Source organism: Paenibacillus sp. FSL R7-277 (genome assembly GCF_000517965.1).
GTDB classification, from domain to species: domain Bacteria; phylum Bacillota; class Bacilli; order Paenibacillales; family Paenibacillaceae; genus Paenibacillus_AQ; species Paenibacillus_AQ silagei.
On the sequence record NZ_ASPX01000115.1, the window covers coordinates 57,672 to 173,014 of the forward strand.

At 53.7% G+C, this 115,343-nt stretch carries 76 protein-coding genes and 1 riboswitch (2 of these 77 cut by a window edge); of the genes, 49 read left to right on the forward strand and 27 right to left on the reverse strand.

Annotation, left to right across the window (positions count from 1 at the left end):
* The 18 genes from treP to C173_RS28405 all read left to right on the forward strand — a co-directional run.
* Nucleotides 1-37: the final stretch of a PTS system trehalose-specific EIIBC component gene (gene treP / locus C173_RS28320; RefSeq protein WP_036731549.1), read on the forward strand. 1,949 nt of this gene lie to the left of the window's left edge; the window shows 37 of its 1,986 coding nt (coding positions 1,950-1,986); its start codon lies off the left edge, out of view; its stop codon occupies nt 35-37.
* 128 nt (nt 38-165) lie between these two features.
* Nucleotides 166-885 (forward strand): trehalose operon repressor, encoded by a 720-nt coding sequence (treR, locus tag C173_RS28325; RefSeq protein ID WP_036731551.1) that lies wholly within the window; start codon nt 166-168, stop codon nt 883-885.
* Nucleotides 886-1,104: 219 nt separating this feature from the next.
* Nucleotides 1,105-7,065: an S-layer homology domain-containing protein gene (locus C173_RS28330; RefSeq protein ID WP_036731553.1), complete on the forward strand. Its 5,961-nt coding sequence runs from the start codon at nt 1,105-1,107 to the stop codon at nt 7,063-7,065.
* Between the two features lie 311 nt (nt 7,066-7,376).
* Nucleotides 7,377-8,897, forward strand: a complete 1,521-nt coding sequence (locus C173_RS28335) for a glycoside hydrolase family 43 protein (RefSeq protein ID WP_327196503.1) — start codon at nt 7,377-7,379, stop codon at nt 8,895-8,897.
* Nucleotides 8,894-9,889 (forward strand): glycoside hydrolase family 43 protein, encoded by a 996-nt coding sequence (locus C173_RS28340; RefSeq protein WP_036731557.1) that lies wholly within the window; start codon nt 8,894-8,896, stop codon nt 9,887-9,889. The genes C173_RS28335 and C173_RS28340 overlap by 4 nt, the downstream gene beginning before the upstream one ends.
* Before the next feature lie 436 nt (nt 9,890-10,325).
* The gene (locus C173_RS28345; protein ID WP_036731559.1) at nt 10,326-13,133 is read left to right on the forward strand and encodes an endo-beta-N-acetylglucosaminidase; all 2,808 of its coding nucleotides are present in this window, start codon (nt 10,326-10,328) and stop codon (nt 13,131-13,133) included.
* A gap of 145 nt (nt 13,134-13,278) precedes the next feature.
* Nucleotides 13,279-15,102 carry a cache domain-containing sensor histidine kinase gene (locus C173_RS28350; RefSeq protein ID WP_036731561.1) on the forward strand — a complete coding sequence of 608 codons (1,824 nt, stop codon included), beginning with the start codon at nt 13,279-13,281 and terminating at the stop codon, nt 15,100-15,102.
* Nucleotides 15,095-16,612 carry a response regulator transcription factor gene (locus C173_RS28355; protein ID WP_036731563.1) on the forward strand — a complete coding sequence of 506 codons (1,518 nt, stop codon included), beginning with the start codon at nt 15,095-15,097 and terminating at the stop codon, nt 16,610-16,612. The genes C173_RS28350 and C173_RS28355 overlap by 8 nt, the downstream gene beginning before the upstream one ends.
* Nucleotides 16,613-16,818: 206 nt before the next feature.
* Complete coding sequence (locus C173_RS28360) at nt 16,819-18,324, forward strand: ABC transporter substrate-binding protein (protein WP_036731564.1); 1,506 nt, start codon at nt 16,819-16,821, stop codon at nt 18,322-18,324.
* A gap of 90 nt (nt 18,325-18,414) precedes the next feature.
* A complete protein-coding gene (locus tag C173_RS28365) occupies nt 18,415-19,341 on the forward strand; it encodes an ABC transporter permease (RefSeq protein WP_036731566.1) in 927 nt (308 codons plus the stop codon).
* 29 nt (nt 19,342-19,370) lie between these two features.
* The gene (locus C173_RS28370) at nt 19,371-20,288 is read left to right on the forward strand and encodes a carbohydrate ABC transporter permease (RefSeq protein ID WP_036731568.1); all 918 of its coding nucleotides are present in this window, start codon (nt 19,371-19,373) and stop codon (nt 20,286-20,288) included.
* 42 nt (nt 20,289-20,330) lie between these two features.
* Nucleotides 20,331-22,625 (forward strand): glycoside hydrolase family 3 N-terminal domain-containing protein, encoded by a 2,295-nt coding sequence (locus tag C173_RS28375; protein ID WP_036731570.1) that lies wholly within the window; start codon nt 20,331-20,333, stop codon nt 22,623-22,625.
* A 17-nt stretch (nt 22,626-22,642) separates the two neighbouring features.
* Nucleotides 22,643-25,786 carry an alpha-mannosidase gene (locus C173_RS28380; RefSeq protein ID WP_036732079.1) on the forward strand — a complete coding sequence of 1,048 codons (3,144 nt, stop codon included), beginning with the start codon at nt 22,643-22,645 and terminating at the stop codon, nt 25,784-25,786.
* A gap of 275 nt (nt 25,787-26,061) precedes the next feature.
* The gene (locus tag C173_RS28385; protein ID WP_036731572.1) at nt 26,062-27,381 is read left to right on the forward strand and encodes a glycoside hydrolase family 125 protein; all 1,320 of its coding nucleotides are present in this window, start codon (nt 26,062-26,064) and stop codon (nt 27,379-27,381) included.
* A 71-nt stretch (nt 27,382-27,452) separates the two neighbouring features.
* Nucleotides 27,453-28,451 carry a glycoside hydrolase family 130 protein gene (locus tag C173_RS28390; RefSeq protein WP_036731574.1) on the forward strand — a complete coding sequence of 333 codons (999 nt, stop codon included), beginning with the start codon at nt 27,453-27,455 and terminating at the stop codon, nt 28,449-28,451.
* 6 nt (nt 28,452-28,457) lie between these two features.
* The gene (locus tag C173_RS28395; protein WP_036731576.1) at nt 28,458-31,196 is read left to right on the forward strand and encodes an alpha-mannosidase; all 2,739 of its coding nucleotides are present in this window, start codon (nt 28,458-28,460) and stop codon (nt 31,194-31,196) included.
* Nucleotides 31,162-32,730, forward strand: coding sequence for a beta-N-acetylhexosaminidase (locus C173_RS28400; RefSeq protein ID WP_235192057.1), 1,569 nt, complete (start codon nt 31,162-31,164; stop codon nt 32,728-32,730). The genes C173_RS28395 and C173_RS28400 overlap by 35 nt, the downstream gene beginning before the upstream one ends.
* A 307-nt stretch (nt 32,731-33,037) precedes the next feature.
* A complete protein-coding gene (locus C173_RS28405; protein ID WP_036731578.1) occupies nt 33,038-33,919 on the forward strand; it encodes a PhzF family phenazine biosynthesis protein in 882 nt (293 codons plus the stop codon).
* A 22-nt stretch (nt 33,920-33,941) separates the two neighbouring features.
* Here the strand turns inward: C173_RS28405 and C173_RS28410 are convergent, their stop codons facing one another.
* Nucleotides 33,942-34,529 carry an NAD(P)H oxidoreductase gene (locus C173_RS28410; RefSeq protein ID WP_036731580.1) on the reverse strand — a complete coding sequence of 196 codons (588 nt, stop codon included), beginning with the start codon at nt 34,527-34,529 and terminating at the stop codon, nt 33,942-33,944.
* Nucleotides 34,530-34,698: 169 nt separating this feature from the next.
* Between C173_RS28410 and C173_RS28415 the strand changes: the two genes are divergently transcribed.
* Genes C173_RS28415 through C173_RS28425 form a run of 3 tightly spaced genes read left to right on the forward strand, consistent with a single transcriptional unit; the run spans nt 34,699 to nt 37,047 of the window.
* Nucleotides 34,699-35,070 (forward strand): winged helix-turn-helix transcriptional regulator, encoded by a 372-nt coding sequence (locus tag C173_RS28415; RefSeq protein ID WP_036731582.1) that lies wholly within the window; start codon nt 34,699-34,701, stop codon nt 35,068-35,070.
* Between the two features lie 36 nt (nt 35,071-35,106).
* Nucleotides 35,107-36,549, forward strand: a complete 1,443-nt coding sequence (gene cls, locus C173_RS28420; protein WP_036731583.1) for a cardiolipin synthase — start codon at nt 35,107-35,109, stop codon at nt 36,547-36,549.
* A gap of 48 nt (nt 36,550-36,597) precedes the next feature.
* On the forward strand, nt 36,598-37,047 hold the full coding sequence (locus C173_RS28425) for a DUF1877 family protein (protein WP_051478551.1): 450 nt from the start codon (nt 36,598-36,600) through the stop codon (nt 37,045-37,047).
* Nucleotides 37,048-37,076: 29 nt separating this feature from the next.
* Here C173_RS28425 and C173_RS28430 read toward each other — a convergent pair whose 3' ends face one another.
* The 3 genes from C173_RS28430 to C173_RS28440 form a co-directional block, all read right to left on the reverse strand.
* The gene (locus tag C173_RS28430) at nt 37,077-37,511 is read right to left on the reverse strand and encodes a GNAT family N-acetyltransferase (protein WP_036731584.1); all 435 of its coding nucleotides are present in this window, start codon (nt 37,509-37,511) and stop codon (nt 37,077-37,079) included.
* A gap of 200 nt (nt 37,512-37,711) precedes the next feature.
* The gene (locus C173_RS28435) at nt 37,712-40,087 is read right to left on the reverse strand and encodes an MMPL family transporter (RefSeq protein WP_036731585.1); all 2,376 of its coding nucleotides are present in this window, start codon (nt 40,085-40,087) and stop codon (nt 37,712-37,714) included.
* A 29-nt stretch (nt 40,088-40,116) separates the two neighbouring features.
* Nucleotides 40,117-40,737, reverse strand: a complete 621-nt coding sequence (locus C173_RS28440) for a TetR/AcrR family transcriptional regulator (RefSeq protein WP_036731586.1) — start codon at nt 40,735-40,737, stop codon at nt 40,117-40,119.
* A 570-nt stretch (nt 40,738-41,307) separates the two neighbouring features.
* Nucleotides 41,308-41,490, forward strand: a riboswitch (cyclic di-AMP (ydaO/yuaA leader).
* A gap of 334 nt (nt 41,491-41,824) precedes the next feature.
* Between C173_RS28440 and C173_RS28445 the strand changes: the two genes are divergently transcribed.
* On the forward strand, nt 41,825-42,379 hold the full coding sequence (locus C173_RS28445; RefSeq protein ID WP_235192058.1) for a hypothetical protein: 555 nt from the start codon (nt 41,825-41,827) through the stop codon (nt 42,377-42,379).
* Nucleotides 42,380-42,397: 18 nt separating this feature from the next.
* Complete coding sequence (locus C173_RS28450; protein ID WP_036731590.1) at nt 42,398-43,828, forward strand: flotillin family protein; 1,431 nt, start codon at nt 42,398-42,400, stop codon at nt 43,826-43,828.
* A 133-nt stretch (nt 43,829-43,961) separates the two neighbouring features.
* Here C173_RS28450 and C173_RS28455 read toward each other — a convergent pair whose 3' ends face one another.
* The 4 genes from C173_RS28455 to C173_RS28470 all read right to left on the reverse strand — a co-directional run bounded on the left by C173_RS28455 (nt 43,962) and on the right by C173_RS28470 (nt 51,444).
* Entirely contained in the window at nt 43,962-46,256 is a 2,295-nt protein-coding gene (locus C173_RS28455; RefSeq protein WP_036731592.1) for an alpha-galactosidase, read from the reverse strand.
* A 118-nt stretch (nt 46,257-46,374) separates the two neighbouring features.
* Nucleotides 46,375-47,370 carry a LacI family DNA-binding transcriptional regulator gene (locus tag C173_RS28460; RefSeq protein WP_036731594.1) on the reverse strand — a complete coding sequence of 332 codons (996 nt, stop codon included), beginning with the start codon at nt 47,368-47,370 and terminating at the stop codon, nt 46,375-46,377.
* A 565-nt stretch (nt 47,371-47,935) separates the two neighbouring features.
* Complete coding sequence (locus tag C173_RS28465) at nt 47,936-49,564, reverse strand: response regulator transcription factor (protein WP_036731597.1); 1,629 nt, start codon at nt 49,562-49,564, stop codon at nt 47,936-47,938.
* 101 nt (nt 49,565-49,665) lie between these two features.
* The gene (locus C173_RS28470; RefSeq protein ID WP_036731599.1) at nt 49,666-51,444 is read right to left on the reverse strand and encodes a sensor histidine kinase; all 1,779 of its coding nucleotides are present in this window, start codon (nt 51,442-51,444) and stop codon (nt 49,666-49,668) included.
* A 281-nt stretch (nt 51,445-51,725) separates the two neighbouring features.
* Here C173_RS28470 and C173_RS28475 point away from each other — a divergent pair, with 281 nt between their 5' ends.
* The 4 genes from C173_RS28475 (at nt 51,726) to C173_RS34380 (ending at nt 62,111) form a co-directional block, all read left to right on the forward strand.
* On the forward strand, nt 51,726-53,069 hold the full coding sequence (locus C173_RS28475; RefSeq protein ID WP_036731601.1) for an ABC transporter substrate-binding protein: 1,344 nt from the start codon (nt 51,726-51,728) through the stop codon (nt 53,067-53,069).
* Nucleotides 53,070-53,217: 148 nt separating this feature from the next.
* Nucleotides 53,218-54,156, forward strand: a complete 939-nt coding sequence (locus tag C173_RS28480; RefSeq protein WP_036731603.1) for a carbohydrate ABC transporter permease — start codon at nt 53,218-53,220, stop codon at nt 54,154-54,156.
* 15 nt (nt 54,157-54,171) lie between these two features.
* A complete protein-coding gene (locus C173_RS28485; RefSeq protein WP_051478552.1) occupies nt 54,172-55,011 on the forward strand; it encodes a carbohydrate ABC transporter permease in 840 nt (279 codons plus the stop codon).
* A gap of 446 nt (nt 55,012-55,457) precedes the next feature.
* Nucleotides 55,458-62,111, forward strand: coding sequence for an S-layer homology domain-containing protein (locus C173_RS34380; RefSeq protein WP_155991674.1), 6,654 nt, complete (start codon nt 55,458-55,460; stop codon nt 62,109-62,111).
* A gap of 199 nt (nt 62,112-62,310) precedes the next feature.
* On the opposite strand, the gene C173_RS28495 is transcribed toward C173_RS34380, so the two are convergent.
* The 7 genes from C173_RS28495 to C173_RS28525 all read right to left on the reverse strand — a co-directional run bounded on the left by C173_RS28495 (nt 62,311) and on the right by C173_RS28525 (nt 70,922).
* Complete coding sequence (locus C173_RS28495; RefSeq protein WP_036731605.1) at nt 62,311-63,465, reverse strand: YncE family protein; 1,155 nt, start codon at nt 63,463-63,465, stop codon at nt 62,311-62,313.
* 145 nt (nt 63,466-63,610) lie between these two features.
* A complete protein-coding gene (locus tag C173_RS28500; RefSeq protein ID WP_235192059.1) occupies nt 63,611-64,744 on the reverse strand; it encodes a YncE family protein in 1,134 nt (377 codons plus the stop codon).
* A gap of 314 nt (nt 64,745-65,058) precedes the next feature.
* A complete protein-coding gene (locus C173_RS28505) occupies nt 65,059-66,201 on the reverse strand; it encodes a YncE family protein (RefSeq protein WP_036731609.1) in 1,143 nt (380 codons plus the stop codon).
* Between the two features lie 238 nt (nt 66,202-66,439).
* Nucleotides 66,440-67,609 (reverse strand): YncE family protein, encoded by a 1,170-nt coding sequence (locus tag C173_RS28510; RefSeq protein WP_036731611.1) that lies wholly within the window; start codon nt 67,607-67,609, stop codon nt 66,440-66,442.
* 183 nt (nt 67,610-67,792) lie between these two features.
* The gene (locus C173_RS28515) at nt 67,793-68,623 is read right to left on the reverse strand and encodes a carbohydrate ABC transporter permease (protein WP_036731613.1); all 831 of its coding nucleotides are present in this window, start codon (nt 68,621-68,623) and stop codon (nt 67,793-67,795) included.
* Complete coding sequence (locus C173_RS28520) at nt 68,623-69,495, reverse strand: carbohydrate ABC transporter permease (RefSeq protein WP_036731615.1); 873 nt, start codon at nt 69,493-69,495, stop codon at nt 68,623-68,625. Before C173_RS28520 ends, C173_RS28515 begins: the two co-directional genes overlap by 1 nt.
* An 83-nt stretch (nt 69,496-69,578) precedes the next feature.
* A complete protein-coding gene (locus C173_RS28525) occupies nt 69,579-70,922 on the reverse strand; it encodes an ABC transporter substrate-binding protein (RefSeq protein ID WP_036731617.1) in 1,344 nt (447 codons plus the stop codon).
* Between the two features lie 191 nt (nt 70,923-71,113).
* Here C173_RS28525 and C173_RS28530 point away from each other — a divergent pair, with 191 nt between their 5' ends.
* Together C173_RS28530 and C173_RS28535 are read left to right on the forward strand one after the other, a co-directional pair.
* On the forward strand, nt 71,114-72,910 hold the full coding sequence (locus C173_RS28530; protein ID WP_235192060.1) for a sensor histidine kinase: 1,797 nt from the start codon (nt 71,114-71,116) through the stop codon (nt 72,908-72,910).
* A gap of 18 nt (nt 72,911-72,928) precedes the next feature.
* Nucleotides 72,929-73,696, forward strand: coding sequence for a response regulator transcription factor (locus tag C173_RS28535; RefSeq protein ID WP_036731619.1), 768 nt, complete (start codon nt 72,929-72,931; stop codon nt 73,694-73,696).
* Nucleotides 73,697-73,910: 214 nt separating this feature from the next.
* Here C173_RS28535 and C173_RS28540 read toward each other — a convergent pair whose 3' ends face one another.
* Nucleotides 73,911-74,768 (reverse strand): helix-turn-helix domain-containing protein, encoded by an 858-nt coding sequence (locus tag C173_RS28540; RefSeq protein WP_235192061.1) that lies wholly within the window; start codon nt 74,766-74,768, stop codon nt 73,911-73,913.
* Nucleotides 74,769-74,862: 94 nt separating this feature from the next.
* Between C173_RS28540 and C173_RS28545 the strand changes: the two genes are divergently transcribed.
* From C173_RS28545 to C173_RS28560, 4 genes are read left to right on the forward strand one after another with little or no spacing between them, the layout of a single operon-like run.
* Entirely contained in the window at nt 74,863-76,005 is a 1,143-nt protein-coding gene (locus tag C173_RS28545; RefSeq protein ID WP_036731621.1) for a DUF2264 domain-containing protein, read from the forward strand.
* Between the two features lie 38 nt (nt 76,006-76,043).
* Entirely contained in the window at nt 76,044-77,855 is a 1,812-nt protein-coding gene (locus C173_RS28550; protein WP_036731624.1) for a heparinase II/III family protein, read from the forward strand.
* Nucleotides 77,856-77,899: 44 nt separating this feature from the next.
* Entirely contained in the window at nt 77,900-79,036 is a 1,137-nt protein-coding gene (locus C173_RS28555) for a glycoside hydrolase family 88 protein (RefSeq protein ID WP_036731627.1), read from the forward strand.
* A gap of 13 nt (nt 79,037-79,049) precedes the next feature.
* Nucleotides 79,050-80,975: a DUF2264 domain-containing protein gene (locus C173_RS28560; RefSeq protein ID WP_081751383.1), complete on the forward strand. Its 1,926-nt coding sequence runs from the start codon at nt 79,050-79,052 to the stop codon at nt 80,973-80,975.
* A 212-nt stretch (nt 80,976-81,187) separates the two neighbouring features.
* On the opposite strand, the gene C173_RS28565 is transcribed toward C173_RS28560, so the two are convergent.
* Together C173_RS28565 and C173_RS33190 are read right to left on the reverse strand one after the other, a co-directional pair.
* Nucleotides 81,188-82,777 carry a response regulator gene (locus C173_RS28565; RefSeq protein ID WP_235192071.1) on the reverse strand — a complete coding sequence of 530 codons (1,590 nt, stop codon included), beginning with the start codon at nt 82,775-82,777 and terminating at the stop codon, nt 81,188-81,190.
* A gap of 60 nt (nt 82,778-82,837) precedes the next feature.
* Nucleotides 82,838-84,625: a sensor histidine kinase gene (locus C173_RS33190; protein WP_235192062.1), complete on the reverse strand. Its 1,788-nt coding sequence runs from the start codon at nt 84,623-84,625 to the stop codon at nt 82,838-82,840.
* 212 nt (nt 84,626-84,837) lie between these two features.
* On the opposite strand from C173_RS33190, the gene C173_RS28575 reads away from it, so the two are divergent.
* The 6 genes from C173_RS28575 (at nt 84,838) to C173_RS28600 (ending at nt 92,638) form a co-directional block, all read left to right on the forward strand.
* The gene (locus C173_RS28575) at nt 84,838-86,190 is read left to right on the forward strand and encodes an ABC transporter substrate-binding protein (RefSeq protein WP_081751384.1); all 1,353 of its coding nucleotides are present in this window, start codon (nt 84,838-84,840) and stop codon (nt 86,188-86,190) included.
* A gap of 85 nt (nt 86,191-86,275) precedes the next feature.
* Nucleotides 86,276-87,166, forward strand: coding sequence for a carbohydrate ABC transporter permease (locus tag C173_RS28580; RefSeq protein ID WP_036731631.1), 891 nt, complete (start codon nt 86,276-86,278; stop codon nt 87,164-87,166).
* A 12-nt stretch (nt 87,167-87,178) separates the two neighbouring features.
* Nucleotides 87,179-88,003: a carbohydrate ABC transporter permease gene (locus C173_RS28585; RefSeq protein WP_036731633.1), complete on the forward strand. Its 825-nt coding sequence runs from the start codon at nt 87,179-87,181 to the stop codon at nt 88,001-88,003.
* Nucleotides 88,004-88,101: 98 nt separating this feature from the next.
* Complete coding sequence (locus tag C173_RS28590) at nt 88,102-90,105, forward strand: beta-galactosidase (protein ID WP_036731635.1); 2,004 nt, start codon at nt 88,102-88,104, stop codon at nt 90,103-90,105.
* A gap of 303 nt (nt 90,106-90,408) precedes the next feature.
* A complete protein-coding gene (locus C173_RS28595; RefSeq protein WP_235192072.1) occupies nt 90,409-91,680 on the forward strand; it encodes a glycoside hydrolase family 30 protein in 1,272 nt (423 codons plus the stop codon).
* A 310-nt stretch (nt 91,681-91,990) separates the two neighbouring features.
* Nucleotides 91,991-92,638 (forward strand): FusB/FusC family EF-G-binding protein, encoded by a 648-nt coding sequence (locus C173_RS28600; RefSeq protein ID WP_036731637.1) that lies wholly within the window; start codon nt 91,991-91,993, stop codon nt 92,636-92,638.
* An 81-nt stretch (nt 92,639-92,719) separates the two neighbouring features.
* Here the strand turns inward: C173_RS28600 and C173_RS28605 are convergent, their stop codons facing one another.
* Together C173_RS28605 and C173_RS28610 are read right to left on the reverse strand one after the other, a co-directional pair.
* Nucleotides 92,720-93,706, reverse strand: coding sequence for a hypothetical protein (locus C173_RS28605; protein ID WP_036731639.1), 987 nt, complete (start codon nt 93,704-93,706; stop codon nt 92,720-92,722).
* The gene (locus tag C173_RS28610) at nt 93,684-94,604 is read right to left on the reverse strand and encodes an AraC family transcriptional regulator (protein WP_036731641.1); all 921 of its coding nucleotides are present in this window, start codon (nt 94,602-94,604) and stop codon (nt 93,684-93,686) included. Before C173_RS28610 ends, C173_RS28605 begins: the two co-directional genes overlap by 23 nt.
* A 156-nt stretch (nt 94,605-94,760) precedes the next feature.
* Here C173_RS28610 and C173_RS28615 point away from each other — a divergent pair, with 156 nt between their 5' ends.
* The 5 genes from C173_RS28615 to C173_RS28635 are packed head-to-tail and all read left to right on the forward strand — an operon-like array spanning nt 94,761 to nt 99,693.
* The gene (locus C173_RS28615) at nt 94,761-95,000 is read left to right on the forward strand and encodes an acyl carrier protein (RefSeq protein ID WP_036731643.1); all 240 of its coding nucleotides are present in this window, start codon (nt 94,761-94,763) and stop codon (nt 94,998-95,000) included.
* Nucleotides 94,997-96,340, forward strand: a complete 1,344-nt coding sequence (locus C173_RS28620) for a hypothetical protein (protein ID WP_036731645.1) — start codon at nt 94,997-94,999, stop codon at nt 96,338-96,340. The genes C173_RS28615 and C173_RS28620 overlap by 4 nt, the downstream gene beginning before the upstream one ends.
* A gap of 16 nt (nt 96,341-96,356) precedes the next feature.
* A complete protein-coding gene (locus C173_RS28625; RefSeq protein WP_036731648.1) occupies nt 96,357-97,478 on the forward strand; it encodes a hypothetical protein in 1,122 nt (373 codons plus the stop codon).
* Nucleotides 97,478-98,671, forward strand: coding sequence for a radical SAM protein (locus C173_RS28630; RefSeq protein ID WP_036731650.1), 1,194 nt, complete (start codon nt 97,478-97,480; stop codon nt 98,669-98,671). Before C173_RS28625 ends, C173_RS28630 begins: the two co-directional genes overlap by 1 nt.
* The gene (locus tag C173_RS28635; protein ID WP_036731651.1) at nt 98,668-99,693 is read left to right on the forward strand and encodes a Gfo/Idh/MocA family protein; all 1,026 of its coding nucleotides are present in this window, start codon (nt 98,668-98,670) and stop codon (nt 99,691-99,693) included. Before C173_RS28630 ends, C173_RS28635 begins: the two co-directional genes overlap by 4 nt.
* Nucleotides 99,694-99,839: 146 nt before the next feature.
* On the opposite strand, the gene C173_RS28640 is transcribed toward C173_RS28635, so the two are convergent.
* On the reverse strand, nt 99,840-100,628 hold the full coding sequence (locus tag C173_RS28640) for a nucleotidyltransferase domain-containing protein (RefSeq protein ID WP_036731653.1): 789 nt from the start codon (nt 100,626-100,628) through the stop codon (nt 99,840-99,842).
* Between the two features lie 83 nt (nt 100,629-100,711).
* Complete coding sequence (locus tag C173_RS28645; RefSeq protein WP_051478568.1) at nt 100,712-102,058, reverse strand: MFS transporter; 1,347 nt, start codon at nt 102,056-102,058, stop codon at nt 100,712-100,714.
* Nucleotides 102,059-102,233: 175 nt separating this feature from the next.
* Between C173_RS28645 and C173_RS28650 the strand changes: the two genes are divergently transcribed.
* On the forward strand, nt 102,234-103,442 hold the full coding sequence (locus tag C173_RS28650; RefSeq protein ID WP_036731655.1) for a helix-turn-helix domain-containing protein: 1,209 nt from the start codon (nt 102,234-102,236) through the stop codon (nt 103,440-103,442).
* Nucleotides 103,443-104,119: 677 nt separating this feature from the next.
* Here the strand turns inward: C173_RS28650 and C173_RS28655 are convergent.
* From C173_RS28655 to C173_RS28675, 5 genes are all read right to left on the reverse strand, one after another.
* On the reverse strand, nt 104,120-105,874 hold the full coding sequence (locus C173_RS28655; protein WP_036731657.1) for an ABC transporter substrate-binding protein: 1,755 nt from the start codon (nt 105,872-105,874) through the stop codon (nt 104,120-104,122).
* Nucleotides 105,875-105,950: 76 nt separating this feature from the next.
* On the reverse strand, nt 105,951-106,850 hold the full coding sequence (locus C173_RS28660; protein WP_051478569.1) for a carbohydrate ABC transporter permease: 900 nt from the start codon (nt 106,848-106,850) through the stop codon (nt 105,951-105,953).
* Between the two features lie 12 nt (nt 106,851-106,862).
* On the reverse strand, nt 106,863-107,819 hold the full coding sequence (locus C173_RS28665; RefSeq protein ID WP_036731659.1) for an ABC transporter permease: 957 nt from the start codon (nt 107,817-107,819) through the stop codon (nt 106,863-106,865).
* Nucleotides 107,820-107,906: 87 nt separating this feature from the next.
* Nucleotides 107,907-109,499: a response regulator transcription factor gene (locus C173_RS28670; protein WP_036731662.1), complete on the reverse strand. Its 1,593-nt coding sequence runs from the start codon at nt 109,497-109,499 to the stop codon at nt 107,907-107,909.
* Complete coding sequence (locus C173_RS28675) at nt 109,492-111,282, reverse strand: sensor histidine kinase (RefSeq protein ID WP_081751385.1); 1,791 nt, start codon at nt 111,280-111,282, stop codon at nt 109,492-109,494. Before C173_RS28675 ends, C173_RS28670 begins: the two co-directional genes overlap by 8 nt.
* 643 nt (nt 111,283-111,925) lie before the next feature.
* Here C173_RS28675 and C173_RS35215 point away from each other — a divergent pair.
* The 4 genes from C173_RS35215 to C173_RS28690 form a co-directional block, all read left to right on the forward strand.
* Complete coding sequence (locus C173_RS35215; protein ID WP_051478571.1) at nt 111,926-113,998, forward strand: hypothetical protein; 2,073 nt, start codon at nt 111,926-111,928, stop codon at nt 113,996-113,998.
* A 6-nt stretch (nt 113,999-114,004) separates the two neighbouring features.
* On the forward strand, nt 114,005-114,478 hold the full coding sequence (locus C173_RS28685; protein WP_036731664.1) for a hypothetical protein: 474 nt from the start codon (nt 114,005-114,007) through the stop codon (nt 114,476-114,478).
* 131 nt (nt 114,479-114,609) lie between these two features.
* Nucleotides 114,610-114,777: a hypothetical protein gene (locus C173_RS34385; protein WP_155991676.1), complete on the forward strand. Its 168-nt coding sequence runs from the start codon at nt 114,610-114,612 to the stop codon at nt 114,775-114,777.
* A gap of 123 nt (nt 114,778-114,900) precedes the next feature.
* On the forward strand, nt 114,901-115,343 hold the start of the coding sequence (locus C173_RS28690; RefSeq protein ID WP_036731666.1) for a GntP family permease. Its footprint extends 859 nt past the window's final position; 443 of the gene's 1,302 nt are visible here — the first part of the coding sequence; it begins with the start codon at nt 114,901-114,903; its stop codon lies beyond the right edge, outside the window.

Genomic DNA, 115,343 nt, shown 5'->3' on the forward strand with positions numbered 1-115,343 from the left:
GCAGACAAGTATTCTGACGGTTCATCTGAAGGGTTGATCTGAGCGGATCAGGCATACAATATAAGGAATGGAGGACAGCCCTGCGGGGCTGTTTTTCTACAATTATAGAATTATATACTCTGTCCTGCAGCCAGGGCATGTTACAATATAGGGCGGTGATGATCGATGAGAGAGAATATATTTTTGCAGATCTATACGGAATATAGCAACCGTATTCATTCCGGCCAGCTTGCGCCCGGAAGCAAGCTGCCCTCCGAGAGTGAGCTGGCGGAGGCTTACCAGACTTCGCGGGAGACGGTGCGCAAGGCGCTGAATCTCCTGTTCCGTGAGGGCTATATCAACAAAATCAAAGGCAGGGGCTCCTTTGTGCTGGATATGACGCGGATGGATTTTCCCGTAACCGGACTGATCTCATTCCAGGAGCTGACAGGGACGCTCGGGGTTACCTCGCGGACACTGGTAGAGGAGACGGTCCTGGAGCCGGCAGGCTCTCTGCTGGCCCGGCAACTGCACATTACTGAAGAGACGCCGGTATGGAAGGTGATCCGCGCCAGAGAGATTGAAGCCGAACGGATTATTCTGGACAAGGACTATTTCCGCTCAGATATCGTCCCATTTCTGAGCAAGGAGATTGCAGAAGGCTCTATTTATGAATACCTGGAGTCTGAGCTGGGTCTTAAGATCAGTTATGCCAAAAAGCTGATTTCCGTTGAGCCCTCAACCGGGGAGGATCAGCGCCTGCTGGACCTGAAGCAATATACGCATATTGTCGTAGTGCGCAACTATGTGTATCTTGAGAATACCGTGCTGTTCCAATATACCGAGTCCCGGCACCGGCTGGACAAATTTCAGTTTGTGGATTTTGCCAGAAGGGTTAGGCGGTGAACGGTCAGGCACAGGCAGGCGAGGGAGCATTCCTGAAATAGCTGAATATGAAGCACCATAAGGCAGGGCGTTCACGTATAAACGTGCGTTCTGCTTCTTTTTTATGACTTTTTGTAGGAATTGTCGACAATTTTCGATTATTTGTGAGAATTTTGTGAGAATGATTTGCTTTTATTAGGGATAGGCTTGCATTTCAATGATGAAGAATGGAGTGAGACAATGAAGCGTAAGAAGCTGCTCGCACTGCTAATGGTGCCCACAATGATCCTGTCTATGTTTCCAGCGCCCCTGGCTGTACATGCAGATTCAGCAGATTGGGGAGCAAGGGCTGCCTATGGCGGGGAAGGCGGAACAGAGCTTTTCCTGGGAGGCAAATTCATTGAACTGGGGATAAGCAACTGGGGGAATTTCGGTACGATGGGCAGTAAGCCCGCTAATTTCCGTGGAACGAATTCCAGACCTTATCTGGGAATGAGTGCGGATCATGACGGATATGGAACAGGCAAAGATCTGCCAGTCGATTATTATTTGCCGGGTACCCCTGAAGAACGGTTCGCGGTAGGATACCAGATCGCCGGAAATACATATGCGAAGTCCAATTCAGCGCAGATGCACTCGATGGATATGCCGACCACCGTTGTAAATACCTCGCAGACGGATAAAGGAATTCTGAGTGCGACTACGGTATCTACATGGACTGACACTATGGAGATTAAGCAGGTGATCAGCTTTGGGGAGAACCAGAAATTCTACCGCAATGATGTGACTATTACCAATCTTACAGATAAGAATTGGGACGGGGCGCGGTATATGCGCTCAATGGACCCGGATAATACGGTGGATCAAGGAGGGGCATATGTCACCTCTAATATTGTGACCCACACCATTGAGGAAGATCGTGCTGCAGTCGTGAAGGCGAGTACTATTGCTGATAATGATCCGCTGTACAAGGCCTTTAATTCAAGAGCCCCAATCTTCTTCTATTCCAGTGATCAACGGGCGAAGGCTTCCGTCTTCGGGTTTACCAATACTAACCCTTATGCGCTGGAAGCTTACAACAGTCCGAAGGCGAAGAACGTGGAAGTCAAGGCTGATGCAGGGATTACCATGACCTGGGATTCTGGTACGCTGGCTCCGAACGCAAGCAAGAAATTCACCTATTACACGAGTCTCGATGAGAGGGATTTCAGTGAAGTCATCTCTGACATTGAGCTGGATGAAGGTGCCAGCACCGAGCTGGTGGAAGCCAAGGCGAATGATGGAACCGTTACCGGCAACCAGAAGGTGAAAATAGTCGGTGCGACCCTTGCTGAATCTATTGATCCAAGCCATATCCGTATCAACAATCTGCCGGAAGGACTTGATTTCGCAGTAACCCGGCTGAGTGATACGGAGCTTAACTTCACACTGACTGGTGCGGCGGTTGATCACGGCAAGGATGCGACAACGAAGAACCTGTCCGTTACGGTCGATAAGGAGAATCTGCTGGGGATCTCCTCCGGTCTGACGACCAAGACCTTCAGTGTAACGTTCAGAGATCCTGCGGCGCTTAGCCTGAATAAAGGGATTGTATCCGAAGCGGTCTATGGCTCGGGTGAAATCACTGAGACGCTTGGCGTGACGATTACTGGCGGCAAATTCAATGAAACGATTGATGCAGCCGATGTGCAGGTGCATGGTCTGCCAGCCGGTCTTGGCACTAGCGTGACAAGAGTATCCGACACAGAGCTCACGCTTCAGTTCACCGGTGCAGCTACGGTGACCAGCGATGTCTACGGAGCTTATGTAACCGTAGCTTCCGGCAAGCTTGCCGGAAGCCCGGCGGACTTAAGCACGAACACCTTCAAATTCGATTTCTTGGACAAAGAGCCTTATCTGGTGGTCAAGACACCGCAGCTCTATGAATCGGATCTGAATGATGGCACGATCGGGGATGTGCTTGTTCTTGAACTGAAGAACGGTTCTTTCGATGAGTCGGTTATGGATGCCATCGAAGCGGTGAATTGGCCGCCGGGCCTTACGCCGGGCAAGATTACCGTGGATTCTCCGAACCAGATTACGGTGGCCATTACCGGCCAGGCTGCCAGCCATAAGACTGCTGACAGTGTGAACCGGGCAGCGGTTACGCTAGCAGGCATTCCGTCGGGGACCTTCGCTATTCTGTTCCGCTCTCCTCCGGCAGTGATTGCCGCGTCTCCTGATGTAATCCACGATGCGGGTGACGGCTCAGCGGCAGAGACGTTGACGGTGACTCTGCGTAATGGATTATTTACTGAAGAGGTCGAAGGCGGCGTAAACGTCAATAATATGCCTGAAGGCTTAAGCTTCAGCGTGGTGCGGGTTAGCGGCACGGTACTTGAGATTCATTTCACCGGTCAGGCGGCTGGAAAGTACGAGGCTTCTGCCTTTGCTTCAGTCACAGTTGATCCTTCTATTATTGTAGACGGGGTTAAGCCTGTGACCTCCAATAACGTTGATCTGCAGTTACCGGGTGCTGGTGTGTTGGTGAAACGCGATATGGAAGCCTTAACCTGGGAGTTGATCCGCAAGGACAATACCCTGCAGAGCTCTGTGCTGAGCGGATTAGATTTACCCCTAAAAGGAGCGGGCGGCAGCACGATTACCTGGACCTCCACCAATGGAACGGTCGTTGCCACAGACGGGACGGTGACAAGACCGCCGTTCAATACAGGCGATCAGCCGGTTACATTGACAGCGGTGCTGAAGAATGGGGCATCCGAGCTAACGAAGACCTTCGAGCTGATTGTCAAAAAGCAGGCCGGCACCGACAAACAATCGGTAACCGAAGATACTTACCTGCTTACCTGGAATACGATCCGCGAGGAGAATGTGAAGCAGGAATCCGTAACCTCTGCGGTGTATTTGCCGAAGAATGGGACGAATGGCAGCACGATCACCTGGACCTCTTCCGATGAAGAGGTGATTGCCACTGACGGAACGGTAACACCACCTTCCTTTTCAAAGGGGGACAAGCCGGTAACCTTAACAGCGGTCATCCGTAAGGGAGACAGCGTGCTGACCAAAGAATTCGTGCTTACGGTCATCAAGCGTCCAATGACAGATGAAGAATCTGTAAATGAGACCTTGGCCAAGCTGGACTGGGACATGATTCGGGAAGATAACGAGGAGCAGGAGCAGGTCCTGACGGATCTTGACTTGATTACCGAAAGTACCAGCGGCAGCACGATCACCTGGACCTCCTCCCAGGAATCAGTTATTACTCCGGAGGGTGTTGTGAAGCGCCCCGCTTATGCAGATGGAGACCAGAAGGTTACCCTGACAGCAACGGTGACCAAGGGCAGTGTGACTTATCAGAAAGAGTTCGTAGTGACCGTTAAGGCCAAGCGTGAGAGCATCGATGAACAGCTTGATGAAGCTATGAGACTGCTGAGAATCGGTTATCAGGGGCAAGATTCGGCCAAGAGTGTAACGCAGAATGTCGAGTTGATCTCCAAGGGCTACTATGATTCCGATGTAGTATGGACGAGCCACCGCAGCGATATTGTCAGCATCACCGGTGAGGTTCAGCGTCCGCTGAAGGATACGGTGGTAAGATTGACAGCTCGTGTGACCAAGGAAGGCTTCTTCCGGGAGCAGGACTTCTATATTACGGTCAAAGGAACGGCTACGGTCGATCTTCCTCAGGATGAATTGAATATTCAAGTGACCTATGCTCCGGGAGATTCAGAGGAGTCGGTGACCCGGAATCTGTTCCTGCCGAAGACAGGAGAGACCGGATCTGTACTGACCTGGACCTCCAGTAACCCGGATGTTCTCACGAATACCGGACGGATCAAGCGGCCGGGACCAGATGAACAGGATGTGACGGTAGAACTTACTGTGAAGCTGGCAGACCCTGACCGTCCGGGCGAGATGCTGGTCAAAACCTTTACAATTGTTGTCAAAAAGCTCAGCGACCAGGAAGCCGCAGAGGATGCGGCAAGAAGCACCGGAATCAACACGGCGGCCACTTTCGCGCCTGGTGATACCTGGGAGAGTGTCACTGAAGCCTTCCTGTTGCTTCAGACCGGTAAATACGATACGAAGATCACCTGGACCTCCAGTGAAACTCCGGTAATCGCCGTCCAGCAGGATGCGGACCAGGCCAAGGGAAATGTAACTCCTCCGGTCCAGGATACGAATGTTATTCTGACCGCTACCTTCACCCGGAACGGTAAGAGTGCAGTGAAGCAATACCTGCTGATTGTGAAGGCGAAAGGCGTAGTCAAGGAAGGTGCCGTTCGTGAAGCAACGTCCAGAACAGCCGGACTGTCTACCTCTAATGACGGCAAGCCGCTGGAGCAGGGCGTGACCATTCTAAGAACGAACCTGTCTAACGGAACGAAGATTGACACCATTGTGATTGATGAGAACGAAGTGTATAACCTTGTGGAAGGCGTGAACCCGAATGACCCGGATACAGCCAACCGGAGTGTAACCATCACCCATGTGGATGATCTGTCTGCGCGCGCGGATGAAATTGCAGTTGAAATTCCATCAACGGCCGTTTCGATTCTTGCCGGGCGCAAGGCTTCACTGGATATTGTAACTGCACTCGGCTCGATCCATCTGGATGCAGCCAGCCTGGCACAGCTTGATGCGAGTGCTACCGACCTGTATTTCCGGATTGTACCGGTGAAGGACCCGCAGGCGAAGGCGAACGTCCAGAGCAACGCGATCCTGAACGGTTCTTCCAAGCTGTCACTGGCCAGTGACAAGACACTTCAGAATCTTGGGTCACCACGGGAGATTGAGACTAACTATGACAAGATCAATACGCGGATTCAGCTTCCGTTGTCAGAGTTCGCGGATCAGATTCCGTTGCAAAGCTCCGGGGTGCGCGACGCCTTCCTGGACAGCTTGCGGGTGTACGTTGAACACAGCGATGGCGAGATTACAATCTACACGCCAGAAATTGTGTATAATCGGGGCGGCGAGCCTGTAGCGCTGGAGATTCAGATTAACAAATTCAGTACCTTCCAGATTGTACGGATTACAGATAAGGCTGCGGAGCCTGTTAAAGAAACTGAACCCGCACCTACAACTGCACCTGCAACTGTCCCTGGGGTAAAAGGCGAGACAGTTCCTTCGGCCAGTGTAGAGCTGACCGCAGATCAAGTGAAGGAATTGCAGAATAAGGGCAGTGAAATTGTGATCGAGTCGAAGCTGGGCACGATTAAGCTTGACGCAGCTGCTATCGATCTGGCAGCGCTCAGCAAGCAGTTTGGACTGAAGAATGACAATCTGGGTGGCATTGTCATCACAGCTGAGCTGGCAGCATCCTCTTCTGACAGCCTGGAAGCCTTCAAGCTTGCGGCCGCGAAGCAGAAGGTACAGCCTGGTAACACTCTGGTGAACTTCTCTATTAAGGCGAAGTATCAGGGACAGACGGTACAGGTAACCAGCCACGGCTGGGCGAAGTACACGCTTGAAGTACCGGCAGATATGAAGATTACCACTGGCGTATTATACCGGGATGGTGCAATCTATCATCAGCCGACATATGTAACCGTTAAAGACGGACGTTACTACGCTACGATCAACAGCCTGGAGAGCGGAGAATTCGGCTTAATCTGGAATCCGCTGGAATTCCCGGATGTAGCGAAGCACTGGGGTAAGCCGGATGTCAATGACATGGGCTCAAGACTGGTGGTAAGCGGCACGAAGGAAGCGGTCTTTGAACCGCAGCGGGCGATCACACGGGCTGAATTCACTGCCATGCTGGCAAGAGCGCTCGGCATTGTCACCCATGGGGAGCAGCCTGTTACGTTCAGCGATGTCTCCGCAGGCGGATGGTACGGGCTGGAGCTTCAGGTTGCCATCGAGAACGGCCTGATCACCGGTTATCCTGACGGAACCTTCAGACCGGACAACAATATCTCCAGACAGGAGGCCATGGCAATTGTCAGCAGAGCCTTGAGCATCACAGAACTGAAGTCTTCGCGCAGCGAAGAGCAGACTCAGCAACTGCTGAAGTCCTTCGCAGATTCCGCTTCGGTAGCCAAATGGGCGATTGCTAATGTGAAGCAGAATCTGGCAGCTGGTATTATTCTGGGCAGAGACGAACAGCGTCTTGCGCCGAACGAGAATATTACCCGCGCCGAGGCGTCGGCTGCCATCCGAAGATTACTGATTCAATCGAATCTGATTAATCCGTAAGTATAAGCATCACATAACCATTGTATAAGCAAGATCAGGGTCGTCCCTCAGCCAGATTATGGTTGGGGGACGGCTTTTTGTTAACTTTTGAGACCACTACAGGGTAGCCGTTAAACTCCGCAAAAAATGACCATTAACCCAAGCAAAATGGCGAGCAACCGGTGTGTTTTTCCAGTACAATCGGTTGTAGGCGGAAATTGCACATTTTTTCGGGGGAAGTTCTTTAGTCTGCGCATAGGAAAGTTCATTTCGGGCTTGTAAAATAACACTAGCGATTGTAAACGCTTGCTTTCATTCCAGAGGAGGGTATGATGCATTCCATGAATGTGCGGAATCCCGTAATTGCCGGGTATTATCCGGACCCCAGTGTGGTCCGTGTGAATGAAGATTTCTATCTGATTAACAGTACCTTTGAATATTTTCCGGGTGTGCCTATTTTCCATAGCAGGGACCTGATCGACTGGACCCCGATAGGGCATGTGCTGACCCGCCAGTCCCAGCTGGATCTGCGGACCACCAAGAGTTCGTCCGGTATCTACGCCGCCACCATCCGCTATCATGCCGAACGATTCTACATGATTACCACCGATGTACGGGGCATCGGCAATTTCTATGTGACTGCGGACAAGCCCGAGGGTCCCTGGTCTGATCCGATTCTGCTGCCGCACGGGGGCATTGATCCGTCCCTGTTCTTCGATGATGACGGGCGCGCCTATGTTACGGTGCAGAACGGTGCAGGCTATGAGTCGCATATTATCCAGTATGAGATTGATCCGTTGTCCGGCGAAGTGCTGTCGGAGCCGGTCAACATCTGGAGCGGAGATGACGGCCCGTGGGTCGAAGGCCCGCATCTGTACAAGATCAAGGGCGTCTACTACCTGATGACCGCCTCCGGCGGCACGGCGGGTGATCACCGGGAGATTATTGCCCGCAGCAGCAGTCCTTACGGCCCGTTCGAGGACAAGCCGGAGCCGATCCTGACCCACAGGGGACTGAAGGACCACCCTGTCCAATGCCTTGGACATGCCGATCTGGTCGAGGATACGTCCGGCCAGTGGTGGGCAGTCTTCCTGGGCATGCGTCCCGTGGAAGGCCGGTATTCCCCGCTGGGCCGGGAGACCTTCCTGGCTCCGGTCACCTGGACGGAGGACGGCTGGCCGATGATTGACAATAATGAAGGCACCGTTATAGCCGACGATGAGTCCAGCCTGGAGGAACAGGTGCAGCGCTTTACGCCGGAGAGCGGCTTCGGGCCAGAGTGGGCATTCCTCCGCGCTTATGAAGCGGAACGGTATTCCTGGACTGAACGCACGGGAAGCCTCACCGTGCGCGGGAACAGCTACACGCTGGACGATGAGGCGCCCGCCGTGTTCGCGTGCCTCCGCCAGCAGCATCACCGGATGGAGACAGGCGTCAGCCTTGACTTCACACCGGTGACCGAAGGCGAGCATGCCGGACTGGCTGCGCGGCTTAACAACCGTGGATATCTTTTCTGGGGACTTACTTGCCGCAGCGGCCGCCGGGTGATGGAGCTTGTAGTGAAGAACGGTGAGGAGCGGCAGGTTCACCAGTATGAGGTAAACGGTGAAGGTGCCGTTCAGCTTCGCCTCCGCTGCGACGGCCATTCCTACCACTGCTCCTATTCGGCAGATGGGGTGTCCTGGCATGAAGTCCCGGAGACGGTTCATGTATCGGTCCTGTCCCCGGAGGTCAACGGCGGCTTCACCGGTGTCTGCCTCGGCGTACATGCCTCGGGCAACGGTACAGAGAATGCCAGCCCTGCTTACTATGAAGGATTCTATTATTCCAATATCAAAGGAGATGCCTTATGAATCAGCAACAACCCCCTAAGCCTAACCAACCGATCGTAACTCACATCTATACAGCGGACCCGTCCGCCCATGTCTATGAAGGCAAAATCTATATCTATCCTTCCCACGATCTGGATCATGACGAGCCGAGCAATGATAACGGCGACCAGTATAAAATGGAAGACTACCATGTTCTCTCGATGGACAGCTTCGATTCTCCGGTGGTCGATCACGGCGAAGCGCTGCATGTGAGAGATATTCCATGGGCTTCCAAGCAGCTCTGGGCTCCAGATGCAGCTTATAAGAATAACACCTACTACCTGTTCTTCCCGGCCCGCGACCATGACGGCATCTTCCGTCTTGGTGTAGCAACGTCGGAGTCTCCCGCAGGCCCGTTCTCCCCGCAGCCGAATTATATGGAAGGCAGCTTCAGTATTGACCCGGCCGTACTAGTGGATGAAGACAACCAGGCGTATATCTATTTCGGCGGACTTTGGGGCGGCCAGCTGGAGAAATGGCAGACTGGCAGCTTCGTAGCGGATGCAGAAGGACCGGCACCGGATCAGCCTGCACTTGGACCGCAAGTTGCGCTGCTTAGCGACGACATGCTGTCCTTCCAGGGCAAGCCAGCCGAGATCTCGATTGTCGATGAAGACGGGAATCCGATTCTGGCCGGGGATGAAGAGCGCAGATATTTTGAAGGCCCATGGATGCACAAATATAACGGCGATTACTACCTGTCCTACTCAACAGGAACCACGCATAAGCTCGTGTATGCAATCGGCAAGAACCCGATGGGACCGTTCACGTTCAAGGGTGAGATCCTGTCTCCGGTCATCGGCTGGACAACCCACCACTCCATTGTGCAAGTGGAAGACAAATGGTATCTGTTCTATCACGACAGCTCCCTGTCGGAAGGCGTCAACCACAAGCGCTGCGTGAAATACACCGAGCTGAAATACAACGAAGACGGCACGATCCAGAGTATCAATCCTTATCCGGATGCGGAGTAAGCTGGCGGATAAATTAATGAAGGCAAGTAACATATGAGGTAACCATGAAGCAGCTCCTAGAGGGGCTGCTTTTTGGCGTGGCAAGGGTGCGAGTGAGGCAGATGTAGGCGAAATACCGAACACAATGTGCTGGTGCGGGGCGCTCGGGCTGAATGTATACGAAAAAGCGAACACATTGGACAGGTGCGGGTGCGAGTGGGTCGGATGTGTGCGAAAAACCGAATACAATGGCGGCGACGGAGACGCGCGGGCGGATTGTAGTCGAAAAACCAAATACAACTTTTCTTTAATTTGACCAGCGAATCTTTAATTTAGCTTCTATTAGTCCTCGCAGGTGCTGCTATATAGTAACTTTGATAACCATTACCCAGAAGGAAGATTCATCCAGTTATTATGAATGCGTTCTCATCAATCTGAAGAATGAGGAGAGTGAACAATGGTAGCTACATCCCGGACACACAGAATTCGTAAGCTGACTTCAGCGGTATTAGGTACAGCGCTGCTGGTGACCCTACTGCCGCAGACAGCCATGGCCGGAGACACCTGGCCGTTCAAAGGTGAAAGCGCACACGGTGCGAATCAGCCCAGCGTACACGGCTATACCAGCCAGCACATTGCGGACTGGAGTCCGCAGAGAGATCAGGACGCGGCGCTGCTGCGCTCCAGGGTGCCGTTGCAGCAGCGGATTGCACCTTTCCAGCAGACTCAGGCCAATCCGGCGCTGAATCCGGCGGTGCAGATGATGAATGTTGCGGGCGATTATGGCAATGCTTTTATCGAGAATGCCCCGTACACCAACAAGTTCGCCCAGTACCACTTCAACTTCTGGCAGTACATTGACTATTATTCCTACTGGCACGGAACAGCGACAGCGTATACACCGCCGGAATATTACGACGATCTGGCCCAGTCCGACTGGCAGCAGAAATGGTTCGAGTTCGGCATGCTGAACATTCCGAATCCGACATATACCGATGCCGCGCATAAGAATGGGGTTATGTCGCTGGCCGGAGTGTTCTTCTCGAACAATGACCGGGGGCAGCAGACCTATAAGCAGATGATCGTCAAGGATGCAGCCGGGAAGTTCCCGGTAGCTGAGAAAATGATTGAAATGGCCCAATACTTCGGATATGACGGGTACTTCCTGAATCAGGAGGAGCAGAATCCGAATGTGGCGACAGCGGATATTCCCGATTATATTGCTTTTATGAAAGCGCTACAGGATGGCGGGCTGTATGTGCAGTGGTACGATTCCCTGAATACAGCCACGGGAGCCAATGTCTTCGCCAGAACCTTCAATAACAATAATATCTCCATGCTCTACGATAAAGCGGCCAACAAGCCGGTGTCGAATTCGTTTTTCTTCGATTACGGTATGGGCAGCTCGCAGATTACCTCGGCGGCGAATTACTTGAATACCTTCAATGCGGCCCAGGGGACGAGCTACAATCTCTTTGAGACCGGCTTCGCGGGGCTGGAAGCCGGGCGCGACCGCTTCAAGAGTGTGCAAGGCTCAGCCTTGAGCAGCAAGCTGGCCGGGGGAATTCCACGGACCAGCCTGGCGACACTGGGCGCGGATTTTGTCCATGCTGGTCTGGATGAGGATATGAATCAGTCCTGGCCGGTCTCGAACCGCACGGATAACCAATACCAATGGATGACGAACCTGCGCGAGCAGCTATGGTGGTCAGGACCACGGGTAAATCCGAAGAATACAGCCGTGTCTTCCAATAATACGGTGGCCGATGTGTATGCCGATAACCGCTACTGGCCGGGGATCGCTTCGGTCATTGCCGAGCGCTCGGTAGTGAAGGATGCCAACTTCTATACCAGCTTCAATACCGGCCACGGCCTCTCCTATTACAAGGATGGAGCGGTGTCCAGCGCAGCTGAGTGGTCCAATATGAGCCTTCAGGATGTTCCGGTCACCTGGCAATGGTGGCAGGATACTACAGGCAACCGCCTGAACGTGGACTTCGATTATGGTCCGGGTTATGACCAGACTGCCAATTCGCGTATGAATTACCAGCAACTTGGCGGTTACAACGGCGGAAGCTCGCTGGCAGTGAGCGGGAATCTGAACAGCGAGAACTTCCTGCGTCTCTATAAGAGCGATCTTGCCGTACAAGCTGGTTCTAAGCTGTCCATCGTCTACAACAAGCCGTCTGCCGATGATGGCTCTGTCCTGAGTGCCGGACTGATCTTCCGTGACCAGCCTGCCCAGGTAGTGAAGGTTCCTGTTGCAAATAGCGGGAAGCATACCACGGGCTGGACCACAGCCGAGCTTAATCTTGGTGCTTATGCCGGCCGGGAGATCGCGGCCTTCGGCCTGGTGTTCACCCCTGGAGCCACACAAGCAGCCAATTACCAGATGAACATCGGCCAACTGCGGATTCATGACGGCTCGGCAGTCAAGCCATCCGCTCCTACTGGTCTTTCCATTGCCCAGGCGCTGTCCGGCACAGATGAGATGATCGTGAAGTGGAGCATGGACACCGATTACTCCAAGGTGAAGCAATACAATGTATACGTGAATGATATCTATGTGGGCGGGAAGTATGATGAGACCTTCTATATCAAGAAGCTTCCGGCCAAATCCGGCGTGTTGAAGGTGGCGGCTGTAGGCGCAGACGGGCTTGAGGGCGATCCGGCCACGCTGTCCTTCGACCTGAATGCTGCGGTATCCAAGGTGACTGCCGAATCCGCTGCGAATGGAGACTTCCTGGTAAAGTGGACGAATCCCGCCGCAGCCCAGGGAAGTATCAAGGTAACAGTGAAGTCGGTGAACTGGACTACCACGCCGCAGCCGGTATCGAAGGAATTGACCGTGCCGCAGGGGGCAACCTCAGCCTTGTTCCAGAATATGCCGGTGAACGGAGATGAGTATACGGTTACCGTTCAAGCCGGAAATACCGATAAAATAACCTATAACGGAACGTTCACCGACAAGGTGTCCGAGCCTTATGCAGAGAACTGGTCCTGGAACGGAAATACGCTGAACCTGCCGATGCCAAGCACCCGGGACTGGCGGTATATGTACATTAAGGAAGACGGCCAGAACCGGTCGTTCCCGGTCACCTATCTGTCCGGTGCTGCGGGCATGAAGCCGATGATTATCCGCGGCCGCACGACTAAGGCTGCGCTGAGCTTCACCTCTACCGCAGCAGTAGTTACAGTGGTCATGGAGGATTACAGCGGCAACAAGTCGCAGCCTGTATACCTTAAAGGCCAACCAACGCCGTAAGGCGCGGGTAGGGAATAAGTACCGCCCATTCTGCACAACATACACAAAGCGCTCACCCTCTGGCAAAATTAGCAGGGGGGAGCGCTTCTTGTGTATCCCGGCTAGCCGTGCCTGCAAGGCTATCACGTATGTTAGGAGGTGAATGATGCGAAGCCTTTCGCTGTACCGCAAGTATTTTAAAGACAATATGTTCCTGCGCTTCACGCTGATCGTGTCCTGTATCTTCATAGCCACCATTATCGCCTTCTCCATTCTGGTGCTGATGCTAATCTCGGATTCGGCAGTGCAGCGCCAGATGGATATCCAGCGCAAGAGCATGGAGAGCGTCAGCAATTATGTGGAGAACAAATATCAGTCCGTTCAGGATATGCTCCGTGATGTGTACAGGGACGCGAGTCTGGCCAGTAATACGACCTTCCTGCTGGAGAATCCCTTAAGCGATTATATCGAGCACCGGCTGGACCGCTTTCTGCTGGGGGAACAGTCTACCTCGAACGCCATCCAGTATTTCCAGAACAAGATTGACGATGATCCCGATATCCGCGGCCTGATCCTGTACAGCGCCAACCAGCAGGTCATGTATTATTACGACAACCGCCGGCAGTTCGAGCGGATCTCGACCAATGCGGCGCATTCTTTTGTCCCGGATTCGATGGTGCTGGGTGAGGAGAGTGTTGTCTCCGTTCCAAATATTTGGGTGCTGAAAAGTATAGGGATGCCGACAGCCCCAATGTTCTCTGTGAAAATACCCATCAACAATAAGTCCTCGCTGCTAAATATCGGGCAGCTGCTGGTCTACTTCGACTCCGAGGCGATCTGGCAGTCCATGAATAACTATAAGCAGGATTTCAAAGGCGACATCCTCGTGCTCTCAGCTCAGAATGAAGTCATCTTCGATTCCTCGGGTAAGGGGTACGGCCGGAAGCTGCCGAAGCTGCAAGGGATTAACGCCGGCGAGGAGGTTACAGTGGATGGAATGGTTGTCACCAGCCAGACGCAGAGCCAGGCCGGTTATACGGTGGTCAGCCTGATCTCGAAGCAGGAGCTGGCTGAGACCTACAGCAGTGCGCGGAGCACCATTGTGTCCATCGCACTCGTCTGTATTCTGTTTGCCGTGCTGCTGCCGGCGATGTTCATTTCTAATTTTGCCAAACGGACCCACCGCATTATCCGCTTCACCCGCAAAGTCAAGAACGGGGATCTGAACACCCGGATTGTGGACGGCAAGGAAGATGAATTAGGCCAGATTGCCAAAAGCTTCAACAGCATGCTGGATGAACTGAACCAGTATATCGACCAGGTCTATAAGGCGGAAATCAAACAGAAGCATACGGAGATCGCTACGCTGGAAGCTAGGGTGAATCCGCATTTTCTGTATAATACATTAGAGGTTATCCGGATGCGGGCGATTTCAAGCGGGGCGAAGGATGTTGGTGAAATGATCTACAGCCTGTCCATGCTGTTCAAGTCGTACGTCCGTCCGAAGCTGAAATATACGTTCAAGGATGAGCTGGAGGCTTGCCGTCTGTATCTGGAATTATTCCGTATCCGGTACAAGGACAGGTTCGCGTATACCATCGAATGCAGCCCAGAGCTGGAAGAGCTTCCTGTGCTCAAAATGTCGCTGCAGCCGGTCATTGAGAACTATGTTCTGCACGGCATGCGGACAGGTCAGACTGATAATGTGATCCGTATTGTGATCACAGCGGAGCCGGAGAATATCCGCGCGGTTGTTACGGATAACGGCAAAGGGATCGCGGAGGAGCGGCTGGCCCGGCTCCGCGAGGTGCTGGAGGATCACGGCGAATTGTCCGGGTCCGAGTCGTTCGGGCTGCGCAGCATTCATGAGCGGCTGAGACTGATGTACGGCAAGTCTTACGGTGTAGAGCTGGAGAGTGAGGAGGGCAGCGGAACAGTGGTTACGATTACTTTTCCATACCCGCTGAAGGAGGAGAACGCAGATGTATAAGGTGTTTATTGTGGATGATGAGCCGTTCATTCTTAGCGGCCTGCAGGATATATTGGACTGGGAGGAGCTGGGCCTCACGATTGCGGGGCAGGCGGAGAACGGGCAGGAAGCGCTGGAGCAGCTGCGGGAGATTCCCGCTGATATTCTGATTACCGATATCTCCATGCCGGTGATGACCGGCCTTGAGCTGATCCGCGCAGTCCGGGAATTCCGCCCGGATCTCAAGGTGGTGGTGCTGAGCGGCTTCGATGAATTCATGTATGTGAAGGAAGGCTTGGCGCTCGGGATCGAGAATTATCTGCTGAAGCCGATTAATCTGGAGGAATTCCAGCAGACGCTGGAGACGATTGTGGAGAAGCTGAACGTCTCCAGGCTGGATATGCAGTGGTGGGAATATACGAATTCCGTATTGAAGGATAATGTGCTGCTGCGCTGGCTGCGGGGGCAGATTGATCCGCAGGAGCGCTCCGAACGGCTGAATCTGATCGGCCTGCCGCTCACAAGCCGTTATGTGCAGGTTGCCCTGCTACAGGTCGAGCCGGCAATGGATACCTTCAGGAAGAGGGTATCCGATCTGGCAGAGGCAGAGGCTTCGTTCTTCATGTTCTGGGATTCGGACAATGATCTGGTGCTGATACATAACTATGAAGAAGCCTCCGCCGGAGCGGAGGAAATGGCGTTCATGCTGGAGGAGATTACCGGCTTATGCACCGGCGGTGAGAAGCTGCGCGCAGCAGTGGGCTCGCCTGTCTACGGGGTGGACGCCGCTCCCGCAAGCTACGAGCAGGCGAAGCAGGCGCAGGAGTTCCTGGAGATTCACCCGGAGCGCAGCATTATCTATTATGAGCAGCTGAGGGACCGGAAGGAGGATCTGGGGGCGGTTCTGCCGGAAGACTGGAGCGATTACGCCAAGCTCATTATGTCCAAGAATGTGGCAGGGCTGTCCGAGCAGTTGGAGCTCTATTTCTCGGCCCCCGCAATGGATGGATTAACGCCAGCGATGCTGGAGGAGATCTCGCTGGAATGGATGTTGTTCTTCCGGGTGCTGATCAAGGATATCCGCAGTGAAACGGAGCGTGAGTCTATTGCCGAGGGCTTGACGGCGATCCGCCGGGCGAATTCGCTGCCCGCACTGTCCGCTGCGCTCCGGCAGACCTCGGCTGGCATCATCGGGATGCTGGACCGGGAGCTGAAGAGCCCGGTGGTGAATCAGGTGCTGAATTATATCGCGAAATCGTACAGTGAGGATCTGTCGCTGAAGAAGCTGGGCTTCATGTTCAACATTCATCCGGTGTATCTGGGACAGCTGTTTCACAAGACGACCGGCGAATCCTTTGCGGAATATATGAACCGCTACCGGATCGATAAGGCCAAGGAACAGCTTCGCACGACGAACCTGAAGGTGCATGAAATCGCAAGAAGCGTGGGATACTGGGAAATGGGATACTTCTACAAGCAGTTCAAGAAATATGTCGGGATCTCCCCGACAGAGTTCAAGGGGCTCCTTTGAAGGCGGCTCTTTTTGAAAAGAAAAGAAATTATATGTTAGGTACGGAGTTATTTTTCTTTATTTCATACCTGAAAATATATAGTTTCTCTTCTATTTGAAACTGCTTTCATCTTATAAAGTTAAGGTATAGCCCAAGGAAACCAGCAGCCGGAAATGCCCGGCAGGCCTGAATTTTCCGGACAGCTAATTAAAAGGGGGTACGGCAAATGAGTAAGAAAAAGAAACACTTCTCCTTGTTGTTGACAACGCTTTTAACCGTTTCACTGGCGCTAACGGCGTGCGGGGGAAACAGTAAGAACAATGCAGGCGGGGAAGCAGCTTCGGGCGGCAACAAAGCCTCGGAGACTACCGAAAAGCCAGTGGAACTGATCTGGTATACGATCGGGCCGCCGCAGAAGGATATGGACAAGGTCCTCACAGAAGTCAATAAATACACACTTGAAAAAATCAACGCCACACTCGATATCAAAATGCTCGACTTCGGGGACTACACGCAAAAAATGCAGGTTATGGCGGCTTCCGGTGAGCCTATGGATATCCTGTTCACCTCGTCCTGGGCCTTCGATTATGTGCAGAATGCACGTAAGGGCGCCTTCCTGCAGCTCGATGATCTGCTGAAGAATCAGGGCAAGGGCATTGTGGATACCATTGATCCGGCCTTCCTGGAAGGTTCTAAGGTAGACGGCCACAACTATGCGATACCGGCCAACAAAGAGCTTCCGGCTCAAGAGGTGTTCCGCTTCAATAAAGAGCTGCTCGACAAATACAAGCTGGATTTGACCAGCGTGAAGACGATGGCCGATCTTGAGCCGCTGCTCAAAACGATTAAGGAAAACGAGCCTGGAGTCACTCCTTACGCGATGGTGAAGGACTTCATGCCGATTATGCCTTTTGACTATGTGATCGAGAAGATGCCGATGGCTGTCTATATGGACACCAAGGACTACAAAGTGGTCAACATCCTGGAAACACCTGAGATTAAGGAAGCGCTTAAGACCGTCCGCAAATTCTACCAGGCGGGTTACATCTCCCCTGAAGTAGCGACTACCTCATCGGTAGATGATTTGTACAAAGCCGGCAAATGGTTCACTGACCGTGCATCCACCCAGCCGATGGCCGACAACCTGTGGTCTGCAAGCTATGGGTATCCGGTAGTATCGACACCAGCCAGTCAGCCTTATATCTATAACTGGTCGGTAATGGGCTCCATGCAGGCGATCTCGGCTAACTCCGAGTACCCTGAGAAAGCGATGGAATTCCTGAACCTGCTGAACACTGACCCTAAGCTGCGCAACATGATCGACTCCGGGATCGAGGGCGTACATTACGAGAAGATCAGCGACAACATGATCAAGAACCTCCCGGATGCGAAGAACTACGACATGCCTACGTTCTCCCTAGGTAACATCATGATCAACTATCTGAACGAAGGCGACCCTGAGAACAAATGGGAAGAGTTCAAAAAGTTCAACGATGCCGGTATCAATGCTCCGCTGCTCGGCTTCAACTTCGATACGTCCAAGGTGACGAATGAAATCGCCGCTGTTCAGAACGTGAAGGAAGAATTCTGGGCACCTCTGATGACCGGATCTGTAGAATCGGAAGAGTACCTGACCAAGGCTAACGAGAAACTCAAAGCAGCCGGTCTGGATAAAATTATTGCCGAAGCTCAAACGCAGATCGACGCCTGGAAAGCAGCGAATAATAAGTAGCATTCTATTAGAGGATCGGGCGGGTGATTAGACTTGGCCCGATCTTTTTTGTAAATATAAGAATTTTCCGGCATAGGAGGAACTAGAAGTATGGGGAAAATAGGAAAGTCCGCCAAAGATGTATTAAGAAATAAAGTGCTGCTGTTTATGGTTCTGCCGGGCACACTGTGGTTTTTATTCTTCTCTTACCTGCCGATGGTGGGTACGGTCATTGCATTTAAGGAGTACCGCTTCAGCCGGGATGGCTTCTGGGCCAGCATCATCAACAGCAAGTGGGTCGGCTGGGATAATTTCAAGTTTCTGTTCAGCACCAATGATGCCTATCTGATCACACGCAATACCCTTTTATATAATATAGCCTTCATTGGCCTGGGCCTGATTCTGTCCGTGCTGATGGCGGTGGTGCTGTCCGAGATTGCCAATAAAAAACTAGCCAAGTTCTATCAGACAGGCATGTTCCTGCCGTATTTTCTGTCCTGGGTTGTTGTGGGATACTTCGCGTTCAGCTTCCTTAGCTCGGAGCGGGGGCTGCTTAATGCCATGTTCGGCAGCAATATCTCCTGGTACTCGGAATCGAAATACTGGCCGTTCATTATTATATTCGTATTCCTCTGGAAGGCCGTCGGCTATAACAGCGTGGTCTATCTCGCCGCAATTATGGGCATAGACAAGTCCCTCTACGAAGCGGCGATGATCGACGGAGCCAGCAAGCTCCAGCAGATCCGCAGTATCACGCTGCCGATGCTGAAGCCGATCATTATCATTATGACGCTGCTTGCGATCGGGAAGATTTTCTATGCCGACTTCGGGTTGTTCTATCAGGTGCCGAGAGATTCGGGGACGCTCTACAGTGTGACTAACGTCATCGATACTTATGTATACCGTGGACTTAAGACTACCGGCGAGATCGGAATGAGTACGGCTGCGGGCTTGTATCAATCAGTGGTCGGGTTCGTGCTGGTTCTTACCTCTAATTACATCGTGCGCAAATTCGATAAGGACAGTGCATTATTCTAGGGAAAATGAAGGAAAGTGAGGTCATCCAAATGTCTGCTAATGCTGCGAAATCGCGCGATTTCCATCGGCTGTCGCCGGTGCTCAATACCATCTTCAACTGTATCGCCGGAGGCTTTGCCATCCTGTGTATCTTCCCGTTCCTGTTCGTGGTCCTCATCTCGTTCACGGACGAAGGGGCGCTTGCGCGGGACGGCTACCGGTTAATTCCGGCCAAATGGAGTCTGGAAGCCTACAAATATGTATTTAGCTCAGGGGACACGCTGCTCCGTTCTTACGGAGTGACCATTGCGGTAACGGTCATTGGTACAATTGTCAGCCTGCTGATTATTTCACTTTATGCGTATGCCATTTCACGTAAAAGCTTCAAATACCGCAATTTCTTCGCGTTCTTTTCCTTCTTCACCATGCTGTTTAACGGCGGGCTGGTTCCGACCTATATTGTCGTGACACAGATGCTGGGCTTGAAGGACAGCATTTGGGCGCTGGTGCTGCCGCTGGCGGTGAATGCTTTTTACATTATGATTCTGCGTACCTTCTATATTACCAGTGTGCCGGATGCGCTGATCGAATCGGCCAAAATCGACGGCGCCGGAGAGTTCCGCACCTTCCTGAAAATCGTGCTGCCGCTGTCCTTGCCGGGCCTCGCTACGATCGGGCTGTTCAGCACGCTCGGGTACTGGAACGACTGGTTCAATGCCCTGCTCTATATTGATAATCCGAATCTGGTGCCGCTGCAGTCCATGCTGATGCGCATTGAGACCAGTATGCAGTTCATTCTTCAGAATTCGCAGAACAGTTCATTAAGCCTGGAGGCCCTCCGCAACATGCCGCAGGATACCTCGCGTATGGCGATGGTGGTGCTGGCAACCGGACCGATTATTTTCGCGTATCCGTTCTTCCAGCGTTATTTCATTCAGGGTCTTACGGTCGGGGCGGTTAAGGAGTAGGGATATATAGATTAAGATCAAAGGAGAGAGGGTGGAGCCAGGATGTTATATAGAGACCGTACACAGCCCGTCAAGGAGCGGACGAAGCATCTGCTCGGGCTGATGACGCCGGAAGAGAAGGTCGGCCAGCTGGTGCAGCTGTTCGGGTGGCAGACCTATAATCATACAGATGGAAAGATAGAATTGACAGAAGACTTCAAGCGCCAGATCCGCGAAGGCGGTGTCGGCGCATTATACGGAACCCTGCGTGCCGATCCCTGGACAGGGGTTACGCTGGAGAGCGGGCTGGATGCACGGGCCGGAGCGGAGGCTGTTAATGCGATTCAGCGTTATGCGCTGGAGCATTCCAGGCTAGGCATTCCGCTCTTGATCGGCGAGGAATGCTCGCATGGGCATATGGCCATCGGGGCCACGGTATTTCCCGTTCCGCTGCTGATCGGCAGCACCTGGAATGTGGACCTCTACCGGGAGATGTCCCGGGCGGTCGCGCGGGAGACCCGTGCTCAAGGCGGAGCCGTGACGTATTCCCCTGTGCTGGATGTGGTGCGTGATCCGCGCTGGGGCCGGACCGAGGAATGCTTCGGGGAAGATCCGTATCTCATCGGCGAATATGCCGTAGCGTCTGTGGAAGGACTACAGGGCGACCGGCTTGACAGCGCGTCCAGTGTGGGGGCAACCCTCAAGCACTTCGTAGCCTATGGCAGCTCGGAGGGCGGCCGGAATGCCGGTCCGGCACATATCGGCAAGCGGGAGCTGCTGGAAGTCGATATGTACCCGTTCCGCAAAGCGGTGGAAGCCGGTGCGGTCTCCATCATGCCGGCTTATAACGAGATTGACGGCGTGCCTTGTACCACGAACCGGGAGCTGTTGGAAGAGATTCTGCGCGGTGAATGGGGCTTCGAGGGCATGGTGATTACCGATTGCGGCGCGATCGATATGCTGGCCTCGGGTCATGATACAGCGGACAGCGGGGAGGATGCAGCCGTACAGGCACTCACCGCCGGGATTGATATGGAGATGTCCGGCGTGATGTTTGGCGGATATCTGCTTACGGCGCTACGCTCCGGGCGGCTGGATGAGAAGCTGGTGGACCAGGCGGCGGCGCGTGTGCTGGAGCTGAAGTTCCGGCTGGGCCTGTTTGAACAGCCGTATGCCGATCCCGATTTGGCAGAGCAGGTCATCGGAAGTACGGAGCATGCGGAGCTGGCGCGCAGCGTGGCGGCGGAGGGAATTGTGCTGCTGAAGAATAACGGAGTGCTTCCCTTGTCTGCGGCCCATGGAAAGGTTGCGGTAATCGGGCCGAACGCCGATATTGGCTACAATCAGCTCGGCGATTACACCTCGCCGCAGCCGCGTGATCGGGTAACTACGGTGCTGGCCGGGATACGGGCCAAGCTTGCCGCGCAGCCGGAGCGTGTAGCTTATGCGCCGGGCTGCCGGATCAAAGACAGCTCCACCGAGGGCTTCGAGCTTGCGCGTGAGGTAGCAGCCGATGCGGATATCATTGTGCTGGCCCTGGGCGGGTCGAGTGCCCGTGAATTCGGGGAAGGCAGCATCGATCTGCGGACCGGAGCCTCGAAGGTCACAGAGAATGCGCTTAGCGATATGGACTGCGGCGAAGGCATCGACCGGATGTCGCTTCATCTGTCCGGTGTTCAGCTGGAGCTGATGAAGGAGCTGAAGGCGCTTGGCAAGCCGGTAGTCGTCGTATACATCAACGGCCGTCCCATTGCCGAGCCGTGGATCGATGAGCAGGCGGATGCCATTCTGGAAGCCTGGTATCCGGGGCAGGAAGGCGGCCACGCCATTGCCGACATTCTGTTCGGCGATGTCAATCCGTCCGGCCGGCTGACCCTGTCCCTCCCTGAGGATGTAGGACAGCTGCCAGTGTATTACTTAGGCAAACGTTCCCGGGGAGTGCGCTATCTGGAAGGGAATTCGCAGCCGCGTTATCCGTTCGGCTTCGGACTCAGTTACACAGAATTCAGCTATAGCGGACTCCAGGTAGAGCCGGCAGTGATCACAGCAGACGGAACGGCTGAGGTTACAGTGGAAGTAGAGAATACAGGCTCCCGCAGTGGTGCGGAGGTCGTGCAGCTATATATTTCCGATCTGGTCAGCAAGGTGACGAGACCGGCTAAGGAGCTTAAGGGATTCCGCAAGATCGTGCTGGAGCCGGGCGAGAAGCAGAAGGTGACCTTCACGCTGAGTGCAGAGCATCTGAACTATATCGGGCCGGATTATAAGCTGGTGGTTGAGCCGGGAAGCTTCCGCATCGGGGTCGGCAGGAATGTGAACGATACGCTGAATATAGATCTTACGGTTACGGAGGACTAAAGATGGAGCAGATAAACATCGAACGGATTAACCGGTTCATTCGGGAATGCTCACAGAAGCAGTGGCTGGAATACCGGGTGCTTGATGACTGGAAGGTCTTCTCCACTATCTACCGGCAGCCGGGCCACTATGACGAAGCACAGCCTTATTCGGGCAGCGAATCGTTCGGATTGTTTCCGAGCGTGCAAGGTACCACCTATTACTTCCGCACTACTCTCGATATCCCGGCGGATTGGACCGATGCGGACACCGGGCTGATCTTCCACTCCGGCGGCGAAGGGCTGCTGCGTGTGAACGGAGCCTCGCGGCAGGGGATTGACCGCAATCATACCTATGCTTCCCTGAACCCCGAGACGGGCGGCAGACACCCGGAGATTGAGATTGAGCTCTATGATCCGATCCCTGAGCCGGATGATCCGCTCAATAAACAAGCGGTCATTCAGCCGCCGGTCCGGTCCATTACCGCAGCGCTTGTCAGAGTGAACCTGCCGGTGCAGTCGCTGATGTACACAGTAACCGTCATCCGGGATTCAATGCTGCTGCTGCCGGAGCAGGACTTCCGGCGCGTCCGCATGCAGGAGGTGCTGCATCAGGCGATGGATGCATATGTGAATTTGGGGCCTGACGTTTCGCAGTCTGGCAAGGAGATAGAGAAGATTGAGCAGGAGCTGGCCGCGAAGGTGCAGGCCATCGGCGGCAACAGCGAGGGCTTCATTCATATGATCGGGCAGTCGCATATCGACATCGCCTGGTTATGGCCTACCCGGGAGACGGTGCGCAAGACCAGCCGGACCTTCTCGACGGTACATGCCCTGATGGAGGAGTATCCGGAATACCGCTATGCCCAGAGCCAGCCGCAGCTGTTCGCTTATCTGAAGGACAATGATCCTGAGCTGTACGCGAAGGTGAAGGCGCGGATTCAGGAAGGCCGCTGGGAGCTAGTCGGCGGCATGTGGGTCGAGCCGGATCTGAATATTCCGAGCGGGGAATCGCTGATGCGGCAGATGCTGTACGGGCAGCGCTTCTACCAGGAGGAATTCGGACAGCAGTCCGAGATTGAATGGCTGCCGGACACCTTCGGCTATTGCGCCTCCCTGCCGCAGATCCTGAAGCACGGCAAGGTCCGTTACTTCATGACCACGAAGCTGGGCTGGAATGATACCAACCTGTTCCCGTATGACCTGTTCCACTGGGTCGGAATTGACGGGACAGCACTATTATCATATATGAACCATGGCGTGAATGAGAATACGCTGCCGAAGGATATCCACGAGCACTGGCAGTCCTATCGCCAAAAAGCCGTTCACAGCGAGCAAATGCTGCTCTACGGACACGGAGACGGCGGCGGCGGCGTGACGCGGGAGATGCTGGAATACCTGTCGCGCTCGGAGCTGATGGTGGGTCAGCCTGCCTCCGGCTACAGCACGGCGGCGGATTTCTTCGCAGGCATCGAGCAGGCAGCACCGGAGCTGCCGGTCTGGCAGGGTGATCTGTATCTGGAGCTGCACCGGGGAACCTATACGACCCATGCGCGGAACAAGCGCAATAACCGCAAGGCCGAGATTCTGTACCGGGAAGCGGAGCTATGGCAGACTCTGGCTGGACACCAGCTGACACCGCAGCGGCGGGAAGAGGTAGGTGAGGCTCTGCATGAAGGCTGGAAGCTGATTCTGCTGAACCAGTTCCATGATATTATTCCAGGCTCATCGATTCCCGAGGTCTATGAGACTTCGGAGAAGGAATACAAGAACATCTTTGTCCTTGGGGAGAGTACCTTGAAGTCCGTTATGGAGGCTGCCGTAGCGGATATTGATACACGTGGAGAGGGACAGCCTTATGTCATCCTGAACGGACTGGGCTGGACCCGGGATATGGTGGCCCAGCTTGAGCTTTCCTCTAAAGTGGAGCCTGCCAATGTCGCCGTCTATGACCGGAACGGAACACGGCTTCCGGCAGAGCTGACTACAGCAGGAAAGCGGGCAGTGCTGCGTGTGCGGGTGCCGGAGGTTCCGGCATTCGGGTATGCAACCGTATGGCTGCGGGAAGAGGAACAGCCGGGGGCAGATGCATCTGATGCAGGCAATAACTCAATTTCTGCCGCGAACTCCGCTACGTTCGAGGATCGCTGGGAGACCGGCTACTACCGGCTCCAGTTCAATGAGCTGGGCGAGATCATCAGCTTGTACGACAAGGAAGCCGGGCGTGAGATTGTGAAGTCCGGCGAAGCGCTGAACCGGCTGCATTTCTTCCATGACCGTCCGATTCTCTGGGATGCCTGGGATATCGACAGCCGTTATGAAGAGCAGCCCGCCGGAGCAGCGGTACTGCTGGAGAAGCGGCTGCTGTCCACAGGTCCTGTCTGCGATGTACTGTTCTTCCGCTGGAGCCTCGGCCAATCGGAAATCCAGCAGGAGCTGATTCTGTATCACGCCGATAAGCGAATCGACTTCAAGACGAAGGTCCAGTGGCACGAAGCCCACAAGCTGCTGAAGGTTGGCTTCCCGATTGATGTAGTGACCAGCAAGGCCACGTATGAGATTCCGTTCGGCGCACTGGAGCGGACCACGCACCGCAACACCAGCTGGGAGCAGGCACAGTACGAGGTCTGCGGACACCGCTATGCCGATGTGTCAGAGCATGATTACGGCGTAAGCCTGCTGAACGACTGCAAATACGGCTATGATACGCAGGGCAGCACCATCCGTCTGTCCCTGCTGCGCGCTCCGCGCTGGCCGGATCATTCGGCCGATCAGGGAGAGCATGAATTCACCTATTCGCTCTACCCGCATACCGGGGACTGGCGCGCAGCGCATACCCAGCGCAAGGCCGCTGAGCTGAACCATGCTTCGTATGCTGTGGCCTGCGAGGCAAGTGAGGGACAGCATCCGTCCACTGGCTCCTTCCTTCCCTACGAAGGGAAGCAGGTCGTGCTGGATACCGTCAAGCTGGCGGAAGACGGAAGCGGCAGCATTCTGCGGCTATATGAATCTGCCGGTGGACGCGAGACCGTGCGGATCAGCTGGCCGCTGCCGCACTCTGCTATCTATCTGTCCAATGCACTGGAGGAAGAGACCGAGCTTTTGCCGGATGAAGACGGCGTGTTGACGATAGACTTCCATCCGTTCGAGATTAAGACGATTAAGATTATTCATGCTGAATAGAGGTACACAACTATATAGATTGAACTTGAGATTTAAGTTAAGGAAAAGTGGCGTAGGGGAATTTTGGAACTGTAGGAGCGATAGCGTCCGCCTTTGTCTGCGGATTTCAACCGTTAAAAACGGAAAAAATCAAGAAATCTGCAGACAACAGCGGCCGGAAGTCCAAAACTTCTCTGGAGTCACGGCCAATTCCAAAACATATGTGATGAGAAGCTTCAAGTTAATTTCCTAAGTTCAGCTATACCAATAGATCAAGCAAGAAGGAGACTACTACCTTGGAACAATTCAGACTTCCCCGCATCGAGATGCCGGAGCTTACGCTGCCGTCATCCATTCAGGCCGTGCTGGCCGACGCCGAAGCGAAGCTGGCCCACCGGCCCAAGCTGCAACGGCTGTTCCGCAACTGCTTCCCGAATACACTGGAGACGACCACCAAGCTGCTTGATGACGGCACCACCTTTGTGATTACGGGGGACATCCCCGCCTGCTGGCTGCGCGATTCAGTGGAGCAGGTCATTCATTATGTGCCTTTTGCCGCGGAAGATGCTGATCTGCAGCGGATTATCGGCGGGCTGATCAAGCGCCATACGGAGTATGTACTGATCGATCCTTACGCCAACGCGTTCAATGAATCGGCCAATGACTGGCACTGGAATGCCGCCGATGTGACCGAGATGTCGCCGTGGGTGTGGGAGCGCAAATTCGAGATCGACTCGCTGTGCTTCGTGATCCGGCTGGCCCATGCTTACTGGGAAGAGACGAAGCAGACCGATTTCTTTACCTCTGATTTCAAAAAAATGCTCCGCGTCATCACCGACCTGTTCAAGCGCGAGCAGCATCATGCCGAGCAGTCACCGTACCGTTTCACCCGGAACAACGGGATTATGGAGGATTCCATCCGTAACGGCGGCCTGGGGATGCCTGTCAATTACACCGGCATGATCTGGTCCGGCTTCCGCTCCAGCGATGACGCCTGCGACTTCCATTACAACATTCCGGGGAATATGTTCGCTGTGGTGGCGCTGCGGCAGATGCAGGATTTCGCCGAGTGGGTCTTCCGGGACTTGGATTTCCTAGCCGAGCTGAAGGAGCTGGAGCAGGAGGTCGATCACGGCATCAAGCTGTACGGCATCTACCGCCACCCGGAATTCGGGCCAATCTACGCATACGAGACAGACGGATACGGTAACTATAGCCTGATGGATGACGCCGGAACACCGGGCCTGATGTCCATTCCGTACCTGGGCTATCTGAACAATGACGATCCGGTCTATCAGAATACGAGACGGTTCGCTCTGAGCAGCGAGAATCCGTTCTACTTCGAGGGCAAGGCCGCCAAGGGAATTGGCAGTCCGCATACCCCTCCGGGCTACATCTGGCATATGGCGCTGTCGATGCAGGGCATCACGGCAGACAGCAAGGAAGAGCGGCTGGCAGTTATCGCCATGCTGGAAGCTACTGACGCCGATACTGGCTATATGCATGAAGGCTTCCACGCCGACGATCCGGCTGTGTTCACCCGCAAGTGGTTCGCCTGGTCGAACAGCTTGTTCTCGCAGCTGATTTTGCGGGCGCTGAAGGAAGACATTCTCTAAACATACGGTCCGGCACGTAAGAGGCGGTCCTGGTAATATACTATTTTTTCACAGATAAAGGAGACCAGATCATGAGTACAATTATTGGAGAAGCACTACCTAACATCCCTTGGCAGGAGAAGCCTGAGGGCACGAATTCCCCGGTATGGAGATATTCCGCCAACCCGATCATTCCGCGCAACGCCATTCCGAACTCGAACAGTGTGTTCAACTCGGCGGTCATTCCCTTCGAGGGCGGCTTCGCTGGTGTGTTCCGCTGTGATTCGCGGTCGGTCAGCATGGATATCTTCGCGGGCTTCAGTGAAGACGGTGTGAACTGGAAGATCAACCATGAGCCGATCGTATTTGAGGGCGATGAAGAGATCACCAAGCGCGAGTACCGCTATGATCCGCGTGTCTGCAAGATTGACGACCGTTATTATGTCTCTTGGTGCAACGGCTACCATGGCCCAACGATTGGACTGGCGTACACATTCGATTTCAAAACCTTCCATCAGCTGGAGAATGCCTTCCTGCCGTATAACCGCAACGGAGTGCTGCTCCCGCGCAAAATCGGCGGCAATTATGCGATGCTCAGCCGTCCGAGCGATACCGGGCATACGCCGTTTGGCGATATTTTTTACAGTGAGAGTCCTGACCTGACCTTCTGGGGCAAGCACCGCTATGTGATGGGTACGGTTGACGGTGACGCTTCTGCTTGGCAGTCCAAAAAGATTGGTCCCGGACCGATTCCGATTGAAACCGACAAGGGCTGGCTGCTGATCTATCACGGCGTTATCAATACCTGCAACGGATTCGTCTACCGCATGGGTGTCGCGCTGCTGGATCTGGATCAGCCTTGGAAGGTAAAAGCCCGCTCGCGCAACTATATCCTCGGCCCGGAAGAGCTGTATGAATGTGTCGGCGATGTGCCGAACGTGACGTTCCCTTGCGCGGCATTGACTGATGCGGCTACCGGACGGATTGCCATCTACTACGGCTGTGCGGATACAGTGACAGGACTGGCCTTCACGACCGTGGATGAACTGATCAGCTATATGGATGAATATCCGCTGGAGATTGAGGGGTAACAGGTTATGACTACTAAACAGACGGCACATATTATCTCGCATACGCATTGGGACCGGGAATGGTATCTGCCTTATGAGCGCCATCATATCCGGCTGATTCAACTGGTGGACACATTGCTGGACACGCTGGAGCAGAACCCGGATTTCCGCAGCTTTTTCTTCGACGGCCAGACGATTATCATCGAGGATTATCTCCAGGTCCGTCCGGAGAACCGGGAGCGGCTCACGCGGCATATCCGTGAGGGACGGATATTTATCGGACCTTGGTACATTCTGCAGGATGCTTATCTCACCAGTCCGGAAGCCAATGTACGTAACTTACAGCTAGGACATCAGGATGCGGCAGTCTATGGGGAAGTGTCCAAAATCGGTTATTTCCCGGACACCTTCGGCCTGACCGGACAGATTCCGCAGCTTATGCAGCAGGCCGGCATCACTAACGCCTTTTTCGGGCGCGGAGTGAAGCCTACGGGCTTCAACAATATGGTCTCCGATGACGGCTATGAATCCTCGTTCTCGGAGCTGGTCTGGGAAGGGCCGGACGGCTCGCAGGTGCTGGGCATCCTGTTCGCCAACTGGTATTCTAACGGGAATGAGGTTCCCGTCGAGCTTGATGAGGCACGCCGCTACTGGGAGCGCAAGCTGGGCGATGCCCGGCAGTATGCGGCGACCGATCAGCTGCTGTTCATGAACGGCTGCGATCACCAGCCGCTGCAGACCGACCTTCCGGAGGCGATCCGCACGGCGGAGAAGCTGCACCCGGAGGTCAACTTCGTTCACTCGAACTTCCCGGACTATATCAAGGCAGTGGAAGCTTCACTGGCTGGCCGCAGTCTGTCCACGGTGAAGGGCGAGCTGCGCAGCCAGCGCACGGACGGCTGGGGCACGCTGGTCAATACCGCTTCCGCCCGGGTATATCTGAAGCAACTGAACCAACGGGGGCAGGCCATGCTGGAAAAGGTGGCCGAGCCGCTGGCCGTTATCGCTAAGCTGCACGGCGGGGAGTATCCGCATCATCTGCTGGATTATGCGTGGAAGACGCTGCTGCAGAACCATCCGCATGATTCCATCTGCGGCTGCAGCGTGGATGAGGTACACCGCGAGATGGTCACCCGCTTCGACAAAAGCTATCACACGGCTGAGGGCATCGTGGCGGATAGTATGCAGGCGATCACCGCAGCGGTGGACACCTCCGGCTTCGCCGCTTACGGCGAAGAGGCACTTCCGCTCATTGTAACCAATACCAGCGGCTGGAGCCGCACCGGTACGGTGACCATAGAGCTGGATGCGGCCCGCCAGTATCTGCGCGAAGGACTGCCGCTGGAAGAGAATGCCCGGCTTATGAAGGCTGTGGACCTGGCCGGACGGGTCCTGGTCGATGCACAAGGCCAGCCGGTTCCTTGTACGGTGGAGGATCTTGGCCTGTCCTTTGGCTATGATCTGCCGGATGACCGGTTCCGCCAGCCTTATAGCTGCCGCAAGGTGCGTCTGACCTTCGAGGCGGCGGATGTGCCTGCCCTGGGACTGCGCACCTATGCCTGGGTCCGCCCTGTTGGGGCGGCTTCCGCTCAAGAAGCCTCATCGCTGGTTCGCGGCGGACGTGTGCTGGAGAACGACACGCTGCGCGTCGAGGTTATGGCTGACGGCTCCTTCACACTGGAGCATAAGCCTAGCGGCAAGATCTATCGTGACCTTGGTGTCTACGAGAATACCGGTGACATCGGGAATGAATATATGTACAGAGCGCCTGCGGGCGAAGTGCCGCTGACGACTCTGGGCCTTAACGCGGATATCGCTGTTATTGAAGATACGCCATACCGGGCTTCCATCGAAATCACCCATGAATGGGAGATTCCGGCTTCGGCCGATGCCCTGCTGGAAGAAGAACAGCGGGCGCTGGTCTATTACCCGGAGCGGCAGGCTCAGCGCAGTGCCGCTACAGTAACCCTTAAGCTGCGGACGGTCTTGAGACTGGAGCGCAGCGGCAAAGGGCTGGAAGTGAAGAGTTTCATTAGTAATACCGCTAAGGATCACCGCCTGCGGATGCTGTTCCCGGCGGATCTGTCCGCAGCCTCGCACCGCGTAGATTCGATGTTCGAGCTGGCGGAACGTCCGAACGAGCCGGCGCCGGAATGGCAGAATCCCAGCAATGCGCAGCATCAGCAGTGCTTCGTGGATGTTGCTGGAGAGAATGCAGGCCTCACGGTTGCGAACCTCGGATTACACGAATACGAGATTCTGCGGGATGGCCGCAATACCATTGCCGTTACGCTGCTCCGCAGTGTAGGCGAGATGGGCGACTGGGGCTGGTTCCCTACGCCGGAAGCCCAGTGCCTGGGTGAACAGACCGCAGACATGCTGCTCCTGCCGCATAGCGGGGATGCGGTAACCTCCGGTGCCGCTGCGGCTGCTTACCAGTTCCAGATTCCTTGGACCTGCGCGCAGGCAGAGGTTCACGCGGGAACGATTCCTTCCGTGTATTCGGCCGTCCGCTGGAACGGCGGAACCGCTGCTTTCTCTTCCATGAAGCTGAACAAAGAGCGCGGCGATGTGCTGCTCCGCTGGTTCAACCTTACGGAACAGCCTTGCGAGCTGGAACTGGAATCTGTGCTGTCGGTTACCGCCTTCTATACTTCGAATGTACTGGAAGCAGAAGGTGAAGAGCTTCAGCCAGAAGAAGCCGCTTCGCTCAAGCTTCCGCTTGGCGGACATGAGATTACCACGGTCGGCCTCCGGCTGCGCTGATCCACGCGAAGAAGGAAGAGGTGAGAAGAGTATGGATATGAATATGGATGAACCATTAGATCAGAACGTCTCCGATACCTGCCCGCTCACCAGTGTACAGCAGCAGATTGCAGCGGCATCCGGGGAGCCATGGCGGCTGTCTGCCGGGTCCAAAACCCGGATTGTAGACAATGCCAGATCGGATAATAACCGTGTTCTGAACGAAACAGCCTTTATTGTGCTGGGTGAATACTCGGGCATTCTGACACCCGCTGACCAGATCATGACTATTGTTCATGGGGAAACGGAGACACCCGCTTCGGGTGATATCGTCATTGAACTGACGGATCATGAAGCTGCGGGAGACCTGGACAGCAAGGAAGCTTACGTCATTGACATCGGGACTTATGCGAAGATCACCGCATCAAGTGAACGGGCAGTGATGTATGGTCTGCGGACGCTGTTGCAGAAGCTGGCGGATGACGGCTCCGTACCTTACGGAACCATTGCCGATGAGCCTGTCATTCGAGAGCGTGCGCTGCATATCGATATCGGCCGCAAATTCTACAGCGAAGATTGGCTTCTGGAGCGGATCAGAGAGATGTCCCGGCTGCGGCTGAATACGCTGCAGCTGCATTTCTCCGAGAACGAAGGCTTCCGGCTGATGAGTGAGAGCCATCCTGAGGTGGTGTCGGAGCAAGCTTTAACCAAGCAGGAGATGAAGGCGATTATCCTTGAGGCACAGCGTTATCATGTGGATATCATTCCTTCACTGGATTCGCCGGGACATCTGGGGCAGGCTCTCCGCACGCATCCCGAGTGGCTGCTCAAGGATTCAGCGGGAACTCCGGCTCCTGGGGCCCTGGATATTACGAATCCGGCCGCCCGCCGGTTCGTGCTGGATTTGATTGACGAATATGCGGAGTTATTTGCGGGCAGCCGCTATTTTCATATCGGCGGGGATGAATTCATTAACTTCGCGGAGTTCGATAAGTATCCGCAGCTCGCGGAGTATGCCCGGAATGTGCTGAACATCAGCGGCGGCACGGGCGTGGACACTTATATTGATTACCTTAACGAGGTTGCTGAGCATCTGGAATCGAGAGGCTGGACGGTCCGTGCCTGGAATGATGGCCTCTATCGTGCGGATCAGACCCAGCGGGTCGCGCCCAAGCCGTCCATTCAAATCACGTATTGGACGAAGTGGCATCCGATGATGGCCCCGGTGGAAGACATTCTCGCCAAGGGACATCAGGTGATTAACTACAACGATGGCTACTTGTACTACGTGCTGGGCGAAAATGCGGGCTATAAGTATCCGACAGGCGAGAAAATCCGCGCCTCCTGGCATCCCGGCCTGTTCCCGGCCCGTACCGGAGAAGCCAAGCAGGAGTATACCGGAGCTTATCCGCGCGAACTCATCGGCACTACCTTCTCCATCTGGAGTGACAAGCCGGAGGCGCAGACCGAAGCGGAAGTGGCCGCAGGCCTCCGCGGCCCGCTGCGGGCGATGGCGGAGTTAGCCTGGTTGGGGAAGCAAGATGCGGGTGAGTAGATGGCTGAATAAATAGCTTAGTAGACAATAGTATTGCTTTCTATGATTGCAGCAACGGATACCGTCCGCTTCACAGGGACTTGTCCGTTGCTGTTTTTTTGCGTGAATTGGGAAAAGCGAACACAATGGGCAGTGCGAGGGTACGTGGTCCCAATATAGTCGAAAAACCGACCACATTGGGCACGCGCGGCGTCCATGGACTGAATGTATGCGGAAAACCGAACATATCATGATGCCTAAATATCTTAAATTCATTTTATATACATTTATGCTATCATATTACTCAAAAAAGACAGGCGGTGCAGGTGTGCAGAACATCAAAGTCTATCATTACGATGCGTTCAGCAGCATTCCGAACAAGGGGAATCCGGCAGGAGTTGTCCTGAACGGCGAGGGGCTCACGGAGCAGCAAATGCAGGAGGTCACAGCGAAGGTGGGTTTCAATGAGACGGCGTTTCCGTTAAAATCCAACCTGGCGGATCTCAGAATCCGCTATTTTACCCCGGGGCATGAGATTAATCTCTGCGGCCACGGGACCATGGCGTTGTTATATGCCATGAAGACCAAGGGTCTGCTTGGAGACGCCAGCGAGCTGACCATCGAGACCAAAGCAGGAGTCTTGCCCGTCCGTTTCACAGAAGATCACGACAGCCTCTATATGACGATGAGACAGGCCAGTCCCCAGTTTCAACCCTTTAACGGATCGCTTGAGGACCTGGCCCGCTCGATCGGCCTTGAACCCGGTGATATTGATCAGACCCTGCCGACCATGTACGGCAGCACCGGAACGTGGACCTTACTGGTCCCGGTCACAAGCCTTGACGCCTTCACCCGGATGGTGCCGGACAACAAGCGGTTTCCCGAGGTGCTGAAGGAGATGCCCCGCTCGTCCATTCACCCGTTCTGTCTGGAGACGTATGATCCTGAGGCGCATATGCACGCCCGCCATTTCTCCTCCCCGTTCTCTGGGACCACCGAGGACCCGGTGACTGGCACCGCCTCCGGGGTGATGGGGGCTTATTATTCCAGGCATATCGGCGGACAAGCACCCTCCTTCGAGCTGCTAATTGAGCAGGGCCTTGAGATCGGCAGGGACGGCAGAGTCAGAGTGTCAGTGTCGGACAACGGCAACACTATAGAAGTGACTGGCAATGCAGTTTATGTGAATGAATTTGATGTGATGCTGTGATTTCCCTCATTCCTGTGATGTGTCAGTTCTCCCCCTTGCCATAATGTAATCCCGCCTGATAGGCCTGTTCCAGAAGCGCTTCATAATGCGGGGGCGGCGAATCCAGGGTCTCGTAAAAGAACTCAACCTTGGAGTCTGTGATTCCGCAGTAATCGGCAATTCCTACGTTCAGCAGACGCGTGGTGGCCTCATCATAATTACGTTTCTTCACCTGCTCCTCCGATACGCCTGCCAGAGCCAGCCATAGCGCACGATAATCATGCAGATTACTTGTGCCGTAGGCAACCCTGTTGTTCAGCACCCGGTCGATATACCCCTTCAGCATGGCCGGCAGATGCCACCACCACAGCGGAAAAACAAATGCCAGGCCGTCATGCTGCCGCAACCGCTCCATTTCCCGCTCTAATTCAGGAGAATAGGGCTGTTCCTGTTCACCTGCGGTCATATTGAGTTCCTCTCTCCCCTGTAGAACAGGGTCAAATCCTATCCCATGCAAATCCAATATCTCATAATCATGGCCGGCCTGGCTCAATCCCTCTGCGAAACGGCGGGCGACCTGGAAGGTCAGGGAATCTTGTCTTGGGTGTGATACGACGATTAATACGCTCATGCTTGTATCTTCACTACCTTTCTTAATAGCAGGTTTGTAGCCATGTTCCTTGGCTGATGCTATTATAAACAGGAATAAAATAATCCGGAAGGACGCACTTTGCTGTTCTATAGGAAGGTGTATGTTCCATAGGAACATTGAGGTACCCTACATAATGGAGGCAGAAGCAATGACTGAACAGAATGGCGATAGCGTTCCCAAAAAGTACAAAGTAGGCGTAGAGGCGGCGCTGGAAGTGATGGGCGGCAAGTGGAAGCCGCTGATTATCTACCATCTTATGACCGGACAGAAGCGAACCTCCGAGCTGCTGCGGCTCATTCCGGGCTTAACCCAGAAAGTGCTGACTGCCCAGCTAAGAGGGCTGGAGAACGATGAGATTATCTCACGGACCATCTACCAGGAGATTCCTCCCAGAGTGGAGTATGAGCTGACGGCCTACGGCTGGGGGCTGAAGCCCGCGCTGGACCTGTTATGCTACTGGGGAGAGGAGCATCTGGACAGGATCCATGGCGACAGGTCCAAGGTGCTGGAGGACTTTTAGGCATCAGAGCGAGACAGAGAGAAAAGGGGAAAGAGCATGGAATTTGCAAGTCTAACCACAGTCGTCACCCTCATTAACATCATTCTGGCACTGGGCTTTCTGTTCATTGAGCGCAGGGAGGCTGGATATACCTGGGCCTGGCTGATGGTACTGTTTTTCATCCCGATTCTGGGATTTGTCTTGTATATCTTTTTCGGACGCAATCTCAAAAAGAAGAATTTCTACAAGCTCTTCATCGAAGAGCAGGAATATGTCCAGGCCGAAGCCGACAAGCAGCTGGCAGCCTTCGCGGAAGGGGCGGATGACAGGTCGCAGCTGCTGACGAACTATGCCCAGCTCATCAACATGAATATCCGTTCGTCGCACGGCCTGTTATCCAGCGATAATGAGATTGTTATTTACAGTGACGGCCATCAGAAGTTCGCCGCGTTATTCGAGGATATCCGCTCTGCCCGCGCAGAGATCAACATTCAGTATTATATCATTCAGCCGGACCGTCTGGGCCGGGAGCTGAGGGATATGCTGATCGTGAAGGCCATGGAAGGCGTGAAGGTGCGGCTGTTATATGATGAAGTCGGCTCGAAGCGGATTTCACGGCATTTTTTCAGAGAATTACGTGCAGCAGGGGGCGAGGTTGAAGTGTTCTTCCCGTCCCTGCTCAAGCCGCTGAACTTCCGGATCAACAACAGGAATCACCGCAAGCTGTGTATTATTGACGGAAGCATCGCCTATATCGGCGGGTTCAATGTGGGGGATGAATATCTGGGGCAGGTTCCGAAGTTCGGCTACTGGCGTGACACTCATCTCCGGATTACCGGAAATGCAGTCAGCCATATCCAAGGCAGATTCATCCTGGACTGGCATCAGGCGGGGATGCATGAGCGCGGGGATTACGGGGAATTCGTCTTCAACATGGAGCCCCATACAGGGACAAGCCCGGTGCAGATTATTACAAGCGGCCCCAATTCGTCCACCGAGCATCTGAAGAATATGTACATCAAGCTTATTTTATCGGCTAAAAAAAGTGTGTACATCCAGACCCCGTACTTCATACCGGACACCAGCTTCATGGACGCCTGCAAAATCGCCCTGCTCTCCGGAGTGGATCTGCAGATCATGATCCCTAACAAGCCTGACCATCCGTTCGTGTATTGGGCCACCTGGGCGTATGCCGGAGATCTGCTGAATTACGGGGCCAAAATCCTGCTCTACGAGAATGGCTTCCTGCACGCCAAAACGATTGTCGCTGACGGAGAGGTTGCTTCTGTCGGAACGATGAATATCGATTCGCGCAGCTTCCGGCTGAACTTCGAGGTGAATGCCATTGTGTATGACCGGGCGATTGCCGAACAGCTCCAGGATATTTTCCTGAACGATGTCAGACTGTGCTCTGAGCTGACCGTTGAACGTTATGCGCAGCGCTCGCTGGTGATCAAGCTGAAAGAGGGGATTTCCCGGCTGTTGTCGCCTATTCTGTAAGGAGAGTGGAGCGCGGGCAGCTGTATTTTATTGAGGGAGGAATGACAAATGGGTATGCTGGGTCAATATGTCATGGTGGATGAGGATACACTGGAGCGCATGATGGAGATGGACGGTTCAGAGCTGATGAATACGCTGGAGAAGCTGATTGAAGGCGGAAGTGAATATTACGATATCGACAAGCTGTGGGAGGAGCTGCATCTCGCGCTAACTGGAGTCTCGGCCAGTGAACCTATCGAAGGCGATCCGTTAAGTGAAGCTGTTGTCGTGGTTCATGTGTTTGAGGTGGAAGAGGAGGACGGGTTCTTCGCGTGCACCGAGCAGGATGAATTGGAGGACATTATTGCGGCGATGCAGCAGGTGGACTTCGATCAATTGAAGACGGATGGTGTAGCGGAGGAGCTGAGGGCAGCTTTGAAGGTTGAATTTGCAGGCCTGCTGGACTTCTACGGGAAGGCGCTGGCGGGCGGGAAGCACGTGATTTTCAGTGTGGCTTGAACGGGATGGCGCGAAGCGCCGGGACCTCGTTAGGAGGGGGAACCGGGCTTCAGGTTTTTCTGGAGATAATATTTGCTCTGCCCTTCATGCGGACAATCTTTGATCTCGCCGAAGATCTCATACCCCTGCTTCTGATAAAAAAACGGCGCCTGCCAGCTCATCGTGGTCAACTCGCTTACCTTACAGCCGCGTTGCCTGGCTCTGTGCTCCAGCTCTTCCAGCAGGGCCTTGCCGAGTCCATGCCCCCTGTACCCGGGATCCACAGCCAGCAAGTGCACATTCAGAATATTCCAGACCATATCCCCGGTAACGCCGCCGATGAAGACGCCGTTCTCATAGGCCGCCAGGGAGATCACCTCGCGCTGATAGGGCGGAATGCTGCTGTCCATGCGGCGGCTGTGTTCCTCCAGTAAGCGGGAGATTTCCTGCTGGTTCTGAGCAAGATCCAGTTCTATAATGTTCATGGGTACTCCTCCTTAGTATTTGAATTCAATTATAGCCATTATATCAAAATAGAGCCTGCGGACGATGCCGCAGGCTCTATTTGTACATGGAGAACGGCGGGAGTGCCGTCCGTTATTCCGGGGAGATGTACATGTCTTGGAGTCCCGCAAAGTACCTGACTATTCATCGAAGCCAGGTCTCCGCTTTGTGTGTGGCGAGTTTAGTGCTTGTGTCCGCTCTCGGCATTCAGCTTGGCGATCAGCTTATCGCCTTCGACATCGAGATTCGGCAGCAGGCGGTCCAGCCATTTCGGCAGCCACCAGGCTTTGTCGCCGAAGACGGCCATGACGGCCGGAACAAGCGTCATCCGGATGATGAAGGCATCGATCAGGATGCCGAAGGCCAGCGCGAAGCCGATCTGCTTAATCATCGCATCAGGGGCGAAGATGAAGCCGGCGAAGACGGACACCATGATCACACCTGCGGCCAGTACGACCCGGCTGGCCAGATCATAGCCGTGAATAACACTGTCCTTGCCATGGCGGCCGTGGACATAAGCTTCACGCATGGAGCTGACCAGGAAGACTTGATAATCCATGGCGAGTCCGTACAGAATACCGGTGACCAGGATCGGCATGAAGCTTAGCAGCGGTCCGCCGGTATCGAAGCCGAACAGCGAATGCAGCCAGCCCCATTGATAGACGGCGGTGGTTACGCCGAAGGTGGCAATAATACTTAACACGAAGCCGACGGTTGCTTTGATAGGTACGATAATGGACCGGAATACCAAGAGCAGAATGATCAGCGACAGGATAACGATGATCCCGATGTATATAGGGAAGGCATCGGACAGCTTCGAGGACATATCAATATTGATGGCGGTGAAGCCGGTCACGCCAAGATTAATATTGTTGCCGGTGGTCAGGCTGGACGCTGGATCACGCAGCTCCTGTACCAGGTCTCTGGTTGCGGTATCTGTGGGCCCTGTCTTCGGAATCAGGCTGATAATGGCGATATCGCCGGTGGGACTGACACCGAGCGGAGAGACCAGGGTCACATTATCGTGCATTTGCAGCTCCTGAACCAGCTTGCCCAGGATCGGCATGGAGATCTTCTCAGACGGATTCTTTGTCTCAGCAACCAGCAGCAGCGGGCCGTTGAAGCCTTCACCGAACCCTTTGGAGATGACATCATAGCTCTGACGGGCCGGAGTATCCAGGTTCGCCGAGGCGCCGGATGGAATACCCAGCTCCATCTTGGTCACTGGAATGGCGGCTGTGCCAAGCACCAGCACCACCAGCACAATGATGGCCCAGCGGTATTTCACCGTGGCATTTGCCCAGCGGTGCGAGAAGCTGTGCTGCGCTTTTTTGGCAGCGGTGCTGTGCTTGGTCCGGGCTTTGGCGGTTACGATCCGTTCACCGACCAGGCCGAGCAGCGCAGGCAGCAGGGACAAGGCCAACAGGACATTGATCAGAACGCTGGCCGCAGCAACTAGGGCCATAGTAGACAAGAAGCCGATGCCGATGACGAGCATGCCGCATAAGGCGATAATAACGGTCAGACCGGCGAAGAATACCGCGCTGCCTGCGGTGCCCAGTGCACGGCTGGCTGCTTCGGCTGCGCTTAATTTCTCATCCAGGATCAGACGGCGCTGGCGGTTCACAATGAACAGCGAGTAGTCGATCCCCACGGCGAGACCAATCATCACGGCAAGAACCGGTGTAATATCGTTCATCTGGATCAGGCTGCCGAGGGCAAACGCACCTCCGACGCTAATGCCTACTCCGAGAAGTGCGGTCAGCAGCGGCAGCCCGGCGGCAACGACTGAGCCCAGCGTCATGAACAATACGATGGCAGCAACGGCTACGCCGATCGCTTCCGTGGAGCCGATGGCCGGCATGCTTTTGAGCGAGTCGCTTGGAATCGCGGTAATGCCTGAACCGGACTGTTCAACTTTGGTCACGGTATCGATGATGTTGTCCGGCACCTCCGATGGCAGAGATGTCTGCTGAACCGTGAACTGGAACTGGAACAGGGCAATGCTGCCGTTAGCCGACAGCATCACGCCGGGAACCGGAGCGCCGTCAACAATCAGCGGACCGAACGGTGCTGCCTGAGCAGCAGCGGCTTGACCAGCAGCGGCAGAAGGATCGGCAGCGGCTTGACCAGTGGCAGCGGAAGGATCAGCGGCAGCTTGACCGGCAGCGGCGGAAGGATCAGCGGCAGCTTGACCGGCAGCGGCGGCCGCTGCTTGTGCTGCCAGTTCGGCAGGGTTGATGACATATTCCATGTTGTATACATCATTAATAGCTTTTAGAAGCAGCGCTGTACGCTCAGGCGTATCAAGACGCTCCCCGTCCGGTACAGTGAAGGCGATACTAGCCTGGCCTCCGGCCGCAGCGGGCAGCTCTTTTGTCAGCTTATCCAGCACCTTTTGCGACTCTGTGCCTTCAATTTTCATCTCGGAGCTGGATTGAATGCCGTTGACTCCAATCAGGGTGCCTACAACTCCGAGTACAATGATCCAGACTGCAATGAAGGCCCAGGGCTTAGCATAAGCCGATTTACCTAAGCGGTATAGAAAAGTAGACATGTAGTGGTTTCTCCTCTTTATCTGTGAATTTAGAAGCCGTTGCGTAAATAAGCAAACATGGAATTCAGGTATTGTTCAAACGGCATAGCCCCGGAGTCCCCGCTCTGCTGCTCACCCGGCAGCATGACGTTCAGCCGTCCGTCCAGGATAGGCACGAAGGCCCCATAGACGGCACCTACCAGCAGGTGGGTATATCCATCGGCATACCGTCCACGGGTGAACTGCTCCAGTGTCTCCTGGGCGGTGATCTGCAAATGCCGGAAGACATTGAGAATGTAAGGCTCCAGGGACGGATATTGATTAGCCAGGGAGACGAACTGCCGCAGCTTATGCAGGAACTCCGAGGTGAATTGCAGCTTCAGCAGATTGTACAGGGCATCGAGCGGTGTAGCATCCGACGGCAGAGCAGCCAGCGGGTTATTCTCTTTCTCTTGGACAGCAATAATGCCAATGAAATAGGCGGCGACTGCCTCCTCCTTACAGGAGAAGTAATTCGCAAAAGTCCGCCGGGAATATCCAGCCTTCTGAACAACATCATCCACAATGAAGCCATCCATGCCATGCTCAAGCGCAAGCTCGAAGGCCGCTACGGCTAAGGCATAGGCGGTGGCTTCTTTTTTTTTGTCCCGCAGATTCAGTTTGGAATTCAAAAGTAAATGTTCCTCCTTTCCCTGAAATCTATAAGCTCTATAGAATCTATAGGTTCTATTATTGCTCAAAGGGAAAGATTGCACAATGAGCATCGAGTGACGGAAATGTGAATATTTTAAATTTGGAGTAATGGACTGAGAAAGAAAGGTGGGGGGAGGAGATTAAGTTAGGAGGGCGTGGGGAAGGGAGTGGGAAGTAAGTGAGTAAATGAGGAGTGAGAGCTAGAGTGGGAGTAAGTGAAGGAGAGTAAGTGAGTAAGTGAGTAGATGAGTGAGTAGATGAGTGAGTAGGTAAGTGAGAGTTAGTGTGGGAGTAAGAGTAGGGGAATAAGTGAGTATGAGAGTGGGAGGGGATTAGGTGAGCAAATGAGCAGTACGTGAGAGGAAGAGTAACATGGGTGTAAACAGACGATAGCGCGAGCAAATCCCCGGGCGGATAAGAGTAGAGCTGAAGAATGCGCCTTCATTCACGAAGGGACAGCATTATTGACTTCTTTTGTCATCCGTGAGGTTTTACATTAAATGGCTGCAGGCGTAAGATTCAATCAACAACCGAATGAAATGACACTGTTCTTGAAATGGCTGAATTCCGTAACGGGAACGGGGGAACCAACTGGTGCAGGTGGCTTAAGGATAGGCTGCTGAGTACCCGGGGTGAATCCTTGCCAGTGTGCTACTATGGCTCTGGTGAGGTAGGGCAATCTCGCTGCCCGAATCCGTCAGCTAACCCCGTAAGCCTCGAAGAGAGAGGATGAGCGCCATGATCGAGTAACCGACCACGGAGAGCCCTGCTGCTGCTGTGGTCTTTTTGCTGTGTAGGGAAGGGGATTAATCCCACTGAATGCCCTGAAAATGGGCTGGATGCAGAAATGAAGAGCACAAGTGCCCTTGAATCCAATTGCGCCTCTGCCATACACAACCAAGCAGCCTAAAGTGGAAATTAGGGGCAATAGTGACAGGTGGAAGCACAATTTAATCTTATAACAACACTGATTAGTCATTTATATGCCGCAATAGTCTTTTTATGTACCACATTAGTCAGTTTCCGCATCGCCACTACAGTCAGTTTTCTTATAGCCATATTACATTGAAAGGAGGGGTTCCCATCGCTACTGTATTTATCGTCTGCTTCTGGGTTGGCCTCGTGCTTATCCTAAGCGGCAGCATTCATGGGCACGGTCTGGTAGGCCACCTGCATGTAGGGGGAGGGGATGCTGGGGGGCCGGGCTTTCTCCCGATTCTTCCGCTGATGGTGTTTGTCACCGTCTGGGGCGGCACGGGGTATATGCTTGTCAAGTACAGCGGGATGCAGCTGCTCACCGTGGTACTGGTCTGTACCTTGATCGCCCTGCTGCCGGGCATCCTGCTCTACACGGTACTGGCCCGGGTGATGACCCGGTATGACAGCAGTATGAGTGAACTCGATTATGATCCGGCAGGCCAGCTCGGCTATATCAGCATCGCCGCAGCGGATGGGGCCGTGGGAGAGATGAAGTATGTGCTGCACGGGACCATGCGCTCCATCGGCGTGCGGGCCGAATCCGGTCAGTCGCTATTGCGGGGCGATCGGGTGATTATTGTGAAGACGGATAAGGGGATCGCAGCGGTCACTTTGTTCGAGAGGGAAATGGAACAAAACTAACGGGGAGTGTCGGAGCAAATGTTAATTTTATATGTAACCGGAGCTATTGTTGTTGTGATTCTGCTGGCGTTAACCAGTATTGTGACCGCGTATAAAAAGGTTCCGCCCAATCAGGCCATGATCGTATACGGTCTCGGCGGCAAAAGAGTGGTTCAGGGCGGAGGGACATTCGTCATCCCCGGCTTCCAGAACAATAAAACCATCTCCATGATGCTGATGAGCTTCGATGTGATCCCGGCGCAGGCCATGTTTTCCCGCCAGGGCATCAAGCTGAACCTGGAGGCGGTCGCCCAGATTAAGATCAAAAGCGATCCAACCGCTATTCTCACAGCCAGCGAGCAGTTCATTGACCGGCCGGAGGAAGACCGCGAGACGATTATTCTGCATTCGGTGGAAGGCCATCTGCGCGGCTTGATCGGGCAGCTCAGTGTAGAATCTATACTCAAGACCCCAGACGAAATCAACAGCAAGATGCGGGAGACCTGCTCAGAGGATCTCGACAAGATGGGGCTGGAGGTCGTCAGCTTCACCATCAAGAAAATTACCGACGACAAAGGGTACATCGACAATATGGGGGTGCCTGAGATTGAGCGGATTCGCCGTGATGCCAGCATCGCCAAGGCTGAAGCCGAACGCGATATTCAGATCAAGCAGGCCGAGGCGGAGAAGGAATCCTCCATTGCCAAAGCCAATGCGCATCAGGCGACGATTGAAGCAGGAACCGCTGCCCGTGCGAAGGAATCGCTGTTCGAGAAGGAGCTGAACATTAAGCAGGCGGACTTCAAGCTGGAGACCGAGGTGAAGAAGGCACAGGCGGATCTGGCGTACGAATTGCAGCAGAATAAGATCAAGCAGTCGCTGGTTACCGAACAGGTCAAAATCACTCAAATGGAGGCCGAAGCCAACCGCACAGTCCGGGAGATCGAGGTCGAGCTGAGACAGCGGGAGCTGGAGGCGACAGTGATCAAGCCGGCCCAGGCAGAGAATCAAGCAACGATCATGAGAGCGGAAGCCGCCAAGCAGCGGCAGATTCTGGAGGCGGAAGCCGAAGCCGCTACGACGACCAAGCGCGGACTGGCAACAGCGGAGGCGGAATTGGCAAAAGGGAAGGCGAATGCGGAGATCGTCCAGCTCGCCGGAGCGGCGGAAGCGGGAGCGCTGCAGAAGAAGGCTGAGGCGTACAAACAGTTCACTCAAGCCGCCCTGACCGTGGAATTCCTGAAAATCCTGCCCGAGCTGGCTGAGAAAATCGCCTCCCCGCTGGCCAAGGTAGATAAGATCACCGTCATCTCCCAGGACGGGGCTTCCTCAGGCGTGAACAAGATTACGGGTGATATCGCCAAAATCATGGCCCAGGTTCCAGAGCTGACCCAGACACTTACCGGCATGAACGTGACTGAGGCGCTCAGCGGGTTACTTGGCCGGGACAAGGAGCATGGACAGGAGTAGAAGAGGAGTAGGGGAGGAAGTAAGTAGTTAATGAAACGGCAGCAAGCCCCTTCCTGACTGCATCTCTCCACAAAAAAACAGGCGTCAATCTCCAAAAGGAGGCTGACGCCTGTGGTATGTCTGAAGCTGTAGATCAGCGCTGCACCGCTCTCAGGCGGTAGGTGCAGCTGGCGTAATCCCCGCGCAGGTCGGAGACCACAAGACCGATACGCATCAGGCGGTCACCGCCCAGCGGTGTGCCGTCAAAGGCGGGCTGGAATGGAGCGGAGCTGACGCCATCTGCAGGTGCAGAGGCTTCTGCGCCGCCGTGGACATGCCCGTTGCTGCCTTTTGCCCCCGTCTCAATGACATAATCCAGCTCGGGATTGAGTCCTTTGAGCGTAAGGCGCGAGATCGGAGGATTCGGTATGGCCAGCACGCGGAAATAAGCGACGAAGGCTTCGGTCTTGTCCTCGCTGACGAACATCCAGGCGGTGTCGCCACTACCCTCGAACGGACTCAGCAGACGGTACATATCCCCTTGCTGCACCAGTGTGCGGATCTCCTTGTACTGGGCAATCTGCCGGGTAGCCAGGTCCTTCTCCGCTTCGGTGAACTTTGTGAGGTCCAGCTCATAACCGAAGTTGCCGCTCATCGCCACATCCCCGCGTGTAGCTAGGGTGGTGATGCGGTCTACCTGATGGTTCGGAACATCAGACACATGTGCGCCCATGCTGCTGGCCGGATAGACAATACTGGTGCCATATTGAATCGCTAGGCGTTCTACCGCATCGGTGTTGTCACTGGTCCAGGTCTGCGGCATATAGAACAGGATTCCCGGATCGAACCGGCCGCCGCCGCCGGAGCAGCTCTCGAACAGAATGTCCGGGAAGCGCGAGGTCAGGCGCTCCAGCAAATTGTACAGCCCCAGCATATAGCGGTGGGCTGTTTCTTTTTGCCGCTCAGGGCTGGCTTTGGCAGAAGCTATCTCGGTCTTATTACGGTTCATGTCCCACTTGATATAGCGAATCGGGGCACTGGAAAAGACCGCGCTTAATGTCTCATACAGATAGTCGCAGACTTCTGGACGGGAGAGGTCCAGGATTAGCTGGTTGCGGCCTTCCGTGCGGCGGCGTCCTGCGGCATGCAGGCACCAGTCCGGGTGCTTGCGGTACAGCTCACTGTCCGGCGAGACCATCTCCGGCTCCACCCATAGACCGAACTGTACGCCTTCCTTGTTGACCCGGCCGGCCAGATCCGCCAGACCTTCAGGCAGCTTGCGGCGGTCCTCGAACCAGTCGCCGAGTGAGCTGTTATCCTTGTCGCGTCTGCCGAACCAGCCGTCGTCAAGGACGAATAGCTCAATGCCGAGCGGGCCTGCTGCTTTGGCGATGGTTGCGATTTTGTCCGCATCGAAGTCGAAGTAAGTCGCCTCCCAGTTGTTGACCAGAATCGGCCGGGCCTGATCACGGTGAACACCACGGCAGAGCCGGGTCCGGTACAGCCGGTGATAGGTACGCGACATGCCGCCGAGACCTTCACCGGAATAGACGAGCACGGCCTCCGGGGTCTGGAAGGATTGGCCCGGCTCCAGCAGCCAGGAGAAGTCGAACGGATTAATCCCGATACTTACACGGGTCTGTCCGAACTGCTCAACCTCGGCAGTGGCGGCGAAGCTGCCGCTGTAGACGAGGCTGAAGCCGTAGACATCCCCCTGGTCTTCATCTGCGCCGTGACGTAGCAGCGCAATGAACGGATTGGTCTGGTGGCTGCTTGAGCCGCGGCGGCTCTCCAGTGACAAGGCAGCGCCCGGAGTAAGCGGACGGCGCTGAACATGGCGCTCTCTGGCCCATGCGCCGCTCAGATGCAGCGTATCGTAAGAGGAATCGGCGAAATCGACGGATGCGCTAAGCGCCTGCTCCAGCCGGAGCGGGGCTTCGCCGTTATGCTCGAAGCGGACGGAACGAGTAATCGCGTTATGATCGGCGAATACGGTGTAGAGCAGTCTAACCGTTAGACCAGCGTAGTCATCTTTCAGGGTAAGCTCCAGTGTCTGTGCTTCTGCTTCATTCTCCGCATACACGGCAGGCAGTCCTTCGAGTGCCGGCTTGCCTGGTGTAATGGTATATCCCGCATATTTGAGTTCAGAGATCCGCGTGCCGTCAGCTAGCTGAACCTGATAGGCCGGCCGCCGGAAGTCGCTCGTTCCATACTGCGGATACTCCTGAGGCAGGGCATCCAGAGAGAGCGAAGGCCGCGTTAGCACCGGGGTTGGTGAGAAGGAGGCGCGTTCGCGCAGCTCCAGTGCTCCTGCCAGACTGTCATCATGACGGAGACGTGCGCCCCAGTAGACATGAGCAGGGTAACCCTCTACCAGTTGGATGATATAGCTCGTGTCTTTGGACTGAAGATGGAACAAGCCTAGTGATTCGTCTGCAAAAATGTTCATGATCATAACACTCCTTGTGTGATGGGATAAGGTTTGATGATCTGGACCAACTTGAGTGCTGCTCCTGCGGAACCCTTGGAACAGGCAAAACAACTATTACTGGGTAGCCGGGCTGCGGTTAATCCGCTGTCCCGCCGCTGGTCTCCCGGACAATCAGCTTCGTGCCGATCATCGTATGTGAAGGGGCTTCGCGCCCTTCGAACCGTTCGGCGAGCAGCTGAACCGCAGCTTTGCCCATCTGCTCGGGATAGGCGCGGACCGTTGTCAGCGGAGGCTGAACATAGGCCGCCATCTCGATATCATCGAAGCCGACGACAGCCATCCCGGCAGGCACCTGTATCCCGTGATCATGCAGGGCGCGCAGAGCGCCGACCGCCAGCGGATCACTGGCGGCGAAGCAGGCCGTAGGCCGCTTTACCCCTGCCAGCAGCTCGCTCATCATCCGGTAGCCGTCAGCACTGGTCCAGCTTCCGGTGCGGATCAGCGCCGGATCATAGCAACCCTGGCTCTGCATAATCCGGGTGTAATGATGCCTGCGGCGCTCCTCCTCGCTGCCGCCTCCGATGAAGGCGATCTCGCGGTGACCCAGCTCCAGCAGATGGCCCAGCGCCTGATCGACAGCCTGCCGGAAATGCGTGCGCACGGAGTCATATTCCGGGCGCTCCGAATAATGGTCGACCAGTATGGTGGTGCTTGTATCCGGGTGCAGCTTCGCAAGCTCTCCCGGCTGGAAGCTTCCGCCAACTACAATAAGCCCGTCACCTGTGGGCCGGAGCGGGGCTGGCGTGCTGTGTCCGCGCAGCGTCTGGCCGAGCCGGATGCCCAGCTCCTCACAGCGCAGCTCCACGCCGCGCCGGATCGAGCCGTAATAAGGGTCGTCCCGTTCCTCTTCGGCCGAACACCAGAGCAGAAGAGAGACAGTCTTGCTGCCCAGCTCGTTCTCCCGCTTCAGCTGCCGTACCCGTGAGGGCTTGTAGCCAAGCTGCCCGGCCACAGCGAATACCCGGCTGCGCGTCTCCTCACTGACTGCCAGAGACAGGTCATTATTTAGTACTCTTGATACGGTTGCGGCCGATACGCCGGCCTCGCGGGCGATGTCTTTAATCGTTGCCAAGCTGCTCACGCCTTTTTAGTTAATAAATTTACTAAATATTCATCTTCATCCTATCATCTCTTTAGAGTTCTTTCAAGCAGATTTTGAGGAGCGCTTACATTAGGGAGGGGGTGCCCCGCCCCAACATCCTCGCGGACTGGAAAGACCTTATCAGCGCCAAATTACACCATTAGGCAGGCCAGGCGGACTCAGAGGGCGTTAACTAACCCGTTACTCCTCATTTATAGCTGCAAATGGCAAAATAAGCGCTCCTGAGTCCGGAAACACAAGAAAAGTTGGTTTTTTCGCGTGATAGCGTCATCTGAGTCCCCTGGATGCCAAAAAAGCCTAGGAGGAGTTCGTACCAAGGTTACAGCAAGTCTTACTTTGTTGTTCGGCTCTTGCTCTTCGGAAACAGCTAGGCCTCAGCTCATGATTCCGTTTGTACGCAAATAAAAAGAGGCTGCCTATACCGGCAGCCCTGTCTACTTTTCCGCATTATTACGCCATCTCATCCATATCATTCTACAGTACGCTCACCGAATAAATGCCCCACAATCAGATCCGCGCACGCTTCAGAGGTATATCATGTGTGTTCCCCTCCCGCATTCCCTTCAATCTGCTGCATATAATCCCGGGGAGAGAGCCCGGTGACCTTCTTGAACACCTTGCTGAAATAAAAGGCGCTCTCATAGCCCAGCTTCTGGGAGATTTCGTAGATCCGGCCTTCGCCGCGGACCATCATTTCCTTGGCGGCGGTGATTTTGGTCTCTGTGATATACTCAACATAGTTCACCCCGGCGACCTTGGAGAACAGGTGGCTCAGATAGTTGGGGCTGAAGTTGAACACATCCGCGACTTGATTAAGCGACAGCTTGGTACCGAGATTTCTTTTGATATACTCCTGGACATTCTTCACCACCTGCTCCTTATAGCTCTGTCTGCGGGTGGCGAGCATCCGGACACAGCCGTCCCGGAACTGGACGAGCCAGCCGGTAATCTCTTCAATGGTATGCATCTGATAGATCGCCCGGTAGCCCTCCGGCTCCTGCTCGAAGATCTGCTCCACCATGTTCTCCCCGTCCGCGAGCAGGGAGGTCGCCATATATAGAATGTTGCAGGCGGCATCGGTGGCGGGAACGAGCAGATCGGCCCGTCCGTCGAAGATCTCGATCATCCGGGAGATGATGCTGTGCAGGGCGCGGGTATCCATTTCTTCAAAAGCTCTGCGGATCTCCAGCCGCGATTCCGAGAAATCAAACAGCAGGTGCTCCTGCAGGAGGGCTTCGCCTTCCGTGAAGAAGACGAAGGAGCGCTCCTTCACAGCGGCGGGCAGCGCCTTCCGGGCGGCGAGATAGCTCCCCTGCAGCAAAAACGGATCTTCCACCGCGAAGCCGATCGCCCCGATAATGGTCACATTGAAGTAATTATGCAGTACGGAGGCCATGTCCGCCAGCAGCTTCTGGATGTCTTGCATCCAGAGCTGCGGGTCCGGGCCCGGCACAGGCAGGGTCAGCGCGAAGTTGCGCAGATCCAGGCTGGTGACGTAGCAGGCGCTTCTGGAGGCCAGTGTATCCTTTGCCATCTGCACGGTGCTTGAGCATAAGGCCACCAGCTTATCCCCGCGCGGCGGGACGGTGTCCGGCCCGAGAATGCGGCAGGTACAGACCAGATAAGCCGGCGCGGAGAGGTCCACCTCTAGATCCTCCTTTTGCAGCAGATACTGGTTCTTGTTCTCGAACAGGCCGCTTAACAGCCGGATGAAGAATTTATCCCGCTGGGCCTGGAGATTGCCGCGATGGACCAGCTTCGGATAGCTCTCCATGGTCTGGTACTCCTCCAGGATACTGGTGGCCCGGCGGATCGATTCGGCCAGCGCCTCCGGGGTCAGCTCCAGCTTCACCAGGTAATCGGTAGCCTGGATCTCAATCGCTCCGCGCGCATACTGGAATTCCTCGTAGCTGGTCAGCATGATGAATAGCGGAAGCCGCCCGTATTTGCGGCGGACCGAGCCGGCGACCTCCAGGCCGCTTTTGATCGGCATTTTGATATCGCTGATCACAATGTCCGGGCGGAGGGTGTCGATCATTTCTTCCTCCTGTGCGCCGTTGTGGGCGATGCCGACAATCTCAATGTTATATTGCTCCCATTTCAGCATGGACTGGAGTCCGATGCAGACCAGGGCTTCATCATCTGCGATTAATAATTTGATCAAGCTCATCACATCCTTGCTCAGTATGCTATTGTTTTTGGGGTCCCCGCAAAGTACCTGAGTACTCATCGAAGCTAAGGCCTCACTTTGTGGGGGATTCTTAGCTATTCTCTCTGCCGGAAGGGGAGCAGCAGCTTCATTAAGGTATAGCGGCCGGGCTCGCTCTCAATGGACAAGCCGTACTCTCTGCCAAAAGCGAGCTGCAGCCGTTCGTTCACACTGCGCAGCCCGATATTCTCCAGCATTCCCTTAGCCTCGTCCCCGGGAACGGTTAGAATGGTGGCAATCTGCTCCTCCGTCATCCCTACCCCGTTGTCCTCGATCGTGATGAGCAGATCCGTGAATCCGCTCTTCGTGACCCGGACAACAATGTCGCCTCGGCCCTTGGGCTCGATGCCGTGGAAAATCGCATTCTCGACCAAGGGCTGGAGTGTGAAGCGCGGGATAAGCCCGCCAAGCAGCGCTTCCTCTTCAATCTCTGTGACCATGGTAACCGTGCTGCCATAGCGGTATTTCTGAATCAGGAAATAATCATCCAGCAAGCTCAGCTCATCCTTCAGCGGCATCAGCCGCCGGTTGTCCTTGGCGATGCTGCGGAGCAGCCGGGATAGGGAGGTCGTCATCTCTGCAATACCGGTGGCGTTCTGGATCGTAGCCATCCATTTGATCGAGTTCAGGGTATTGTAGAGGAAATGCGGATTAATCTGGTTCTGGAGCATCCGGTATTCCAGCTCCTGCTTCTGCTTCTCGTCCGCGAGCCGGCTGTCCATGAGGGCTACGATATCCTGGGACAGGCGGTTAATGCCCCGGCCGACATCGCCCAGCTCGCTGTTCCATTCAATACCCGAGTCCAGCAGGAAGTTGCCCTGGGCAATCTTGTCCATACGCTTCTTCAGCTTCTCGACTGGAAGGCTGATCGTGCGGGTCAAATACAGCGTAATGATCGCGCTTAAGACAAGCACGAGCAGACAGACGCTGAGCAGGACGAGAATCCATATATTGCTCCGGGGCGCGAACTGGTCGCTGGATAAGGTCTGCGAGAGCATGACACCGCTGCGTACCGGATACGATACCACGATATGGCTTTCCCCATCATCTTGCATTTTCACCATGGACAGCTCGGTATCGGGGCCGACAGGCTTGTCACTGGTATAGGCTACCGGCTCATACGGCTCTTCAATAGCTTTGACCTGATCTCCGTTAAGCTGATAATGATGATCGCCGAGCGTAAGCAGCAGCCGGGAGTGCTCCGGCAGGGCATAGCCCTTCAGCTTGTCCGTAATGACGGAGGTATTCGCGAGCAGGTAGACGGTGCCCACCCGGGTAGCCCCCCGGCCATAGATCGGGAACACGAAGGGAATACCGTAGGAATTGGAGAGCGGGTCCTTAATGACGCGGTCCCATTGCTCTTGGGCATCATTCGTCAGACCGGTCACTTGACCGATATTATGGATCGTAAGCGGAATGGAGGTGCCGAAATTCTCCACCTGCAGGAACTTTCCGCTGTTATCTGTGGCAATCAGGCGGCGTACATAGCTATAGGAGCGGTTGATCCGCACATCGTCCTGCATCGCGTTGAACACATTAAGCGCCTGCTTGGGGCTGGCCTCCGCCGAACCGAAATATTCGGTAAGCAGGGTGTTCGTGGACGAGTTGGTGCTGCTGGTCATCGCCAGCGTAGTCAGGTCAATCAGATCCTGTTCGATAATATGGGAGACGAGCTGAAGGTTGAATTCCGTCGCCTGGATCGTTGTTTTGCGCTGGTAATACGTAATCAGTTCGTAGCTAAACCAGGACAGCAGCGTCGCAATCAGCAGCGCAAAGGCGGTCATGAGCAGAATAATGCGGCTTTTAATAGTAGATTTACGTACCGTGGTGAACACTCCTTCATCTATAACTGGACCTATTTAAAGCGTTTTCAACTACCATAGCATATTCCTGCGTTTCATTATAGAGCCAGGGGGAGAAGCTGAGAATTTTACAGGTTTCGGATAAGAAATTACAGGTTTGGGGCAGGATGTGCGGAGAAGAGCACAGAATAGTGAATGAACTGTGTTTGATTTTGCATCCCCATCGCGTCTGAAAAGGCTTACAATTTGAACTAAGGCCGGAGCAACAGATGCCGGCTGCTGAAATATCATCAGAAGATAAAGGGGATAATCGAATGAACTTGAAAAGATTCTACGGCATGACCCTTGCCACCGCGCTCTCCGTGAGCATGCTGGCCGGATGCTCCGGCAATAACAATACGAAAGACGCTGCTGCCACTGCCGCACCTGCTTCGGGCAACGCTGCAACCGCTTCCTCCGAACCAAGCCAGGAGCCGGTAACACTGAAATGGGCGCTGTGGGACTGGGAAGCTACTGCATACTACAAACCGCTGATCGATGCTTACAAGGCTGCAAATCCTAACGTAACCATTGAATATGTCGATCTTGGCTCCACCGACTATATGACCATGCTCAGCACACAGCTCTCGGGCGGAGCGGATCTGGACGTCCTGACGATCAAAGACATTCCGGGCTACTCGAACCTGGTGAAGCAGAACCACCTGGAGCCGCTGAAGACCTACATGGGTGACAAATCGATCGATCCTTCCGTATACGGCGGTACGGTTGAGCAGATTGAAGTGAACGGCGAGGTGTATGCGCTTCCGTTCCGCAGTGACTTCTGGCTGATCTACTACAACAAAGCCTTGTTCGACAAAGCTGGTGTAGATTATCCGACTAATGATATGACCTTCGACCAATATGATGAGCTGGCCCGCAAGATGACCTCCGGCAGCGGCTCGGAAAAAGTATACGGTGCCCACTACCACACTTGGCGGAGCGCGGTTCAACTGTTCGGCATTCTGGACGGCAAGAACACCGTGGTCGGCGGCAACTATGACTTCCTGAAGCCTACCTATGAGCGGATTCTGAAGGAGCAGGAAGACGGTATCGTTATGGATTACGCGACTCTGAAGACCTCCAGCACGCATTACTCCGGCGTATTCTACAACAACTCCGTAGCCATGATGAACATGGGCAGCTGGTTCATTGCCACCCAAATTGAGAAGGTGAAGAGCGGCGAATCCCAATCTGCGGAATGGGGCATCGTGAAATACCCTCATCCTGACGGCGTTGAAGCCGGTACAACTCTGGGAACGATTACTTCTCTGGCTGTAAACCAGAAGTCCAAACACAAAGAAGCAGCGCTTGACTTCATGAACTTCGTAACCGGGGCAGAAGGCGCCAAGGTTATTGCTTCCACCGGTACGATTCCTGCGATCAAGAATGATGAAGTGATCAATTCCATCACCTCTATCGACGGCTTCCCGGCAGATGAGAACAGCAAGGCTGCACTGAATACCGTTCAGACTTACCTGGAAATGCCGATTCATGAGAAGAGTGCGGATATTGAGGTTATTCTGAATGAAGCGCATGACAACATCATGACTAAGAACGCTACGATTGACGAAGGCTTGAAGGATATGAATGACCGTGTAGGCCAGCTTTTGAACAATTAATGTGAACCTGTAATGTTAGTGTCCTGAAGGAGGGGCGGGCGAAGGCCCGCCTTCCATATAAATAGAGGACATCGCAGCACTCACATTAACAGGTATCGATGTAATTCCCACTTTGCGGGGATGTTATATAAGGTTTGGAGGAGAACGAATGCAGAACGAAACCATATTGCGTACAAATAAGAGCCCAAAAAGCCGGTTGTCGCGCGGACTCCGGGATAACCTGGTCGCGTATAGCTTTATTGCGCCGAACTTTATCGGATTTGCCCTGTTCACCCTGGTACCGATGATTTTTGCCTTTATTCTGGCCTTTGTGAAATGGGACGGGGCCAATCCGATGAAGTTCATCGGGCTGGACAACTTCTCCCGGCTGATCTCGGATACCACCTTCCACAAAGCCTTGTGGAACACGATTGTCTACACCGTCGGAGTCGTGCCGCTGACCATGATCGTTGCGCTGGCCCTGGCGATTCTGCTCAATCAGAAGATTATGGGCCGTAATTTCATGAGAACGGTCTTCTTCTTCCCTTACGTGGCTTCGCTGGTAGCGGTTGCGGCGGTATGGAACTTCATCTTCAGCCCGACCATGGGTCCGGTGAACAACATCCTGCACTTGATTACCGGCATTCCGCTGGAGGACCTGCCCCGCTGGGCGGCGGATAAGCAGTGGGCGATGTTTACGGTAGTGCTTTTCACCGTGTGGAAAAATATGGGCTACTACATGGTCATCTATCTGGCCGGTCTCCAGGGCATTAATCCAGAGCTGTATGAAGCGGCTGAGCTGGACGGGGCAGGCCCGTGGAGAAGATTCCGCAACGTGACTGTGCCACAGCTGGCACCAACCACCTTCTTTGTCCTGATGATTCTGGTCATCAACTCGTTCAAGGTCTACGATATCTTCATCAACCTGTTCGCGGGCGCGGATAACCAGCTCAATAATGCTACACGGGTCATGGTCTATCAGATCTACAACACGGCGTTCCGCTCGCTGGATTACGGATATGCCAGTGCCATGGCGATTGTGCTCTTCCTGCTGGTACTCGGCATTACCATCGTCCAGTTCCGCGGCGAGAAGAAATACGGACAATAGGGGGATCTATAAGATATGGTTGGTAAAAGTAAAGGACTTAAAATCAGCTTAATAGTGCTTGTATATGCCCTGTTAATTCTGACCGTGCTGGCAATGCTGGTGCCGTATATCTGGATGCTGTCGTCATCGCTCAAGCTGAACAAGGATGTCTTCTCCTTCCCGATGCAATGGATTCCGGCGAATCCGCGCTGGGAGAACTTCGCGGATATCTGGACACGGATTCCACTCGGACGATTCATCTACAATACAGCGAAATTATCGATTATTGTTACCATTCTGCAACTGCTGACTTCCAGCTTCGCGGCGTATGCTTTCTCCAAGCTGCATTTTAGAGGCAAAAATGTGATCTTCCTGGGGTACATCGCCACGATCGCGATCCCTTGGCAGGCCTACATGGTGCCGCAGTTCATTCTGATGCGCTATATGGGACTGAACAATACCCACCTGGCGATCATTTTGCTACAGGCTTTCTCGGCCTTCGGTGTGTTCATGATGCGCCAGTTCTATCAAGGGGTGCCAGATGAATTATGTGAAGCGGCCCGGATTGACGGACTGAGCGAATACGGAATTTGGGCAAGAATCATGCTTCCGCTGTCCAAGCCGGCGCTCTCCACGCTGACCATCTTCACCTTCGTCGCCACCTGGAATGACTTCCTCGGGCCAATGATCTATCTGACCGATACGAAGCTCAAGACCATTCAGATCGGTCTGCGGATGTTCATCTCACAGTATTCTGCGGAGTATGGCCTGATTATGGCGGCGAGTGTGGTGTCGATCATTCCGGTAGTGATTGTATTCTTGGCGCTTCAGAAGTATTTCGTGCAGGGCGTTGCTGCTTCGGGGATTAAGGGGTAGTGGAGTCAGATTTTAACTATATAAGACGCACTTAAGTTTTGAACTTGAAGCTGCATCGTCGCTGCGGTGAACATTTGGACTTCCGGCCGCTGTTGTCACCAGATTTCTTGATTTAAACCGCTGTTCGCGGGTGAAATCCGGTGACAAAGGCGGTCGCTACCGCTCCTACAGTTCCAAATTTCCCCTCCGCTTCTTTTGCTTTTTGTTAATTTCTTTAGTGCTTCTTATGCAGTGTAAACCACTTGCACGTAATACAACTATCCTATCCAGTCCCAATCGGGGATTGAGGTGAGTAGAGTATCCGCCTGGCAGTTGCAGTTTTTCGCAGTCTGCCAGGTATTTGTATACCCGCATTGTGAATTTAGACGAAGGTCTGCCCAGGTCAATTATTCTTCTAGCGACATGCTGAATGCGCTTACTTAAGTGAGGAAGAGGAGGATTAATGAATGAACAGAAAGAACCGCGTTAAGAAAAGGCTATTCTCCGTGCTGATGTCCGCTACACTCGTAGCCGGGATGTTCCCTGCCCTCGGTCTGCCGTCGGCGTCGGCGGCTGTCGTCGATACGGTCTATGCTGCGGCTTATATGGGCACCAAGACTACCGCAGGTACGACACTTCCGGCAAGCATCGAGATTGCAGGTCAGGCTGCGGCGGTGAACTGGAACATCGGCGAAGATACCTTCGATGTACCGTATGATACGGTGGCAGTTACCGGAACCGCGAACGGCGGACCGGTGGTTGCCAGTGTGGAGGTGGTTCCGCCAGCCAGCAGTCCGCTGGTCTACTTTGTGGACAGCGGCAGAGGGGGCGATTCTTTTGGCAATGGTCCTTCTGCTTCACCTCTATACGAAGCAGTCAGAACACTGACCGGCAGTGAGCTGCTTAACCCGTCACCGGACCAGAGGTATGTCGCCGGTACCACAGACTGGGGATTCGATGATTCCATTCATAAAGTGAAAAATTCCAAGAACGGTAATCTTACCGATCCTGCCGCTGATCCAAGCCTATGGGTTGTCGGGCTGCGTGCAGACCCTGCCAGCAACGATATTATCTATAAATTGAAAGCGCTTCAGTCTGGAACCTATACGCTTAGCAGCGGTTTCTATGATTGGTACGGCAGCCGAGACCGGGTCATTCAGCCCCGGCTGGAATACCAGAATAGCAGCGGGGAGACCAAGACGATCCCGTTTGCTCAGTTCAACACGAATAGTACGAAGTTTATTTCCGGTGAATTTACCATTGCCGCAGATATTGACACCAGCAGTCCGATGACGCTGACCTATGCTTATGTCTCCGGGGAGAAGCCGATTCTTAGCTGGTTCGCTGTTGCCAGGGGCGCGATCAAGCAAGAGATGGATGACGCCCGTCAGACCGCAGCTTCTACAACCAAGATTCTGCTCGATGGGAACGATATCCGGCAGGATAATGTCAACGGACTGACCTTCAAGGGCTTCGGCGTACTCAGCGGCAACAGCACCAGTGCCCTGCTAATGGACTATAAGTCTGAGCAGCCAGAGGCCTATGCCCAAATGCTGAAGATTCTGTTCGGCGGTGATCGCCCGCTGATCGACCATGTCAAGATTGAAATGGGCAATGACCGCAATAACTCTACCGGTCCTGACCCTTCAACGATGCGTACGGAGGATGAAGAGGCCAATGTGGCCCGGCATCCCGGCTTCCAGCTTGCGGCGGATGCCAAGGCCGTCAATCCGGCGGTCAAGGTGAGCTTCCTGCGCTGGAATGCTCCAGCCTGGGCTAACAATAACGACAAGATTTATACCTGGTACAAAAAGACCATTCTGGCCGCATACCGCGAATACGGCTATATGGTGGATTATGTGAATCCCCATATCAATGAGCACGCGCCGGATCTGGCCTGGACGAAGCACTATGGCGAGAGGGTCAAGAATGATACTGAAGATTTCAAAAACGATCAGGAGAAAGAGCTGTACCACAGTATCCAGCTGGTGATTTCCGACGAGGTCGGCATCGGCTCCTTCGGGGATGCCATGGTGAACGATTTGTCGCTGCGTGAGGCGGTAGCTGCTGCCGGATTCCATTACAATACCGATGATGACAGCAAAGGAAATTTCAAACGGCTTGCCGATGAGTTCGACAAGGAAATCTGGAACAGTGAGGCACAGGCCACCTTCAGCAACTCGGCCTTCCGTCCTAATAATAATATGAAGGACCCGTCAGAGGCAGGTACAGGAATTGGCGGCACCGGCGGGCCGCTGGAGATGGGCAATACCATTATCAAGGGCTTCGTGAATTCCCGGCGGACGCATTTCATCTATCAGCCGGCGATTGGGTCCTTCTATGAAGGTGGACAATACTCCTTCAAAGAGCTGCTCAGTGCGCGTGACCCGTGGTCGGGCTTCATTCATTATGACGCGGGGCTGGTCATTCTGAAGCATTTTAACGGATTCGCCAAGACCGGCTGGGAGAATGAAGACAATACGGCTGGCATCTGGAGAGCCGTTCCTGAGGCCAGCTACACCGGGGCAACGGGCACGAATCCGGTCAGCGGACGCAACGGCACTCCGAGTTATATGACGCTTGCCGCTCCTGACAAGCAGGATTTCTCGACTGTAATCATCAATGACAGCCAGTATGAGAAGATCTACAAGCTCCAGGCCGTGAACATGGGCTATACCGGAAATCCTTCCCTGGAGGTGTGGGAGACCCGCGCGGCGGACAAAGGTCAGGCTTTTAACAGCAATTATATGAAGCCTCTTGGTGATGCCCATGCCGATGGCAGCGGCCTATATACCATACGTGTGAAGCCGTTCTCGATTGTAACCGTAACCACACTGGATAACCGCACGGATGAAGAGTTCGTTACGCCGCTTCCGGTTGAAGGAGAACGTACGGTGCTTGACACCGATGCAACCGGGTTCGTACAGAATACGGAGGATCAGATCCTGTATGCGGATGACTTCAATTATGGGGACAGAACCGTTCCCGTTATCGGAGAAGGCGGTACAATTACAGGCGTAGAGAGCTATGTAGGCTCACGCGGCGGTTCGTATAGTGTAATTCCGCGCTATACCCAGGACCTTAACGGCGCATTCGAGGGGTATCTGGTTGACGGCACGGATAACTACGTCCTGCGGCAGCAGCTGGACCAGACGACCACCGGAGTAGGCGGCGCCTGGAATGGCGGTGATCCGGTCACAGTAATCGGGGATTACCGCTGGACCAATTACAAGGCGAGTGCCGATGTGTCTTTTGAACAGAACAGCACTTATGGAGGGAACAATTACGCAGCGGTTGGAGCCAGATATCAAGGCGGGCCGCAGACGATTAACGGCACCCCTTATGCGCTCAAGTTCTGGTTCGATGGTGGATGGCAGCTGCTGTCCAGCGGCACCGTGGTCGCCAGCGGCAATGCGGCCACCGGCTCCGGCGGCGTGAAGATTGACGGATTTGATACCGCACATGACGCGTGGCATAACATTGCCATTCAGGTGGCCGGTGACACGGTGACTGCTTATTTGGATCAGGTTGAGCTTGCCTCCTATACCGATCCGAATCCGAAGCTCTCCGGACGCGTGCAGCTCGCGAGCGGCTTCTACCATGTCCGCTTCGACAATCTGAAGGTGGAGAAGGTGGAGGGTTATACGCCTTATTATTCAGAGCAGCTGGATAATCTGGAAATGTTTGATCTGGCGCAGTCACCTGGGGCGAAGCTGGCATACGAGGGTGCCTGGGCCCATGAGAATGGCAAAGGCATGTATGTGTATCAGCGGTCCCTCTCTACCAGCCAAGGGGCTGGTGCGGTGCTGAAGTATACTTTTACCGGCACGGGACTTGATATTCTGGGACCGAATGACGGCTCAGCCAAGCTGGAAGCTGTAGTGGACGGCGAACTTGAAGTGGTCTCAGGTGCTGCTTCCGCAGCGAGGGAGCTGTATCAGACCTTCACGCTGCGCGGGCTGAAATACGGTGAGCATACTGTCCAGATCAAGGTGCTGAGCGGAACCTTGGCCGTGGATTCCGTAGCGGTCATCGGCGGGGAAGGAGCGGGCAGCCCGGATAGAGCGGGACTTCAGCAGGCGGTGAGTGCTGCGCTGGAGATCAGCAGGGAGGATACTTTCCCCGAGAAGGACTGGAATATCTTCGTTCATGCACTGGGCGTAGCCCAGGCAGCACTAAGTGATCCGGTTCTGTACAGATTGGATCAGGAAGGAGCTGAGCAGCTTGAAGCCCGCCTGACCTTCGCCCGCAATCTGCTGACTACGGGAGATGTGAGAGAGCTTGCCGCTATTGCGGATATGGCAACCTATGCAGGACAGCTGCCGGAGCTTCCCGCCAAGGTGGAAGCCACACGTGCAGACGGCACGAAATTACTGGTGGCCGTGAAGTGGAATCTCGAAGCGGTCAGCTTCAATACTCCTTATGAAAGGGTGGCTGTAACCGGCACCTATGGAAGCTTGAAGACCACAGCTTATGTGGAGGTAGTGCCACAAGGGCTTGTGTACTTCCTGGATCCTGGAGTCTCGGCGGACGGCGACACCCCGCCATTTACGACGATTAAGAATTTTGCAGGCGAGGGCTTGCTGAATAACAAAGCAGACCAGCTGTCGGCAGATGACACGGTATGGGGACATACCAACACGGGGGCGAACTATAACCCTAAGGGGCTGGGCGGTGCTGTAGTCATTACCGATAAGGCCCAGACAGGGGTATACAACTCGAATACGAAGAATACGCCGCTCGTCTACAATCTGCCGCTCTCTGCGGGCCCATACACGATTACTTCCTACCATCTGGACTGGTGGAACAATGCCAGCCGGACCATGGATATTACACTCAGCTATTTGGATGCTGAGGGCAAGACCGTGAATGAGACCGTTAAGACCGGCCTGGTTGCTGGCCCGAATGGGGTCATGGTTCAGCATGATTTTACGCTGCCGGTCAGCGGTACGGTGAAATATTCGGTGAACAATACGTTCAGTCAGGCGGCTCTGATCAGCTATCTGGCTGTAGCCAGAGATAAGACCAGTGTGGAGAATGAGCAGGCTGTCTCTGAGGCGAAGAGCATTCTTGAAGGTGCTGAGTACAGCGTGAAGAAGGAGACAGCGGGAAATGAAGAGGCTGTACGGACTTGGCTGGCGCAGACCATCGGCGGATTGCCGGGCTTCAAGGGCACAGGGGTTACCCTGGGGGACATTACCTTGTCTGCATTCCGGGGAGCAACGGAGGATACAGAGGGCAGCTTCACTTTCTCGGTAACCTTAAGCAAGGGAGAAGCATCGGCAGAGGGTGCTGCCAGCGGAACGATTACGCTGCCGGTACCGGATAGGGTTCCGCCGGTGATTACCCTGAATGGTGAGACGACAGTTAATCTACTGGTCGGAGCGGAATATACCGATGCGGGAGCTACCGCCAATGATGATCAGGACGGGGATATCACTGACCGTATTACGACAACGGTGACCAGCGAAGTGTATGGCTTGACTGAACTGGATACATCCAAGGTCGATATCTATACCTTCCATTATAATGTCAGTGATACGGCGGGCAATCCGGCTGCTGAGGTGACAAGACGGGTAGTGGTTGCGCTGGACCCGGATGTAACGAAGCCTGTAATTACCTTGCTTGGTGAAGCATCCGTTGAATTGGAGCAGGGTGCAGACTATACGGATGCCGGAGCTACAGCAGCAGATGACCGGGACGGCGATATTACAGACCGTATCGTTGCAACGATTACGCAGGATGGGGAGACCGTGTTGACGCTGGATACTTCAGCAGCAGGCAGCTATGTGTATCATTATAATGTGACGGATACAGCGGGCAATACGGCTGCTGAAGTGACAAGAACGGTCACTGTAAAAGAAGCGGAGCTGCCGCCGGAAGTAATTCCAACCCCGACGCCAACTCCCGCTCCGACAGCAACACCGGCTCCTACAGCGGCGCCGGTATGGACAGCGGCACCGGCCGTAACGCCTTCGCCAACTGCAGCACCGTCCCCTTCACCGCAGACGGAGAAGGTTCTTACATCGGCTGATTTCCCGGCACCGGCTGGCGGAGCTATAACCGTTCACCTTACAGATGCTACAGAATCCGTGCTGCTTCCAGCGGGTTTAGCCGGAATGACTGGAGAAAATACCCTGCGTTTTGCCTGGAACACAGTTGCCGTTGAGCTGAGCCCGGAAGTGCTGAAGAGCATCCGGGAGAAGGCCGTCGGAGCTGGAGGACAGCCGGAGGGAACGGCAATCAGACTCTCTGCCGTGAAGACAGCGAGAGCAACTGCGGAGCAGCTGATGAACAACCCGGCGGTTAACGGGTCCGTCCGGTTATTGGCGGCAAGCGATGTAATCCGCTTCAGCCTGGAGGCTGTGGCTGCGGATGGCACTGCCGTACCGGTCACAACGTTTAACCAGCCGCTGACGATTACCTTCACGGTTGATCCTAATGCTAACCGCAGCTTACTCGGCGTCTACTATATTGCTGCCAGCGGTGCCGTGGAATACATGGGCGGCACGCTGACAGACGGTAAACTTACCGCTGGTGTGCAGCATTTCAGCCAGTATGCGGTGCTGGAGTATGACAAGACATTCTCGGATGTCAGCGGCAATAGCTGGGCCAGCGGTGTTATTAAGTCTATGGCTGCAAAGCATATCATCGAAGGGATTTCCAGCACCGAGTTCCAGCCGCAAGGAGAAGTCACAAGGGCGCAATTCGCCGCGATGATTACACGTGCGCTCGGCCTTAAGTCGGCAAGCCCATCCGCATTTGCCGATGTGGATGCCAAGTCCTGGTACGCTGAAGCCGTGGCGGCAGTGCATGAAGCGGGCATCGTGCTCGGACGTAGTAAGGATGCCTTCGCTCCTAATGAACGCATTACCCGCGAGGAGATGGCGGTCATGATCGTGCGGGCGTACGCCACCCTCCCGGGAAGCCAGACAGGAGATTCAGCCGGAAGCTCGTTCAGTGACTATTCCCGGATTCGGGATTGGGCGAAGAACGCTGCCGTTACCGCTGAACAGGCCGGCCTGATCCAAGGACGCGGCAACCAGCAATTCGCGCCGCAGGAGACCATGACCCGTGCCGAGAGTGCGCAAGTCATCGCTAATCTGTTGGGGCATAGGTAAGCTGGGTGTATAAGCTGCATCTCTAAGTTACCGGCTTAACTCCATACTAACTATACAAGTCAAACAGAGCAGCGGTTCTCCAGTATTGGGGAACCGCTGCTCTGCGTATACATACTGAAATGAAAGGGATAAATCCCTCCGAATCCGCCGAAAGTGGGTAGCGGTTGCTTGAAAGTTGTACCTACTGTCGATTAATCCGCTATAAGGATTGATTGCTATAACCGGAAATAATATTCTTGACGGTGATACGAGTGTCGTTTGGGAACCCAATCGGGATAGCGGGCAGGGCCGTAGCGGTTGCCAGATCAATCGGACGGATCGCATTTGCTTCCCCCACATAAGCCTTGGTGTCTGAGAAGAACGCCAGGTCGCCGACATAATAGAGAGGAACAAGCCAGGAACTGGCACTGTTTACATTATAGATTTGTAGGCCACCGGTTGGGAGAGTAGTGGGCTGAATGGTGATGCCAACATAGCCTTGCGTACGCGACACACGAATTTTATCCTGACCTTTGTAGCTGGGGATATCTCTGAAATTATCATAGGTGATGTGATTCTCCCAATCAATGTCCAAATTAGTAAATCGCTTCAGATAAGCTCTTTCTCCTTGCGTGGTGCAGAATAACAATTGGTTGTCCAGATAGACGCCGGATACCGTATTGTCCAGCAAGCTTAACGAGTTAGGCAAGCCAATCTCATCATCTCCAAAATAGGTAATCATGCCAATCGTTCCAAGGGTGATTTGCGTGTGTCCATCCGGGTGAACAGTTAAGGGGTTGCGGGTCTCGTCTAAGGTAAGTTCAAATCCCAAATTGTACCGGGTAAAGTTGTCATCGTCAATGGTAATGGCGATTACATAATCTTTTTTATCGGCAACCTTGCAGGCAAGATAGACAAAGTCGCTATTCTCATTGCCCGCGAAGGCGAAAGGTCTGCCTTGGCCGACGTCCACATTGGTTATAACTGTATCCGTGTTGGTATCAATAATCGTAACGTTATGATCTCCGGAATTGGCAACATAGACTTTGTTACCGTAAGGAGCAGCGAAGATAGCAACAGGATTGGTAACCCTGCTGCCAACAGTACCAACACGAACGGTTTTGATAATGTTAAAGGTATCCGTATCAATGATGGTGACTGAACTCGAGCGGGTATTAAGGACGTAAAGCTTCTTCTCTGCAGGATCCATGCACATAGGACCAGGGTTGATGCCTACTGGAATCCGCTTGATAACCTTATCTTCTACAGGATCAATAACAGCGACATATCCAAATGCATAGTCAATTTCATAAGTCACATAGACGTAAGGGTCACCTGAGGGTAAATTCCTGTTGTTTGCCTTGTTCGGATTCATAGATAAATCTCCTTTCTTGTGGCACTTCTAGTGGACTCGCCGGGCCCGGCGGACCGACGATCAGGGTGGGCAGGCGCGCCAGATTGTATCCAGATGCCACAGCCGGTTGTCTGCCGTAAGTTAGGTTAATGACCCGTATAATTGTTTACTGTAAGGATTGATTACTATAACCGGAAATAATATTATTGACTTTGAGGCGATCCGTGACGACCCCAAGCACGATAGCAGGCAGCGCCGTTGCGGTTGCCACATCAATTGGACGAATGGAGGTCCCTTCTCCCACATAGATCTTGGTATCATCGAAGAACGCCATATCGCCGACATAAGGAAGTTCAACCAAATGGTTATAGCCTTCATGTAAGTCAATGATTTGCACACCGCCTAATGCGGAATCCGTAGGTTGAACGGTAACGCCAAGATAAGCTTGCGTACGTGAAAGACGGATTTTATCCTGCCCTTTGTAGCTGGGAAAATCCGCAAAACTCTTATGGGTGACGATTCCATTCTTATCAATGGCCAGATTACCGATTACTTTCAGATAGTTTTTGTCTTCGCGCATGGTGCAGAATAATCTTTTGTCGTCCGTGTAGACCCCGGATACCGTATTGTCCAGCAGACTTGACGTACTGGAGTACCCAATAGAATCATCGTCAAAATAGGTAAGCATACCGGCAGGTCCAAACGTGACTTGGGTGTGTCCATCGGGATGAACGGCCAAGGGATTGCGGCTCCCGTCAAAGGTAAGCTCCATTCCGTCTGTATAGGGATGAACGGTATCGTCGTCAATGGAAATGGCGATAACATCATTACTCCGGCAGGCAGCATAGACAAAGGAGCTGTTCTCATTTCCAGCAAAGGCGAAAGGCCAATTAATCCCTCCTGCCAGTTGCACATCTTTAATAACCTCATCTGTGAGGAAGTCAATAATGGTAATGCCCGGATCTGATTGGGCTACATATATTTTGTTACCCTTAGGAGCAGCGAAGATAGAATTAGGATAGAACTTGACGAACGGATTGCCAATGTGAACGGTATTGAGAACCTTAAAGGTATCAAGATCAATGATGCTGACTGAATCTTCACGGGTATTAATGACGTACAGCTTTTTCTCAGAGGGGTCCATGCACATGGGACCAGGCTCGCTGCCCACCCTAATCCGTTCGATGATCCTATCTTGTACAGGATCGATGACAGCGACATATCCGAAATCAAAGCCAACTTCATAACTCGCATACACATAAGGATGAACTGATGATAGATTCCTTCTGCGGTTTGCCATATCCGTATTCACGAATGAAAAACCCCTTTCATATGCTTCTAGCTAGTGGACTCACCGGGCCTGGCAGACAGACAACCGGATGGGCAGGCGCGCCGTTTTTGTCCGGATGCCGCATCAGGTTGTCTGCTGTATGTTATGTCCGGATGCTCCGGCCCGAATAATCCATTTGTCCAATAAAGCCACAAAAAGGGCAGAGATTACCTCTTCACCCCTCCCGCCGTAAGTCCGCTAACAATGCATTTCTGGCAAAAAAAGAGCTGTCCTCTAGTCAGTTTCGACTTGAAGAGACAGCTCCACGTTAACGTACATGACCCTTAGGTTTGATTGCTATAACCGGAAATAACATTCTTCACTTTGAAGTACGTTGTCCCAATGGTAATCGGATTTAGAGGTCTTGCACTGGTCAGATCAATGGGTTGAACCGAGGTAGATCCTCCCACATAAGCTTTGGTGTCTGAGAAGAATGCAAGATCGCCAATGGAAGTAAGCTCAACAAACCGGGAAGTGGCACGGTCTACATCGTAGATTTGCAGCCCGCCCGTCGGGTGATCCGTGGCTTGAATGGTGACGCCAATATACTTTTGCGTAAGCGAAGTGCGAATTTTATCCTGACCTTTGTAACTGGGGATTTCTTTGTAATCATCATAGGTGATTTTCGAATTCACATCGATATCCAGGTTCTTGAATAATTTCAAAAAGTTCCTTTCTTCTCGCATCGTGCAGAATAACAAGCCGTTGTCCAGATAAATCCCGGATACCGTATTGTCCAGCGAACTAGTCGGTGCTGCTGCAACTAAACCATTATCAGGACTAAGAAAATCAAGGGCTCCAATATTTCCAAGCTCGACCAGTGTGTGTCCATTGGGGTGAACGGTCAAGAAGTTTCGGGTCGAGTCATGTATAGTGCCCGGTCCTGCTGGGCCAAGCGCCACATTAGGTCCATTATTAATAATTCTAATGGCAAGAGTAGAATCTCTTGTTGGATGAATTTCGTTGCAGGCAACGTAGACGTAAGGGCTATTCTCATTGCACGAAATGGCGAAAGACATCGTGTCTACAGAATAAAGATTTCCAATGAAACTAAGAGTAATGGCATCAAAAATCGTCAGGCAGGGATATCCATAGTTGGCTACATAGACTTTTTTGCCGCTAGGCTCTACGAGGATAGCAACAGGTTTGTTGTCAACTGGAACTGAACCTATAAGGTTAAAGGTATCTGTACTATAGACATAGACCATATTCGCAAGGCCATCCGCCACGTAAAGTTTATCTCCAGAGGGACTCAAGCACATAGCGGTAGGATTATAGCCTGCCGAGATCCGTTTGATGATCTGATCGGTAGTGGGATCAATAACAGCGACATATCCATTATTATTAATACTTACATAAGACACATAGACATAAGAAAGGCCGCTCCGTGTATTTCGGTTACGGTTTGCTGTTCGATTCATATTCATAGATAAAATCCCCTTTCATGCAGATCTGGCTAGTGGACTCGCCGGGCCCGGCGGACGGACAAGCGGATGGGCAGACGCACCGGTCCTGTGCCTTGATGCCGCATCAGGTTGTCTGCTGTAGGTTATGTCTGGATGCTCCGGCCCGAATAGTCCTAATGTCCAGTAAGGTAAAAAAAAGAGCTGCCCCCAAGTCCAGTTCGACTTGAAGCGACAGCTCAATTTTTATACTAAATGTGCATTACAAGGATTGATTGCTATAACCGGAAATAATGTTCTTCACGTTGACGCGGTCTGAGGGACTTGTGCCAATCGGAATAGCAGGAATGGGATTACTTGGATTTCCCAAATCAATCGGTTGAATCGAAGTCAGTTGTCCTACATAGGCAATGATGTAATCGTAAAGTGCTAAATCACCGACATAAGGGAGCGGAACAAACCGTGAGCTAGCAGCGTTTACATCGTAAATTTGCAGACCACCTGTCGGGAAAGTGGTGGGTTGAATGGTGATGCAAATCGTACTTTGATCACTTGTAACACGGATTTTATCCTGGCCTTTGTAGCTAGAAATCTCTGTGAAATGATCATGGGTAATGTTTCCTTGCTGGTCAATAAACAAGTTGTTGAATTTTTTCAGATAGGCTCTATCTTCTCGCGAGGTGCAAAATAACATATCATTATCCAGATAGATCCCGGATACCGTATTGTCCAGCAGACTTGAAGTTTTGGAGGGACCAATTGTAAGTGGTTCAAAATGAGTCAACATGCCAGTCGGCCCAAGTGTGACTAGCTCCACTCCGCCTGGGTATACGGTCAAGGGGTTGTGGGTCCCGTCAAATTCAAGCTCAATGTCATCCCCAACGGGATGGGCGGTGTCATCGTCAACGGAAATGGCGACAACATTGCCTTTATCATTATCTTTAGACTTACATGCAACAAAGACAAAGAGACTGTTCACCTTACCGGCAAAGGCAAAAGGGTATCCGCTTCCGCTAGGCAAATCCTCTTGCTTAATAACCGTATCTGTGACGGAGTCAATAATTGTAACGGCCTTGTCACCCGAATGGGCTACATAGACTTTGTTCACGTTAGGAGCAGCGAAGATAGCAACAGGAGCGCTATAGGTGGACGAAGAGCCAATGTGAACGGTTTTGATAATGTCAAAGGTATACGCATCAATGATAGTGACCGAATCCTGGCCCGAATTTACTACGTAAAGCTTATCCTCACTTGAATTCAGGCACATAGGACCAGGGTTAAGGCCTACTGGAATCCGTTTGATGACCTTATTGTATACAGGATCAATGACAGCGACATAGCCAAAATAGTAGGTAAGTTCATAACTCGCAAACACGTAAGGATTAATATTTGATGCTAGATTTCTTCTGCGGTTTACCATATTCGTATCCACGAATGAAAACCCCTTTCATGTCTTTCTGGCTAGTGGACTCGCCGGGCCCGGCGTACGGACAACCGGATGGGCAGGCGCGCCGGTTATTTCCGGATGCCTCATCAGGTTGTCTGCTGTATGTTATGTCTGAATGCTCCGGCCTGAATGATCCAAAGTCCTAGAAAGCCACAAAAAGGGCAGAGATTACCCCTTCACCGCTCCCGCAGTAAGTCCGCTAACAATGTACTTTTGGCAGAAGATATACAGGATTAGTACAGGGAGCGAGGTTAGCACAAGATCCGCGAAGATCAAATTCCAGTCCCGGCTGTATTTGCCGTAGAAATTGTATACCGACAGCGGCATCGTCCAGTCCGAGCTGTCCGTCAGGAAATAGAGCGGAATGGTAATGTCGTTCCAGACAGACATGAAGACCATAATCGCTACGGTGGCGTTAACCGGGACGATCAGCGGCGTCACAATCTTGAAGAAGACATCAAACGTATTCGCCCCCTCCAGAAAAGCCACCTCATCCAGCGCCTTCGGAATAGACCGGATGAATCCGCTGTACAGAAACACGCTGAACGCCGTGTTGAGCGAAGCATAGATCAGGATGACGCTCGTGATACTGCCATAGAATCCCATCCACTGTACGACACGGATCGTGGTAATCGTGGACATCGGCGCAATCAGGCCCATGAAGAAGAACATGTACAGGAAATTCGACCACTTGGTCTCCCGGCGCACTAGAATGAAGGAGGCCGCGGACGAGGTGAAGATATTCAGAATGGAAGAGACGCCGGTAATCAGCATCCCGTTCAGGAACGCACGCCCCAGTCCCCCTTCACGGAAGACCGTCGTATAGTTGGAGAAGTTCCACTTCTCCGGGAGCCGCAGGGAGAACTTCAGCACCTCGGCGCTTGTCATGAAGCTGCCGAACAGCATGATCAGCAGTGGCAGGATAATCAGCAGGGAGGCCAGGATCAGGAACCCTTCTACCAGATAGTTGCGCCAGGCCATTTTACGTGAAAAGCTCATTATTCCGATACCTCCTTACGCCGCATGAAGATCAGCAGGGGAATGGCGATGATGGTTACAGCAGCGAACAGCAGGGTATTAACGGCGGTTCCCAGCCCCCAGCTGCCTTCTCCGAAGGAGCGGAGGATGATCGTGCCGACTACCTGGGAGGCATTGCCCGGCCCCCCGCCTGTGAGGACGAATACCTCAGAGAACACCTTGAGGCCGCCAATCAGGGTGAGCATCAGATTGATGTTGATCGCAGGAAGCAGCAGCGGAATCGTGATGCTGCGGAAGCTGCGCCAGGAACCGGCGCCGTCAATGGTGGCGGCTTCATAATACTCTTTGGAGATCGACTGGAGTCCGGCCAGGTAGATCGCCATTTGGAAGCCGGTATGCTGCCAGATGGACACGAAGGCAACTGTCCAGATGACAAGAGCCGGATTGGTCAGCCAGGCCTGGCTCAGCGAAGGCAGCCCCACAGCTTCGAAGATACGGTTAATCGTTCCGTCGGAGCGCAGCATGGGCGTGAACACAATGCTAATAACCAAAACGCTTAGGATCGACGGAGAGTAAAAAATAGCCCGCAGCAGATTTTTGGATTTTAGCTTCATGTTCAAGCCGACTGCCAGCGCGATCCCGAGCAGGTTCTTGCCTATAACGGTGACCACGGCGAAGATGGCCGTATTCTTAATGGCGAGCAGCAGGGTTCTGTCGGTGAAGATACGCTCAAAGTTGTCCCAGCCGATAAACTGGATATTCTCTCGGTCCAGCCGCCAGTCGGTGAAGGAATAGAAGAGTCCGGTAAGCGCGGGCAATACGAAAAAGACAGAATAGATCAATAGCGCAGGCCAGATCAGGTAATACGAGTATAGTCTCTTGGATACTTTCATCTCTTCACACTCCTATATAGCCAGGGACAGAACAAAGCCCGGACGGACTTTATTCTGCCTGTTGTATGGTTAGTCAGATCGGTTTAAAATCCTTCAACCCCTTTGTCCTTCATCAGCTGGCTGAATTTCTCATCCCAGGCTTTGAGTACGCCCTTGGCGTCCAGGCCGCCGGCAAATTCATCCTGAAGCAGACGGTACAGCTCGCTGCGGTCCACGATCATATAAGCATCGGTGGTCAGTGTAGTCTTCTTAGGTGTGATGTATTGATCGACAATCTCCTGCTTGTAATCCGGCAGCTTCGGTGTAGTGACATCGCTGAAGTTGGAGACGGAGCCTTGGCTGTCCACCATCTTCTGGGCGACCTCCTTGCTGGCAAGGAACTCCAGGAACTGCTTCGCTTCCGCCATATGCTTGGCTTTCTTCGGAATGAACAACTGGCCGCCCAGCGGGCTTGCGCCAAGACTTGCGTCTTCAGAGGACGGGATGGCGAACAGGCCCAGATGCACATTCGGGTCTTTCTCGGCCACGTTCACAATCAGCCAGTCGCCCATGAACATCATCGCCGTTTCCTTGTTCAGGAATTTGCCTACCGCCATATCGTAGCTGTCGCTGAGAATGTCGGTGTTGGTATAGCCTTTCTTGTAGACCTCATACTGCTGCTCCAGGAAGGTGGCGAACTCGGGAACATCGGACCACTTCTTGCGGCCGGCATTGATGTCATCGAACAGGGAAGGTTCATTCTTAGCCGCCCAGTCGGCAAAAGCAGCAGCCGGCCAGATATTCGCCGCCCAGTTATCCTTGAACGGCATGAAGACCGGTGTAACGCCGCTGGCCTTGATTTTCTCACACACCGCCAGGAACTCCTCGTAGGTATTCGGAATGCTCAGCCCCAGCTCCTTGAAGATATCCTTGTTGTAGACCACTCCCTGCATGCCTGTATCCTGGCTGTAATGGAAGCTGTAGACATGGCCATAAGCGGAGAGTACGTCCTTGTTCAGCAGCCGGCTCACCCAAGGCTCGTTGTCGAGAATCTCGAAGTTCCGCTCCAGGTTAAGATCGGTGGTGGCACTGGCGAGATTGTATTGAATCAGGTCAGGCACCTCGTCAACGGCCAGCTTGGTCTGAAGTACGGTGGCCGTCTGCTCCGCCGGAAGCAGCTGAAGATTGACCTTGATATTGGTTTTCTGCTCGAATTCATCCAGCACATCCTGGGCTACAAACGCCGAATCCTGCGAGCTTTTGGAGATGGCCAGCTCGATGGTTACCTTTTTGCCGCCGCTGCTGCCACTACCGCTGTTTCCGTTTCCGCCGCTGTTGGTAGCCGAAGCATTGCCGGAGCCTGAATTGTCAGACCCGCATGCCGCCAGCGTTAAGGTCATTACACCGGCCAGTACGCCTGTTGCGATTTTTTTCAGTTTGCTATTCATGTGATCGCCCCCAATAGTGAATTTTCTGTGGATTGAATCCGTTTACATTTTTGATTATAGAATGAGGACTGCGCAAGGTACATGTTTGTACTTGACTCTTTCTGTGTAATATTCTGAACTCCGGGACGGCTTGTCAATTCGCCCGATTGGTTGTAAAGTAGGCAGCATCCTAAGGTTCAGGGGGGCTCGGCTTGGCTACTATTGTTCAGAAATTGCGCGGAAGCAGGGTTCAGGCCAGTCTGCAAACGAAATTCTTCTTCACCTTCATGCTGCTCCTGCTGATTGTGCTGGGCTGCTTCCTGGTCTACGTGAATTATATGGTGATCCAGCCGCTCAAGGACAAGACGGAGAACGAAATGAAGCTGGCTGCTGCCCAGGTCAGCGATCAGCTGAACCTGTATATCAATAACCAGAACCAGCTCTCTCAGCGGATTCTGTCGAACAAAGAGGTGTTCACGCTCCTGTCTGCCAGTGATTATTCACAACTTACCCTTGAAGGGCTGACCCGAAGCCGCAGGCTGAAAGACATCATGTTCCAGGCCCTGGGGCCGAGTCTGAACATTGAGGATATGATGATCTATGATCTGACAGGGGAACGTGTGACCTCTTATATCGGATACGCAGATAGCCCGGCTTCGCTCAGGCCGTTTCTGGAAGAGAGCAGCAACCTGCCGACCTGGAATGCAAGCGGTTACGCGCTGTACCGGCAGGGGGCGGATGCCATCTCTTTTGTGCGGGCGATCAGGAACCAGAATGGTCAGGTGTTCGGCTATCTGGCGGTGCAACTGGACCAGCGGTACTTGAACAGATCTGCTGCGGGACTGGCGGGCGGCAAGGTCTATATTATGGATCAGGACCAGCGGCTGGTCTCCAGCTCTCCGGCACTACGTGAAGGGGAGAAGGTCCCCGAATTCGCAGCGTCTCCCTCTGAATCTACAGCAGCTAACGGAATCTATCTGAGCAGCGGCCAGAACTATGTGGCGTATCACCGCTCTGCTGAGACGGGCTGGACTACCTACGTGGTGAACCCCAGGAATGTGGTGCTGGGCCCGGTCAATTCGGTGAAATATATCTCTATTCTGCTGATCACCGCGCTGATTCTGTTCTCGTTCATCTTCATTTACTTCTCGACCCGGAACCTGCTGCTTCCGATCCGCAAGCTGCGCAGCCAGATTCTGCGGATGAACTACAGCAACTTGAATATGAAGGCGGGCCCCCATACCCACAACAATGAGCTGATTCAACTGAATAGCGCTTTTCAGGAGCTGCTGGAACGGTTACAGGAATCCATAGAACGGGAAAAGCTTGCGCTGCACGAAGAAGTGAAGTCGCGGAATTCTGCCTTGCAGGCTCAGATCGCCCCGCATTTTATTCATAATGTGCTGTATCTGATCAGTATTGCCGCCCAGGAAGGGAAGAATAGCGTAGTGACTGAGATGTGCAAGCATCTCTCGGACAGCCTGCGCTATATTGTATCTTCGCCTTACCAGCATGTCACTTTGACCGAGGAGCTGAAGCATACCCGGCACTATTTGTCGCTGATTCAGCATAATTTCGAGGACGACCTGGATTGGGAGATTGACGGGGACGGTGCGCTTGAGCGGATTGAGCTGCCCCGGCTGGTGATTCAGCCATTCGTGGAGAATTGTATCGAGCATGCTTTTAAGAATACGGACCCTCCTTGGAGGATTGATGTGCGGGTGAAGGTATATAACGGCCTGTGGGCCATCGAAATCCGGGATAACGGGGAAGGCTTCGCGCCGGGCCGGATCAGGGACATTCTGGACAACATTGAGAGCTCGGATTCAGGGGTCTATGAACTTCAGCATCATACTACGGGAATTGGCAACATGGGGATTGTGAATACGGTGAACCGGCTGAAGCTGATGTACAGGAACCGGCTATTCTTCAATATTTACAACCACTTAGACGGGGAAAAGGGCGCTACGGTCCAAATTATCGCATCTATGAGTAAAGACTTCTACTAGAACCGGGGAGGGACCGCTATGTATACCGCTATCATTGCCGAGGACAGCAAGCCGATTCTGCGGAATATCGAAGCTTTGATGCGCTCCACGGAGCTGCCTGTGCAGATTGCCTTCACCGCGTCGAACGGACTGGATGCACTGGAGTACATCAAGGCCAACCCGGTGGATATCCTGCTGACCGATATCCGCATGCCCAAGCTGGACGGGCTGGCGCTGATCGGGCAGTGCCGGCAGGTGAATCCGGCGCTCAAGGCGGTGCTGATCAGCGGCTACAGCGACTTCGAGTATACGCGCAAAGCGCTAAACCTTCAGGTATTCGACTATCTGCTGAAGCCGGTGGAGCGGGAACAGCTGGCTGAGGTGATGCAGCGGCTGGTCGCCCATCTGGAGGAGCAGGGGGGCAGCAGGAAGGGATTGCCGGAGGGATTGGTATCCCCCGGGCAGCCGCGGCCCAAGAGCAGCGAGGAGCTGTTCCGGCAATTGGAGCAATATTTGCAGCAGCATCTCTACTCCCAGCTCTCTATCACAGAGGTGGCGCTTCAGTTTCATGTCAGCCCGTCCTATGTCAGCCGGATCTTCAAGCGGCATTCGCAGCGGACCTTTGTGCATTACTACATGCAGCTTAAGATTACTGAAGCCTGCCGGCTGATCGCAGCCAAGCCGGAGCTGAAGGTGAAGGAGCTGTCGGAGGCGCTGGCTTTTGCAGACCAGCATTATTTCTCTAAGGTGTTCAAGGAATATATGGGTGTAAGTCCTACAGAGTATAGGGGAGGGGAACGGGGGTAACTAACAAAAAGCAAAAAGAATCGGAGGGGGAATTTGGAACTGTAGGAGCGTTAGCGACCGCCTTTGTATTTGGATTTCTACCGCGAAGAGCGGTTTTAATCAGGGAATCCAAATTGGGCAGCGGCCGGAAGTCCAAATGTTCGCCGCAGTGACGACCAAGCTTCGAGTTATATCGTTCATTTTACGGCAGCGCTGAGGATAGGCGGTGCCGTTTTTATTTGCCGTATTTTCCTGGAGGAATGCCCGTGATGTTCTTGAAGGTGCGGATGAAATTGGCATAATCGTTGAAGCCGGACAGGTAGCAGGTATCGGACACGGAGTTGCCGGCGGACAGAAGCTGCTTGGATAACGCGATTTTTTTAAGCAGGACATAACGGTAGATGGTGCCTCCGGTCTGCTGCTTGAACAGATGGCTGAGATAATATTTATCCAGATTCAGCTCCCCGGCGATATGCCCCAGCGACAGATTCAGGTGCAGGTGGTTGTCGATATAACTCATGGCAGATTGAATATGGGAAGATATGATGCTAGGCACTACGGCACGGGTGCGGCTGTACAGCTCGTTGACCAGCACCAGAATCTGAATCAGATACGTCAGGGCCAGCACCTCGCTGCCGTACTGCTTGCGCTCCAGGGCTGTAATCAGCTGTGAGGAGAGGGCGGTATATTCTGAGAGCAGCGGCTCCTCCATCCGGGCCAGGTTATTCTCCCCGGGCTGGCGGTTCTGGAAGCAAGCCAGCAGATTCGTGGTCGACGTACAGAACGGATAAACCAGCGGTGCTTTGAAATGAATGGTCAGCCGCTCATAAGGCTCGGGGGAGCGGTTGATGATTTTATGAATCTCATGATTGTTGAATAACAGGACGTCGCCGCGCACCAGCGGATAGCTGTACTGGTCCACGAAGCCGTTCACGCTGCCGCCGAGGAACAGGAAGATTTCATAGTGGTCATGGATATGGAAATCCCGCGTCGGCGAGATCGGGGAATTGCCGATACCGGCCAGAATATCGCCGTCGAACGATTCATAATACCGGGCATGCTTCATCGTTACTGCCCCTTTCTTGTTGATCACAATATACGCAATAAATCATCATTATTCGCAAAGACATTGCTATAATACCACAATACACTAGAGAAGAAGAATACCTGAGAGGGTGGAACTAGGGATGAGTGGGATAGAACAGCGTAAATACTGGCTGGATACGATGCTGCGGATTGGAACGCCGGTCCTGGAGGCGCTCTCTGCGCGGAAACTGAAAGAACAGTTACCTGCGGAGTTTCATAGCGGGCGCAGTCAGTTTGCGCATCTGGAGGCTTTTGCACGGCTGGCCTGCGGAATAGCTCCCTGGCTGGAGCTTCAGGGACTGGAGGGTGAAGAGGAGCGCTTAAGAGCCCGTTATGCCGGGCTGATGCTGGAAGCGATTGATGCGGCGGTCGATCCACAATCGCCTGACTATATGGAATTCAAGACCGAAGGCCAGCCGCTGGTCGATGCCGCATTTCTGGCCCATGCGCTGGTGCGTGCACCGAAAGCGGTTACAGCCCGGCTGGACGCACGGGTCAAAGGCAATCTGATTGTGGCGCTTAAGCAGACGCGGCGGACCGCCCCCAGCGGCAGCAACTGGCTGCTGTTCAGTGCGATGGTGGAAGCAGCCTTATATTCTCTGGGCGACCCGGATTATGACCGGATGCGGGTGGGCTACGCGGTCCACATGTTCATGGACTGGTACAAGGGTGACGGAGTCTACGGGGATGGGAAGGATTTCCACTGGGATTACTACAACAGCTTTGTCATTCAGCCGATGCTGTTGGATGTGGTTACCCTTTTCGAACAGGAGAATGAGGAGTATGCCCGGCTTAGACCCTTGGTCCTGCAGCGGGCGCAGAGATATGCATCCGTGTTGGAGCGCAGTATCGCCCCTGATGGAACGTATCCGTTCCTCGGGCGTTCGATTGTCTACCGGTTCGGGGCATTTCAGCTGCTGTCGCAGGCGGCGCTCCAGCATTTCCTGGAAGACTCGCTGCCTCCGGCCCAGGTGCGCTGCGCCTTGACCGCAGTCATTAACCGGATTATGCAATACCCGGGCACGCTGGATGAGAACGGCTGGCTGCAGCCGGGGATCTACGGCTATCAGCCGGAGCTGGCCGAGAGCTACATTAATACAGGCAGTCTGTATCTGTGCGCCGCTGTTTTCCTGCCGCTGGGCTTGCTTCCTGCTGATCCCTTCTGGTCGGGCGAGGATATGAAATGGACGGCACGGAGAATCGCGGACGGCGAGAATGTGATGCGGGACCATGCTTTGGAATAAGGGATACAGACAGACTGAACAGGAGAGGGAGCTTAGGCATGAACATACAGGAACTTAAGGCAATCGCAGAGAACATGAAGCCGGCAGATCTCAGCTTATATTATCCGCAAGGGGATTCGGCCGCTTTTTGGAGTGAGGCGGGATCTTCTGAAGTCTTACAAGCCAGTCTCAGTGAGATTCGTGCAGAGGCACGGAGGCTGGAAGGGCAGCCTATACCGCTGCTGACGTACAGTCTGTTTACCCTTTTCCGGCAGACGGGGTCGAGACTGGAGTATGAGCGGCCTTATTTTGAACGGAGAAGAAGGCTGAATACGTATGTGTTCCTAAGTCTGCTGGAGCCGGAGAACACAGCAGCTCTGGAGCAACTGACAGATATTCTATGGGCGATCTGCGATGAGTACACATGGTGCGTTCCCGCCCATCTTCCTGAGAAGCATGAGGCTGCTGAGATCAACCGCCATATCGATCTGTTCTCCGCCGAGACAGGCTTTACTTTAAGTGAATGTCTGCTGCTGGTCGGGGAGCGTCTCCCGCTGCTGCTCTGCTCCCGGATACGCAGTGAGGTGGAGAATAGAATCTTCCAGCCGTTCCTTGCGCATGGCCCTTATTTCTGGGAGACCTCCACTCACAATTGGGCTGCGGTCTGTGCGGGCTCTGTGGGTGCGGCTGGACTGCTCCTTGTGAAGGACAAGGACATGCTGGCGGAAATCTTGCTGAAGACAGAGAGCAGCATGAATTATTATCTGCAGGGCTTCGGGGCAGACGGGGCCTGCCAGGAGGGGCTGGGCTACTGGAATTACGGGTTAGGCTATTTCACTTATTACAGCGATCTGCTCCGTGCAAGAAGCGGAGGCCGGCTGGATTGGTTCAAGCAGGAAAAGGTGGCACAGATCGCCCGCTTCCAGCAGCAATGCTTCATTGACGGCAGTTACGTCGCCAATTTCTCCGATTCCGTGCCCCGGGTGCGCGTGCATATGGGACTTTCCCATTATCTGGCGGACGTCTACCCGGATGTCCTGCGCCCGCCGTCTGCGCTGCGCGCCCCGTTCACGGAGGATCACTGCAGCCGCTTCGCACCGGCGCTGCGCAATCTGATCTGGACAAGAGCCGGGCAGGAGGAGGAGTCCTGGGAGGCGGGCAGCAGCTATCTGCCTGATGCCGCTTGGCTCGTATCGCGGCATGTCTCTGGGGCGGGCGCCTTCGGCTTCGCGGCCAAGGGCGGCCACAACGACGAGCCGCATAACCATAATGACCTGGGCCAATTCATTCTGAGCGGCCGGGGGGAGATCTTCGCGGCTGATCTGGGCAGCGGAGAGTACACGGCGGACTATTTCGGTGCCGGCCGTTACGGCTATGACTGCAACGGGTCGCAGGGCCACAGCGTGCCGATTATTGACGGCCAGTACCAGGGGGCAGGACGGGAGTTCCAGGCAACGGTGCTGCATGCATCGGCGGCGCAGGCGAAGGATGAGCTGACGCTGGAGCTGGCCCGGGCGTACCCGGTAGCCGGACTGCAATCCCTGGTCCGTTCGCTGGTCTGGCATAAGGAGGAGCTGCCCCGTCTGGAGCTGACAGATACTTACCGGTATGACGGAACTCCGGCAAGCTGGACGGAACGGTTCGTAACGTGGCGCAGACCGGAGTTGACGGGTACAGGGCGAGTACTGCTACCGGGTGCCGAAGGCCACGGCGTTCAGGTGATCTACGATCCGCAGATCGTCCGGCCGGAGATTACCGCACATGTGTACCAGGATCACTATGGCCAGGACACGGTGTGGCATACTCTGGACTTCCAGGTTCTCCAGCCCGGAGCAGATGGCGTATTGGTGTTTACTTTTGAATTTATGTAAGACGCACTGCACGGCTATATCATTCACACAAAGGCGGGATTCAAATGAACAGAACCATAGATCAGGCTTGGGTAGATGAGGCTTGGAGTAAGGCACTGGAGAAGACGAGAACGAACAGTATCAGCATCGGGGCGGAGTTCCCGCATGCCAGTCAAGGCGGAAAGTATGTTCTGGAGGTACCAAGCTGGTGGACCGCCGGCTTCTGGCCGGGCATGCTCTGGCAGCTCTATGCCGAGAGCGGCGATGAGAGCCTGAAGGCAGTAGCCGAGCGCTGCGAAGAGCGGCTGGATGAGGTGCTGGACGGCTACGTGAAGCTGGATCATGACCTTGGCTTCATGTGGCTGCTGACCAGCGTCGCCAATTACAAGCTGACGGGCAGTGAAGAATCACGGGTCCGCGGGCTGAAGGCCGCCAACTATCTTGCCGCCCGCTTCAACCTGAAGGGCCGCTATATCCGGGCCTGGAATCCCTGGAGAGAAGGCGAGGACAACAGCGGGGTCGCCATTATTGACTGCAGCATGAACACCAGCCTGCTGTTCTGGGCCTCCGAAGTCACCGGAGACCCGCGTTACCGGCATATCGCGGAGGCGCATATGGATACGGTGCTGGAGCATTTCATCCGGCCGGACGGCTCCGTCTATCATATTGTCAACTTCAACCCGGAGACGGGCGAAGTGGCAGAGAAGCTGGGCGGACAGGGCTATGCGCCGGAATCGGCCTGGTCGCGCGGGGCGGCTTGGGCGCTCTACGGACTGGCGCTGGCCTATCATCATACCGGCAAGCTGAGCTACCTGCATGCGTCCAAGCAGGTTGCGCATTTCTTCCTGACCCGGCTGCCGGAGGATCAGGTGCCGCATTGGGATTTCCGCGCTCCCGGCGATGTCGGGGAGATCCGTGATACTTCAGCCGGTTCCTGCGCGGCAAGCGGTCTGCTGCTGCTGGCCGGGCTGGTGGAAGAATCAGAGGCTTATATCTACCGGAACGGGGCGCTTAGAATTACGGAATCTCTCTACCGTAATTACGGAACTTGGGACCATCCCGGCGAACAGGGGCTGCTTCTTCACGGCACCAGCAACTATCCTGAGGACCGGAACATTGATGTGCCGCTGATCTACGGGGATTTCTTCTATGTCGAGTCACTGGCCCGGATCAAGGGAGCAGGCCCGTTCTATTGGGAGTAGGGGGAGTATGATAATGACGAACAATAAGAGGACTCCGCTGGTTGAAAATCCGGGAACAGGCGATTCGGGGACGGGCAATCTGGCGATTCAGAGCAATCCGCTGAAGACCCGGGACGACCTGCTGGCTGCCCTTGACCAGCTCACAGAGCCGCTTCGGCCGCTCTATAGCAGAGGCTGCGCCAGACTTGAGATTGGGATTACCGGAGCAAGTTATCCGTCAGCCACCGCCGGAATGGAGGGCTTCTCCCGGGTACTCTGGGGACTGATTCCGCTGCTTGCCGGAGGCGGGAACAATGAGCTATGGCCCACTGTGCTGGATGGCATCCGGCACGGCACCGATCCGTCCCATGAGGAATATTGGGGCGATGTACGGGACTTTGACCAGCGGCTGGTGGAGATGGCTGCCTTCGGCTTTGCGCTTGCAGCAATCCCGGAGCACATCTGGTCCCCGCTTGCTCCGCAGGAGCAGGAGCATCTCTACAATTGGTTGAACCAGATCAATTCCCGTCCCTGCTATGACTGTAACTGGCTGTTCTTCAATGTGTTAGTGAATGTCGGCTTCCGTACAGTAGGACGGCCCTATGATGCAGTGCAGCTGGAGAGAAATCTGGCACGGATGGATGCGTTCTATCTGGGAGAAGGCTGGTATAGTGATGGTGTTAACGGACACTGTGATTATTACGGGCCCTTCGCCATCCATTACTATTCGCTGCTGTATGCGAAGCTGATGGAACGGGAAGACCCGGAGCGTTCCCGTCTGTTCAAAGAACGCGCCCGGCTGTTCGCGGCTGAATTCATGGGCTGGTTCGCCCCGGACGGCGCTGCGCTTCCCTATGGCCGCAGTCTGGCGTACCGGTTCGCCCAGTCTGCCTTCTGGAGCGCCTTGGCGTATGCAGAGGTGGAAGGCTTCTCTGCCGGTGTGGTCAAAGGCATCGTCCTGCGCAACCTGCGCTGGTGGTTCCGCCAGCCTATCTTCGATGCAGCCGGCGTGCTGACCATCGGATACATGTATCCGAATCTGGTCATGGCAGAGAATTATAATGCTCCCGGTTCGCCCTACTGGGCGCTGAAGACCTTCCTGCCGCTCGCTCTCGGCGAAGAGCATCCATTCTGGAGCGAACCAGAGCTGCCGCTGCCGGAGCTTCCGGCGGTGAGTGTGCAACATCCGTCGCATCTCGTCCTGGTGCGCGAGCCGGCTTCCGGTCATGTGGCCGCCTTCAACAGCGGGCATCTATCTACCAATGAGCATACGCATACCTCAGCCAAATACGAGAAATTCGTCTATTCTACAGGCTTCGGGTTCAGCGTTCCCCGTTCGGAATGGGGATTGTCACAGGGCGCCTATGATTCTATGCTTGCGCTAAGCGAAAGAGGAGATAACCTCTACCGGGTACGGCGCCGGAATCTGGAATCAGAGATTACGGACAACGTCCTGCGGTCGGTCTGGAAGCCATGGGCTGACGTCGAGGTACGGACCTGGATCATCGCGGGCCTGCCCTGGCATATCCGCATTCACCGGCTGGAGACAGGGCGGGCGCTGGATGCCGCCGAGGGCGGATTCGCGCTGGGCCAGGAAGCGGAGCCTACACAGCAGCTCAGCGGAATCGGCGCAGCGGCAGCTACAGCATGGGGTACGAGCGGCATCAAGGGGCTGACAGGCTACTCGAAGGCCGAGCTGATCTGGCCCAATGCGAATACGAACCTGCTTCGTCCCCGGACAGTGCTGCCTACCCTGACCGCTTCGCTTGAGCCTGGGGTGCATTGGCTGGCTTCTGCGGTATATGGCGATCCTTCGGCGAATCCGCCAGTGGATGGGGGAGGCACCCCCGGCCTGGTTCTGGAGCAGACCCCTGAAGTCTTGCTTAAGGTCAAATTCGCCGGAGATCGTATTACAGTGCTCACCTCTGGCGGAACAGAGATTAGCATTCCGGTGCAATAGGACAGCATTCTGGTAAATAGCGCAGTAGTCTGGTTAATAGTTCAGCATCGGCTTCTTAGCGTCATCATGCAAGAAGGCCAGCAGTCTCTCCGGTTGGAAAGGCTGCTGGCCTTCTATGCTCATGGACCAAATGTATGCGGAAAACCGAACACATTTGGCTAGCGCTTATCGATGGTACCTTAATCGGGACACGGCAAACCTTCAGGATGCGTTTACTCCGTATTGCTGCGGAACTGATTGGGCGTGAGTCCTTTATACTTTTTGAACACCTGATAGAAATATTTCGTATCATTATAACCGGACTGCAGAGCGATGTCCTCGATCCGCATGCCGGGATCTTTGAACAGCTGGCAGGCATGCTCGATGCGGACCTTATGCAGATAATCGATGAAGCTGATCTTAAGCTGCTGCTTGAACAGCAGGCTTAAATAGCCGGGCGTGATATAGATTTCCCTGGCGACAATCTCACGGTTGATATCCTTCATGAAGTGCTCGCCGATATAGCTCTTGGCCGCTTCCAGCAGCTTGTTGCTGTTCTTCTTGGACGTCAGATGCTCACTGACCCGCTGGGCCGTCTCCAGCAGCGACTGGAACAGATTATCCAGACTGGAGCGGGACAGGACATGGATCAGCTCGGTCAGATTCTGTCCGAACACCTTGTTCACGTTGACATTGTTTTCGATGCATAATTTATACAGGGCGAAGAACAGCGCGAAGCTCGACTTGATCACCTGGTCCCTGGACACCGTCTCGGGCTGCAGGGCTACATTGAACAGCGTGAGCTTATCGGCGATGTCCCCGGGAGAACCGCCGCGTACCGCCTTCAGCACCTCCTGCTCCTCATGCAGGGGATAGGAGGATTGAGAGGACTCGGCATCGAATTCGCCACTGTACTCCACGATTTTTGCGATGCCGGTGTAGTTGGTTGTATTCAGGGCCTGGCAAGCCTCCACGAAGGAGTGGCGCAGATGCTCAATATTCTTGTCGATACTTCCGATTCCGGCGGACACGGTGAACTTCAGGAAGCTGGCGATATTCTCCTGAATAACCCGGATATAACCGCTTAATTCCTCCTGATCCGGCAGCTCGTCCATATTGAGGATTAGCACAATATCGTCCTGATGCTCGAAGGCAACGCATAGCACAGTCTCCGGCAGCGACTCCTCGCAAATATTCTTCAGCCCGTACTTCAGCAGCTCCGTATCCTCATGCATATACTTCTCATGCAGCAGCTGGAAATTGTCGATGCGCAGCAGAATGATGCCGTACAGCAAATAGGGGAAAACCAGCTGGTTCATCTTCAGATTAGCCAGCAGCCGGGAATACGCGGGACTCTCGGTGAGAATGAGCTGGCTTAACGTCTTTTCCTTCAGCAGGGGCAGACTCTCCCGGAACCCTTGCCGCAGATGCTCAAGCGTGGTAATCTCCAGCTTCTCCGATTGAATCTGCTCCGTGATGGCCAGAACCGTGCTCAGAATCTCCTGCCGGCGGCTCGGCTTCAGCAGATAGTTGCTGACCCCGGATCTAATGGCTTGCTGGGCATAGGCGAAATCATCGTATCCGCTCATAATGACCGATTTGACGCTGGGGTATTTCTCGGAGACAACCTTGATTAACTCCAGGCCGTCCATTTGCGGCATCCGGATATCTGTTAGCATGATATCGACGGCATAAGTATCCAAGAGTTCAAGTGCCTCCAGGCCGTCTCTGGCTTCGCCTGCAATATGGATGCCGTGCGAATACCAGTCAATCAGGGTCTTTATGCCTACCCGCGCCCGCTCCTCATCATCAACAATAATCATATTATACAAGGGACATCCCCTCCAATCTGTATTCGTATTGTTTATTCGCTCCGGCTTCGTCTATTCTTGCATGTCAGTTACAATCACCGGAACTACGATCTCCACCCGCGTGCCTTCTCCGGGGACACTGGAATAGTTCAAGGCATAGTCACCTTTATAAAAATGCTTCAGCCGTGCCTGGACATTCTGCACCGCATAGCCACCGACATCCCGGGCCGTGTAGACATCCGTCTCATCAGGCATGCTGAGAATCTTTTGCAGCGTCTCCTCGCTCATGCCGCTCCCGTTATCCTCAATCACGAAGATCAGCTTCTCTCCGCGGCGTTGTCCGCTGATGCTTACCCGTCCGCCGCCGCGCTTGCGTTCAATGCCGTGGATCAGCGCGTTCTCAATGAACGGCTGAAGGCTGAGCTTCAGGATGACATAGGCGTACAGCTCCTCAGGAATGTCGATCACATACTCGAGCGATTCCTGGAACCGCATCTTCTGGAGCGACAGATACAGCTCAATCAGCTCTTTTTCCTTGGCTACGCTGGTGAAGCTCTTGCCCTGGTTCAGACTTAACCGGAACAGCCGGGAGAGGTTGATCACCATCTCGCTGATCTTGTCCTGTCCTGCCGCCTCCGCTTCCCAGAAGATCGTGTCGAGCATGTTGTACAGAAAATGGGGGTTGATCTGCGATTGCAGAGCCTTCAGCTCCGCTTCCTGCTCCTTTAGCTTCAGCAGATAGGCATCGTCCACCAGCGCCTTGATGTTGCCGACCATATTATTGTAGCCCCGGCTCAGCTGGCCGATCTCATCCCAATATTTGATCTCCACCTTCTCCTCGAACTGCCCGTTCTGGAAGCGCCGCATCGACAGCAGCAGCGTCTTGATCGGCGCTGTCAGGAAGGAGGAGAAGAACATCAGCAGAGGAATGCTCAGCACCAGGCTGGCTAATACCATCACAAGCACTGCCGATTTGATGGAATTAAGCTCTTGGGTCAACGAACGGAGCGGAACACTGTACAGGGTGATCCAGCCATCCTCGTTGATGTTGTAATTCAGCAGCGTATCCTTGCCTTCCAGGCTGACGATGGTGTTGCCGGAGAGAATGCCTGCTTTGGCCTGCTTCATTACGAAGTCTATGGCTTCGGGACTATAGGTCTCTTTGCCTGCCGACAGCAGCTGTGTGCCCCGTTCACTCAGAATGAGGATGCCGTGATCCTTGTCATACAGATTCGTCAGATAGGTTCTGCGGATGGTCTCCAGATTAATGCCGACGAACACAAAGCCGATCCGGTTCCCGTTCACAATATCGCGGATAATCCGGGTCATGCCGAGCTTGTCATTACGGTTACTCTGAATGAATACATTATTCGCTTCTGTCAGCGGGAACCAGTAGGAGGCACCGTTTAAGGCAACGGTCTGTTTATAAGTATCATTTGAGGTAATTTTGCTCAAACTATACGCACCGCTGCTGTCATCGGTGGCAACCTGAAACAGCGGCTCGGACAAGCTGCCGTACAGAGCCAGATAGTCGAAGCTTCCGGTCACCAGCATCTGGTTCATGATCGACGCGGTGGGTCCGTTATAGAGCTGGTTCTCGATCTTCGCCGAATCCGGGGTATTGCTCCTCAGAGTGTCCTGAACGACTGGAGCGAGGCTGAATACCGTGACCCAGTCGGCTAATGTCTTTTGCATACGGGCGAGATTACTGTCGATCTGCTTGAGCACACTCTGGTTGGAATTGCTCACCTTATTGATAATCTGCTGCTTGGAGATCTTATAGGAGTATGCGCCCAGTGTGCAGGCCACCCCGGTGATCAGCAGGAAGATCAGAATCGTTATCTTGTATCGCAGGTTCATATTCAAGTAGTAGCGCAGCACAGGATCACTAACCTTTTTGATTTTTATCTTATGCGCAATGCCGAATATACACAAGGGAGCTGACAAGCGAAGTCGACAATTTTCAACATTACTCTCTTTTTCTCTACTGACCCTGACTCTAGTGCTCTGGTACGATGTGTTCAGAAACAAAGAAAGCAACCCACGATCAATAACAAATAGGGGGAATTGACATGGTTATGAATTCAAAATCCACACGTAATATACTGCTGGTTACGGTCCTTGCGGCAGTCTCGGTGCTTAGCGCATGCGGAGGCGGCAATGACAAGAACAATAATGCAGGCAGCAGCACGAACGGCGGTACAACCGGCTCTGCGGACAAGGAAGTAACGCTGCGTCTGTTCTCGAACCTTCCCGACCGTAAATCCGGCCAGGGGCTGGCAGAGCAAATGGTAATCGACAACTATATCAAAGCGAACCCCAATGTCAAGATCGATATCGAGACCCTCGCCGAGGAGCCGTTTAAAAACAAGCTGAAGGCGTATATGGCCTCCAACGAAGCGCTGGATGTGACCATGGTTCACGGCGGAGCAGAGCTGAATACGCTGGTACAAGCCGGCTATGTGAAAGAGCTGAACCCTGCAGAATACGAAGGGGACACCTACAAATTCCTGCCGGGCGTCTACAAATCATTCACCTTTAACGACAAGCTCTACGGCTTGCCCCGCAACAGTGACTATGAAGTGATCTATTATAACAAAAAGCTGTTCGATGACAACGGCATCAAGATTCCTACCACTTATGCCGAGCTGTTGGAAGCGGGCAAGCAGTTCCGCGCCAAAGGCATTGAGCCGATGTCGATGAACGGTAAGGACCTGTGGAGCTTTGCGGCCTTCTTCCAGGATCTTGTCGTACGCCTCACCGGCGATCAGAACCTGATGCTGGATGCGGTAGCGAAGAAGAAGAATTTCACTGGCGATGAGAATTTCACCAAAGCTGCTGAGCTGCTGGCCCAGGCCAGAGACACCAAGCTGTTCCAGGAATCGTTCATGACAGCGGACTACGGCGCTTCCCAGAACCTGTTCACGCAAGGCCGGGCTGCTATGTGGTATATGGGCTCCTGGGAAGCAGGGATGGCAACGAATGACAAGCTGCCGGAAGACTTCCGCAACAATGTGAATGTACTGAAATTCCCGGTTGTCGAAGGCGGCAAAGGCAAGGACACCGATCTTTTGGCCTGGAACGGCGGAGGATATTCACTGGTGAGCAGCTCGAAGCATCCTGAAGAAGCCAAGAAGTTCTTCGATTATATGATGTCTGCCGATCAATGGGCCAAGATTGTATGGGATACCGGAGCGGCTGTACCGGCACAGAAATATGAGCTTACCGGCAAAGAGAGCGAGCTGCAGAAGCAACTGACTGAAGTTCTGACAGGGGCTACCAGCACAGCGGGTTCTATCGCCCTTGACTCCGGTACACCTAAGTTCAAGGATGATGCACAGAATGCCTTCGGCAAGTTCTTCGCTGGCGGGTCAACACCTGAACAGCTGCTGGCCGATCTTCAAAAGGCTGCGGAAACACAATAACAGATCACCACTATAGAGAATGAAAGGAGACGGGGCGGGAAGCATTCTTGCCCCTCTCTAATCTTAAGGATGGAGTTGGAGTTCCATGCAAAAAGTATTTAACAACAAAATGGCAATCTTTCTGTTCGTCTTTCCGGGGATTCTCCTGTTCGCCCTGACCTTTCTTGTGCCAATTGTGCTCAGCGCATATTACTCGTTCAGAGACACTTTGTCTCCGGGAACACCCTCGGCATTCATCGGATTCGCCAACTATACAGAGCTGCTGTTTCACGATTCCAGGTTCTGGCTGGCACTTAGAAATGCCGTACTGCTCGGTTTGGGCTTTATCCTGATCCAACATCCGATTGCCATCTTTTTTGCCATTATGCTGGACCGCCTGGGCGGTAAGGCAGAGAAGTGGTTCAGAACGATTTTCTTCATCCCATGTGTCATTTCTGTAGTCGTTATCTCCAAAATGTGGTTATCCCTGCTTGACCCGACCTTCGGCGCCTTCAACAAAATGCTTGATTCCCTGGGACTCGGCTTCCTTAAGCACGCTTGGCTGGGGGACAGCAGCACTGCGCTCGTCTCCATGTTATTCATCCTGATCTGGGCCGGCTTCGGCTGGGGATTGCTGTTCTATTATGCAGGACTCAAAGGCATTCCCGATGATATGTATGAAGCCGCTTCACTGGACGGAGCTTCCGGCTTCCGATTGCACTGGCGGATTACCGTTCCGCTGCTGTCACCGGTTATTACGGTGCAGATTACTTTGGCTATGATTACCGCCTTGAAACAGATGGAGACCGTGTTCCTGACCACTAACGGCGGTCCCGGCGATTCCACCCAATTCCTGGCCGTGTATCTCTATAACAAGGCGTTCTCGGCCAGCCAATATGGTTATGCCAACGCCATCTCGATTCTGTTCATCATTGTCTGCCTGCTTGCCACCTATCTCAGCAACAAACTGACCCGCAGTGATGCGACGGAATTCTAAGGAGGAATCACCATGACAAAAAGCACAAAAACCATACTATGGGTGTTCTTCCTGATCGTCGCCCTGGTTCAGCTGTTCCCGCTCATCTGGCTGGTAGATTTCTCATTCCTCAGCAGCAATGAATTCTACTCCTCCAGCGTCCTGAAATGGCCGAGTGACCCCCAGTGGCAGAACTATATCAATGCCTGGGTGGACGGCAAATTCCTGCGCTACTTCATTAACAGCGCCTTCGTGACCTCAGTGACCATCCTGTTAACGGTTATTCTGTCCCTTACGCTCGGCTATGCCTTTACCCGGATGCAGTGGAAGCTGCGCTCAGTCTTCTTCACCATTATCCTGCTGGGGATTATGATTCCGATTCATGCGACCCTGTTGCCTAACTTTGCCATCTTCAAGGCGCTGGGCTTGACGAATTCCTATCTCGGGCTGATCCTGCCATACACCGCAGTGTCTGTACCGCTGGGAACCTTCATCCTGACCGGCTTCATGCGCAGCATTCCTAGAGCAATGGAAGAGTCCGCTGTGGTAGACGGTGCGAATATTTACCGGATTGTCTTCCAGATCATTGCACCGCTTACCGCGCCTGCACTGGTTACGGTCATCGTCACAACGTTCCTGAACTGCTGGAATGAATTCATTATGGCATCAACCTTCCTGAGTAAGGATGCGCTGAAGACGCTGCCCTTCTCGGTCATGAACTTCGCCGGCCAGTATTCCTCAGACTACGGCTCACAATTTGCGGTCATGGTGCTGACCTCGATCCCGGCCATTGTCATCTACGCCATCTTCAACGAACAGATTACCAAGGGCGTGACAGCGGGCGCAGTAAAAGGCTGATCTTAAAGCGGACCAAACTCTAAGCGTATGCTTCCGAAGCCAGTTTTGCGAAGAGAATTCAGGATGTATATGCTATCAAAACTTTCAGGAGGACTATAATGGATCACTTGTTATATGGCGTTGCTTATTATGATGAATACATGCCTTATGACCGTCTTACGCAGGACATCCAAATGATGAAGGATGCGGGCATTAATACCGTCCGGATTGCCGAATCGACCTGGAGCACACATGAGCCGCAGAATGGGGTATTCGACTTCTCCTCTGTACGTAGAGTGCTGGATGCGATGCATGAGGCCGGAATTCATGTCATTGTAGGAACACCTACCTATGCGGTTCCGGCCTGGATGGTCAAGGAGCACCCGGAGGTGCTGGCGGTCACCGTGAACGGGGAAGGCAAATATGGTGCCAGACAGATTATGGATATCACCAGTCCGGCGTATCTGTTCTACTCGGAGCGGATCATCCGCAAGCTGATGGCTGTGGTACATAAGCATCCGGCGGTGATCGGCTACCAGATCGATAATGAGACCAAGCATTATGAGACGGCCGGACCGAACGTCCAGCTTAGATTCGTCAAATACATGAGGGAGACCTACGGAACGCTCGAAGCCATCAACCACCAGTTCGGTCTGGATTATTGGAGTAACCGGATCGACAGCTGGGAGGACTTCCCGTCTATGGTGGGGACGATCAATGGCAGCCTGGGTGCGGAATTTGCCCGGTTCCAGCGGGGGCTGGTGAATGAGTTCCTGGCGTGGCAGGTCGGAATTGTGAATGAGTATAAGCAGCCGGGGCAGTTCACCACGCATAATTTCGATTTCGAATGGCGGGGCTATTCCTTCGGTGTTCAGCCTTCGGTAGACCACTTTGCGGCTTCGCAGCCTTTTGACATTGCCGGTACAGATATTTATCACCCGTCCCAGGACCAGCTCACAGGTGCAGAGATTGCCTTCGGGGGAGATCTGATCCGCTCGCTGAAGCAGGATAATTACTTCGTGCTGGAGACGCAGGCGCAAGCGTTCCCGGAGTGGACGCCATATCCGGGACAGCTGCGGCAGCTGGCATTCAGCCATCTGGGCTCAGGGGCTTCGATGGTCGCTTACTGGCATTGGCATTCGATTCATAACTCCTTCGAGACCTACTGGAAGGGGCTGCTCAGCCATGACTTCCTGCCTAACCCGGTGTATAAGGAAGCTATGACTATCGGCGCGGACTTCAAGCGGTTAAGCGACCAGTTAATCGGACTGAAGAAGACCAGTAAGGTGGCCGTTATGGTCAGCAATGAAGCGCTGTCGGCGATTGAATGGTTCAAGCTGCCCGGCGGTTTGATCTATAATGATGTGGTTCGCTGGATGTACGATGAGCTCTATAAAATGAACATCGCCTGCGATTTCGTGCAGCCGGGCAGCCCTCGCCTCAGCGAGTATGAGCTGGTTGTGGTTCCTGCGCTGTACGCTGTCTCGGATGAGGCGCTTCAGCAATTGAATGACTACGTCCGCAGCGGCGGCCATGTGGTCTTTTCCTTCAAGAGCGGATTCACCGATGAACAGGTGAAGGTTCGTCATACGGCACAGCCAGGGATCATACATGAGGCCTGCGGGATTGCTTACAGTCATTTTGCCACGCCGAATGCGGTTACGGGACTTACCGGCAAGCTGTCCCCTGAGGGATCGGAAGCAGGCGTTCACACCGTCCGCACCTGGATGGAGATGATCGTTCCCGGTTCAGCGGAGGTGCTGGCCAGCTACGATCATCCCCAGTGGGGCGAATATGCTGCCGTCACCCGGAATACCTTCGGCGAAGGAACAGCCACCTACATCGGTTGTATGACCGGACCTGCCGCACTTGCGGAGATCCTGCGTGATACGCTCCAGCTGGCCGGGTTATGGGGAGCAGACCAGCAGCTGTCGTTCCCGCTCATCGTGAAGTCCGGCGTGAACCGCCAGGGCCAGACCATCCGTTACTACTACAACTACTCAGCCCAGCCGCTCAGCTTTAAATATCCGTACGAAGCCGGAACGGAACTGCTGTCCGGCAATCCGGTGATACAGGATGAGGAACTTACGCTTGGTGCTTGGGGCGTTATGATTATTAAATAAACATAACACTGGAGAACTTAATGAAGAGCGAAAAGGAACGGAGGGGAAATTTGGAACTGTAGGAGCGATAGCGTCCGCCTTTGTGTTTGAATTTCTACCGCTAACAGCGGTTCTAATCAGGAAATCCAAACTGGGCAGCGGCCGGAGGGCCAAATGTTCACCGTAGTGACGACCAAGCTCCCAGTCCAAACCTTAAGTGTGTTTTATATAATAAACATCTACAGCATTGGGGGCATAAGCGTGGACGTGACAGGACAAGTATGGATATCGAGTACAGAAAATGAGCCTTGGGTATCCCATCCCCTGGAAGCCACCACTGCCGAAGCAGTGGATCTGGCGTTCACCGGACAATTACATCAGAATATCGAAGGGTTCGGCGGATGCTTCAACGAGCTGGGGTTCGAGGCGCTGAATATCCTCGCAGACGAGGACAGAAGCGCTGTGCTGCATTCGCTGTTTCACCCGGAAGGGGATCACCGGTTCAGCATTTGCCGCCTGCCGATCGGGGCCAGCGACTATGCCCTGGAATGGTACAGCCTGAATGAGACCGACGGCGATTACGCCATGGAGCATTTCTCCATCGAGCGGGACCGCAAGTATCTGATCCCCTATATCCGCGAGGCTCTCAAGCTGAACCCGGAGCTGAAATTATTCGCTTCCCCCTGGAGTCCGCCAACGTGGATGAAATTCCCGCGCGTCTACAATTACGGCAGCTTGCGCTGGGAGAAGGATATTCTGGAGGCCTATGCGCTCTACTTTGTGAAGTTCGTCCAGGCTTATGCTGAAGAGGGAATTACCATTCATCAGGTACATGTTCAGAACGAAGTGGTGGCCGATCAGAAATTCCCTTCCTGCGTATGGACCGGCGGGCAACTGCTGGAATTCATCCGGGATTATCTGGGGCCGGCTTTTGAACAGCATGGACTTGCTACGGAGATCTGGCTGGGCACGATCAACGCGCCGGAGCCTTGGGACGAGTGGATGAAGAAGAAGGACAGCAGCTTCGATGCCTATGCCCATACAGTATTAAGTGATCCTGAAGCTTACAAGTATGTGAAGGGAGTCGGCTACCAGTGGGCAGGCAAATACGGCATCCAGCGTACGGTACAGGCCTATCCTGAACTGCGTTATATGCAGACGGAGAACGAATGCGGGGACGGGGAGAACACCTGGTTTTATGCCAAATACGTATTTAATCTGTATCAGCATTATTTCACTAACGGCGTGAACGCGTATATCTACTGGAATATGGTGTTGCTGCCTAAGGGGCGCAGTACGTGGGGATGGGAACAGAACTCCATGATTACTGTAGACCCTGGAGGCGTCAAGGCAGTGAACAATCCTGAGTTCTATGTCATGAAGCATTTCGCCCATTTCGTGGGTCCCGGCTCCAGCAGAATCGGACTCAAGGGCAAATGGACCGGCAATGCAGTCGCCTTCGAGACGCCGGAGGGCAGCCGGGTCCTCGTCATTGCCAATCCGTTCAAGGAATCGCGGACGGTTACCCTCTCGAATGACGGCACGCATTACAAGCTGGAGCTGGATGCGGAATCTTTTAATACCCTTCTGCTATAAAATAAACAGTAAAAACCGGCTCCACCATCCGCCGTCATCCCAGGGCATCTGCTGTGCACACCTATAACAATTGGAATTGTTCCGACCGTAATTTCCTGCTATAATTTTGGCAGGTTAGTTGATAGGGGGTTACACGGATGGCAACGAATTGCTCATTAGCTAGGGAGTCCTCATGCAGAGCCTGATCCGGGGCGATACTTTGCGTGGGGCGCGGCAGGACAATCTTGATCGCCCAAACAGATATATCGTTTCTAATCGCAGGCTCTGCACCTTATTGCTGTAATCAATAATAATAAGGGGCTGAAGAGCTGTGAAACCAACATTTATTAGAAACCATCAATATAATTATATTAAGAAACAAGCGGATTTTGTGCTGAAAACACTGCGTTCGGTAGCGGACCGCCGTGTCCTGGAGACCGTAAGATACAGCGCCGAGCTCAACGTGACGGGGGCCTTCGCTTCACTGACCGCCGAGCAGGAGCAGATGCTGCGGGCCATCTCCACCTTCGAGAAGGCCGAGGACTTCCAGCAGTATACCAGCGGGCTGGAGCCTTATCTGGAGCCGTTTCCGCCGATTACGCTGAAGCAGATTCAGAAGCTGTTTCCCAAGAATAAAAAGATGAAGCTGCCTGACCTGCAGTCGTTTGATTTCCGTTATGTCACGTATCTGGCCTGGGCGGACATCGCCACGAACAAGCTGTTCATCGTCTATCCGCATGAAGGGCAGTTCATTGGTGTGGAAGGCCGGATGCTGCCGATGCATAAGAAGGGCTACTGCCTGTTCTGCAACCGGCAGCAGGAGCTTGCCTTCCTGACCGTCAAGACCAAGCCGGAGCTGGCGGCGGCAGATAATTTTGCTTCCGTGGGCCAGTACGTATGTTTGGATAATCAGGGCTGCAATCAGAGCATTACGGATATAAGCGCGCTGGAGCGATTCGTCCTCTCGGTGCGCAAGTAGCAGTATAGTTAGGTTAACAAGAGCAGAGCAGCGGTTCCCGGTTGGGGGCCGCTGCTCTATTTGTTTTGTATAGTAGAGGAGCTATCTGCTAGGCTGCGTAGTCATAGCCAAATCTACCAGTTCCTCCAGAAGCTGTTCTTCCAGGCGGATGATCTCACACATATTCCTGTGAAGCTTCACCCGCGCGGCGGGCTTGTTGCCCGAGCACATCCCCTTAATCATGAACTGATTGATCAGATCCCACTGCTCGCCTGCCTGACGGTAGTCTTCAGCCGCCCGGGAGAGAGCAGGCGCCGGGCCTTCGCGCTCCAGCAGCTGCAGGAATTGGCTGAACCGGATTCGGCTGATCGGCAAGGCGTTGGCATAGATTTTGAAGGCCGAACTGGCTTCGGGTGAGTTATCAGGCTGTATCCCTATTTCCAGATAGGCCTGGGCATACGCCCTGAGCTGGACGCCCACTTGATCCGGCCGAATCTGTTGGGCAGGGCTGGTAAGCACCTCTTGAAGGATCGTCTGCCAATCTGAGCAGGAACGGGAGACTTCGCACCGCCCGAATAAGGCATAGAAATGACAGGCCCCTTCAAGGATGCTGAAATCTATCGCTTCAAGATCCCTGCCATAGTAAGCATCCGTTAGATAGATCAGACTCTTCTCCCTGTCCAGGCCCACGGCAAGACAGGCATGGCTCGTATGCAGCCTGCGGTAGGCTACACACCAGGGACAGTCATAGGAATCGAAGCCAACCAGAACCGGCATGCCTGAGGACAGCTGATTCTCCAGCAGGTCAAGCATATAGTTTCTATCCATTGCCGGTTCAGTCCGTTCTATATAACTGAAGGTAAGGCCATGATACGCGGACAGATAGCCGGTATTGATCCGGGGCAGCCGTATCCGCTCAATCAAAGGCTGGTCCGGGGCTTGCGGCTCATCCAGGAACATCTGCCAGGCATCGCCGTACATGCCTTTGCTGTCCAGTCCCTGCCACTGTGCTACAGACTGGATGCAATCATCAATACAGCTGCGCAGCTTAGGGTAGTGGGTACTTTTAACAGGAGCAATGTTCAACACTGCTCATCATCTCCTTCGCCGAGCAGAAGTGGCTGTGCAGCCGGTCGCGATAAGAAGCGGGAGTCATGCCGCTGAATTCGCGGAAGAGCCGGTAGAAGTATTTCATGTCGTAAATGCCGACCTCAAGGGCCACGGACTGGACGCCAAGCTTCGTGAACAGGAGCAGGATACAGCTGTATTTCATCCGGATCTCCTGGAAGATCTGGATGTAGGACCTGCCGGTCTTATTCTTAAGCAGCCGCTGGAACTGGCGGGAGCTCACCGCAAGCTGGCGGCTCATCTCATTCAGCGTGATCCGCTCACTATAGTTACTGATCATATATAGGAGGACATCATGCAGCGGGTCATACTGCGGTCCCGGGCGTTCGGCGAAGGGAGTGTCTGCTGCGGGCATAATCAGCTTGGCCAGCTCCAGCAGCGGCGGGTATAGACGCTGCTCATCCATAAGCGGGCCAGAGTTCAGCATCCCCTGCAGCCGCCCGAGCAGGAAGAAGATTTCCTTATTCTTCTCCCTGTATCCGAACCATTTCCGCACCTCCAGAAGCTTAAGCAGCGGCAAGCGGGCCTCTTCGGACAAGGGACCCGGCAGCTCTCTGAGCACACTGTCAAGCCCGGGCCTGAGCATACAATTCAGGATCAGCAGCGGCTCGGTACCGCTCAGATCCTGCGGATGAAAGACATGGGATATCCCCGGCGGAATCACTAGAACATCCCCCTGCACCACCTGCATTTTATCCTCACCTGCCAGATGAATGCCTGTCCCTTGAACCACGTAGGCCAGCTCTACGAAATCGTGCTGATGACGTACGGAAGTGACCGTATTTTGAGTCAGGAGCATTTGTACGGGGGAAGAGGAGTCGAATAAATAATCCCCCGTAAATACCGGAAAAGCTTCCATAAACAAACCTCCGTTTCCTGCTTCCTTATGTTGGATGACTGGAATCCACCCTAGTATATCTCAATATTTTGGCGCATTCAACCATATATTAACAACTTAAAATTTGGTATATTCATGCTATTCATTCCAATTCCGCAACCTGAAAGGGGTAGACACATGCAGCAGAAAGTCATTGAGATTATTGCCGAAATCAAGGAGGAACCAGGTTTGCTTCAGACGCTCAGCGGAGCTTCTGACCTGACCCTGGACGCCGCACTTGACTCCCTGCAGATCATTAATTTTATTCTGAGAGTCGAGGATGAATTCAATATAGAGGTAGATTTCGACACCTTTGATCTGGAGCATCTGAAATCAGTGGACCGGTTCTCCGCTTATGTCGCCGGGCTTGCCGTATGATGAGGAATGCTGTGCACTGCGGCAGCCTGGAGTCGGAGCGGTACTGGCGGGAGGAGGATCTGGCCTCCTTGCCGGCCATTCCCGATGCGAAGGCGCTGGCTATCGTGCAGGCGATGGATGAAATGCTGTTTGTCTTTTGCGGGAGCGGCGATGTGCTCTTAACCCGCCAGGGGATGAACCGGGCACAATATGACTATCTTCAATCGCTCGGTTATGCTTTCAGCACCAATATGGATGCGCTCCGCCTGGAGACAGTGGAGTCTGTTCCCGCACAGGCGGCGCTGAATATATTTGAACTGCTGGGCCGGATGGACGCCGGGCAGGAACCGGACCGCTTAATACCGGAAGGAGCGCTGCTGGAGCCCTTCGCCGTGCTTCCCGGGACACAGGAGGCGGTTAGCCGGTACAAGCTTTTGCCTACGTTGCCTGATGAAGAGATTGTACGGGCGGTGAATACCAAGAGCTATTCTACAGCGATGCGGGACCGGCTGGGACTGCCGAATATTGCGGTAGTGGTCGACAGTCTGGAGGAGCTGCTGCAATCGGGACAAGCACTGCTGGAGAAGGGGGCTTTCCTGATCAAGGACGAGTATGGGGTATCCGGTAAAGGGAATCAGCTGGTGGATTCAGAGCGTATGCTGCGCCGGATGGCCGGGCATCTGGAATCGAGCCGCAATCAGGGCAAAAGAATCCGGTTTGTCCTTGAGCCTCTGCTGGACCGGGAGACAGACTTCTCCTGCCAGTTTCAGATTGATCCGGAAGGCCGGGTCACCCTTTTGTCTGCCCAGCAGCTGGTGAACCAGGGCTTCGCCTTCGGAGAATCCCGCTCCCCGCAGCCGTCTCTACTGGATAAGCTGGACAAGGAAGGCTACTGGGAGACCATGCACAGCATAGGCCGGGAGCTGCACGCTGACGGATATTACGGTGAGGTGTGTGTTGATTCCATGCTGCTGCGTGACGGAAGCCTGGCGCCTCTGGTAGAGATCAATGCCCGCAAGTCGATGAGTCTGATCAAGCATCATGTAGACCGCCGGTTCAAGCAGGAGGGCATGCACACTTGTCTGATTCAGGTACCGCTGGCGGCTATGGGCAAGGTTCATTATGAGGAGCTGCTGGAGCGGATGGAGGAGACGGGGGTTTTATTCTCGCTGCGGGCAGGTGAAGGTGTGATGCCCTTGACCTCTAGCGCGCTCCAGCCGCTGGACCCCTCCCGTGCTGCCGGTTCCACAAAGGGCAAGCTGTATGCGGCCCTGACTTACCGGAGTGAAGACAGCAAGCATGGGCTCATCCGTTCGCTGGACGAATCTCTCATGCGCACAGGCTATACTATCCTGCGATAAAGAAAGGAACCCTCCAATGAATAACACCGTGACGATTCTATGCTCGGGCTTTGGCCTTGGTTTCTATGTTCCTGGTCTGCTGCTGGAACGCAAGTTAACCGGGCTGGGCCTTCAGGCGGAGGTTGAGGTGTTTGAGGCCTTAATGCCTGAGCGCAAAAAGGAACAGACAGACAACAGCCGCAGGGCGTACCAGCAGAGCTTCGCCGTAGCCCTGACTTCTCAGAAAATACCGTCCGATATAAGAAGCAGCCTTGATCCCGCAGCCGTTGAGCATTTGCTGCAGCAATGGAAGCAGGAGGAACGGCAGCACTTCATCGTCTTGTCCGGGCATTGGGTGCATGTTATGGACCAGTACCGTGAGCTGGCGGGGGTAAGCGTGTATGCTGACCTGCTGTATATTGACGCTGACCTGTCGCCATCGTGGAAGAATCTGCGCAAGCTGAATCCGGCTTACGCAGAAGGCTACCATGAAGTAAGTATGTATGATCCCGGGAAGCAGGAGATTCTGTGCAGCATCGATGCCGGATCTGGGGAAGCACTGCCTGCTGCGGCGAGGAACGGGCGGCTGGTCGTTCATGGGGGCGGCTGGGGAATCGGCACCTTCCGCGAGAAATTTGACGCGCTGGAGTCGGCGGGGTACGAGCTGGATATTGCCGCTTACAGCATTGAGGAGATCGGCGGGCCTGTCCGCGGCAGACGTTATTATATGAATGATCCGCAGTGGCGGACCTGGACGAAGGACGACAGCGGGCAGTATACCTTCCCGCCGTTTGCAGAGGTAACCGGTAACCGGACAGAGCGTTTCCCGCCCTGCCAGAGCTACGGGGAGGGGATGTACGGAGTCATCCGGCAGGCGTCCGCAGTCATCAGCAAGCCGGGCGGCGGCGCTTTGATAGATTCCCTGGCTTCGGGCACACCGCTGGTGCTGCTCGACCCCTTCGGCCCGCATGAGAAGATCAACAGTGATTTGTGGGTCGGGCTTGGTTACGGTATTACTTACGGGGAGTGGGCCGAGTCAGGATATGATGATGATGTACTTCGCAAGCTGGCGAATAATCTCAGAGCTGCCAGAGGTCAATACCCGGACTATGCGGCAAGCTATGCTGAACAATTATCCACAGCAGGAGGGAGAAGCTAATGCAGCCAACCAGCAGAGTGAGTCTGGACGAGCAGTCCTTCGAGGCATTGAAACGTACGATCAAGAATGTGGTGGTCCCGCACAGGGAACGCAAGCATGATCCCGGCTTCAAGACAGTGATGCCGGAGATTATGTCCCTCAAGCTGACCAACCGCTGCAATCTCCGCTGCAAGCATTGCTACCAGTGGAATGAATCCGGCTACCATCATGATATGGATACCGCAGAGCAGAACCTGGATATGGATCTGGGAATGATCCAGAGGCTGCTGGAGGAGACGGATGAAGCGCAGTCCCGCCTGTATTTATGGGGAGGCGAGCCGTTGTTTCACCGGCAGGCCAAGGAGATTCTGGACCTTCTTAAGGAGCATCCCCGCGATACTACGATCTGTACCAATGCCTATATGATCCCTAAGTTTGAGGAGGAACTGTGTGCAATCTCGGACAATCTGGAGCTGCTGATCCCGATCGAGGGGTTCCAGGAGGAGCATGATTTCCTGCGCGGCAAGAATTCGTTCCAGAAGGTCATCGACGCCGTTGACCGTTTGCTGGAGCTGCGCGAGCAGGGCCGCTTCCGCGGCCGGATCTCGGTGCACAACGTGATTAATGACAATATGATCGGCCGGTTGTACGAGCTGGTGGAATTTTTTGAACAAAAAGGCGTCGATCTGGTCCTGCTCTGCTTCCCATGGTATATCTCGGAAGACACCAGTTTTGCGATGGACCGCTTCTACGATGAACACTTCCAGTGGCTGGCCGAGCTTCCGCCGGATCACCGGAGCAGCTGGCATGCGTTCAAATACCATATCAAGCCGGAGAATATCAGCAGACTGACGGAAGACCTGCGCCGGATTAACAGCAATACCTGGAATAATACCCGAATCCGTTATCAGCCGGGGCTGGACTTTGATGAGATTGAGGATTTCGTGGCCGGGAAGCCGATGGCATCCCGCAGTACCTCCAAATGTCTGGCACTCAGCACCCGGGTGGATATTGCCCCGAACGGGATGGTGAGTGCCTGTAAATTTTTTGGCGAGCTGGCGATTGGCAATGTGAATGAATACTCGCTCACCGAAATATGGAATTCAGCGCGCTACGACCGGCTGCGGCGGATTCTGGACGAAGGCCTGTCCCCGGGCTGTTCCAAATGTAATGTGCTGTACCTCAACACCTATGCTGCGCTGGCTCAGATATGAGCAGTGTGGTAGAGGAGCCAAGCTATAAGCTCGGCATTCTGGGCGCCTCGAGTATTGCGGTTCCAGCGATGCTGGAGCCGGCACGGATAGTGGACAAGGTGAAGATCACGGCGATTGCCAACCGTACCTTGGCGAAAGCGGAGGCCATGGCCGAGGCGTACCAAATTCCCTATGTGGCGGCTAGTCTGGACGAGTTGCTGGAGCTGGACGATCTGGATGGAGTATATATTGCGCTCAGCAATGAGTTACATGCGCAGTGGGCGATCCGGGCCTTGAATGCGGGCAAGCATGTATTGGTGGAAAAGCCGATCTGTCTCCATCCTGAAGAAGCGGAGCAGTTAAGGCTGGCGAAGGAGAACCCTGCAGCCCCGAAGCTCACCGAGGGGCTGATGATTGCCTGTCACCCCTGGCAGCAGGCGCTGAAGGGCATCGTCGATTCGGGCGAATTCGGCGCGCTGCGCAGGATCAGCACCCGAATCTCCGTTCCTGCCAAGAACAGGCATGCCGGCAATTACCGGAGTGTCAGGGGGAAGGGCGGAGGCGCTTTTGCCGATCTGGGCTGCTATTGGCTGCAATTCGTGCAGACCCTTGCTGGTCTACAGCCGGAGGAGATCCTGGCACAGTCGGCCTTTGACGGGCCGGATGGCTGCGATTGGACCTTTCAGGCGGCGTTGCAATACAAGAACGGGCTGCGGGCCGAGTGCCTCACTTCCTTTGAGCTGCCCTTCCGGGCCTCGCATACCCTGTATTTCGACCATACCGTGCTGACGGTCCCCGATTTCTTCCGGCCGATCAAGGGGTTCTATAAGCTCAAAATCCGGCATGATCTGCCGGACAATCGTACCACCCTATGCGAATTCGAACCGCTGAACTATTATGTGGGCCAGCTGGAGGCTTTTGCAGCGATCATGAGCGGGCAGCAGGCCGAGGGCCTGAGTGCTACCTGGGAACGGGTGCAGCTGCAAGCCCGGATCATGGCTGAGGCGCAGCGGCGCCGGGTCTCTGAGGTGCTTCCACTATAGCGATTGTGCTAGCAGAGTGAGACCATTGACAGCAGCTAATTCCAGCAACAGCAAACAGCGACTCCCTTTGTGGGGGCCGCTGTTTGCTGTTTCACTAGTCCGCTGGAGGTTCCAGTAAGTATGCCAAATATGAATGTCTGTCTACACTAGCGATCCTGTAAGGAAGGAGGCTGCTCCATCCAGGCACGCTCGTTGTTCAGCACATAGATCCCGAGTGCCTGCTCGAAGGACAAGCCATGATTATAGAAAGTCAGCATCTTCGCGGCGAAGCGCACACTCTTATGTGCACTGGGCGATTGAAGCAGCTCTGTTGCCAGTGTACGGAAATTCTTCGGCTGGGCTTCCGCAGCATCGACAGCATCCAGCAGCCCTTTGTGGCTTGGAAAAAGCAGCCGGTTATACGCCAGAATCATCCGTCCGCTGAAAAACACCAGTTGGCCCGCCGTATGAGCGAGCAGGTAGGCGTCATTTTTTTGGCCCGCTTCCTTGGCGAAATACAGCCCGTACAGGTAGATCTGGGCACAGAATTCCCGCAAATTACGCTCGCGGTTCTCCTCGGGATAGACGGGAATCCGGGCCACGAGCTCATCCAGCTCCGGGATTCTGGAGAATAGCACCTCTGCACCGGTAAAAGCATACCTCGTCGGCTCATTGCCGCGCCGGGCGGCAAGCTCCAGAAACCGGCGGTTGATCACCTTGATATCGGCATATCCGCCTTCATAGGTGCTGACTTCCCGGTCCACGTAGGAGAGCCTGCCGTTCTGCTCATATTCCGCATAGGCTTCATCGGTGAAGACCAGATGAACATCCACATCCGAGGTCTCGCTGGCGGTTCCCTTGGCTACAGATCCGCTGGTGATTGCCGCCAGACAAGCAGGGTCTTGCTCCAGCTTCTCCGCCAGCTTCTCCAGCGTCTGCCTGTGGTGCGCGTACATATAACGTTCCGCCTCCTTGATTAGATTCTGCTGCGTTAAGCGTATCAATTGGACAGCTTGCCAGCTATGGTCAATTCAGACATTCAGCCCCCCGCCTGCTCTGTCTTCCCCTGAGCGGCCTGTTGATCAGCGGCACCGCTGCGGACGAGGCCTCTCCGTCCGGCCAGCGTGACCGCCAGAATAGCTGCACCGGAGACGAGCAGAATGAACGAGCCGGGAATCCGGTCGAGGAGGAATCCATAGAGCAGCATTCCGAGCGGAGCGATGGAACCGGCGATGCCCTCCACCAGCCCGAATACGCGTCCACGATACTCTTCCCCGGTGGTCTGCTGCAGATAGACCTGAATCGGAATATTAATGACCATAATCATGACGCCGATAAGGACCAGCAGCGGCAGGAAGAGAAGGAAGGTGGCCTTCGGGGTGAAATGCAGCAGCAGTGGAACCGCCAGTGCGAGGAATAACACTCCCAGCGCGCTTAAGCCTCCGAGGATCGGCTTCACCGGACTCTTGCTCTGGGGAAGTATAGCAAGCAGCAGCGACATCAGCAGTACGCCTGCCGCCAGCATCGCTTCGAGGACTCCATATTGCTTCGAGGAGAGTCCGAGTGTCTGTACTGCAACGTAGGGCAGCACAACATTCAGGGCGACGACGAAGAAATTAATCCAGAACACAATCCCCATCAGGGAGCGGAGGACCGGACGGCGGATCACATAAGCGAAGCCTTCCTTCAGATTCGTGCGTACCCCGTTAACAGCAGTGCCCAGACGTTCGCGGAGCGGCTGGGGGCCAGCGGCTTCGGCAGGTTCAAGGGCAGCATGAAGCCGTGGAATCGGCTTGTATCTCAGCATGCAGCCCATCACGGTCGAAACGGTGAAGCCTGCCGCGTTCAGCAGCATGAAATCCTGAAGGGGAAGGAAGGCATACAGAAGACCGGCGAGAATCGGAGCCAGCAGGTGGCCAGCCGATCCGGCAATCTGATTCAGTGATCCGGCCCGCTGGACGGAGCCGCTGTCTACAAGCATCATCATCGAGGAGGAGACTGAGATACTATAGAAGGTAGAGCAGATAGATAATAGAATGAGCGACAGATAGATAGTCCATAGGGACATTCCCTCCAGCGAGACGAATAGAAAGGCCAGGGTCATAATCAAGGCACTGGCCAGGTCCGAGCCGATCAGCAGCCTGCGGCGGTTAACTCTGTCGGCGAGCACACCGGCGAAGGGGGACAGCAATATACCGGGCAGCAGCCCGCACAGCAGTGTAACGGCGAAGCTGCTCCCTGACCCAGTCTCATTCAGAATGAACAGACCAGCTACGAAGGTGTACATACTGGAGCCGAGAACAGAGACCAGCTTGCTGCTGAAGAAGAGAAATATGTTACGGTTAGTCGCTGCCTTATCATGGGCTGCGGATGTTATTTGAGACATAATAGCACTCCCTTTGATCGAAAAGTTAAGTTTAATTAAACTTATTGTATGAGTAAAAGTTGAAGAATACAACAAAAAGTTTAATATAATTTAACTTTAGCGTATTTCCAGCTTTCTCTTAGGGTATAGGTAAGCTATACTGAAAAGAAAAGCTACCTGGAAAGTTGGCAAGCAGATGACCACCAAACAAACCATCGGAGAGAAAGTCAAGCAATTGCGCAAGGCTAAGGGGCTTACGCAGACGGACCTTGCCGGAGACCATATGACCAAGAGCATGCTGAGTCAAATTGAGAATGGACGCGCCTTGCCCTCGATGAACAGCTTGCAGGTTCTGGCCGGCAGGCTGGGAGTTGATCCGGGCTACTTCCTCGAAGGCGAGGAGGAGGCGGAGCTTGCTCCGCTTGTCCGGGAGATGGAGGCTGAGTTCAAGGCGAAGAATTACAGGGAGGTCATCCAGCGGCTTCAGCCGCTCACGGAGCGTACGCTTCCGATGACGATTGATGCTGCGCGTCTGCTGGAGTTCTATGTAAGTTCCCTTTTCTATACGGGAGCCGGAGGCGGGGAAGCGGAGCTGGAGCGGGCAGCACTGATCTATGAACGCTTCGGCTTATTCGTGGAACGGGCGAAGGTGCAGTATATTTCCTATGCCCTGAATTTCGCACAGAACAGATACGCGGACGGGCTGGAGCTGATCCGGCGGGTCCGCAAGGAGTATGAGGATAACAAGGTGGGAAATGATTTTATCTTTGAAATCGATCTTCATTATGCCGAGAGTATTAGTCTGTCTGCCCTGGGGGATTATGCGGGAAGCCGTGAAGCTGCATTGGCGGCACTGCAGGTTTCACGGGAAGAGGGAATCTACTATATGACGGATCATCTGTACCGGGTGCTCGGTATCCTGGCGCTGACCGAAGGAGAGACCTTGGCGGCAGAGCAGGCCATGAAAAAGGCCAGAGCATTCGCAGAATTCACCGAATCTGAGGATTCACTGAAGCTGGTGGTGATCGGAGAGATCAGACTTGCGGTAGCTAAGGGAGAGTACAGCAAGGTTCTTGCGCTGGCGGAGCGGTATCCGCAGGAGGATGAACATTACGCATCCAGCGTCCAGCTCATGTCCGGCATCGCAAGGTATCATCTCGGCCAGGACGATGAAGCGCTGATCAGCCTGTCCAAAGCCGAGCCGGGTGATCAGGTCTACCACCCGCTTGACCGCGCCAACCTGCTGACAGCTTATGCTTACCGCGCACAGATCTGTATGCGCCGGGGCATGAAGGAGGAAGCACTGCGGCTGTCCCAATTTGCCTACGATCAGGTGAAGGAATACCCGCCTTCCATATACACCGAAATGATTAACAAAACTTACCACGAGCTGCATAGCTATTAGACCATCAGAATTAAACAAGTGATTTATTCCATAAGTGCAGTAAGGAGTGAAGCTATGTTTATAGCGAAAAAACAGGGATAAGTGTATTCTGTGCAACTAAAAACTGTGAAACGGTTGGACATCCTCTTCTAATTGTAGTCTGTACAACTACATTTGCCCGGATGGGCGAAAATCCAGATATAAGGGCATTTTAATTGTACGAACTACATCTAAACGGAGATTTGGCGGCACATCGGACGATTTAGTTGTACGAATTACAATTAAGACTTCCCCTTGTACCTGATTCGGGGTGAGGTAACCCCTCAGCAAGCCGTTAGTTAAAGTAATTCTCACACGTTTAGATCCGATGAGCCACTAACCATCCTTATTACAGCAAACAACACCCGTGCTATTTCCCGCACGGGTGTTCTTCTGCAATGAAATATAGGTTGAACTACAAACTTTAGAAAATAGGAGGGAGCAACGGAGGAGATTTTGGAACTGTAGGAGCGTAGCGTTCGCCTGAAAGCTTTCCGCAGGAAAGCTAGCTTCGGAAGCATCAGCAGTTTCCGGATTTCTACCGCAACCAGCGGTCTTAATCAGCAAATCTGGAAACAACAGCGGCCGGAAGTTCAAAATCTCCGCAGTGGCGACTACTCCTTTGATCTGTGCATTTTAGCTCAAGTTATATGAATTGTTTATTTGCTGGTCCACAGCTCCACACGGTCCTGCACATACTTGGTATAGCCAGCTTCCATTTTCTTAACGCCGGCTTTTTCCAGATCGGCCATGTAATCATCCCAGATTTTATCGAATTCCGCCGGTTTGGCCAGAATGGCCTGCGGGATGCGCTTCCAGGTAATATCCTTCATTTTATTGCCCAGAATGGAGACTTCGTCCTCACCGGGAATCGAAATGTTCCAGGCTGCGCCGTAGGCTTTCTCCTTGAATTCCTCTTCTTTCGGGAACAGGTCCTTCCAGGTCGTAGCTTTGTAAGCCGCCAGTGTCTCCTTCTCTACATCGCTATAGCCAAGCACGAGCTGCTCAGGGAAGTTCTTGGTGTAGTAGTTGCCGGTGGAATCCTTGGCCCCGTCGCCGTAGTGGACCATCATATTCCAGTAGAAGCCAATGCCCGTTTCCTTCGTGAAGGCGGTGTTGTCATTGTTGATGCGGTCCTGGACTTCTTGCGGAACTACGCGTTTGCCGTTCTCCACTTTATAGTGCTTGCCTTCAATACCCCAATTGTTCAGGATCTGTCCTTCATCGGAGGCCAGGTAATCCAGGAACTTGATCGTCCGCACCGGGTCGGGGTTAGTGGTGGAGATAGAGATGCCGTAGCCGCCCATGAAGCCGGTAGGCCAGAAGCTGGTTTCCTTGTATTCTTCAGTTAAGGTGACCGGATAATGTCCGTAAGTCTGATCGAATTTGCCGGCGGCTTTGAGCGCCTGCTGTGCGTCATTGTAGTCCCAGTCCTGGTCAATTAGGCCAAGCACGCGTCCAGTCGCTACTTTGGCTTTGTACTGGTCGTATTTTTGCACGAAGCTCTCCTTGTCAAGCAGGCCGATATCGTTCATGTGGTTCAGCCAGCGGAAATACTCCTTCTCTTCCGGGCGGCGGAAGTGGTAGATCGCTTCATGCGTCTCCTGATCGATGTAATATTCTCCGTCATCGGAGCCGCCGGTTGTAGCTACCGCAGGGTTGGTAACGGAAATGTACATATGCCAGTCATCCGCGTTGAGGGAGACGCCGATGTTTTTGTTGCCGTTCTCATCCGTAGGGTGCTTCTCCAGATAGGCTTTGATTACGTTCTCATAATCCTTCACCGTGCGGATCTCAGGATACCCGGCTTCCTTCAATACCCGGTGCTGCAGCTCGAAGCCTCCGCCCGCTACGAATTTCTTCTCATCCACTGCTGCCCAAGTTGGGATAGCGTAGATCGACTGGTCTTCATTCGTGTACTTGGCCCGGGCCAGATTATCGCCAAGCACGCGCTTAATGTTAGGGGCATGCTTATCGATTAGATCAGTCAGATCAAGGACCGCGCCGGCATCCACCAGCTTACCAATGTCGCCTTTAGCCGAGATAATGTCGGGATAATCCCCGCCCGCTGCAATGAGGGCAATCTTCTGCTGCGGATCACCGACAGCGAATTCGGCATCGAGGGTGACGCCGGTCTTTTGCGTAATGACAGTGCTGACCTCATCCTTCATATTGTTCCAGTTCGGATTAGGGTCTTCAGCGAAGAAGGATAGTGTCAGGGGACTTAGGTCCTCAGCCGCCGCCGTAGCCTCAGCTGTTGCCGTGGCATTGCCGCTGTTCGTAGCCTTGGCCCCGGTATTCTCAGCCGTATTCTTGTTGCCGTTATTATTGCCTCCGCCGCAGCCTGCCAGCACACTAAGCAGCAAGGTCAGCACCATCAGCGCCACAACCGGTTTCGCCGTCTTTCTTGTCATGAATAGAAACCCTCCCTTTGTCTGGTAGAAACATATTGTATTCACAGGCCTCAGCCTGAAGATACCGCTTAAGCGATTAGCTTTTGACCGAACCCAGCGTCATGCCTTTGACGAAATAGCGCTGCAGGAACGGATAGACAATCAGAATGGGAACGGTGACGACAATGGTGATTGCCATTTTGACCGATTCCGGGGAGATCTGGGCCATGACCTCTGTCATATTGCGTCCGCGGAAATTATCCGCGTTGGTCGTGGTGCTCTGAATGACCTTCATCAGCTCGAATTGTAGCGTGGTCAGCGAGTCCTTCGAGCCGTTATACAGATAGGTGTCAATCCACGCATTCCACTGGCCGACGGCCAGGAACAGGGCGATGGTTGCCAAGGCTGGCTTGGTCAGAGGCAGAATAACACGCCAGTAGATGGTGAAGTCATTGGCTCCGTCCAGCTTGGCAGATTCCTGAAGAGCGTACGGTAGCCCGTCGATGAAAGAGCGGATCACGAACACATTGAAGGCGCTCACCAGACCGGGCAGAACATACACGCCGAAGGTGCCCATCATATGCAGATCTTTAATCAGAATGTAAAAGGGGATCAGGCCTCCCGATACATACATCGTCAGCGCCAGGAAGGTAGAGACGAACTTGCGGGCCTGGAAGTCCACCCGGCTTAAGGTGAACGCCAGCATGGAGGCACTGACCAGTCCGAGCAGGGTCCCGATAATCGTGCGCAGTACCGAAATTTTGAAGCCGGTAATCAGGCCGGAGAAGGCGAAGATCGTCTCATAATTCTTGAAGGTGAACACCCGGGGATAGATCGTAATCCCGCCCTTGATGCTGTCCGTCGAGTCATTGAAGGAGATCGCCAGTACATTCAGAAAAGGGTACAGCGTAGCAACGGTAACCACCGTAATCGCGAGATAGACAACCAAATCGAAGATGCGGTCCGACCAGGATGCCGCAGCCAGTTTTTTAATCATGAGCAGGGCCTCCTATATGATGCTTTCCTTGGTTATTTTTTTGAAGATGCCGTTGGCTGTAAAGAGCAGAATTACACTCACCACAGAATTGAAAATATTAATCGCCGTCCCGAAGGAGAACCGTCCCATCCCCAGCCCGTAATTCAGAGCATACAGGTCGAGAGTCTGCGAGTAGTCACGCACCAGATTGTTGCCGAGCAGGAACTGCTTCTCGAACCCGATGCTGATCAGATGGCCGATGGACATGATTAGCAGGATCACGATGGTACCCCGGATGCCCGGAAAAGTAATATGACGCACCTGCTGGAGCCGGCTGGCTCCGTCCACCCTGGCTGCTTCGTACAGCTCCGGCCCGATGCCCGAGATGGCGGCCAGATAGATAATGGTGTTCCAGCCCGTCTCCTTCCAGACATCCGAGGCGGTGACAATGCCCCAGAACAGATTGCCTTTGGCCATGAACTGGATCGGTTCACTGATGATATGAAGGCCCATCAGCAGGTCATTGACGGCACCGTTGTCCGTGGAGAGCATCTTGGTAATGATCCCGGCGGCAACCACCCAGGACACAAAGTGAGGCAGATACGACACCGTCTGAACAAAGCGCTTCAGCACCTGCAGCCGTACCTCATTCAGCAGAATGGCGAAGATAATCGGAATGATAAAGCCTGCCAGCAGTCCCATAATACTCATGGCCAGCGTATTGCGCAGGGCGTTGAAGAATTGCTCATCCTGGAACAGCTCCCGGAAGTACTGGAGGCCGACCCATTTTTGCTCGAAAAAGGATTTGCCCGGCTTATACTTCTGGAAGGCCATCATCCACCCCCATAACGGAAGATAGCTGAAGACAAAGGCCCAGAGGACAAAAGGAACAGCCATCATATAGAGGTATTTCTGCTGCCGGAATTTCCCCCAGAAGCTTGCAGCAGATTTCTTCGGCTCCGGCTTCATCGTGGTGGTAATCGCTTTCATTTATGTCCCTCCTTCGATATAGCTTTATCATAATCTGCCGCCAGGACGGGAAACACCCGAAGATTTGAGTGTAAAAACAGGGGGAAATCAGTCTTTTTCGTAAGCGCTTTCTGAAAAAGCATTCTCCGGCTCCTTTCTCCGGTAAGCGGAAGGGGAGATGCCTGCGATTTTTTTGAATTTCTCGCGGAAATAATCGACATCGCTGAAGCCGACACTGCTGGCCGCCTGATGGATTTTGCAGCCTTGATCCAGCAGCTCCTTGGCCTTCTCAATGCGGATCGTATCGAGATAAGTGTTGAAGGAGCAGCCCATGGTGTTCTTGAACAGCTTACCCAGATAGGCACTGCTATAGGTGAACACATCGGCCAGCGTCTCCAGCTTCAGATTCTCGTCATAGTGCCGGTGGATCAGATCGACCATCCGTTTCATCAGGACATCCATATCGTCGCGTATAATCCCGCCAGCGTATTCCTCCAGCAGACCTGAGATATAACGCTGGAGCTGGGGGAGGGAGGTATGCCTGTAGATCTGCTGAATCTGCTCCTCTATCAGGCTCTGCGCAGCGCTAAGCTCCTTATAATGAACGGAGAGTTTGCCGGACATAGTAGTAACGGCCCGGACATAGTAGGATTTCACCGCCATCTCGGATAAGCCCGCAGCAGCCATAAGGTCCCCTGCTTCCTGGATCAGGTCAGAGATTACGCTGAGATTGCCGGTATCCATGGCGAAATAGAGCCGTTCCATCACAGGGGCGAGCCTGCTCTCCGTATCCTGGGGGTTCGCAGGCAGCCCCTGCTTCAGCTTGAGCGAATCCGGGCCGATCACCCCCGGCTCATCATAGAAGAAGTGATCCTTCATCCGCGCCAGCGCCGACTGATGGGAGAGCTGCAGCTCCGCCAGACTGTCCACCATATCCCCGGCGGTGATGATGCACTCCAATCCTTCAGCGGCAGCGGCCTCACGGATCTGCCGGGCCATCCGTTTGCTTACCAGCTCCTTCTGATAAGAGGGCTGAAGCAGCACCCCGAGATAAGAATCAAGCGCGAATACGATGCCCCGGCTATTATCCTCGAAGCTTGACGTCAGCCGGGACTTGACGCTGCTGGAAGGTCCGTTGTCCGCATGATCCTGGAGCAGCAGCCGGATCAGCACGATCTGGTAGGAATCCCAGAGCAGCCCTGCTTCCAGCGCCGACTCCATCAGCGCCGGGGCGGGATGCAGACCGCTCTCCATCAGCAGGGACTGAACCAGCATCTCCCGGCTCCAGACCTTAACAGCCTCATGATTCTTGCGGTGCGTCAGCCGCGCATTCAGTACGGTGGACAGGCCGGTAAGATACAGCTGCAATTCCTCTTCATCGACTGGCTTAAGCAGATAGTTATCGATATTGTAAGACAGTGCACGCTTGGCATAGCTGAAGTCGGCATAGCCGCTCAGGATGAGAATATGCAGCTCCTCATCATCCTCCCGCAGCTCGCCGATCAGCTCCAGCCCGTCCTTCCCGGGCATACGGATATCGACAATCATCAGGTCCGGGGAATACAGCTTAGCCTTATGCCTGGCTTCAACCGCGTTGGCAGCTGTATCCACTACCCGGTAGCCCAGACTCTCCCAATCCAACAGAGTAACAAGCCCTTCGCGGATAGACAATTCATCATCAACAATTAACACACTATACATAGGAATCACTCCTTATAGGGATGGCGAAGCTGATCTGTGTGCCGTATCCGCTCTGGCTGGACAGAACCAGGCCGCATTCCGGGCCGTAGGTCAACTTCAGACGCAGATGGATGTTACGCATTCCGATACTGTGGGTCTCATAGTCATCGTTATTGTCCAGCATCTGCCGCAGCTCTGCGAGCCGGGCCGGCGGGATTCCGGTTCCGTTATCGGAGACCTGAACCTTAAGCAGGGCATCCTCCACCCGGATATCCACCCGGACCATTCCGCCGTCCATCCGGTCCTCCAGGCCGTGTATGACACAATTCTCCACCAGCGGCTGAATAATAAGCGGCGGAATTTTTAAGGTATTCGCTGCCGGATCTACATACAGCTCGTAGGCGAGCCGGTCATTGTAGCGGAATTTCTGGATGACCAGGTAACAGTTTACGGTCTCCAGCTCACTTTGCAAGGTAATTCTGCCCCCGCCGACCTCCAGATTCTTGCGCATCATCTTACCCAGCAGCCGGACGACCTGTGCAATATCGGTCTGGCCGCGGGTGTGGGCCTTCATCCGGATCGACTCCAGGGCATTGAACAGGAAATGGGGGTTGATCTGGCTGGCCATCATTTTGAATTTGATCTCATTCTGCTTCAGCAGGATAGCATTCTTCTGCTGGTTGGATTCCTGCACCTCGCTCATCAGCTCGTTGACATTGCGGACCATGTGGTTGAACTGCCGGGCCAGCTGGCCGATCTCATCTTTGCCGTCGATCACGAGCCGGGCTTCCAGATTGCCGGAGGCAACCTTGGAGATATGCTTGCTGAGATGCAGCATGCGTCCGGTGAGCAGGCGGGAGAAGTAGTAGATTAGGATGATTGCAAGGAATAGGGAGGAGATAATGACGGAAGAAGCCAGGGAAATAATCCGGTTAGGCTCACTTACAATACTCTCTACGGAGAAAATAGAGATGATCCGCAGGCTGTTCAGGCTGCCCACAGGATGCCAATCGTCGATCAGCATTTTGAAGGACTGCCCGTCGATCGTGATATCCGCAGGCCCGTGCCCGGCAAGGGTGGACAGCGGCTTCAGGTTGATTTCGTGCAGCGACTTGCCGAGGGTACCTGCCCGGTTGGAGGCGACAATATGATCGTTCTCATCGACGATAAAGGTCTCGAAGGTCTCCTGCTTCAGGATGCTGCTGAGCTGATCCGAATTGACATTCACGACCAGTACACCGGTTGTGCGCTGCTTGAGGAAGTCCACCTTGCGGATCAGGCTGAGATAATACTGGCCGTTGCGGCTGTCGGGGATATAACTCCAGAACGCGAGTCCCTTCTGGGCGAGGGCGAGCTGGTACCAGGGCTCCCGGGTAACCGCGGCATCAGCCTGGAGGAATTCCCAGTTGTTAAGCACCGTCGGGTTGTCGATATACAGCCGGATGCTGGAGATTTCTTTGTACAGGCGGACGAAATCCCGGAAGTCGGGATAATCCCAATAGGCCTGCACCACATCATAGACTGATTCGTACCGGTGATTCGCAGCCTCCTCCAGCCGGCTGTCATTGGACAGGCGGTAGACGATATCCACCGGAACGTTCAGCATCTCACTGGTCCGTTTTTTCACACGGTCGACATTCGCCGTAATCTGCTTCAGCGCATTGTTCATCGCCATATTCCGCAGCTCACTGGTCAGGAACACCCCCACAATGAGCACCGGAATCAGGACGACGCTGCCGAAAGAGAGAAAGAGCTTGGTCCTGAGCTTCAGGTTGTTCATGAAGGTGATGATACGGGTATACACGAATGAGATCGCCTCCGTAAGCACAATTATAATAACGCTTACAATAGAGTATAGCGCGAAACCGTCAGCCAATATATGTCATGAAAATATTTTTTTGATAAACTTTATGGAAAAGAATTCCGATAATAAAGGGATCTGCACATCAATATTGGATAATTATTGAATACTTAGATGGAATACTGGAACTCCATTCTGAAGAAGTACGCGGGACCATCTATTGTGTTCGGTTTATCGCATACATTTGGCCTATGCACCTGCGCACCGGCACAATGTGTGCTGTATTTGGCATACATTCGGCCCGAGCGCCTGTGTGCAAGCAAATGTATGCTGTTTTCCACATACATACGGGCCACACACCTGCGCACCGGCACAATGTATGCTGTTTTTGGCATACATTGTTCGAGTCCCTTTGTGGAAGCAAATTGTGTTTGGTTTATCGCATACATTTGGCTCTATGACTTCTTCTAGGATGGTAACGTAATCATAAATACAACCTTGGATCAATACCAGAAAAAGTATCTTTCAAGCGAGTTAATGAATCATCTTAGAACTCCGTATATTTGCAAGAAGTTGTAAATCTATGGTTTTGTGAATTTGTGTACATAACTTACAGGTAAGTATGGTGTACGACGGGAGGGTGGCTATGGCATCAACAAAGCTAGTATTTAACGAAGATGAAGTCCGGCGCCTGCAAACCAAGATAGGTCAGGTGAGTCAGGACACCAATCGGTTATATCTTCAATTGAAGGGCCAGTCCAGCGGCTGGGGCGGGATTCCGATGGGCGACCATATGATCAAGGTCCAGGTCCTGATCAATGAATTAACCGTAGAAGCGGAGAAATTAGAGGATATTATACGGGTCGCCCTAAGAGGCGTATCGGAGCTGCAGGAAGAGAATAAGCGGCAGGCGGACAAGCTGACAGGCCAATTTAATCTGTTGCTCGCAGCCTTCGGCAGCTTCGGGCTGCAATCAGCCACAGGACGGTTCTCCATCCCCGAATTCGTGCAGCGAAGTGCGACGAATCTCATCACTTCCATTGCCGCTCTTTCGGGAAAAGATGAGCTGAGCAGGGACCCCGTGGTGCAGCAGCTCAGGAATGTTATTCAAACCTCCGGCCTCTTGACCGTAGAAAGTATCGCTGCACAAAGTAAGCTGAACGATATCTTCGCGGCGCGGAATCAGATCGCCAAGGCACAGATGGCCTTCAAAGTGTATCAGGCGTTCGGCAATCAGGCCCAGATGGAGGCTGTTCATGCGAAGGCCGAAGAGGCCCGGCAGAAGCTGGCTCCTCTAGGCGTAGCCAAGATCTACTATGAATCCGGCAAAGATCTAAGCGCCCACTACAGACAACCAGCGGTTACCGCCTGTGAGTATGATCCGTCGATTACGGCGGACAAGGTCCCCTTACTACATAACGAAGAATATCTGCTGCTCCTGCGGCTGGCGATGGAGAAAACCGCCGCCGGAGCGTATGCTCGTAGTCAGCTTGCAACGAAGCGGCAGGAGGTCGAGATTGCTGCGGTTCTTAAGCAGGTTCAAGAGCAGATCGAAGCGGAGCGGCGGTTGAACGGGCCACCGCTCACGCTGCCGGATGGCGCGCCAATTACCGCATACAACAAGGAAAATGAGACCACCTGGGACTTTTATCAGGCGAAAGTCTATGTACCGAATGAATATCTCACCCCCATGTACACCAGTTATCTGGGGTGGCTGGATAAGACGTACGGCCTCACGAAATGGGAGAGCAAGGTCCGTCAGTCGGGAGATGTAGTGCTGGCTTTTACCGAAGGCTTGGTGAAAGAGGTCGTCATGGGTGTAGCGGATACGGCAACCTTTGCTTTTAAACTAGTTGTAGACCCGGTCAAAACCACCACAGAAATGAAGCAACAAGCGCAATATCTCATCGAGCATCCGGAAGTGCTGGTGGAGGCGGCGAAGATGGCGTATCATCAGTTTGACGAAGGTACACCCGAAGAGAAGGCGAAAATGCTGGGCTCGGTCGCGTCGATGCTGGTCCCCGGATTCCAGGTCACGAAGGCCGGCAAAGTGGGGAATGTTCTGGGCGAGGTAGAAGACGCCGTCAGCCAAGCGGCGAAGGATGCCCTACAAGGGATTAAGCAAAAGCTCCCGGATCTGGGACGGGCAGTGCAAACGCCGGAAGGGTTTGTTTTCAAGATAGGAGAGATCCCCGATACTCCTGCCTTGCCGAAGACGCCGGTGCAGCAGCGGTATATGGATGGTTTGGAGGGTGGGGCGGGGAAGGTTAAACTGACTGAGCCTTCTTTGCCGGCAGGCGGAAAACCTAAAGGGAATTATACTAAAGGTGATTCACATGGTCTTAAGAAAGAGCACGAAACTGCAGATAACTTTGCAGAACAGGGATATGATATTGAAATTCTAGATGAAGTGAATGGTGGAAATGGATATGGAGTTAAAGAATCATCAAATCCAGATTATTTAATTGAAGGTGAAGTGTTTGATTGTTACGCACCAACAATGGATACAAATGTGGACAATATTTTAAGAAATATTAGAACAAAGACAAAATCACAGGCAGAGAGAATTGTACTTAATCTAGATGGGTTCACTTCAGAAAAAATAAATGAGATCACTGGGAAAATTATAAGGAAAGCTAATCCAAACGGAGATCTGAAAAACTTGCAAGAGTTATTAATTATTGTTGACGGGAAAATCACGCGGATATATGGGGGATAGATATGCATGAACTTTGAATTGTTTTTAGAATCTGATTTGAATGTTGAATCATTGTCAGAAGTTATTAGAGAAATAATATGTACAGATTTAAACGAAGAGGTGTCAGTTCAGAATGATGAAGAAGAAATAGTTATTGGAACTGAATACTTTGCTTTAGCTCTTGAACTAGTGGATATTTCTGATATTAATTTTGTAAGAAATCATTATCAAATAGATGTGAATATTTGCATTAGAGTTCAATTATTTGGAAACACGCTTGATCAAGGATTAGAAATTTTGCTTAAGTTTATAGGGAAGATATTAAAACAGTATGTTGGGAACCTCTTGTTTCTAGAAGATGGTTCAGATCAACTTATTAGAAAACAGAATGGTCAGTTAATTATCAATAGCGATTTGAATCAATACCAGGTAAAGTATTTAACCCCGAGCCTGCTTAATTTACTTGATCATTCTTATGTCAAAGAAAAATTGACGAAATAGGTATATCAAGTCAACTACGGTCCTTTAGCCATAGTTGGCTTTTTTTGTCCCTCCCTATACGCAATACACCTAAAATCCTGCAACCCTGACTGAACTTTAAAGCCTTATGATGAGGGAAGTAATGAAATATAATGATGATATTAGGACAGTTGGAGGAGAAGAGGGCAGGAGATGGCCAGCACCAGGAGCTCGGCAGGGAAGTTGAAAGTGGGTTTGCTGACTTCTATCAGGATGCGGTCGATGACATCATTAAAGAGAACCGTTCGTATTTCTTTGCAGAGCACCTATTCCAAAATTGAGATATACCCCCTATTCCGTTGGTCACTTGCACAATGCATTTCGTCCGTTCATCAATATTCTTTTCCTCCCCCCAGACCTTATAATGAGAGCGTGTTCAACAAGTTGTTAGGGGGATATTTGAAATGGAAGGATTAATCATTGGTTGGTATGGAGCGCTTGCAGGACTGGCAATTGCCATTATTCTGATCCTTAGAAAATTGAATCCGGTCTACGCTCTGTTCCTGGGTGCCATTGTAGGGGCGCTGATCGGCGGAGCCAATCTCGAACAGACCGTGAGTGTTCTTGTAAGCGGTACTCAAAGTGTTATGGGCACGGTGCTGCGGGTACTGGCCGCCGGTGTGCTCGCTGGTGTGATGATGGAGTCGGGTGCGGCTGAAGCCATAGCCCAGGCTATCGTCCGAAAGTTCGGCGGAAGCAAGGCCATTCTGGCTCTCGCGCTGGCCACGATGGTCATTACGGCAATGGGCGTATTCATCCCAGTAGCGGTGCTGATTGTGGCTCCGATTGCTTTATCCGTAGGCAACAAAATGGAGATCTCGAAGCTGGCGCTGCTGCTGGCCTTGTC

What these genes read in the sequence shown, in the direction of transcription:
- treR (WP_036731551.1), top strand. Translation starts at nt 166, where the DNA reads ATGAGAGAGAATATATTTTTGCAGATCTATACGGAATATAGCAACCGT.
- C173_RS28330 (WP_036731553.1), top strand. Translation starts at nt 1,105, where the DNA reads ATGAAGCGTAAGAAGCTGCTCGCACTGCTAATGGTGCCCACAATGATC.
- C173_RS28335 (WP_327196503.1), top strand. Translation starts at nt 7,377, where the DNA reads ATGCATTCCATGAATGTGCGGAATCCCGTAATTGCCGGGTATTATCCG.
- C173_RS28340 (WP_036731557.1), top strand. Translation starts at nt 8,894, where the DNA reads ATGAATCAGCAACAACCCCCTAAGCCTAACCAACCGATCGTAACTCAC.
- C173_RS28345 (WP_036731559.1), top strand. Translation starts at nt 10,326, where the DNA reads ATGGTAGCTACATCCCGGACACACAGAATTCGTAAGCTGACTTCAGCG.
- C173_RS28350 (WP_036731561.1), top strand. Translation starts at nt 13,279, where the DNA reads ATGCGAAGCCTTTCGCTGTACCGCAAGTATTTTAAAGACAATATGTTC.
- C173_RS28355 (WP_036731563.1), top strand. Translation starts at nt 15,095, where the DNA reads ATGTATAAGGTGTTTATTGTGGATGATGAGCCGTTCATTCTTAGCGGC.
- C173_RS28360 (WP_036731564.1), top strand. Translation starts at nt 16,819, where the DNA reads ATGAGTAAGAAAAAGAAACACTTCTCCTTGTTGTTGACAACGCTTTTA.
- C173_RS28365 (WP_036731566.1), top strand. Translation starts at nt 18,415, where the DNA reads ATGGGGAAAATAGGAAAGTCCGCCAAAGATGTATTAAGAAATAAAGTG.
- C173_RS28370 (WP_036731568.1), top strand. Translation starts at nt 19,371, where the DNA reads ATGTCTGCTAATGCTGCGAAATCGCGCGATTTCCATCGGCTGTCGCCG.
- C173_RS28375 (WP_036731570.1), top strand. Translation starts at nt 20,331, where the DNA reads ATGTTATATAGAGACCGTACACAGCCCGTCAAGGAGCGGACGAAGCAT.
- C173_RS28390 (WP_036731574.1), top strand. Translation starts at nt 27,453, where the DNA reads ATGAGTACAATTATTGGAGAAGCACTACCTAACATCCCTTGGCAGGAG.
- C173_RS28395 (WP_036731576.1), top strand. Translation starts at nt 28,458, where the DNA reads ATGACTACTAAACAGACGGCACATATTATCTCGCATACGCATTGGGAC.
- C173_RS28400 (WP_235192057.1), top strand. Translation starts at nt 31,162, where the DNA reads ATGAGATTACCACGGTCGGCCTCCGGCTGCGCTGATCCACGCGAAGAA.
- C173_RS28410 (WP_036731580.1), bottom strand. Translation starts at nt 34,529, where the DNA reads ATGAGCGTATTAATCGTCGTATCACACCCAAGACAAGATTCCCTGACC.
- C173_RS28415 (WP_036731582.1), top strand. Translation starts at nt 34,699, where the DNA reads ATGACTGAACAGAATGGCGATAGCGTTCCCAAAAAGTACAAAGTAGGC.
- cls (WP_036731583.1), top strand. Translation starts at nt 35,107, where the DNA reads ATGGAATTTGCAAGTCTAACCACAGTCGTCACCCTCATTAACATCATT.
- C173_RS28425 (WP_051478551.1), top strand. Translation starts at nt 36,598, where the DNA reads ATGGGTATGCTGGGTCAATATGTCATGGTGGATGAGGATACACTGGAG.
- C173_RS28430 (WP_036731584.1), bottom strand. Translation starts at nt 37,511, where the DNA reads ATGAACATTATAGAACTGGATCTTGCTCAGAACCAGCAGGAAATCTCC.
- C173_RS28435 (WP_036731585.1), bottom strand. Translation starts at nt 40,087, where the DNA reads ATGTCTACTTTTCTATACCGCTTAGGTAAATCGGCTTATGCTAAGCCC.
- C173_RS28450 (WP_036731590.1), top strand. Translation starts at nt 42,398, where the DNA reads ATGTTAATTTTATATGTAACCGGAGCTATTGTTGTTGTGATTCTGCTG.
- C173_RS28455 (WP_036731592.1), bottom strand. Translation starts at nt 46,256, where the DNA reads ATGAACATTTTTGCAGACGAATCACTAGGCTTGTTCCATCTTCAGTCC.
- C173_RS28475 (WP_036731601.1), top strand. Translation starts at nt 51,726, where the DNA reads ATGAACTTGAAAAGATTCTACGGCATGACCCTTGCCACCGCGCTCTCC.
- C173_RS28480 (WP_036731603.1), top strand. Translation starts at nt 53,218, where the DNA reads ATGCAGAACGAAACCATATTGCGTACAAATAAGAGCCCAAAAAGCCGG.
- C173_RS28485 (WP_051478552.1), top strand. Translation starts at nt 54,172, where the DNA reads ATGGTTGGTAAAAGTAAAGGACTTAAAATCAGCTTAATAGTGCTTGTA.
- C173_RS34380 (WP_155991674.1), top strand. Translation starts at nt 55,458, where the DNA reads ATGAACAGAAAGAACCGCGTTAAGAAAAGGCTATTCTCCGTGCTGATG.
- C173_RS28495 (WP_036731605.1), bottom strand. Translation starts at nt 63,465, where the DNA reads ATGAATCCGAACAAGGCAAACAACAGGAATTTACCCTCAGGTGACCCT.
- C173_RS28500 (WP_235192059.1), bottom strand. Translation starts at nt 64,744, where the DNA reads ATGGCAAACCGCAGAAGGAATCTATCATCAGTTCATCCTTATGTGTAT.
- C173_RS28505 (WP_036731609.1), bottom strand. Translation starts at nt 66,201, where the DNA reads ATGAATATGAATCGAACAGCAAACCGTAACCGAAATACACGGAGCGGC.
- C173_RS28515 (WP_036731613.1), bottom strand. Translation starts at nt 68,623, where the DNA reads ATGAGCTTTTCACGTAAAATGGCCTGGCGCAACTATCTGGTAGAAGGG.
- C173_RS28520 (WP_036731615.1), bottom strand. Translation starts at nt 69,495, where the DNA reads ATGAAAGTATCCAAGAGACTATACTCGTATTACCTGATCTGGCCTGCG.
- C173_RS28525 (WP_036731617.1), bottom strand. Translation starts at nt 70,922, where the DNA reads ATGAATAGCAAACTGAAAAAAATCGCAACAGGCGTACTGGCCGGTGTA.
- C173_RS28535 (WP_036731619.1), top strand. Translation starts at nt 72,929, where the DNA reads ATGTATACCGCTATCATTGCCGAGGACAGCAAGCCGATTCTGCGGAAT.
- C173_RS28545 (WP_036731621.1), top strand. Translation starts at nt 74,863, where the DNA reads ATGAGTGGGATAGAACAGCGTAAATACTGGCTGGATACGATGCTGCGG.
- C173_RS28550 (WP_036731624.1), top strand. Translation starts at nt 76,044, where the DNA reads ATGAACATACAGGAACTTAAGGCAATCGCAGAGAACATGAAGCCGGCA.
- C173_RS28555 (WP_036731627.1), top strand. Translation starts at nt 77,900, where the DNA reads ATGAACAGAACCATAGATCAGGCTTGGGTAGATGAGGCTTGGAGTAAG.
- C173_RS28560 (WP_081751383.1), top strand. Translation starts at nt 79,050, where the DNA reads ATGACGAACAATAAGAGGACTCCGCTGGTTGAAAATCCGGGAACAGGC.
- C173_RS28565 (WP_235192071.1), bottom strand. Translation starts at nt 82,777, where the DNA reads ATGATTATTGTTGATGATGAGGAGCGGGCGCGGGTAGGCATAAAGACC.
- C173_RS33190 (WP_235192062.1), bottom strand. Translation starts at nt 84,625, where the DNA reads ATGAACCTGCGATACAAGATAACGATTCTGATCTTCCTGCTGATCACC.
- C173_RS28575 (WP_081751384.1), top strand. Translation starts at nt 84,838, where the DNA reads ATGGTTATGAATTCAAAATCCACACGTAATATACTGCTGGTTACGGTC.
- C173_RS28580 (WP_036731631.1), top strand. Translation starts at nt 86,276, where the DNA reads ATGCAAAAAGTATTTAACAACAAAATGGCAATCTTTCTGTTCGTCTTT.
- C173_RS28585 (WP_036731633.1), top strand. Translation starts at nt 87,179, where the DNA reads ATGACAAAAAGCACAAAAACCATACTATGGGTGTTCTTCCTGATCGTC.
- C173_RS28590 (WP_036731635.1), top strand. Translation starts at nt 88,102, where the DNA reads ATGGATCACTTGTTATATGGCGTTGCTTATTATGATGAATACATGCCT.
- C173_RS28610 (WP_036731641.1), bottom strand. Translation starts at nt 94,604, where the DNA reads ATGGAAGCTTTTCCGGTATTTACGGGGGATTATTTATTCGACTCCTCT.
- C173_RS28615 (WP_036731643.1), top strand. Translation starts at nt 94,761, where the DNA reads ATGCAGCAGAAAGTCATTGAGATTATTGCCGAAATCAAGGAGGAACCA.
- C173_RS28620 (WP_036731645.1), top strand. Translation starts at nt 94,997, where the DNA reads ATGATGAGGAATGCTGTGCACTGCGGCAGCCTGGAGTCGGAGCGGTAC.
- C173_RS28625 (WP_036731648.1), top strand. Translation starts at nt 96,357, where the DNA reads ATGAATAACACCGTGACGATTCTATGCTCGGGCTTTGGCCTTGGTTTC.
- C173_RS28630 (WP_036731650.1), top strand. Translation starts at nt 97,478, where the DNA reads ATGCAGCCAACCAGCAGAGTGAGTCTGGACGAGCAGTCCTTCGAGGCA.
- C173_RS28635 (WP_036731651.1), top strand. Translation starts at nt 98,668, where the DNA reads ATGAGCAGTGTGGTAGAGGAGCCAAGCTATAAGCTCGGCATTCTGGGC.
- C173_RS28640 (WP_036731653.1), bottom strand. Translation starts at nt 100,628, where the DNA reads ATGTACGCGCACCACAGGCAGACGCTGGAGAAGCTGGCGGAGAAGCTG.
- C173_RS28645 (WP_051478568.1), bottom strand. Translation starts at nt 102,058, where the DNA reads ATGTCTCAAATAACATCCGCAGCCCATGATAAGGCAGCGACTAACCGT.
- C173_RS28650 (WP_036731655.1), top strand. Translation starts at nt 102,234, where the DNA reads ATGACCACCAAACAAACCATCGGAGAGAAAGTCAAGCAATTGCGCAAG.
- C173_RS28655 (WP_036731657.1), bottom strand. Translation starts at nt 105,874, where the DNA reads ATGACAAGAAAGACGGCGAAACCGGTTGTGGCGCTGATGGTGCTGACC.
- C173_RS28660 (WP_051478569.1), bottom strand. Translation starts at nt 106,850, where the DNA reads ATGATTAAAAAACTGGCTGCGGCATCCTGGTCGGACCGCATCTTCGAT.
- C173_RS28665 (WP_036731659.1), bottom strand. Translation starts at nt 107,819, where the DNA reads ATGAAAGCGATTACCACCACGATGAAGCCGGAGCCGAAGAAATCTGCT.
- C173_RS28670 (WP_036731662.1), bottom strand. Translation starts at nt 109,499, where the DNA reads ATGTATAGTGTGTTAATTGTTGATGATGAATTGTCTATCCGCGAAGGG.
- C173_RS35215 (WP_051478571.1), top strand. Translation starts at nt 111,926, where the DNA reads ATGGCATCAACAAAGCTAGTATTTAACGAAGATGAAGTCCGGCGCCTG.
- C173_RS28685 (WP_036731664.1), top strand. Translation starts at nt 114,005, where the DNA reads ATGAACTTTGAATTGTTTTTAGAATCTGATTTGAATGTTGAATCATTG.
- C173_RS34385 (WP_155991676.1), top strand. Translation starts at nt 114,610, where the DNA reads ATGATGATATTAGGACAGTTGGAGGAGAAGAGGGCAGGAGATGGCCAG.